Origin of the sequence: Pseudomonas marvdashtae, from assembly GCF_014268655.2 — a bacterium.
GTDB classification, from domain to species: Bacteria; Pseudomonadota; Gammaproteobacteria; order Pseudomonadales; family Pseudomonadaceae; genus Aquipseudomonas; species Aquipseudomonas marvdashtae.
On sequence record NZ_JABWQX020000001.1, the window covers coordinates 765344 to 880686 of the forward strand.

Genomic DNA, 115343 nt, shown 5'->3' on the forward strand with positions numbered 1-115343 from the left:
TCATTCTCGATCCCGGGTTCGGCTTTGCGAAGACATTGGCGCACAATCTGAGCCTGTTCAAGCATATGGAAGCCTTGCATGCCCTGGGGCGGCCGCTGTTGGTCGGTGTCTCGCGAAAGAGCATGATAGGCAATGCGTTGGGTCGTCCGGTGGGAGAGCGCCTGCATGGCGGTCTGGCACTCGCCGCCTTGGCTATTACAAAAGGTGCGCGCATATTGCGGGTGCATGACGTAGTCGAAACAATGGATGTCGTGCGGATGATCGCAGCAGTGGATTCAGCCGAATAAGAATGATGGAGCACTTATGAGCAAAAAATACTTTGGCACCGACGGGATTCGTGGTCGGGTCGGCGAATACCCCATTACCCCTGATTTCATGCTCAAGCTCGGCTGGGCCGCTGGGATGGCGTTCCGAAAAATGGGCGCGTGCAAAGTGCTGGTTGGCAAGGACACGCGAATATCCGGGTATATGTTCGAATCGGCTCTGGAAGCCGGTCTGACGTCGGCGGGTGCCGATGTCATGCTGCTCGGGCCGATGCCTACGCCAGCCATCGCCTACCTGACTCGGACATTCCAGGCGCAGGCAGGCATTGTGATCAGCGCTTCGCATAATCCTCATGACGACAACGGTATCAAGTTTTTCTCTGGCAAGGGCACCAAGCTGCCGGACGAAATCGAGCTGATGATCGAGGAGTTGCTGGACGCGCCAATGACCGTGGTCGAGTCGAGCAAGATCGGCAAGGTGTCTCGGATCAACGATGCATCGGGTCGCTACATCGAATTCTGCAAGGGCAGTGTTCCGACGGGTACCAGTTTTTCCGGTCTGAAGATCGTTGTCGACTGTGCTCATGGCGCAACCTATAAGGTCGCGCCAAGCGTTTTTCGTGAGCTGGGTGCCGAAGTGGTGGTGCTCTCGGCCCAGCCTAATGGGCTGAACATCAACCACAACTGCGGTTCTACTCATACCGAGGCTTTGCAGGCGGCTGTATTGGCCGAGCATGCCGATCTCGGCATTGCCTTCGATGGTGACGGCGACCGCGTGCTGATGGTCGATCACACGGGCACGGTCGTTGATGGTGATGAGCTGCTGTTCATCATCGCGCGCGACCTGCACGGGCGCGGCAAGCTGCAGGGCGGGGTTGTTGGTACATTGATGAGCAACCTTGGGCTCGAGTTGGCCCTGGCGGACCTGGACATACCCTTTGTGCGCGCCAATGTGGGTGACCGCTATGTCATCTCGGAGCTGCTGGAGCGCAACTGGGTGATTGGTGGCGAGAACTCGGGGCACATTGTCTGCTTCGACCATACCACCACTGGTGATGCGATTATTGCCGCCCTGCAAGTGCTGATGGCCCTCAAGGCGCGCAACGAAGGTCTTGCGCAGTCGCGACAGGCATTGCGCAAGTGTCCGCAAGTACTGATCAACGTACGTTTCGGCGGCGGTGCAAATCCTATCGAGCACCCGACGGTCAAGCAGGCCGGCGAGCGTGTAACCCAGGCAATGGCTGGGCGTGGGCGCGTGTTGTTGCGCAAGTCGGGTACAGAGCCTTTGGTGCGTGTCATGGTCGAAGGCGAGGATGAAGCACAGGTCCGCGGTTATGCTGAAGAGCTGGCAAAACTTGTTACTGAAGTTTCTGCCTGAATTCGGCTTGCCAGTCATGAATCGGTTGGGTAACATCTGCGCCCACTTTGACCGACGAGGTACAGCATGCGTCGCCCTATGGTAGCTGGTAACTGGAAGATGCACGGTACCCGCGCCAGCGTCGCTGAGCTGATCAAAGGCCTTCGCAATCTGGCCTTGCCAAGCGGTGTTGATGTCGCGGTATTCCCGCCTTGCCTGTATATCAATCAAGTGGTTGATGGCTTGAAAGGCAAGTCGATTTCGGTCGGCGCGCAGAATTCTGCGGTGGAATCCATGCAAGGCGCGTTGACCGGCGAGATTGCGCCGAGCCAGCTCGTCGATGCAGGTTGTTCCTTGGTCCTGGTCGGGCACTCCGAGCGCCGCATGATCATGGGCGAGCAGGACAAAGCCTTGATCCGGAAATTTGCGGCAGCACAGGCCTGCGGTCTGATTCCGGTGTTGTGCGTAGGGGAAACCCTCGAGCAGCGTGAGTCCGGAAAGACACTTGAAGTTGTCGGGCGTCAGCTGGGCAGCATCATCGAAGACCTGGGCGTCGGTGCTTTTGCAAAGGCGGTCATCGCTTATGAGCCAGTCTGGGCCATCGGTACCGGACTGACTGCTTCGCCGCAACAGGCGCAGGATGTGCACGCAGCCATCCGCGCGCAGTTAGCGGCAGAAAATTCTGAAGTGGCACGAGGTGTGCGGCTTCTATACGGCGGCAGCGTGAAGGCGGCCAATGCGGTCGAACTGTTCGGCATGCCGGATATCGATGGGGGGCTCATTGGTGGAGCTTCCCTGAATGCAGATGAGTTCGGTGCGATCTGTCGCGCCGCGGGAAACTGAAAAAATGCTGGAAACAGTCGTAGTCGTTTTTCATCTGCTGGGCGCACTGGGTGTAGTCGCTCTCGTATTGCTGCAGCAGGGTAAAGGTGCGGATGCTGGTGCGTCTTTCGGTGCAGGTGCTTCAAATACTGTATTCGGAAGCCAAGGTTCCTCTACCTTTCTTAGTAAGTTTACTGCTATACTTGCCGCCGGTTTCTTCATAACCAGCTTAGGGTTAGGTTACTTTGCTAAAGAGAAAGCTCATGAGCTGACTCAAGTAGGTTTGCCAAACCCGGCGGTGTTGGAAGCGCCAAAGCAACAACCGGCTTCTGATGATGTCCCGGTGCTTCAAGAGCAAAAGTCGGCCAATCCGGCGACTGACGTGCCTCCAGCTCAAGAGCAGAAGTAAGAAGGTTTCAAACGCTGTATTGCCGAGGTGGTGGAATTGGTAGACACGCAACCTTGAGGTGGTTGTGCCCATAGGGTGTAGGGGTTCGAGTCCCCTTCTCGGTACCAATTATCAGGAGAGCCCGCGATTGCGGGCTTTCTTGTAGGTGGAAGGGTTACATTGACCCTGTAAGGGATCAGTCGTATACTTCCGCCCCAGCTTTGTCGCGGGATGGAGCAGCCTGGTAGCTCGTCGGGCTCATAACCCGAAGGTCGTCGGTTCAAATCCGGCTCCCGCAACCAGTTTCAGGGCCCCTTCCAAGGGGCTTTTTGTTAGCTGGACACTTTACAACGCCGCTGTTCGACGGCGTTTCAGGGATGGGCGATTCGCCCATTTTTTTTTATTTGCACAGCATGCACAAACATGCACGAGGGGGTTCAGGTGTCGAGCAAGCTAGAACAGTTGCAGGCCTTGTTGGCCCCGGTGGTCGTGGCCCTTGGCTATGAATGCTGGGGTATTGAGTTTTCGGCTCAAGGTCGCCACTCACTGTTGCGCGTTTATATCGATAAGGAAGGCGGTGTGTTGGTGGACGATTGCGCCATCGTGAGCCGTCAGATCAGTGGCGTATTGGATGTCGAAGATCCGATCGCCGTTGAATATACCCTTGAAGTTTCCTCGCCTGGCATGGAACGCCCACTGTTCACAATTGAGCAGTTTGCAAAATTTGCCGGTGAACAAGTGAAGATCAAGCTGCGCTCGCCTTTCGAAGGCCGACGCAACTTTCAAGGCCTTCTACGCGGTGTAGAAGAGCAGGACGTCGTGGTGCAAGTAGAAGACCATGAGTTCCTGTTGCCGATCGATATGATCGACAAGGCCAACATCATTCCCAGTTTTGACTGATACGTGCCAGATACTGCGGATCCCGCGGATCCAATGGCTTGCGAAAGGCGAGGCGTACGATGAGCAAAGAAGTACTGCTGGTTGTTGAGTCGGTATCCAATGAAAAGGGCGTACCGGCTAACGTTATTTTTGAAGCGCTTGAGCTGGCTTTGGCCACTGCTACCAAGAAGCGGTTCGAGGACGAAGTTGATTTGCGTGTGGAGATCAATCGCCACACCGGTGCCTATGAGACATTCCGTCGCTGGACGGTAGTCGAAGAAGCCGACCTGGACGATCCGGCCATCGAAACCTGGCCGAGCAAGGTTGCTGAAACGCATCCTGGCGCCAAGGTAGGTGATGTTGTCGAAGAAAAGATCGAATCCATCGAGTTTGGTCGCATCGCTGCGCAGACTGCCAAGCAAGTCATCGTGCAGAAAGTTCGCGAAGCCGAGCGCGCGCAAGTCGTTGATGCCTATCGCGAGCGCCTGGGGGAGATCATCTCCGGCACCGTGAAAAAAGTGACCCGCGACAACGTGATCGTCGATCTGGGCAACAATGCCGAGGCATTGCTGGCTCGTGAAGACATCATCTCTCGCGAAACTTTCCGGGTTGGCGTGCGTTTGCGTGCGCTGCTCAAGGAAATCCGCACCGAGAACCGGGGCCCGCAGTTGATCCTGTCGCGTACCGCGCCGGAAATGCTGATCGAGTTGTTCCGTATCGAAGTGCCTGAAATTGCTGAAGGCCTGATCGAAGTCATGGCCGCCTCCCGTGATCCGGGTTCGCGTGCCAAGATCGCGGTCCGCTCCAAGGACAAGCGCATCGACCCGCAAGGTGCCTGCATCGGCATGCGTGGTTCGCGTGTCCAGGCCGTATCCGGCGAGTTGGGCGGCGAGCGTGTGGACATCGTCCTGTGGGACGATAACCCGGCTCAGTTCGTGATCAATGCCATGTCGCCTGCTGAAGTGGCGGCAATTATCGTCGACGAAGATGCCCACGCCATGGACATCGCCGTTGGCGCAGACAATCTCGCTCAGGCCATCGGTCGCGGTGGTCAGAACGTGCGTCTGGCTAGCCAATTGACTGGCTGGACACTGAACGTGATGACCGAATCGGACATCCAGGCTAAGCAGCAAGCTGAAACCGGCGACATCCTGCGCAACTTTATCGAAGAGCTTGAAGTCGATGAAGAACTGGCGCAGGTGCTGGTGGATGAAGGCTTTACCAGCCTGGAAGAGATTGCCTACGTACCGGTGGAGGAAATGCTCAACATCGACGGCTTTGACGAGGACATCGTCAACGAGCTTCGCGCTCGGGCCAAGGATCGTTTGTTGACCAAAGCCATCGCTACTGAGGAAAAGCTGGCAGACGCCCATCCGGCCGAAGACCTGCTCTCGCTTGAGGGCATGGACAAGGATTTGGCGATGGAACTGGCGGTGCGCGGCGTAATTACCCGCGAAGACCTGGCCGAGCAGTCTATTGACGATCTGCTCGACATCGACGGCATTGACGATGATCGTGCCGGCAAGTTGATCATGGCCGCCCGAGCCCACTGGTTCGAGTAATTAGGCGCGGCCTGAGGAGAGAAGTGCATGACGCAAGTCACGGTGAAACAACTGGCCGATGAGGTCAAAACACCGGTAGAGCGCCTGTTGCAGCAGATGCGTGAGGCAGGTCTGCCGCACACCGCCGCCGAGGAACATGTGACCGACAGTGAGAAGCAGTCCCTGCTGACTCACTTGAAGAGCAGTCACAAGGCGAAAGTGGAAGAACCGCGCAAGATCACTCTGCAGCGTAAAACCACCAGCACCCTGCGTGTTGCCGGTAGCAAAAGCATCAGCGTTGAAGTACGCAAGAAGAAAGTCTTCGTACAGCGCAGCCCGGAAGAAATCGAAGCCGAGCGTAAACGCGAGCTGGAAGAGCGTCGCGCAGTAGAAAACGCTGCACGTCAGAAGGCTGAAGAAGAAGCCAAGCGTCGCGCCGAAGAAGAAGCGCGTCGCCAGCCTGCTGCTGGGCAAACCGTTACTAACGACGCCGTTGCAGCGCCTGCCGTAGTTGCCGAGCCAGTACGCGAAAGCGCACCGGTTGTGGCCGCTGCTCCAGCACCGTCTGCTGACGTTCGCAACAAGCAGAACGAACAACGCCGTCCGGACAAACCACGTGCCGACGATAACAGTCGTCGTGGCAGTGGTGATGGTGAGCGCAAAAACGCTCCGCATCGTGCCTCGGTCAAAGAGAAAGCGCCTGCTCCACGCGTTGCCCCACGTACTACCGACGAAGAAAGCGATGGCTTCCGTCGTGGTGGTCGCGGCAAGGCCAAGCTGAAGAAGCGTAACGCCCACGGTTTCCAGAGCCCTACCGGCCCTGTAGTGCGTGATGTGCAGATCGGCGAGACCATCACTGTTGGCGATCTCGCCAATCAGATGTCGGTCAAGGCTGCTGAAATCATCAAGTTCATGTTCAAACTGGGTACTCCAGCGACCATCAACCAGGTGCTTGATCAGGAAACTGCTCAACTGGTAGCCGAAGAGCTGGGCCACAAAGTGACCCTGGTCAGCGACACCGCCCTGGAAGACTCCCTGGCGGAGTCCCTGAAGTTTGAAGGTGAGACGTTCTCCCGTGCGCCAGTCGTGACCGTAATGGGCCACGTTGACCATGGTAAGACTTCGCTGCTCGACTACATCCGTCGTGCCAAGGTAGCTGCTGGCGAAGCCGGCGGTATCACCCAGCACATCGGTGCGTACCACGTTGAAACTGACCGCGGCATGGTCACTTTCCTCGATACCCCGGGTCACGCCGCGTTTACCGCCATGCGTGCTCGTGGTGCCAAGGCGACTGACATTGTGATTCTGGTCGTTGCAGCGGACGACGGCGTAATGCCACAGACCATTGAAGCGGTCCAGCACGCCAAGGCTGCCGGCGTTCCACTGGTTGTTGCAGTGAACAAAATCGACAAGCCGGGCGCTGATCTCGATCGCATCCGTAGCGAACTGTCGGTTCACGGCGTGACGTCGGAAGAGTGGGGCGGCGACACCCCGTTCGTATCGGTTTCGGCGAAAGTCGGTACTGGTGTGGACGAGTTGCTCGAAGCCGTTCTGCTGCAAGCTGAAGTTCTGGAACTGAAAGCGACTCCTTCGGCTCCTGGCCGAGGCGTCGTGGTTGAATCGCGACTCGACAAAGGTCGTGGTCCGGTTGCTACCGTTCTGGTTCAAGACGGTACCTTGCGCCAAGGCGACATGGTGCTGGTCGGTTCGAACTATGGCCGTGTACGTGCCATGCTCGACGAGAACGGTAAGCCAATCAAGGAAGCCGGTCCTTCCATCCCTGTCGAGATCCTCGGCCTGGACGGTACCCCGGATGCTGGCGACGAGATGAGCGTGGTGGCTGACGAGAAGAAAGCCCGTGAAGTGGCTCTGTTCCGTCAAGGCAAGTTCCGCGAAGTCAAACTGGCTCGCGCTCACGCCGGCAAGCTGGAGAATATTTTCGAGAACATGGGCCAGGCAGAGAAGAAGACGCTTAACATCGTCCTCAAATCCGATGTCCGTGGTTCGCTGGAAGCGTTGAACGGTGCCTTGAACGGCCTGGGTAACGACGAAGTGCAAGTGCGTGTGGTCGGTGGCGGTGTCGGTGGTATCACCGAGTCCGACGCCAACCTGGCACTGGCCTCCAGCGCTGTACTGTTTGGCTTCAACGTGCGTGCCGATGCTGGCGCTCGCAAGATCGTCGAGCAGGAAGGTCTGGATATGCGTTACTACAACGTGATCTACGACATCATCGAAGACGTCAAGAAAGCCCTTACCGGTATGCTGGGCAGCGATGTTCGCGAGAACATCCTGGGTACCGCCGAAGTTCGCGACGTGTTCCGTTCGCCGAAGTTCGGTGCCATCGCCGGTTGCATGGTGATCGAAGGTGTCGTTCACCGTAACCGTCCAATCCGTGTACTGCGTGAAGACATCGTAATCTTCGAAGGCGAGCTGGAATCCCTGCGCCGCTTCAAGGATGACGCTTCCGAAGTACGTGCCGGCATGGAATGCGGTATTGGCGTCAAGAGCTACAACGACGTCAAGGTCGGCGACAAGATCGAAGTCTTCGAGAAGGTCCAGGTTGCTCGCAGCCTCTGACTCGCGCACTTCAAGAGCCGCACCGGGCAGCCGCATGAACATGCGCTGCCTGGCTGGCGGACTCTAAACGCAACGCCCGGTCTGGCTTTTGCCAGGCCGGGCGTTTGCCGCTTTCAGACCTCACGGGTTTGACCGTGGGGCAGTAACAGGTAACAAGACATGGCAAAAGAATACAGCCGTACCCAACGAATCGGCGATCAGATGCAGCGTGAGCTGGCCCAACTGATCCGCCGCGAAGTCAAGGATCCGCGTGTCGGCCTGGTCACCATTACCGCAGTGGAAGTCAGCCGTGACGTTGGTCACGCGAAGATTTTCATCACCGTGATGGGCCAGGACAGTGCGGAAGAAATCGCCCAGAGCATCAAGGTGCTCAACTCGGCCGCTGGTTTCCTGCGCATGCAACTGGCTCGGGAAATGAAACTGCGCAGCGTTCCACAGCTGCACTTCCACTACGACGAGAGCGTCGTGCGGGGTGCGCATCTGTCGGCCCTGATCGAGCGCGCCGTGGCTGAAGACAGCCAGCACCCGGCGGCGTCTGAACCCGAAGACACCAAGGAGTAAACGGTGGCTCAGGTCAAACGTATCCGTCGTAATGTCAGCGGTATCATTTTGCTCGACAAACCGTTGGGGTTTACCTCCAACGCGGCGTTGCAGAAGGTTCGCTGGCTGCTCAATGCCGAGAAGGCCGGGCACACCGGGAGTCTCGATCCACTCGCCACCGGCGTGCTGCCGCTGTGCTTCGGCGAGGCGACCAAGTTTTCCCAATATCTGCTCGATTCCGATAAGGGTTATGAAACCGTCGCCCAGTTAGGCAAGACCACCACCACGGCGGACGCTGAAGGTGAGGTTTTGCTGGAGCGCCCGGTGACCGTTGGTCAGGCTGATGTGGAAGCTGTGTTGCCAGCTTTTCGCGGAAAAATCAGTCAGATACCGCCGATGTACTCTGCTCTCAAGCGTGATGGCCAGCCACTGTACAAGCTAGCTCGCGCAGGCGAAGTAGTGGAGCGTGAACCGCGTTCTGTTACTATTGCGCGCTTGGAATTGCTGGCCTTTGACGGTGATACTGCGCGGCTTGCCGTGGATTGCAGCAAAGGCACCTATATCCGCACCCTGGTGGAGGATATTGGTGAGCAGCTCGGCTGTGGCGCGTACGTGGCAGAATTGCGACGGACCCAGGCCGGGCCTTTCACCCTGGCCCAGACGGTCACGCTGGAAGAGCTGGAAGCGGTGCATGCCGACGGCGGCAACGAAGCGGTTGACCGTTTCCTGATGCCATCGGACAGCGGCTTGCTCGACTGGCCACTGCTGCAGTTTTCCGAACACAGCGCGTTCTACTGGCTCAATGGCCAGCCAGTACGTGCCCCGGATGCGCCGAAGTTCGGTATGGTCCGGGTGCAGGATCACAACGGTCGCTTCATCGGTATCGGTGAAGTGAGCGAAGACGGGCGCATTGCGCCGCGTCGACTGATTCGGTCGGAATGACCGGAACCAGCCTGCGTAACAACAGGTTGGCGAGTGTGGCTGTTAACAGGCACGGTCACTACTCATTTATAGATACAGGGATTTGTCCCTGGCCTGTTGAAGCTGTTTCCTTGGAACAGCTTCCTGACTAAAAAGGATTGCCTCATGGCTCTCGACGTTCAAGAAAAAGCTCAAATCGTAGCTGACTACCAGCAAGCTGTTGGTGACACTGGTTCGCCAGAAGTGCAAGTTGCACTGCTGACCCACAACATCAACAAACTGCAAGGTCACTTCAAGGCCAACGGTAAAGATCACCACTCCCGTCGTGGTCTGATCCGCATGGTAAACCAGCGTCGCAAGCTGCTGGACTACCTGAAAGGCAAGGATCTGGGTCGTTATCAGACTTTGATCGGTCGCCTGGGTCTGCGTCGCTAATCAGCGATTGCGCTAGAGGTTGGTGGTCTGTCGTACGTCAGTGGGTTTCCCGCTGGCGCATGGCAGGCTCCCAGCCTCAAGTTTTATCTGGATACACGTTTTACCCTGGACAGGCGTCGGGCCGACTCCCGCCATTGCCCAAGAATTTCGCAAGAAGACAAGTTCCCCAAGAGCCACAAAGAAGGTAGGACACCGTGAACCCGGTAATCAAAAAATTCCAATTCGGTCAGTCGACCGTTACCCTCGAGACTGGCCGTATCGCCCGTCAGGCCTCCGGCGCAGTGCTGGTCACCGTTGACGACGACGTCAGCGTATTGGTGACCGTTGTCGGTGCCAAGCAAGCCGATCCAGGCAAGGGCTTCTTCCCGCTGTCTGTTCATTACCAGGAAAAGACTTACGCTGCCGGTAAGATCCCTGGTGGTTTCTTCAAGCGCGAAGGCCGTCCTTCCGAGAAAGAAACCCTGACTTCCCGACTGATCGACCGTCCGATCCGTCCGCTTTTCCCTGAAGGCTTCATGAACGAAGTGCAGGTTGTCTGCACCGTCGTTTCCACCAGCAAGAAAACCGATCCGGACATCGCTGCGATGATCGGTACCTCGGCCGCCCTGGCCATCTCCGGCATTCCTTTCGATGGCCCGATCGGCGCTGCCCGCGTCGCGTTCCACGAAAGCACCGGCTACCTGCTGAACCCGACTTACGAACAACAGAAAGCTTCGAGCCTGGACATGGTCGTGGCCGGTACTTCGGAAGCCGTTCTGATGGTTGAATCGGAAGCCAAAGAGCTGACCGAAGACCAGATGTTGGGCGCAGTACTGTTTGCTCACGACGAGTTCCAGGTGGTGATCAACGCCGTTAAAGAACTGGCCGCTGAAGCTGCCAAGCCAACCTGGACCTGGGCTCCACAGCCAGAAGCCACCGCTCTGCTGGGCGCTATCCGTGCCGAGTTCGGCGACGCGATCTCCCAGGCCTACACCATCACCATCAAGGCCGACCGTTATGCGCGCCTGGGTGAGTTGAAAGACCAGGTCGTTGCCAAGTTCTCCGGCGAAGAAGGCCAGCCATCGGCTAGCGACGTCAAAGCTGCATTCGGTGAAATCGAATACCGCACCGTTCGCGAAAACATCGTCAACGGCAAGCCACGTATCGACGGTCGCGACACCAAGACTGTACGTCCGCTGAACATCGAAGTCGGTGTTCTGCCTAAGACCCACGGTTCGGCTCTGTTCACCCGTGGCGAAACCCAGGCGCTGGTTGTTGCAACTCTGGGCACCGCCCGTGACGCGCAACTGCTGGACACTCTGGAAGGCGAGAAAAAAGACCCGTTCATGCTGCACTACAACTTCCCTCCGTTCTCGGTCGGTGAGTGTGGTCGCATGGGTGGCGCTGGTCGTCGCGAAATCGGTCACGGCCGTCTGGCCCGTCGTTCGATTGCCGCAATGCTGCCTGCTGCCGACGTGTTCCCGTACACCATTCGCGTGGTTTCGGAAATCACCGAGTCCAACGGTTCGAGCTCGATGGCTTCGGTCTGCGGCGCTTCCCTGGCCCTGATGGACGCCGGTGTGCCGATGAAGGCGCCGGTTGCCGGTATCGCCATGGGTCTGGTTAAAGAAGGCGAGAAATTCGCTGTCCTGACCGACATCCTGGGTGACGAAGACCACCTGGGCGACATGGACTTCAAAGTGGCCGGTACCGCCAAGGGCGTCACCGCACTGCAGATGGACATCAAGATCAAGGGCATCACCGAAGAGATCATGGAAATCGCCCTGGGCCAAGCCCTGGAAGCGCGCCTGAACATCCTCGGCCAGATGAACCAGATCATCGGTCAGTCCCGTACCGAGCTGTCGGAAAATGCTCCGACCATGATCGCGATGAAAATCGACACCGACAAAATCCGTGATGTCATCGGTAAAGGCGGCGCGACCATCCGTGCGATCTGCGAAGAAACCAAGGCTTCGATCGACATCGAAGACGACGGTTCGATCAAGATCTTTGGCGAAACCAAGGAAGCGGCAGAAGCAGCACGCCAGCGCGTCCTGGGCATTACCGCGGAAGCCGAGATCGGCAAGATCTACATCGGCAAGGTTGAGCGCATCGTCGACTTCGGCGCGTTCGTCAACATCCTGCCGGGCAAGGACGGCCTGGTTCACATCTCCATGCTGAGCGATGCTCGCGTCGAGAAAGTGACCGATATCCTCAAGGAAGGCCAGGAAGTGGAAGTGCTGGTACTGGACGTGGACAACCGCGGCCGTATCAAGCTGTCCATCAAGGACGTCGCAGCAGCCAAGGCATCGGGCGTTTAATCACCCCCTCGCTTAGCCGCTGAAACAAGCAAACGCCCCGACTGGTTCGGGGCGTTTTGCTGTGTGGTGAAAATCCCTGTGTCGCGGGTTGCCTGGCCACGGGGGACGATGCTAGGTTTAGCCACCGCCCGTGTAGCTCAGTCGGTAGAGCAGCGCACTCGTAACGCGAAGGTCGCAGGTTCGATTCCTGTCTCGGGCACCAGATTCTTCCAAGGGACTTCCGACTTCTACCCGAGCTGCGGACAGGTTTGCAGATAGTCATCTACCGCCTCGCGAAAAGCCGCTTCCAATTCGGCCACCGTTTGTCCTTCGTAACTCACCAGCGCCCTGATGAATAAGAGCTTTCCGAACAGGCATTTGTCTTGGGTGCTTGTTTCAATTGAGCCGACATAGCCCTTGTATTGCAATTGGCTGCTCATTGAGTCTCGACCCTCACTGCTGAAGTCGTGGATATTTATACGGGGTGAATCCCTGTGCATGGAACCGAGAAACTGTAACCGCGCACATACCTCGCTCCTCCATTTGATTCCGCTTGTTGCACTGGCTTGCGTCTCTGTTAGGATTCCCTTGTCCCAAAAATGCAAACACCTTTGTTTTCAGATGATCCCCGAATGGTTCTGAAGGCCAGATAAACCGGGCTTCACACGGTTTTTTGCGTCAGAGAGATCCTTGATGATCCAGATCCATCTTCCATTCCCCAGATCAACGAGAACGCCATGACTGTTAAAGAATTGACCCAGGAAGCCAGGCACGAAGCAGCGCTGAAGAAGTACGTGCTGGATGCGCCCCAGTTGCTGGAAGAGATCAAGGACTTGTCCGCCGACGATCAGAAAGATCAGATCCAATGGGCATTCGAAGACGAGGCCGAAGCCCAGGGACTGCAACCCTGGGAGCTGACGCTCAAGTACACCAGCACACCTGAAGAATTCGAGCTGCAGCGCCTTGCATTGCACAAGGAAGCGGCCGAGGTGCTGGGTGTGGAATGGGATGAGTACTGCGAGATGAACAATCTGGTGGTCTGAAAAAAACGCGGCAAGAGTAACACTGTGGCGCGGGAGCTTGCTCCCGCTGGGCTGCGCAGCAGCCCCAAAAGAGGGGGCCGCTTCGCGCTGGAGCGCCAGCCCGGCCCAGCGGGAGCAAGCTCCCTCGCCACGGACCCTCTTCGTTTCTGATTGCCTGGCCTCAGCCTGTCAGAGGCTCAAGCGCATCGACAGATCCACCGCTTTCACGTCCTTGGTCATCGCGCCAATGGAGATGTAGTCCACGCCGGTCTCGGCAATCGGGCGCAACGTGTTTTCGTTGATCCCGCCGCTGGCTTCCAGTTTCGCCTTGCCGCCGTTCAGGCGCACGGCTTCGCGCATATCGTCCAGGCTCAGTTCATCGAGCATGATGATGTCGGCCCCGGCCGCCAGCGCCTCTTTCAGTTCCGCCAGGCTTTCGACTTCGATTTCGACCGGTTTGCCCGGCGCGATCTTGTGGGCGGCGTTGATGGCCTGCGCGATTCCACCGCAGGCGGCGATATGATTTTCCTTGATCAGGAAGGCGTCGTAGAGGCCGATGCGGTGGTTATGGCAACCACCGCAGGTGACCGCATATTTCTGGGCCAGCCGCAGCCCTGGAAGCGTTTTGCGGGTATCGAGCAGCTTGACCTGTGTGTCGGCGACGAAATCCGCCAGGTAACGGGCCCGAGTGGCGACGCCCGATAGCAGCTGCAAAAAATTCAGCGCGCTACGTTCACCGGTCAGCAACGAACGGGCCGGGCCCTCGAGGTGGAACAGTGCCTCGTCAGGGTTCACCCGGTCGCCGTCGCGGACTTGCCAGTGCACCGCGACGCGGGCGTCCAGTTGCCGAAACACCGCATCGACCCAGGCCGTGCCACTGATGATCGCGGCATCTCGAGTGATGATGGTGGCCTTGGCCAGGCGTTCGGTGGGGATCAGTTGCGCGGTGATGTCGCCACTGCCGATGTCTTCGAGCAACGCGCGGCGCACATTGGCTTCGATTTCGGCGGTCAGGTCGGCGAGACGTAGATTCGGCATAGCGGGCTCCACAAACAAAGTGGCCCGATTATATCTACTTGGGACTGATTGGCTTGTATTTGGTCGCGTCCGCGCAACATTTCCCCCTTTTGCCGGTCACTTATTGCGATCTATTTGAGCTTGGTCACAGAGCGCCGCTGGTGTGACTGATGTCTTTTACCCGATAATCCGCCTTTCGATTGACGTCATGACTTTGACGTCGCGAACCGAAGAATGCCGTTTCAGGAGGCCAGGATGCATAACGACGGAAATGTGGTGCCTTTGCACAAGGTGCCTAGCGATCAGGCGACTCGTTCGCCGCTCGCCCGCCTGCCTGTGATTCTGCTTCAGGTTCGCGACAAGGCGGCCCAACAGTTGCGCGTTGGCTTGCAAGGGTTGTTCGATAACGCCGACGACACGTTGTTCGAAATGGCCGATCGGGCGCGCAACGATGTCGAGCAGAATCTCTATTTCGAGGCCATGCGCGACTTGCGGCTCAAACGCAAAAGTATCGAGCGCGAATTCATCGAGCAGTTTTTCGAGGCGTTCGTCAGCCTCGCCCAATACGACCTTACCCAGGCGACACTGGCTCCCGTGCTGGGTGCAATCTCCAGCCAGCCAAACCATGACGAGCTGGAGCGTCGCCTGGCGGTCGAAACCATGGTCGCGCGGGTGCTCAGTCGCGATGGCGTTTCGCTCGATCAACTCACCGCCCGTCTCAGTGCGTTGTTGGCCCGGCCGTTGACCAACCAGCAGAACCCCTTGAGCCCGGCATTGCTGTGCGAGCATTTTCTTCAGGCCGGGCGCAACCTGGGCGTGGGGATCAAGGTCAAGTTGATCCTGCTCAAGCTCTTCGAACGCTATGTGCTTAGCGAATGCGACCAGCTCTACGCCGAAGCCAATCAGTTGCTGGCTGCCACGGGCATCTTGCCGGATCTCAAGGCCTCTCCGTCGCGTCGGGCCTCGGATCGCGTCGAAGAGGTCTCTCGACCCAAGGCCGCTGGCGCGACAAGGCCAAGGATCGACGACGTCGATGACAGCGTGCACGAAGTGTTCGCCGCGTTGCAGAAGCTGCTGGTCCAGGTGCGCGGCAGTGTCGCGCCAACCCTGGAGGCCAGCGCGCCGGCCCAGCCAATCTCGACACGAGACCTGCTGCGACTGTTGTCTCATCTGCAGCAATATGTGCCGTCGCCCACGGTCCAGGATGAATTCGACCTGCGCAGCCAGTTGGAACAGTTGCTGACCCGGGTCAGCGTCAAGAGCGGCAGATCCCGGGTCGTTGACGGCGCCGACGAAGACGTGATCAATCTGATCGCGATGATGTTCGAGTTCATTCTCGAAGACCATAACTTGCCGGATATCCTCAAGGCCTTGATCGGCCGACTGCAGATTCCGATGCTTAAGGTCGCGGTACAGGACAAGAGTTTCTTCAGTCGTGGTAACCATCCGGCCCGCCGGCTGCTCAATGAAATCGCCGCGGCGGCGATGGGCTGGGGCGATTGCGACGATCATCAGCGTGACGCCCTGTATCTGCGCATCGAGCAAGTGGTGCAGCGTTTGTTGAACGATTTTGTCGACGACCCGGCGATTTTTTCCGAGGTGCTGGCCGAGTTCCTGGCGTTCACCAGCGACGAGCGTCGTCGCTGTGAGTTGTTGGAGCAACGCATTCGAGACGCTGAAGAAGGGCGGGCAAAGGCCGAACTGGCGCGCCAGCGAGTCGAAGGCGCGCTGAACCAGGTCATGCTGGGCAAGCTCTTGCCCCAGGCCGTGGTGGACTTTGTGCAGCAAGCCTGGAGCCAGGTGTTGCTGCTGACCGGCTTCAAGCATGGCGAGCATTCAGTTGAATGGAAGGCAGACGTGCTGACGCTCGAACAATTGGTCTGGAGTGTCCAGCACCACGAAGAGTCCGACGCGGGCCTGCGTTTGCTGGCGATGGTGCCGGAATTGCTCAAGGCCTTGCGCGAGGGCTTGAGCCGCTCGGCGTTCGATCCGTTCGCCACCAGCGAATTTTTCAGCGAGCTGGAAGTGCTTCACGTCCAGGCCCTCCAGCGGATGGGTCAGGCATCCGAGCAGGCTGAACCGGCCGATTCGCCGGTCATGGTCGAGGTGGCGGAGCCTATCGTCCTGCGGACTGCGCCGAAAACGCCCATGGAGGAGACGACTGTTCGTCTGCCGGCCGACGATGTAGGCCTGCTCCAGGTCGACCAATTGCGCCTGGGGAGCTGGGTCGAATTCCAAGAGGACGAAGACAACAGCCTTCGTTGCAAGCTTGCGGCGATCATCCAGGCTACCGGCAAGTTTGTCTTCGTCAACCGCACCGGCCTCAAGGTCCTGGAGCACAGCCGCACTAGCCTGGCCTTGGAATTCCGCCGTGGGGCGGCGCGGCTGTTGGACGATACCCTGCTGTTCGACCGGGCGCTGGAATCGGTTCTGGGCAATCTGCGCCAGCTCAATCGCGGCAAGTGATCGCGCAGCCGAGGTCGATCGCGGCATACTGGCGGCATTCACTGTCGTCATCGAAGGAACCTGTATGCAGCTGGACCCCGCAAGCGGTTGGTGCGATGGCGCGCGTCATTGCCCATCGCCTAATTTCAATGCGCGCCCCGAGGGCGAAATCTCCCTGCTGGTGATCCACAACATCAGCTTGCCGCCGGCACAGTTCGCGACGGGGAAGGTGCAGGAGTTTTTCCAGAATCGCTTGGATGTCACGGAACATCCCTATTTTGCCGGTATCGCAGCGCTGCGCGTCTCGGCGCATTTCCTGATTGAACGTGACGGCGTCATCAGCCAATTTGTCTCCTGCCTGGATCGTGCCTGGCATGCGGGCGTTTCATGCTTCGAAGGGCGAGAGACGTGTAACGATTTTTCCATTGGCATCGAACTTGAAGGCACCGATGATCTGCCGTTTACCGACGCACAGTATGCCGCGCTGGTGGATCTGACCCGGCAGTTGCAGGCGGCGTTCAAGGCGATCACCGTGCCACGAATCTGCGGGCACAGCGACATCGCTCCGGGGCGCAAGACCGATCCGGGACCGGCATTCGACTGGGCGCGCTATCGCGCGGCCCTGATAGAAGGGGAAGGACAATGAGTTTTCTGGTGTTGCTGCTGGCGGTCTGGATCGAGAAGTTCTCGGCCTTGCGCCAGCGGGTCCAGCGTGATGGCGGCTGGCTGGGCGAGCTGAACAAGCTGGAGGCGAGCCCTCGCTGGGTCAACCGGCCCTGGTTGGTGCTGGTGGTCATGGTCCTGCTGCCAGTGGCGCTGCTGGCACTGTTGCTATGGGTGTTGGAGCCGGTGGCCTATGGGTTGCTGGCATTGCCGGTGCATCTGTTGGTGGTGATCTACAGTCTGGGGCGCGGCGACCTGTTGGCTGACCTGGGTCCGTTTCGCGATGCCTGGCGTCGGGAAGACCTGCAAGCGGCCACTCATGTCGCCAAGCGAGACCTGGGCATCGACGCCGACGACGGCGAGCAGTTGCTGGAACGGGTCCAAGGTCATTTGCTGTGGGAGGCTTACCAGAGTTTTTTCGCGGTCATTTTCTGGTACTTCCTGCTCGGCCCCGTGGCTGCGCTGAGCTATCGATTGCTGGCGCTGGCCGCCGACCACAGCCACAACCCCGGGGTGGCCGAGCGGGCGGCGCAACTGCGCCATGCCTTCGACTGGATGCCGGTCCGGTTGCTGGCGGCGAGTTTCGCCCTGGTGGGCAACTTCGTGGCGGTCAGCCGCGTCATGCTGCACGAATTGCTCAACTGGAACATCAGCGCCGCCGACCTTATCGACAAGGTTGGACTGGTGGCGGGCGAGATTCCGAAACCAGTCGCCGGCCCGGACGGCATCAACAGCCTGGATCGGCTCTGGGAACTGTTGCTGCGCGCTGCGGTGCTCTGGTATGCCGGCTTTGCGTTGTGGACGGTGTTGGCGTAGACGAGCCTGTTTTCCGTGGCGAGGGGATAAATCCCTCGCCACAACAGACCGCTTTCAGCCCTCTCGTTAACCTTAAGTTACAAATCTCCCTGGCGATTTAGGCTATACAGACGCAGCGCCCGCGTAGTGGCTTTCTGCTGCTTCTGCGTGCGTGCCCCATAAAAATAAAAAGCTACCGGGAGACTTCCTTGTGAAGAGTTTGCTCTGGCCCGCCGTTGCCCTGATGAATCGCCTGAGCTTCGGCATGAAGTTCAGCTTGATCAGCGTGCTGTTCCTGCTGCCGATGCTGGTGACCAACTTCTTTCTGGTGCGCGACTCCTATCGGGAGTTTCAGGGCACGCAAGTGGAGCTGCAAAGCCTCGACCTGCTGGGCAGCAGCCTGACCTTGCGTCGAGACCTGGAGACGCTGAACAACCTGGTGCAAATCAACGCCAGCTTGGGCCAGTCGGGCAAGGCCGGCGACGTGGAAGCGAAAATCACCGCCCTTGAGCAACAGGTGCTCTCGCGCCTGCAAAGCATGAACGCCATGGCCGTGGAGCCAGAGCACGTCAGCGCCTTCGATGCCAAGCGCGACGAAATGATCGCTGCCTTCAAGGTCCAGCAGGCCGAAAGCTCTCTGCAAAGCAAAAGTGCCTTGATCGGTAAATTGCTCAATAACGCGCAGATGTTTGGCCAGATCATCGCCAGTCAGGCGGGCTTGAGCAGGGACAACCAGGGCGACATTCGCCAGCTCAGCGATCTGATTATCGGCGTAACGCCCAAGGTCACTCAAATTCTGGGTGAAGGTCGCGCGTTGGGTGCTTCGTCCTTGGGGCAGGGTTTTCTCAATTCGGCGTCGAGCACCCGGTTCGACGAGTTGCTGGTGCAGATCGAAAAACTCCAGGGCGAATATGACCTGAAACTGCAGGATGCCCTGGGCTCCAGCCAGGCGGCTCGGCAGACGCTGGTCGATCAGGCCGGCGGCAGCAAAAGCACGCTCAAACAGGCCGCCGAACTGATCGAAGAACAGGTGGTGATGGCGGACACGCTGGATGCGCCTTGGCCGGCTTTTTTTGAGCAGGTCAGCGGCTTGATGGAACAGACCTATCGGTTGAATGAAGCAACGCTGGGCTTTCTCGATGTGCAGTTGCAGCATCGCCTGGAGCAGAACCGCAGCCACATGGTGCTGCAAGCCGCGGCATTGGCGGCCGTCTTCCTATCGATTTTTTATCTGTATGCCGGCTTCTACGCCTCGACGCGCACCACCCTCAAACATCTGGGCGCGATGATGGACAAGGTCGCAGCCGGCGACATGACGGTCAACTTCGTGGCCCGCAGCAAAGACGAACTGGGCGAGCTGGGTGAAGTGTTCAACGGCACGGTGGCGAAGATCCATGACCTGATCGAACAAGTCGGCCGCACCGTTGCCGAGGTTGAACGTCAGGCCGGGCAGGTGGAAGCGGTATCGGCCCAGAGCAATCAGGCCGTTGCCGGGCAGCGCAGCCAGATCGAGCTGGTCGCCACGGCGATGAACCAGATGTCTGCCACCGCCCAGGAAGTTGCCCGCAGCGCCGCCGCGGCGGTCAGCAGCGCTCACAGCGTCAACGACGAAACCCTCAGCGGGCGCGGCCTGGTGGAGTCCCAGCAAGGCAGCATCGCCCGGTTGGCCAATGAGATCGATCAGTCGGTGCAGGTCATCAATCAGCTGGCGACCGACAGCCAGGCCATCAGCCGTGTGCTGGACGTGATCAAAAGCATTGCCGAGCAGACCAACCTGTTGGCGCTCAACGCCGCTATCGAAGCGGCCCGGGCCGGAGAGCAAGGGCGCGGCTTCGCAGTGGTGGCCGATGAAGTGCGAACCCTGGCCAAGCGGACCCAGCAATCGACCGAAGAAATCGAAGCAATGATCAGCCGTCTTCACGGTGGCGTGGGCGCAGCGGTAAAAGCGATGGGCACCAGTCACGAGATGGCCAGCGGCACCGTCAGTCAGTCGGAAAAGGTCCAGCAGGCGTTGGAAAATATCCTCGGCGCGGTCGGCATGATCGTCGACCAGAACCAGCAGATCGCCGCTGCCGTGGAACAGCAAACAGCCGTGGCCCACGACATCGACCAGAACATCGTCGAAATCAACCGCGCCGGCGAACGCACCGCCGAGGGCGCGCACCAGACTGAAGACGCCAGCCGCGAACTGTCCGCCCAGGTGGTGCAGCTCAAGCAGTTGATCAATGCGTTTCGGGTGTGAAACCTAGGTAGTGCGTCTACCAGTTGAACAGTTGGCAGGCGTTAGCCGTGCTGGCCTCGGCCAGTCGCTCAGGGCTGATATTCATGATCCCCGCCAGCGCCTCGCAAATCGCTGGCAAATGCGCCGGGCTGTTGCGCTGGCCGGGGAACATCGCCGGCGCCATGTCTGGTGAGTCGGTTTCCAGCACCACCGCTTCGAGCGGCAGCCTTGGCAGCACCCGGTGCATGCGCAGGGCCTGGGGCCAGGTGGCGGCGCCGCCGAGACCGAGCTTGAAACCGAGCTTGATGTACTCGCGAGCCTCTTCGAAGCTGCCGGCGAAAGCGTGGATGATGCCGGCCCGCTCGGGACAGATACGTTTAAGCGTGGCGATCACGGCGGCGTGACTGCGGCGCACATGGATCAGCGCCGGCAGTTGAAACTCCACGGCCAGTTCCAGTTGCGCTTCGAACAGTGCTTGCTGGCGATCACGGTCCAGGGTTTGGACGTAATAGTCCAAGCCGATTTCCCCCACCGCACACAACTGCCGATGCCCGACCAGGCGGCTCAGCCACTGGCGTAACAGGGCTAAATCCTCGTGGCGATGCTGGTCAAGGTAAACCGGATGCAGGCCCAGCGCGGCGTACAAGTCCGAGTCGCTTTGCACCAGGTCCCAGACCCGCTGCCAGTTGTCCCGATACACCCCCAGCACCACCATTTGCCGGACACCCAAGGCGCGGCTTTCGGCCAGCAGCGCCGGACGATCCGCATCGAAATCGGGGAAGTCCAGGTGAGTGTGAGTGTCGATCAGTTCCATGCTTCGATCCGCGGGAGCCTTCAGCCTTGGTGGATACGCTGCTTGAATGTACGGGCAATCGCCTGTACACCGGGTTGATAGTCATTGTTTTCGATAGCTGCCAGCGCCAGCGCCAGGGCTTTTTCAGCGATCAGTTGGTGTTGTTGGGACATGGCGTTGACCGGCAGCGGCAGGAAATCCAACAGTTGCGTATCGCCAAACGTGCCCAGGCGCAGCGGCCGCGACTTGAGCGGGAAGTCATGCAGGGCGTCGAACACTCCTTGGAGCAGCACGTAGGAGGTGGTGATCAACGCGTCGGGCAAATGTCCCAGGCGCGCGAGCATTTCGTCCATAAGCTGTCGGCCGCATTCCCGACTGAAGGACTCGCCATGCTCGATCAACACCTGGCCGTCGAACCCGGCAAGCGCCTCGCGAAAACCGGCGGTCCGCTCCTGGCTGACGCTCAGTTCGGGACGTGCGCTGATCAACGCGATCTGCTGTGGGTGGGTCTCGAGCAGGCTGCGGGTCAGTTGCAGGCTGGCCTGGCGGTCATCGCTGATTACCGAGCAGAAATGCGTGGGTTCCATCACCCGGTCGATGGCGATGATAGGGATGCCCTTGGCCTGCAACTGGCGATAACTGTCGTCTTCGGCGGGCAGGCAACTGGCGACGATCAACGCATCGCAGCGCCGTGCGCGGAACAGCTGCAACAGTTGTCGCTCGCTGTCGGGCGCGTCGTCGGAGCTGGCGATCAAGAGCTGATAGCCTCGGGCGCGGGCGCCTTGTTCCAACAGCTTGGCGATGCGCGCGTAACTGGGGTTTTCCAGGTCCGGCAGGATGAAACCCAAGGTGCGGGTATGCCGGCTGCGCAGCCCGGCGGCCTGGGGGTTGGGCGTGAAGCCGTGTTCCTCGACCACCGCCCGCACCCGTTCGACGGTCGCGTTGCTGATGCGTTGCTGTTCGGCCTTGCCGTTGATGACGTAGCTGGCGGTGGTCACGGACACACCGGCAAGCTGGGCGATATCACTGAGTTTCAACCCGGTTTTTCCTTGTTTTTTCGAGTGTGTCCCGACAATGAAGGCTCATCCTACCCGATTCCCAGCAATGGTCATCCTGCGAGCCGTTTCGACAAGTTGCACTTCAAGGATGAGAGATTATCGAGTAACGTGCCAATCTTTCTAGATTAAACGTTTCAGCAAGCGTATTTTCAAGGCTCTCAGGATTTTTGGCCGCACTGCCGCGATACCGCCAAAAGCTGTCCTGCAACGCTAAGCTGATTCATTCAAAACAATACCTGGCGCCAACCGGACGCCAAAAAGGAGAAAGCATGCTCGAGCTCACTCTAGAGCAGATATCCATGGCCCAGGTGGCTGTGGATAAAGACGCCGCGCTGCAATTGCTCGCTGACAAACTGGTGGCCGATGGCTTGGTAGCCGAGGGCTATCTTGCCGGGTTGCAGGCCCGCGAGGCCCAGGGCTCGACCTTTCTTGGCCAAGGTATTGCAATCCCCCACGGTACCCCGCAAACCCGCGACCTGGTGTATTCGACTGGCGTGCGCTTGCTGCAATTTCCCGAGGGCGTGGATTGGGGTGACGGTCAGATCGTTTACCTGGCCATTGGCATTGCGGCCAAATCCGATGAACACCTGCGCCTGCTGCAACTGTTGACCCGCGCCCTCGGCGAGACCGACCTGGGCCAGGCTTTGCGCCGCGCCGGCTCCGCCGAAGCCTTGTTGAAGCTCTTGCAAGGTGCGCCGCAGGAACTGGCGCTGGACGCGCAAATGATCGGTCTTGGCGTGTCGGCCGACGATTTCGAAGAACTGGTGTGGCGTGGCGCTCGCCTGTTGCGCCAGGCCGATTGCGTGAGCAACGGTTTTGCCGGTGTGTTGCAGCAGGTCGAGGCGCTGCCATTGGGCGACGGCCTGTGGTGGTTGCACAGCGAACAGACCGTCAAGCGTCCGGGCCTGGCCTTCGTCACGCCGGACAAACCGATCCGCTACCTCGGCCAGCCCCTGAGTGGATTGTTCTGCCTGGCCAGCCTCGGCGAGGCCCACCAGGCCTTGCTGGAAAGACTCTGCGCTTTGCTGATCGAAGGTCGTGGCCATGAACTGGGCCGTGCCACCAGCAGCCGCAAGGTCCTGGAAGTGCTCGGCGGCGAGTTGCCCGCCGACTGGCCCAGCGCACGCATCGGCCTGGCCAATGCCCACGGGTTGCACGCGCGTCCGGCGAAAATTCTCGCGCAGTTGGCGAAAAGCTTCGAAGGCGAGATCCGTGTGCGCATCGTCGACGGCCAGGACAGCGCCGTGTCGGCCAAGAGCCTGAGCAAATTGCTGAGTCTGGGCGCCCGTCGCGGCCAGGTCCTGGAATTCATCGCCGAGCCGAGCATTGCCGCCGATGCGTTGCCGGCGCTGCTGGCAGCCATCGAAGAAGGCCTGGGTGAAGAGGTCGAGCCGCTGCCGCCTCCGAGCGCGCCGCGAGAGACGCCCATGGCTGAAATCGCCAGCGTGATGCTCGCGCCGGAACCCGGGAGCTTGATCCAGGCTGTCGCCGCCGCACCGGGTATCGCCATCGGCCCGGCTCATATTCAAGTGTTGCAAGACATCGACTACCCGCTGCGCGGCGAGTCACCGGCCATCGAGCGCGAACGGCTGCAAAAAGCCTTGAGCCAGGTTCGCCGCGACATCGAAGGCTTGATCGAACGCGCGAAGGCCAAGGCCATCCGCGAGATCTTCATCACTCACCAGGAAATGCTCGACGACCCGGAACTGACCGACGAAGTCGACACCCGCTTGAAGCTCGGTGAGAGCGCGCAAGCGGCGTGGATGGGCGTGATCGAAGCCGCGGCGAAAGAGCAGGAAGCCTTGCAGGATGCGTTGCTTGCCGAGCGTGCGGCCGATTTGCGCGACGTTGGCCGTCGTGTTCTGGCGCAACTGTGCGGACTCGAGACGCCGCCGGAACCCGAACAACCCTACATCCTGGTGATGGACGAGGTCGGCCCGTCCGATGTGGCTCGCCTGGACCCGGCCCGCGTGGCGGGGATTCTCACCGCCCGTGGCGGCGCCACTGCCCATAGCGCGATTGTCGCCCGTGCGTTGGGCATCCCGGCGCTGGTGGGCGCTGGGGCCGCGGTGTTGTTGCTGGCGCCGGGCACCTCCTTGCTGCTGGACGGTCAGCGCGGTCGCCTGCACGTCGACCCGAATGCCGCCACGTTGCAGCGGGCCAAGGAAGAACGCGACACCCGCGAGCAGCGCCTCAAGGTTGCCGCCGAGCAGCGGCATCAGCCGGCGGTGACCCGTGACGGTCACGCGGTGGAGGTGTTTGCCAACATCGGCGAAAGCGCCGGCGTCACCAGCGCGGTGGAGCAGGGCGCCGAAGGCATTGGCCTGTTGCGCACCGAACTGATTTTCATGGCCCACAACGAGGCCCCGGACGAAGCGACCCAGGAAGCCGAATACCGCAAGGTGCTCGACGGCCTCGCCGGTCGGCCGCTGGTGGTACGTACCCTCGACGTGGGCGGTGACAAGCCGCTGCCGTACTGGCCCATCGCGAAAGAAGAAAACCCCTTCCTCGGCGTGCGCGGCATACGCCTGACCTTGCAGCGCCCGCACATCATGGAAGCGCAGTTGCGCGCGTTGCTGCGTTCGGCGGACAACCGTCCGCTGCGGATCATGTTCCCCATGGTCGGCAGCGTCGATGAATGGCGCCAGGCCCGGGACATGACCGAGCGCCTGCGCCTGGAAATTCCCGTGGCGGACTTGCAACTGGGGATCATGATCGAAGTGCCGTCCGCCGCGCTGCTGGCGCCGGTGCTTGCCAAGGAAGTCGATTTCTTCAGTGTCGGCACCAACGACCTGACCCAGTACACGCTGGCGATCGACCGCGGTCACCCGACCTTGTCGGCCCAGGCCGATGGCTTGCATCCGGCGGTGCTGCAATTGATCGACATCACCGTGCGGGCCGCCCATGCCCACGGCAAATGGGTGGGCGTATGCGGCGAGCTGGCCGCGGACCCGCTGGCGGTGCCGGTGCTGGTGGGCCTGGGCGTGGACGAACTGAGCGTTTCGGCCCGCAGCATTGCCGAGGTGAAGGCGCGGGTTCGCGAGCTGAGCCTGGCGCAAGTACAAACCCTGGCCCAAGAGGCATTAGCCGTGGGCAGCGCCGATGACGTGCGCGCATTAGTGGAGGCGCTGTAATGGCGAAGATTCTTACCCTGACCCTCAACCCGGCGCTCGACCTCACGGTGGAGTTGGCGCGCCTGGAACCGGGCCAGGTCAACCGCAGCGACGCCATGCACGCCCACGCCGCCGGCAAGGGTGTGAACGTGGCCCAGGTGTTGGCCGATCTCGGCCACACCCTGACGGTCAGCGGCTTTCTCGGCCAGGACAACGCCCAGGTGTTCGAGACGCTGTTCGCCCAGCGGGGCTTTGTCGATGCCTTTATCCGCGTCCCTGGCGAAACCCGCAGCAACATCAAGCTGGCCGAGCGGGACGGGCGCATCACCGATCTCAACGGCCCGGGGCCGGTGGTCGATGAAGCCGCGCAGCAAGCGTTGTTGACGCGACTGGCGCAAATCGCCCCCGGCCACGATGTGGTGGTCGTGGCGGGCAGCTTGCCCCGTGGCGTCAGCCCGCAATGGTTGCAGGCGCTGATTACGCGCTTGAAACGACTCGGCCTGAATGTGGCCCTCGACACCAGTGGCGAGGCCTTGCGCGTGGCCTTGGCGGCTGGGCCTTGGCTGATCAAGCCGAACACCGAGGAGCTGGCCGATGCGCTGGGCTGCGAGGTGGTCACGGAGTTGGCTCAAGCCCAAGCGGCCGAGCGGCTGCATGCCCAGGGCATTGAGCACGTGGTGATTTCCCACGGCGCTGACGGGGTCAACTGGTTCAGTGTCGGCGCGGCGCTGCACGCCTCGCCGCCCAAGGTCAGCGTCGCCAGCACCGTGGGCGCCGGGGATTCGTTGCTCGCCGGAATGCTGCATGGATTGCTCAGCGCCGACACCCCGGAGCAGACCCTGCGCACTGCCACGGCCATCGCCGCCATGGCGGTCACCCAGATCGGTTTTGGCATCCACGACACCGCGTTGCTGGCGTCGCTTGAACAGGGCGTGCGCGTGCGCCCCCTGACAGAACAATAAGAGGGTTCGCAAGATGAAATTAGCCATTGTGACGGCCTGCCCGAACGGCATGGTTACCAGTGTGTTGTGCGCCCGCCTGCTGGATGCGGCAGCCCAGCGCCACGGCTGGAGCACCAGCGTCGAAGTCCATGACGCCGCCCATCCGGAGCGTCAATTGTCAGCCGCCACGCTTGAAGCAGCCGAGTGGGTGTTGCTGGTCGCCAGCGGCCCGGTGGACTTGTCGCGGTTCGTTGGCAAGCGCGTGTTCCGCAGCACCCCGGCCGTGGCTTTGCAAGACGTTGATGCGGTGCTGCGGCGCGGCGCCGAAGAGGCCCGGGTGCTGGCCGAAGCCGACTTGCTCGCCGAGGAACCGCCGGCGTCGACGGAGCGCGCCCCACGCCTGGTGGCGATCACCGCTTGCCCGACCGGCGTTGCTCACACTTTCATGGCCGCCGAAGCCTTGCAGCAGGCCGCCGCCCGATTGGGCTACGACCTGCAAGTGGAAACCCAAGGCTCGGTGGGTGCGCGCAATCCCCTCAGCTCCCAGGCGATTGCCGAGGCTGACGTGGTGCTGCTGGCCACCGATATCGAAGTCGCCACCGAGCGCTTCGCCGGCAAGAGAATCTACCGCTGCGGCACCGGTATCGCCTTGAAACAGGCCGAAGCCACGTTGCAAAAAGCCTTGGCCGAAGCCCAACAGGAAACCGCTGCGAGTGGCGCCTCCGGGGGGCCGGCGAAGGCGGAAAAAAGCGGTGTCTACAAACACCTGCTGACCGGCGTGTCGTTCATGCTGCCGATGGTAGTGGCCGGTGGCTTGATGATCGCCTTGTCGTTCGTGTTCGGCATCGAGGCCTTCAAGGAACCAGGTAGCCTCGCGGCGGCGCTGATGCAGATCGGCGGCGACACCGCGTTCAAACTGATGGTGCCGCTGCTGGCGGGCTACATTGCCTATTCCATTGCCGACCGGCCGGGCCTGGCGCCAGGGATGATCGGCGGGATGCTCGCAAGCACCCTCGGCGCTGGCTTCATTGGCGGGATCATTGCCGGCTTCCTGGCTGGTTATGCGGCCAAGGCGATCAACCGCTACGCGCGCCTGCCCCAGAGCCTGGAAGCGCTCAAGCCGATCCTGATCATTCCGTTGCTGGCGAGCCTGTTCACCGGCCTGGTGATGATTTACATCGTCGGCAAACCGGTGGCGGGCATGCTTGAAGGCCTGACCCACTTCCTCGACAGCATGGGCACCACCAACGCGATCCTCTTGGGCGTGCTGCTGGGGGCGATGATGTGCGTCGACCTTGGCGGGCCGATCAATAAGGCTGCCTATGCGTTTTCGGTGGGGTTGCTGGCGTCGCAAAGTTACGCACCGATGGCCGCGACCATGGCCGCCGGCATGGTGCCGCCAATTGGCCTGGGCATCGCCACGTTCATCGCCCGCCGCAAGTTCGCCAAGACCGAGCGCGAGGCTGGTAAAGCGGCGTTGGTGCTGGGGCTGTGCTTCATTTCCGAAGGGGCGATTCCGTTCGCCGCCAAGGATCCGTTGCGAGTGATCCCGGCCAGCATCGCCGGTGGCGCGTTGACCGGTGCGCTGTCGATGTATTTCGGCTGCAAGCTCATGGCGCCCCACGGCGGGTTGTTCGTGATGCTGATCCCCAACGCCATCAACCATGCGTTGCTGTACTTGCTGGCGATCGTCGCGGGCAGTCTGGTGACGGCGGTGGCGTACGCGCTGCTCAAGCGGCCGGAAGTGGTAGAGATGGCGATGGAGCCGGCCAAGGCCTGAACCAACTATCCGCGTGGGGGCGGGCGGGCAAGCCGCTCCCGCCTCTCCTCACCTCTGTCACATCCGATTCACACAGCCATGCTTAAGTTTTTCCATTTGGGAGAAACTTCATGAGCGAATTCGACCTGGGCCGTCGCCGAGTGATGCAAGCCGTGGGCGCGGGGTTGTTGTTGCCCGGATTGGCGCCGGCGGTGATAGCGTCGGTCAAGGATCGACCATTACTCACCGACGGCGTGCAGTCCGGCGACTTGCAGGGCGACCGGGCGATGATCTGGAGTCGCAGCGATCGTCCCTCGCGGATGGTGGTGGAATGGGACACCCGTAGCCGGTTTTCCAATCCTCGACGCTTTGTCTCGCCGGTGGCTGACAGCCGCAGCGATTTCACCGCTCGGGTCGAACTCACCGGCCTGCCGGCCGACCAGGCGATTTTCTATCGGGTGCATTTCGAAGACGCCCAAAGCGGCGTGGCCAGCGAGCCCTGGCTCGGTCATCTGCGCAGCGTGCCGCAGCTCAAGCGCAACATCCGTTTTGTCTGGAGCGGCGATACCGTCGGCCAGGGCTTCGGCATCAACCCGGACATTGGCGGCATGCGCATCTACGAAGCCATGCGCCTGCGCCTGCCAGATTTTTTTATCCACAGCGGCGACACCATCTACGCCGACGGCCCGGTGCCTGCGCAGCTTACCGCCGAGGACGGGCGTATCTGGCGCAACCTCACCACCGAGGCCAAGAGCAAGGTGGCCGAGACGCTGGACGAGTATCGCGGCAACTACCGCTACAACCTGATGGACGAAAACGTGCGCCGCTTCAACGCCGAAGTGCCGCAGATCTGGCAGTGGGACGATCACGAGGTGGTCAATAACTGGTCGCCCGGCAAGCAACTGGACGAGCGCTACCAGACAAAGGATATCCACAGCCTGGTAGGTCGTGCGCGGCAAGCGTGGCTGGAATACGCGCCGATGCGCTTGCAAAAAGGCGATGGCGCAGCACGTATCTACCGCAAGCTCGGTTATGGGCCGATGCTGGATGTATTTGTGCTGGACATGCGCAGCTACCGTGAAGCCAATGATGCCAATCTCGGCGCGGCCAAACCTTTCCTCGGCCGTGAGCAACTGGATTGGCTCAAGCGTGAACTGAAGCAATCCCGGGCGCAGTGGAAAGTCATCGCCGCCGACATGCCCATCGGCCTCGGCGTGCCGGATGGCGAGGTCAGCCCTGGCGTGCCGCGCTGGGAAGCGGTCGCCAACGGTGACCCGGGCGCTGCCCAGGGGCGCGAGGTGGAAATTGCCGAGTTGCTCGGCTACTTGCGCAAACATCAGGTGCGCAATTACGTCTGGCTCACGGCCGATGTCCATTATTGCGCCGCCCATCACTACCACCCCGAACATGCCGCGTTCCAGGATTTCGAACCGTTCTGGGAGTTTGTCGCGGGGCCGCTGAATGCCGGCAGTTTCGGGCCTAACACCCTGGACAAGACCTTCGGCCCTGAAGTGGTCTTCCAGAAAGCTCCGCCGGCCCAGAACACTTCGCCGTTTGCGGGGTATCAGTTTTTCGGCGAGGTGAACATCGACGGGCAGAGCGGGGAGATGAGCGTGGTCTTGCGGGATTTGGAAGGGACGGCGGTGTTCGAGAAAAAGTTGCAGCCGGTTTGAGTGCACTGATCGTTCCCACGGGCGCGTGGGAGCGATCAGTAAACCACGTCAGTAGACGTCCCGCCGATACCGACCCTGTTCGATCAGCCGTTCCACTTCCTCGCGCCTCAGCACCAGGTTGAGCACATGATCGACCCCCGAGGCCATTCCTTTCAGGCTGCCGCACACGTAGATCACCGCGCCGTCGGCCAGCCATTGCTTGAGCAGCGCCGCCGATTCCAGCAGGCGGTCCTGGACGTAGATTTTCCGTTCCTGATCCCGTGAGAACGCCAGGTCAAGGCGTTCCAGATCGCCGGAGGTTACCCATTCCTGCAGCTCATCGCGGCAGTGGAAATCGTGCTCGCGGTTGCGCTCGCCAAACAACAGCCAGTTGCGCTGCATGCCTTCGGCGACGCGGGCCTTGAGCAAGCTGCGCAGGCCCGCCAGGCCGGTGCCGTTGCCCAGCAGAATCATCGGCACGCCTTGGGGCGGCAAATGGAAGCTGCTGTTGCGCCGCACCCGCAGGCTGATGGCGCTGCCCAACGGTGCATGTTCGGTGAGCCAGCCGGAGCCGACGCCCAGGCTGCCATCGCCATGGCGTTCCTGGCGCACGATCAGCTCCAGTACACCGTCGGCCGGGATCGATGCGATGGAGTATTCGCGCATGCCGAGAGGCGCCAACGCGTCCACCAGGGCTTGGGCGTGCAAGCCCACCAGATGGGTGCGATTTTCCGGCAGTTGGCGCGTCGCGAGGGCTTGTTCGAGCGTCTGCTGCAAACCATCGACCTGCACCCGAGCGAGCCCGGCGATGCCCAGGCCATCGAGGAAATGTTCGATGGCCCACGGCTCGTTGCGTGGCAGGACTTCCACCAGGTCGCCGGCCAGCCAACTGCTCGGGCTGGGGGCGGTGAGGCCCAGCAGGTAGACGCCCGAACCACTGCTGTCGGGATTGAGCAGGGTGCGTTGGCTGAGGGTCCAGTTCTCGAAGCTCGGTGGCTGCCAGGTATTCGCCGGGGCCTGGCCGGTCAATTCGGCCAGTTGCTGTTGCCAATGACGCAAGGCGTAAGGGTCGCCGCTGTCGACTTCCACCGGCGCGAACAACGTCTTGCCGCCGTGTTCCGCCAGCCAGGCGTGCAGGCGCCGGGCGAAGCCGCAGAAGTTTTCATATTGCCGGTCGCCCAGGCCCAGCACCGAGTACTGCAGGCTTTCCAGGCTCAGGGCGCGGCCCAGCACCTTGCGCTCGAAACCGCGGGCGCTGTCGGGGCCCTCGCCGTCGCCAAACGTGCTGACCACGAACAAGGCGCGGGTGGAAGTGCTCAGGTCCTGTTCGCTGACGCCGGCCAGCGGCCGGACCTTTACCGGCAACCCGGCGGCCTGCAGTTGGCCGGCAGTCTGCCAGGCCAGTTGTTCGGCGAAACCGCTCTGGCTGGCGAAGCCGATCAGCCACGCCGGGGCATCGCCGGGAGGGCTGGCGAGCGCTTGGCGAGCCTGCCGGACCTGGCGTTTTTTGCGCCGACGGTCCAGGTACAGCAACCAGCCGGTGATGAAAAACAGCGGCATGGCCAGGGCGGCGACGGTCACCAGAATCCGTCCAACCAGGCCGAAATAGCTGCCGACATGCAGCGCATAGATGCTGGTCAGCAGTTGCGCCTTGAAGCTTTTATCGCTGTAGCGGCTGTGACGGCTGATCACACCGGTGGCCGGGTCGAGCATGATCTGGTTCAGCGCCCGGTCGTGGGGTGAGTTCTTCAGCAGATAGAACACTGTCGCCGGTTCACCCGCCACCGGCGGCATGCGCACGTTATACGCGGACAGGCCGGGACCGGCGGCGCTGTAGATGCTGCTCCACATCGCCCGATAATCGGCGATCGGCGCCGGGCCGCTCGGTGCGGGACCACGGGTGCGCACGCGCTCTTCGTTGGGCGAGTCGGAGAGCAGGCGGGTCACGCCTTTGATGTACCACTCGTAGGACCAGGTCAGCCCGGTCAGTGCGGCCAATAGATAAAAGACCAGGCACCAGGTGCCCGCAACCGAATGCAGGTCCCAGTTGAAGCTGCGGCCCTTCTTCGCCCAATCGAGGGTCAGCCAGGCGCGCCAGTTTTTCCACTGGCGCGGCCAGCGCAGGTACAGCCCGGACAGGCAGAAGAACACCAGGATCAGGGTACAGGCGCCAGTGATCTGCCGGCCGATGTCGTCCAGAGTCAGGACCCGGTGCAGCCTGAGCATCAGGCCGAAGAAGTCCTGGCCCACCACTTCGCCCATGAACTGCGCGTTGTAGGGATTGAAGTAGCGAATCGGCCCGCGTTTCTCTCCGGGCGGGGCCGTGAAAATCGCCCGCGCGGCGTTGCCGCTGTCGGTCTCGACCCAGAGCATGGCGACGGTCTTGCCGGTCGCGGCTTCAATTTGTTCCACCAGCTCGGCGGGCGGCAGCACGCCAGCCGGTTGCTTCTCAACCGTCAAAACCTGAGGATTCAGCGCCCGCAGGATCTCGTCCTGGAACGACACCATCGCACCGGTAACGCCCATCAACGCCAGGACCAGCCCGGCACTGATGCCGAAGAACCAGTGCAACTGGAACAGGGATTTCTTCAACACGTCGCCCGCCTTGTTCATTCGTTACATTCATCACGGCGTGCATTATGCCGTGTGTTATCGAGAACCATTCATAAACACACCAAAAAGTCCCGGTACATTTGCGCGAGCGGTTTTTTTGCCTACCGCTTTCCCTGTGGCGAGGGAGCTTGCTCCCGCTCGGCTGCGCAGCAGTCGTCACCCAAGAAGGGGGGCGCTTTGCGGCCCAGCGGGAGCAAGCTCCCTCGCCACAGGAATCGGGGCTGGCTTAGAAGTGAAAGTTGGTGCCCAGCAAAGCGCTGCGCAGTGCGAATCATGCTGAACTACGCACCATGGCCTGTGCCTATCGGCGTTGATCGCTCAGTTGACCGGCGGTCACAATTACCGTAACTCGACCTGCCGTCTGTCTTTTTTCGCTGAGAAATTTTGCGGCGATAAAAGCAGGCGGTTTCCGGTTTTAGAATTTTAATAAGTCGAGTCAGATGATTTGCTCTTTGGCGTGTCTGGGTGTTTTGTTTGTTAATACTTGAGGTGTTGTGAGGTGTCGCAGCAATGCCCTAGAGTCTTCTTGCTCGCTGTGGTAATTGATGTAATAAATAATGATTAACTTAATGACAGGAAGTCTATGATGGGATTCAAATTGGAAGATGAGGTTGTCGAGGCGGCCGTCGACGCGCCAAAAGTGTTTGTTGAAGCGTCTCTGGGTGAGGATGGCCAGTACAACAGGGAACCGGGAATTCAACTGACCAAGGAGCAGATCATCAGCCTGAGGAAGTATGAAGTGCTGGGGTTGTCGCTTCCTTATCGAATAAATGATGTGGTGGCTTACTTGAATTACGGGGCTGGAGATACAGGCGGTCCAGGATTGCGGGCCATGGATTTTTTGGACACGTTCACCGCTACGTATGATCATGCCCGGCGTTGGTCGCCGCTGCGTGAACAAATTCAGCTGACAGGAGCTGAGTTGGAAGGTTTTGCTAATGTCATCATTCAGTACGGTGACTCGCTTGATGAAGTCTATCGCGAACATAAGTCTTCAGGGTACTTGGAAGAGCATGATATCAATACGGTTGAAGATTATCTTAGGCTCCAACTTGACCTTCCCCATCTGCCGCGGGTGGAACTGTCGTCGGGTGATACTCAGGATATAGAGTACTATCTTAACCAGATACTCATTGGGGTTAGATCCCGACAGGCGCGGGCGCAAGCTGTACGGTCGGCGTTGGACAGTTTCGGAACCGACATGCGGGAATTGGTTTTGCCTAAAATAAAAGTGCGCCTGAAAGCAGTCAGTGAGAACACTTATGAGAAGCAGGTCCAAGACATACAAGAAGAAATCGACCAGCGTGCCGATGAGATTGATGAACTCAATAAACAATACGCCGATATGGTTAAGGAGGCTATCGTCGCTGCAGCGACCCTGAATATCGGTGGACTGATCTTAGGTATCTACCAAGGCGTGCAGGCAGAAAAATTACGCAAGCGGCGTAACGAGCTCAAGGATGCTCAAGATGGTGCTATTCAGAAACTTGGCAGTAAAAATCAGACGCTCAGTTCTTTGAATCGAGTACGAGGTGATCTTCAAAATCTAAGCAGTGTCACGATTGAGGCTGAAGCAGCGACGCAGAACCTGATGTTGGTCTGGAGTGCGCTTAGCCAATACATCGAAGATTCTCTTAACCAAGTCGATAAGGTGCGAGATGCGCCGACCCTGAGGTCATTCAACAATACTCTAAAAGCAGTGGTCAGGCCTTGGAGGCAAGATATTAGCCTTGCTTCCAAGGCCCTGAACGCAATTTTTGAAGAGGCTCAACGGGAAATTGATGCCGATAATTTTATCAAAGGAAGGATGACGGAAATGTATTCGATATCGGACGACTTGGACTATCCGAGTGTAAATATTACGGCGATGGTTGGTTATAATTCAGACGTTCAACGCTTCAGGACGCAGACGCAGCACCTTGCTGATCGGCATGATTATTTGCCAGACGTGGTGGATAGGATGATTAAGCTGGCGACCGCTATCAATGGTAAGACGTACGCTCTACGCGTCAGCACACAGACGGCAAAAATTGCCCTGGAAGCTGCAGACGAGGCTCTCAAAGACTATCAAGAGGAGTTTGAAGATGCAGACACGGACGGCCTTAAGCAGGAAATCCGGGCGGACATGGAGAAGAGTCTTCGTGAGGTATTTCGTAAAATAAGCGAGCAAGCCATTGAGCTGAAAGAGATTCAACTTAATCTCAGCGTGCGCTACGACAGGGACGCATCAAAGCAGTGGGTGATTGCGTTGGAGAAGGATCGGGAATTTGCAGAAGAACAAAAAAATCGAGCTGAAGCTAAACGTGCTGAATTAGTCGTACGGATGAAGGAAGTGTCCGATGCGATTGATTTGCTCGGGAGAAGTGGCATCGAGAGAATTGGTCAGGAGGCCCAGTTGACAGCTGAGCGCCTGATGGAGATGGCCTTGACGCCTCCTCAACTGCAAATTGCAGTGGAGGCTATGAAAATTCTGAAAAAAGCGATCGCTGGTTTGGGTGAAACTCTCTCCTATCTCAATATGGTTGCCGGGTACAACACTCTTACCGAGAGGGCGAGTGAGCTGAGGGTGCAAGTAGAAAACAGCAGTCGGGAGATTTCCGCGGCTCAAGGAAAAATAGACTTGGTCGAGAGTATGGATGGCTTGGACGGTGTCCGCTGGGATTACATTAAGGAATTTTCCAATGTAGTTGCTGCCTTCGAAATATTCTCAAGCGTCTTCGAGCGAGAAGAAACGCTGCCTGTCGAGGATCATGTCAGCAATGCGCGCGCCGTTATTCCCGGTATCCTTCGATATCTGCGCCCCCTATATCAGCAATAAGAGTCGACATGGAGCCGGCGTGAGCTGATCGATGTATTCATATTAACGGTGGCGGCCCGAGAGGCCGCCATCATCAAGGCATATCATGAACTCATTAAAAAGTAGTTTTACCGAGACTCAGCGCAGGACTCTAGATCGCCGCATCTATTTTCTCGATACGCTGCGCTCGGTCTTTGACAAGTTTCCGGTCGTCTTGGAGCGACGTCGCATAGCCGGTCATCAGCCTGCTACATTGGCTGCGGATACACGTTTGAACAATGCGTACTTCCATGCGAAGTATCTTTTGGCATTGGAGCAAGACGTTAATGACATTAGGGTGTCCTGCGGCGCCGATACGGAGGAGCTGAGATTGTTCACCCAGGAGGCGCTGGATATCACGGCCCAGACCTCAAGACGGCAGCTCCTCGCCGACCTGGATTTTCGACAGTTCAGTTTTTCCCGTACCGAGCGCTGGACGATAAGGCCACCAAAGAACATCGGGGACTTGGTCCATGAGTTTTACGTTCGCTTCATTACCGCCAGGAGCTCAATCAGACAGCTGGTGTACAAGTTCACCGAGCTGAACGATGAGTCGTTTGGTGTGAACGCGGTGTTTACCAGCGCCATGGATCATCGGTCCTGCCATTGTCATGCTCAACCGACGCTAGCGCAGGCATTGTTCCAAGAGGTCGATACCACACCGCCCTGGGATATTGTTTATTCCTCCCGGGATGCCTCGGTCAGGGCTGCGGAATACAAGGCTGATATCGCATCCTTGTCCAGTGCTTTCGTCAATTTGAATTCACACATGAGCTTGCTGGCCCAAGCGCTGTTCCAGCGGATGCAGAGCGTAGTGGAGGAACTCGACCGAGCGATTCCCTCGCGCACCTTGGGAGAGCTGAATTTGAAATTGGATACGGCGATAACGACGCTCGACCATTGTTTGACTGAGTTAAAGGATTTTGAAACCTGGCTACGAAAATAAAAAAAAGGTCCATGATTGCATGGACCTTCTCTTTGGCTGTCGGGGGTTACACGTAAAACGACTTCAACGGCGGAAACCCATTGAACTCCACCGCGCTGTAGCTGGTGGTATAGGCCCCGGTCGACAACCAATACAGGCGATCACCGATGGCCAGGTTCAACGGCAAACCGTACTTGTAGTTTTCGTACATGATGTCGGCGCTGTCGCAGGTAGGGCCGGCGATGACCACTTCTTCCATCTCGCCTTTCTTCTCGGTCCAGATCGGGAACTTGATGGCTTCGTCCATGGTTTCGATCAGGCCGGAGAACTTGCCCACATCCGTGTACACCCAACGCTCGACGGCGGTACGGGACTTGCGCGCCACCAGCACCACTTCGCTGACCAGGATACCGGCGTTGGCGATCAGCGAACGGCCCGGTTCCAGGATGATTTCCGGCAGGTCATCGCCGAAGTCTTCCTTGAGGAAACGGATTATTTCCTCGGCGTAGGTTTCCAGGCTGTTGGTGCGGGTGATGTAGTTGGCAGGAAAACCGCCACCCATGTTGATCAATTGCAGGACGATGCCGTCTTCTTCCTTCAGGCGCTCGAAGATCACCTTGACCTTGGCGATGGCCGCGTCCCAGACGCTGATGTCGCGCTGTTGCGAGCCGACGTGGAACGAAATGCCGTACGGCACCAGGCCCAGGTCGCGGGCCAGGATCAGCAGGTCCATGGCCATGTCGGTCTGGCAGCCGAACTTGCGCGACAACGGCCAGTCAGCGGTAGTCGAGCCTTCGGTGAGGATCCGTACATAGACTTTCGAGCCCGGCGCGGCCTTGGCGATGTTGCGCAGGTCGGCTTCGGAGTCGGTGGCGTACAGGCGCACGCCCTTCTCGTAGAAGTAGCGGATGTCGCGGGATTTCTTGATGGTGTTGCCGTAGCTGATCTGCTCCGGGCCGACGCCACGGCTCATGACTTTATCCAGCTCATAGATCGAGGCGATGTCGAAGTTCGAGCCCTTTCCCTTGAGCAGGTCGATGATTTCCACCGCCGGGTTGGCCTTGACGGCGTAATAGACCTTGGCGAAGTCGAAACCGGCGCGCAGGTCGTCATAGGCCTTGGAGATCATCGCGGTGTCGATCACCACGAACGGGGTTTCCTGCTTGTCGGCGAACGCTTTCATTTTCTCGAAAGTTTCGCGCGCGAAATAATCTTCGACCTGGATCGACATACTTGGGACTCCTACTGGCAAACATCAGGATCAATGGGTGTGAGGGCAAGCAGCCCTCGTGAACGTCCTCCGTATCCCCACTTTGGTTCGCCTACTTCCCAAGGCATGTCGCCGAAAGCAAAAAAGGCCATGGGATACATGATTCCCTTGGCCTTGCTGTCTCGTCGTCAGTACTTGAGCCGGATGGATCGTTTCCAGCATGGACGTTCGGCGCGAACTTTAGGGCGTGAGGGGCCTGAGATCAACTAAAAATGTCGCGTTTTTGCACACATCCGTCGTGCGGCGCGCGACAGCTCATGATGTAACCGACCGGTGTGACAGGTTGATGTTCCCTTTGATCTGTTTCGCTGCCCTCTGGATGCAGCGCCCGCTCTTGTGGCGAGGGAGCTTGCTCCCGCTTGGGTGCGAAGCGCCCATCGCTTTTTAGGGCCGCTGCGCGACCCAGCGGGAGCAAGCTCCCTCGCCACAAAGAGCAGTCGTGCTTGGTCAGACTGAGGCAGTTTCGGCCGGCGAGACAATACTGGTCTTGCCCCCACGGGACTTGCCGGAGCTCAGGTACTCGGCAATCGATTCCTGAGTCACTTCGCCAAGGAACACCCGCTCGGCATCCATCACCGGCAGCCACGAGCGGTTGAATTCGTACATGCGCGACAACAGGATCCGCAGGTGTTCGTCATAGGCTGCGGTGGCGTTGAATTCCCGCAGGTATTGGCTGCAGGTGCCGGTCTGGCGATGCAGGTCGCGACGGCGGACATAGCCCAGGGCCTTGTTCTCGGCACAGGTGACCACCACGTAGCGACGGTCATGTTCGTCCATCAACTCCAACGCTTCACTTACCGGCGTTTCGGGGCTGACCGACGGGGCGTTGTCGGCGGCGTCTTCGGCCTTGACCAGCAACAGGCGCTTGAGCGTGCTGTCCTGGCCAACGAAGTTGCTGACGAACTCATCGGCCGGGTGCGCCAGCAACGTGTCCGGGTGATCGCACTGGATCAGCTTGCCGGCGCGGAAGATTGCAATCTTGTCCCCCAGCTTGATGGCCTCGTCGATGTCGTGGCTGACCATGATCACAGTCTTGTTCAGCGCCCGTTGCATCTCGAAGAACTCGTTCTGGATCATCTCGCGATTGATCGGGTCGACCGCGCCGAAGGGCTCGTCCATCAGCAGCAACGGCGCATCGGCGGCCAAGGCGCGGATCACGCCGATCCGCTGCTGCTGGCCACCGGACAATTCGCGCGGGTAGCGATGCAGGTACTGCTTGGGTTCGAGCTTGATCATGCTCATCAGTTCGCGGGCGCGGTCGTGGCACTTCTGCTTGTCCCAGCCAAGCAGGCGCGGGACCACGGTGATGTTTTCCTCGATGGTCATGTTCGGGAACAGGCCGATCTGCTGGATCACGTAGCCGATGTTGCGACGCAGGGTCACTTCGTCGAGGCCGGTGGTGTCCTCGCCGTTGATCAATACCTTGCCCGAGGTGGGCGGGATCAAGCGGTTGATCATCTTCAGCGTGGTGCTTTTGCCACAGCCCGACGGCCCGAGGAACACGCAGATCTCGCCTTCGTTGACGATCAGGTTCACCGAGTCCACGGCCTTGACGTCCTTGCCGTTGCTCTTGAAGGTTTTGCTGAGGTTTTGAAGTTCGATCATTTCAGTAATCCTTTGGGGGTCAGCGTACGTTGCAGCCATTGCAGAAGCAGGTCGGCGAAGATGGCCAAGAGACTGACCAGCACGGCGCCGACGATCAGCATCGACATGTCGCTGCGGCTGATGGAAGCGAGGATGAGCACGCCCAGGCCACCGGCGCCGATGGTGGCGGCGATGGTCATGACACCGATGTTCATGACCACGGCAGTGCGTACGCCGGCGAGGATCACCGGCACGGCGATGGGCAACTCGACCATGCGCAGGCGTTGGCCGAAGGTCATGCCGATGCCGCGGGCGGCTTCACGGATGCCCGGTTCGACGCCGGTCAGGGCCAGGTAGGTGTTACGCATGATCGGCAGCAGCGAATAGAGGAACACCGCGGTGATTGCCGGCATCGGGCCCAAGCCCTGGCCGAACTTGGAGTAGAACGGCAAGAGTAGGCCGAACAGCGCGATTGACGGGATCGTCAACAGCACCGTGGCGCTGGCTTGCAGAGGGCCGGCAAGCGCCGGGAAGCGGGTCATGAAAATGCCCAGCGGCACGCCGACCACAATCGCCAGGGTCACGGCGATGCCCACCAGGGTGATGTGCTGCCAGGTCAGGTGCAGCACCAGCGGCCAGTCCAGATGGGAAAAGGCGTCAAGAAAATCCATGGCTTTTCCTCCAGGTCATTGGGTTGAGAGCAGCGAATGCTGGCGCAGGAAATCGGCGGCAACGGCGGAAGGACTTTCGTGATCGACGTCCACCCGGGCGTTGAGCTGGCGCATGGTTGCGTCATCAAACAGCTCGGCCAGCGGCTTGAGTTGTGCAGCGAGTTGTGGGTGTGCGTCGAGGAATGCCTGGCGCACCACCGGCGCGGCGGTGTAGTCGGGGAAGTAGTGTTTGTCGTCTTCCAGCAACTTCAGTTTGAAGGCGTTCAGGCGACCGTCTGTGGTGTAGACCAGGCCGGCGAAGACTTGGCTGTTGCGCAGGGCGGTGTAGACCAGGCCCGCGTCCATCTGGCGGATGTTCTTGCGGGTCAGGTTCATGCCGTACTGTTCGACCATGCCGGCCAGACCGTCGGAGCGGTTGGCGAACTCGGTGTCCAGCGCCACCAGGTGATTTTCGCCGGCCTCGGCCTGCAACACCGTATTCAATTGGCTGATGGAGTTGATCTGCGGGTACTTCTTCGCGACTTTCTCCGGCAGCGCCAAGGCGTAGGTGTTGCTGAATTTCGACGGCGTCAGCCAGACCAGGCCTTTTTTCCCGTCGAGTTCTTTTACCCGGGCGTAGGACTGGGCGCTGTCGAGTTTCTCGGTGACGTGATTGTAGGCCACCAGCGACACGCCGGTGTATTCCCACAGCAGGTCCAGCTGCCCGGTTTCGTGAGCGCTGCGGGCCAGGTTGCTGCCAAGGCCGCCGGTGATCTGCGCGTCGTAGCCTTTGCTGCGCAGGTATTGGGCGGTGATTTCCGCCAGCAAGGTCTGTTCGGTAAAGACCCGTGCGCCGAGGCGGATCAATGGTTTTTCAGCTGCTTGGACAAACCCTGCCAATAGCAGGACGCAGCCCAGGATCAAGCTCAACTTCTTCATAACGATTCCTTTATCCAGCCAGGCTCAGGACGGGCGCAAGCCACGTTCCAGCCAGAGGCGGCTGGCGAGGGTCACCAGACCGTCGAGCAGCAATGCCAGCAGCGCCGTGCAAGCGGCGCCGAGCAACAATTGCGGCTGGTTGTTCAAGGCAATGCCGGGGAAGATCAGGCTGCCAAGGCTATTGGCACCGATCAGGAAAGCCAGCGGGGCGGTGCCGACGTTGATCGCCAACGCTACGCGCACGCCACCGACGATGATCGGCACGGCGTTGGGCAGTTCGACTTTCCAGAGCACTTGGCGTGGGGTCATGCCGATGCCGACGGCAGCTTCCTTGAGCGAGCCCTGGACATTTTTCAAGCCTTCGTAGGTGTTGCGCACGATGGGCAGCAGCGAGGCGAGGAACAGGGCGAAGATGGCGGGCCCGCTGCCGATACCCAGGATGCCCAGGGCGATGGCCAGCACGGCCAGGGGCGGTACGGTATTGCCGATGTTGAACACCTGCATGAAGCGTTCGGCGCGCCCGACCATGCCGGGGCGGCTGAGGGCGATGCCGGCGGGGATGCCGACGATCAGGGCCGCCAGCATGGAGGCCAATACAAGCATCAGGTGCGCTTGCAAGTAAAACAGCAGGTCGTCGCGGTAACGGTGGATCGTATCGATGCCGATCCAGTGGACCAACAAGGCCAGGAGGGCGACGACGACCGCACCCCCGATAAGCCCTTTGCCATAGCGGATAGCCACAGGCGGACTCCTTTTTTTTCAGTCGGCGCACGCTTACCCGGGCGGCAAACCATCACTGGTTGCCGGGAAAACGTTCGCGAGAAGCAGCTCTTTTCGAGGCCGGTAAAACGACGTCGAAGCGAACCATGAGCGCAGCCTCGTCAGGCTAACTTGCTGATTTTTCAGACCCTGACGGACGGCCGTAGCAAAGGGAGTGGACGTATGCACCGGTCAAAAGGTTCCCTGGGGCTTGCTCTCGGTGATCACTTCTCTTCCGTTCGGTTGACAAGATCATTCTTTTTTTTATTTCAAATAAGTATTAAGCGCTGTGAAAGTTGACAGGTGTTCGAAGGGGATCGCTTCTGTAGCGTAGATCAAGTTCTTAGCGAGATAAGCGTGAAGAAACACCGCTAATTTAGCGCCTTGTTCGTTCATGTAAGGAAACCTGAAATGAAAAGACAATTTTACATTGCGCTGTTTTTATTATTGACAGCTGGCTGTGCGACACATGAATTGGAAACGAGCACTGTGCATGAGCTGCCAGGGCAGACTGTCGACTCTCATGGCGCTGGGGTCCAAGGCGCAGGTACCGGTCCAGAAATAGCGGCCTATCTCACGGAAGCCTACAACAACGTCTTGCCCATGTGTCGCAACAACCCCTCGGCGCCGTCGTTCTTATGCACAGGGGTGACGCTACGGGCAACCCAACACTCTACGCAGTTTCATTTCTGGAATCCCAACCCGACATCCACGGGCGTTTCTTTCTCTTGGTTGCGTAAAGACGCGAAGTTCGGCAAATTGGTATTTGGCTACAATAATGGTTTTATTCTTTATCCAGAGTTCTTTAAACCGACGGGAAAGATCTCATTGGCGGTGCTGTGTTTCTTTCCAGTCGACGGCGCCACCGACCATCGACCTGACGAAGGTTGTGGCCAATACCCAAATCGCCCCAACAGCCGACCTTGCCAATCCCAAGGTATTACCACAGCCGCGCAATATATTGCCCACTTCAACGCTAACGCGGGTATGTACGGCGCATTGTGTGGCTTCGATGTTCGTGACGAGCTGAATGAACAAGGCGCCCGTGCGTTCACTGAGGGCGTGAAGGCCCTGGGGCAACTTCCAGCCTCCGCCTTTCCTGTGCAGAATGAATTCCGCATAAAAAAATGGGCGCAAAATCTTGGCCAGACCCTTCCGATTGAGGCGGTTTTTTACATCGATAATACGGGTAAGGTTGGCGCTCAATATGATCAACGGGACTTTAAAACGCAGACCGGCATTTGGATTCCCATGATCAAGATTACGCTTCCTCAAACGGCCGCCAATGACGCGAAATTTGAGTTTATTCCCGCTGATCAGGCTATCTCCTCCTGAACCGCTGGGGCTGGGCAGCGGAGAAGAAGATGTCTGATTCGTGCGTTGGGCGTGCGCTGTCAATGGAGGCGGGTCGTTAGGCTGCGCTTGAGCAGGTGGTCCCTAGGAAGGGTTCTGAGCTATAATCGGCGCCCTTTTTGAATCACCTGCCAGGCGATTTCCCATGACCAAACAGGCCGCCGAAGTCGCGAAACGCCGCACTTTCGCCATTATTTCCCACCCCGATGCCGGTAAAACCACCATCACCGAAAAGCTCTTGCTGATGGGCAAGGCGATTGCGGTCGCCGGCACGGTGAAATCCCGCAAGTCCGACCGCCATGCCACCTCCGACTGGATGGAAATGGAAAAACAACGGGGTATTTCGATTACCACGTCGGTCATGCAGTTCCCGTATCGCGATCACATGATCAACCTGCTCGACACCCCGGGTCACGAAGACTTCTCCGAAGACACCTACCGCACCCTGACCGCGGTGGACTCGGCCTTGATGGTCCTCGACGGCGGTAAGGGCGTCGAGCCACGGACCATCGCGCTGATGGACGTCTGCCGTCTGCGGGACACGCCGATTGTCAGCTTCATCAACAAACTCGACCGCGACATCCGCGACCCGATCGAACTGCTCGACGAAATCGAAGCGGTCCTGAAGATCAAGGCGGCGCCGATCACCTGGCCGATCGGTTGCTACCGCGACTTCAAGGGCGTGTACCACCTGGCCGACGACTACATCATCGTCTACACCGCCGGTCACGGGCACGAGCGCACCGACGTCAAGATCATCGAGAAGCTCGATTCCGACGAGGCTCGTGCGCACCTGGGCGACGAATACGACCGCTTCGTCGACCAGTTGGAACTGGTGCAGGGCGCCTGCCATGAGTTCAACCAGCAGGAATTCCTCGACGGCCAACTGACCCCGGTGTTCTTCGGCACCGCCCTGGGCAACTTCGGCGTGGACCATGTGCTCGACGCGGTGGTCGACTGGGCCCCCCGCCCGCTGCCCCGCGTCGCCAACGAGCGCACCGTGGAGCCGGTGGAAGAAAAATTCGCCGGCTTCGTGTTCAAGATCCAGGCGAACATGGACCCCAAGCACCGCGACCGCATCGCCTTCATGCGCATCTGCTCCGGCAAGTACGAAAAAGGCATGAAGATGCGCCACGTGCGCACCGGCAAGGACGTGCGCATCGGCGACGCCTTGACCTTCTTCTCCTCGGAGCGCGAGCAACTGGAAGAAGCCTTCGCCGGTGACATCATCGGTTTGCACAACCACGGCACTATCCAGATCGGCGACACCTTCACCGAAGGCGAGGCCCTGGGCTTCACCGGCATCCCGCACTTCGCCCCGGAACTGTTCCGCCGCGTGCGCCTGAAGGACCCGCTCAAGTCCAAGCAGCTGCGCCAAGGTTTGCAGCAACTGGCTGAAGAGGGCGCCACCCAGGTGTTCTTCCCGGAGCGCAGCAACGACATCATCCTCGGCGCCGTCGGTGTGCTGCAGTTCGACGTTGTCGCCAGCCGTTTGAAAGAGGAATACAAGGTCGAGTGCTCCTACGAGCCGATCACCGTGTACTCCGCCCGTTGGATCGAATGCGGCGACAAGAAAAAACTTGAGGAATTTTCTAACAAGGCCGTGGAAAACCTCGCGCTGGATGGCGGTGGTCATTTGACCTACCTGGCGCCTACGCGGGTGAATCTGGCACTGATGGAAGAGCGCTGGCCGGATGTGAAATTCCGCGCGACGCGTGAGCATCACTAAGCATCAAGCGTTGAAACCGAAAACCCCGCTGCGAAAGTTGCGGGGTTTTTTATTGTCTGCACTTGTCTTAACCATGAGTAATTATCTGGGGGAGCGATTGCTCGCGATGGCAGTGGGTCAGCATGCATGGACGGGCTGCCGGCCTTGTAGTCGAGGCACCTACAAATGCCGGCCACCCTTTTGATGTGCGGCGAGTTGCTAGCGTGGATCGGCGATATCCAGCGCCCGATTCGCCAGCAGTTCACTCACCTCAATCACCTGCAGGATCCCCATCGCAACATGTCGGCGAGAACCTTCAAGGTCAAATGCCAGGTCACTGATCATGGCGTTGGCGGAGGCCAGGTTTTCGCTGAGGTTGGCGAGCAGGCTTTCAGTGTCGATGCTCTCGACGACTGTGAAGAGCTGACTTGCTGGTAGATCTTTCTTGGGCTTTGCCTGTTCCGGCTTCAGATAATAATCGAGCGCCCGCTCAGTGGCTTCGTGGAATTTTTCCGGGTCGAGGCTTGAGTAGGCAGAGGTGGGATCTGATTCAGGGGGATTGGGTGTGGCTTTGAACATGATGACGCTCCTATGGGAAATGAGAGCCGCCAAGACCTGTCGCTAAACAGAATGGTGGCGACTGCACGCAGGTTAGCGAACCGGACATAGGCACCCGGTAGACCCGAAGGTCTCCTACATACAGCCGCCATAACGTAGTTGCGGGTTGGACCCTACAACGAAGCATGGTTGCTTATGTGCCTATGGTTCGGGTCGCTAAACCCGACCGCTGATTTTCAGCGACCCGGTAACCATAAAGTCCCGCTCCAAGGCGCACAAGCGGGCGGATTCTGGCTTAGTTGTAGGCAAAGGCGCAAGGCAACGTAGCCTCGGGACTAGCGCATCGTGTTGCTGGGTATTTGTCTGTAAGGCTTTATGAGGACAGGTGTTAGCACCTATATCGTGCGGACCCCACAGAGGGGTGGCGTTAGTTGGATTGGATTTAACGCTTATTCGAAACCATTCTTTCGGGCGAGGGCATTTCTGCTGGTTCGGTGGCGTCTTATCTGGTGAACCGGCCTGTTCAGAACTAGATTTTCCTGAGCGCCGTCGGGCCCCGGCTTTATCCGGAACAGAAGGAATGGGTTATGAATAAGCTGCTACGCATGATGTTTTTGCTAAAGGTATTGGTGATGTTGTCCCTCGGTTCCACCGCTGCGTGGGCCGAATGCGATGAGCATGAGAAGCACGCGTCGAGTGGTTCGGTGGTTCAGGGTGAGTTGATGCTTGCCGCGACCGATGCGGATGCGGGGGATCCGGACGATGGCGAGGATGATGATGGTTCGCCAATCGATACGCCGGATGGCGATGAGGATGCAGAAGGCGATAGCCAGACGTAGATTCCTGACCTGAAGAAAACCCCTCCAGCCCCCACTGAGACTCAGGTGGGGCTGGAGGGGTTTTTCATTCTGGGTGCATGACCCAAGGTGAAGATTTACCCTGTGGCGAGGGGATTTATCCCCGCTGGGCTGCGCAGCGGCCCCAAACCAGGCAACTCGGTGTGCCGGGAAGATTGCGTTCATTGCTTTTGGGCTGCTGCGCAGCCCAACGGGGATAAATCCCCTCGCCACAAGTGCCCTATCTGCTTTGCCCTACACCTTACGCCGCACCGTCGAGGAACCGCTCGGCGTAGTGACACGCCACCAGCCGGTTATCCAACGGCCGCAACGCCGGTTCTTCGGTCTTGCAACGCTCGGTCGCATACGGGCAGCGCTTGTGGAAGGCGCAGCCAGACGGTGGGTTGAGTGGGTTGGGCAGTTCGCCGACGATCTTGATCTTCGGCTTGTTCGGGTCCGGGTGGATGGTCGGGGTGGCCGACAGCAGCGCCTGGGTGTACGGGTGCAGCGGGCGGCTGTAGATGGACTCGTTGGGGCCCATTTCCACTGGGCGGCCGAGGTACATCACCATCACGTCATCGGCGACGTGTTGCACCACCGCCAGGTTGTGGGAAATGAACACGTAGGCAGTGTTGAATTCCTGCTGCAGGTCCATGAACAGGTTCAACACTTGGGCCTGGATCGACACGTCCAGGGCCGAGGTCGGTTCGTCCGCCACCAACACCTTGGGTTGCAGCATCATGGCGCGGGCCAGGGCGATGCGCTGGCGCTGGCCGCCGGAGAACATATGCGGGTAGCGCTGGTAATGCTCGGGGCGCAAGCCCACCTGCTTCATCATTGCCTGGACTTTGTCGCGCCGTTCGGTGGCTGACAGGTTGGTGTTGATCAGCAATGGCTCGGCCAGTTGATCACCGATCTTCTGCCGTGGGTTGAGGGACGCGTAGGGGCTCTGGAAGACCATCTGCACGTCTTTGCGCAGTTGCTTGCGTTCGGCCTTGTTGGCGCCGGCCACTTCCTGCCCGGCGATTTTCAAGGAGCCGGAGGACGGCTCTTCGATCAGCGTCAGGGCCCGGGCGAGGGTGGATTTGCCGCAACCGGATTCACCGACCACGGCCAGGGTCTTGCCGGCTTCGAGTTCGAACGACACGCCGTTGAGGGCGCGCACGGTCGCATGGCCCTTGAACATGCCACGGGACACTTCGTAATGACGGGTCAGGTCACGGGCGGTAAGTACGACGGCCATCACGCCACCTCCTGGTTCAACGGGTAGAAGCAGCGGGCAAGGCTGTTGGATTTCGGGTCGAGGGCTGGGCGCTCCTGGCGGCAGTTATCGCGCACGTACGGGCAGCGCGGCGACAGCAGGCAGCCCTGCGGACGGTCGTAGCGACCGGGCACGATGCCGGGCAAGGTCGCCAGGCGCTCGGCGCCCATGCTGTGCTCCGGAATCGCCGCCAGCAGCGCTTCGCTGTAGGGGTGCGCCGGGATGTCGAACAGCTCCGGCACCTGGCCCACTTCCACGGCTTGGCCGGCGTACATCACGCACACGCGCTGGGCGGTTTCGGCCACCACGGCGAGGTCGTGGGTGATCAGCACCAGGCCCATGTCCTGTTCTTTTTGCAGGGCCAGCAGCAGGTCCATGATCTGCGCCTGGATGGTCACGTCGAGGGCGGTGGTCGGTTCGTCGGCGATCAACAGTTTTGGCTCGCCGGCAATCGCCATGGCAATCGCCACGCGCTGGCTCATGCCGCCGGACAGTTGATGCGGGTAGGCGTCCATGCGGCTGGAGGCGCCGGGGATCTCGACTTTTTCCAGCAATTCGATAGCGCGCTTGCGGGCGGCCTTGCCGGACATCTTCAAATGCAGGCGCAGCACTTCTTCGATCTGGAAACCCACGGTGTAGCTGGGATTGAGCGCGGTCATCGGGTCCTGGAAGACCATCGCCAGGTCCTTGCCGACGATCTGGCGGCGCTGGCGGTTGCTCAGCTTGAGCATGTTCTTGCCGTCGAAGTTCAGCGCATCGGCGGTGACGATGCCGGGGTGCTCGATCAGGCCCATCAGCGCCATCATGGTCACGGATTTACCCGAGCCCGATTCGCCGACGATGGCCAATACTTCGCCTTTGTCCACGGACAGGTCGAGGCCGTCGACCACCGGCACGGCGGTGCCGTCGCCGAAGCGGACGTTGAGATTCTTGATTTCTAGCAGTGACATGGGAATCTCCTCAGGCGGCATTCTTGAGTTTGGGGTCCAGCGCATCGCGCAGCCCGTCGCCCATCAGGTTGATTGCCAGCACGCTGAGCAAAATGGTCAAGCCAGGCAGGCTCACGACCCACCACGCGCGTTCGATGTAGTCGCGGGCCGAAGCCAGCATGGTGCCCCACTCGGGGGTTGGCGGTTGTACGCCGAGGCCGAGGAAACCCAGGGCGGCGGCGTCGAGGATCGCCGAGGAAAAGCTCAGCGTCGCCTGGACGATCAGCGGTGCCATGCAGTTGGGCAGCACGGTGATGAACATCAGGCGCGGCAGGCCGGCACCGGCCAGGCGGGCGGCGGTCACGTAGTCGCGGTTCAGTTCGCCCATCACGGCGGCGCGGGTCAGGCGCACGTAGGACGGCAGCGAGACGATGGCGATGGCGATCACGGTGTTGATCAGGCCTGGGCCGAGGATGGCGACGATCGCCACGGCCAGCAGCAGCGATGGCAGGGCGAGCATGATGTCCATCAGGCGCATGATGGTCGGGCCGAGGATGCGCGGGAAGAACCCGGCGAACAGCCCCAGCAGGATGCCCGGGATCAGCGACATCACCACCGACGACAAGCCGATCAGCAGCGACAGGCGCGAACCCTGGATCAGGCGCGACAGCAGGTCGCGGCCCAGCTCGTCGGTGCCCAGCAGGAATTGCATTTGCCCGCCTTCTAGCCACGCCGGCGGCGTCAGCAGGAAGTCACGGTATTGCTCGCTCGGGTCGTGCGGCGCGACCCACGGCGCGAAGAGTGCGCAGAACACGATCAGGATCATGAACATCAGCCCGGCCACGGCGCCCTTGTTGCGGGAAAACGCCTGCCAGAATTCTTTGTAAGGGGACGGATACAGCAGGCTTTGATCGACTGCTACCGCGGTAGTTGGAGTACTCATGGTTTTGATCTCAGCGCTGGTGACGGATGCGTGGGTTGGCAAAGCCGTAGAGGATGTCCACGACGAAGTTGACCAGAATCACCAGGCAGGCGATTAACAGGATGCCGTTCTGCACCACGGGATAGTCCCGGGCGCCGATGGCTTCGATCAGCCACTTGCCGATGCCCGGCCAGGAGAAGATCGTTTCGGTCAGGACCGCACCGGCCAGCAGAGTGCCGACTTGCAGGCCGACCACGGTCAGCACCGGAATCAGTGCGTTGCGCAGGCCATGCACGAACACCACGCGCGACGGCGACAGGCCTTTGGCGCGGGCGGTGCGGATGTAGTCCTCGCGCAGCACTTCGAGCATCGAGGAACGGGTCATGCGGGCGATCACCGCCAGCGGAATGGTGCCCAGCACGATGGCCGGCAGGATCAGGTGGTGCAAGGCATCGAGGAACGCGCCCGGCTCATCGGCCAGCAGTGTGTCGATCAGCATGAAACCGGTTTTCGGCTCGATGTCGTAGAGCAGGTCGATCCGTCCCGACACCGGCGTCCAGCCCAGGGACACCGAGAAGAACATGATCAGGATCAGGCCCCACCAGAAGATCGGCATCGAATACCCCGCCAGGGAGATGCCCATCACCCCATGGTCGAACAGGGATCCTCGTTTGAGTGCCGCAATCACCCCGGCCAGCAGGCCCAGGATGCCGGCGAACAACAGCGCGGCCAGGGACAATTCCAGGGTCGCGGGAAACAGGGAGCTGAACTCGGTCCAGACGCTTTCGCGGGTGCGCAGCGATTCGCCGAGATCGCCCTGGGCCAGTTTGCCGATGTAGTCCAGGTACTGGGCATACAGCGGTTTGTTGAGGCCAAGGCGTTCCATTGCCTGTGCATGCATTTCGGGATCGACCCGACGTTCGCCCATCATCACTTCCACGGGGTCGCCGGGGATCATGCGAATCAACGCGAAAGTCAGCAAGGTGATGCCGAAGAACGTGGGGATCAATAACCCCAGTCGGCGGGCAATAAAACTAAACATCTTCAGGTGTACCTCATCAGCCGGTTAGGCGTGTCCTTGGACGCTTGGGGTCAAGCGTCCAAGGACGTTTTCTTATCTACTTCACCTGGGTGGTGGCGAAGTTATTGGTGGTGAGCGGGCTAATCACGTAGCCCTCTACGTTCTTGCGCATTGCCGTGAACATCCGGGTGTGGGCCATGCTGATCCATGGCTGGTCCTGGTTGAAAATCACCTGGGCCTGTTCATAGAGCTTGGCGCGCTCCTCGGGGTTCACTGTGGCGCGTGCCTGGTCGAGCAGCGCCTGGAATTTCTCATTGCACCAGCGCGCGTAGTTTTCGCCGTTCTTGGCCGCTTCGCAACTGAGCATAGGCGTCAGGAAGTTATCCGGGTCGCCGTTGTCGCCCGCCCATCCGGCGGAGACCATGTCGTGCTCGCCGTTTTTCGCGCGCTTGAGCATTTCGCCCCATTCCATCACGCGGATATCGACCTTGATCCCGACTTTCGCCAGGTCGGCCTGCATCATCTGCGCGCCGAGCATCGGATTGGGGTTGGTCGGGCCACCGCCGTTGCGGGTGAACAGGGTGAACACGGTGCCTTCCGGCACGCCGGCTTCCTTGAGCAACTGGCGAGCCTTGTCCAGGTCGCGGGTCGGGTTCTTCAGGTCGTGGTTGTAGCCCAGCAGCGTTGGCGGGTACGGGTTGACCGCGACGGTGGCGTTGCCCTTGCCAAACAGCGCGTTGACGTAGGCTTCCTTGTCGAAGGCCAGGTCGATGGCTTTGCGCACCCGCACGTCGCTCATGTATTTGTGGCTGGTGTTCAGCGCGGTGTAGGAAACGGTCATCGCGTCCAGCTCGGTGACCTTCAGGTTCGGGTCTTTCTTGATGCTGGGGATGTCATCGGGCTTGGGGTACAGCGCAATCTGGCACTCATTGGTCTTGAGCTTCTGCATGCGCACGTTGTTGTCGGTGGCGATGGCCAAAATCAGTGCATCGGCCGGCGGCTTGCCACGGAAGTAGTCCGGGTTGGCCTTGAAGCGAACCTGGGCGTCCTTGTTGTAGCGCTGGAACACGAAGGGGCCGGTGCCGATCGGCTTGCTGTTCAAGTCGCCGGCCTTATTGGCCTTGAGCAACTGGTCGGCGTATTCGGCCGGGTAGATCGAGGAGAAGGCCATGGCGATGTCGGCCAGGAACGGCGCTTCGCGGCGGGTCAGGGTGAACTTGACCGTGTGCTCATCGACTTTCTCGACGTTTTTCAACAGTTCCTTGAAACCCATGCTTTCAAAGTACGGGAAGCCCACGCTCGACAGTTTGTGCCACGGGTGATTCGGGTCCAGCTGGCGCTGGAAGCTCCAGACCACATCGTCAGCGTTCATGTCGCGGGTCGGCTTGAAGTATTCGGTGGTGTGGAACTTGACGCCTTTGCGCAGGTGAAAGGTGTACGTCAGGCCGTCGTCACTGATGTCCCAGGATTCAGCCAGGGCCGGAATCACATCGGTGGTGCCGGGCTTGAAGTCGGCCAGGCGATTGAAAATGGTTTCTGCCGCGGCGTCGGCGGTGACTGCAGTCGTGTACTGGACAATGTCGAAGCCTTCCGGGCTGGCTTCTGTACAAACCACCAAGGGTTTGGCCGTGGCGCCAACGGCGACACTCAGCAGCGCGGCGGCGATGGCGGCGCGTAGGGGAATCATGTTCATCGTCAATCCTCTGCAATCGGTTGAACGGCAAAAAACCGAGCGGTCGACCTTGTGGGTCGACCGTCGGTGGAAAGGTTAGAGAATGTTGAACGGGATGGTGGTGACCAGGCGGAATTCGTTGAGGTTGCCATCAGCCTGGTTTTCGCTGGCGCGGTGCGTGGTGTAGGTGGCGCGTACAGCGGTGGCTTTCAGCGGGCCGCTTTGTACGGCGTACGACGCACCGATGCCGTATTCGTAGTGATGCTCACCGTCCATGGCTCTCACATCGGAATAGCCGGTGCTGTTGTAATGCGTACCATCGATGCCCCAGCCGCGAGCCTGGTAGATGTTGAACTTCAGGCCAGGCACGCCGTATTCGGCCATGTTCAGGCCGTAGGCGATCTGGAAGGATTTCTCGTTCGGACCGTTGAAGTCCGACAGCAGGGAGTTGGCCAGGTAGATGCCGTTGGTTTCGTGCAGGTAGTCGAAGTACTCGTTACCGTCCACTTCCTGGTACGAGAACGTCAGGCTGTGGGCCTGGTGAGTCAGACCAAACGACAGGGAGTAGGTATTGTTGTCGATATCACCCAGTTCGCTTTTGCCCGAATCCACAGTCCTGTAGTAGTTCAGGCCGGTGGTCAGGCTCAGCACCGAGCTGTCGCCCAATACGTGACTGGCGCCGAAGTAGTATTGGTTCCACAGGTCTTCGGCCTGGGTGCCCCACAGGCTGGTGGTGAGGCTGGCGAATGGCTGGTAAGTGATACCAGCGGTGTTCACGTGATCAGCTTCGGCCGAGGAACTGCCGTATTCGGAGCGGAACTTGGCGAGGCTTTGCTCGGTGCGTGGAGAGTTGCGGTCGAAGGTCGCGACGTCGAATGCCAGGTTCTCGAGTTCTTCGCTGTGCAGGCTCACACCCTGGAAGCTCGAAGGCAGGGCGCGGTTACCGATGACGTCGACCATCGGGCTGCTGAAGTTTTGGCGACCGGCGGTCAGCGTGGTGTTGGAAACGCGTGCCTTGACGTTCGCCAGGCCCAGTTTGCTCCATTGGTCGACGGCGTCGCCGTCGGAGTGCGCCAGGGTACGGTTGGAACCGCCCATGATGTCATCGTGGTCGCCGAGCAACGCGATCGCGTTATAGGCCGCGACTTCGGTGCTGAAGCCAACGGTGCCTTGGGTGAAGCCGGAGGTGTAGTTCAGGATGGTGCCCTGGACCCAGTTGGTACGGCGCGAATCGCGGTGTTCAACACCGTCGCGCGTGTAGCTGAACGCGCTGCCGCGGCGTCTCAGTTCGTTGGAATACCAGTTACGGGTGGTGCCACTGACCGACTGGCCTTCTACGAAACCGGTGGCTTCGGATTGAGCGCTGGTGGTCTTGACGGTCACCGGATTGAACGCCTGGCTCTGCGATTCTGCGTAAGCCGTGGCGGTGATGCTGCTGATGGCCAAGGCCAGTATCGCGGTGCTGCTCAGTTTCATGGGTAACGCTCCTTTTTCTTTCTTTTTCATGCCGTTCTTTTTTGGTGATACGGCTATCGGTTTTACAACTCATTCACAGCTTGCAAACGTTTGCTTGACGCCTGATTGGCGAATTACGGCAAGACGTCGGCGTGGGGCTTCCAAAGGGAAGCCCGCGCTGTGTGGCTAGACGGTTATGGGTTCAGGCTGACGCCCGAGAAGACGTTGCGACCGAAGGGGCTGACTTTGAACCCTTCGACTTTGGTGCTCAGCGGCTGGTTGACCGTCGAGTGTGCAACAGGGGTGATCGGCACTTGCTGCTTGAGCAACTGCTGGGCCTGTTTGTAGAGCACGGTGCGCTGGTCGCGGTCGGTGACGACCTTGGCCTGCTTGATCAGCTTGTCGTAATCCTGGTCACACCACATGGAGTAGTTGTTGCCACCGATGGCGTCGCAGCTGTACAGCGTGCCCAGCCAGTTGTCCGGGTCGCCATTGTCGCCGGTCCAGCCGATCAGACTGATGTCGTGCTCGCCGTTCTTGGTGCGCTTGATGTACTCGCCCCATTCGTAGCTGACGATCTTCACTTTCAAGCCGATCTTCGCCCAGTCGGCCTGGAGCATCTCGGCCATCAGCTTGGCGTTGGGGTTGTACGGGCGTTGCACGGGCATGGCCCAGAGGGTGATCTCGGTGCCTTCCTTGACGCCGGCGGCCTTGAGCAACTCCTTGGCTTTTTCCGGGTTGTAGGGCGTGTCCTTGATGGTCTCATCGTAGGACCATTGGGTCGGTGGCATGGCGTTCTGCGCCAGTTGCCCCGCGCCCTGGTACACGGCGTTGAGAATGCCTTGCTTGTTCACCGCCATGTCCAGCGCCCGGCGCACTTCGACCTGGTCGAACGGCTTGTGGCGGGTGTTGTAGGCGATGTAGCCGAGGTTGAAACCGGGTTTTTCGATCAACTGCAGCTTGGGGTCGTTCTTCAAGGCCGGCACGTCCGCCGGACGCGGATGCAGGGTGACCTGGCATTCGTTGGCCTTGAGCTTCTGCACCCGTACCGACGCGTCGGTGTTGATGGAGAAAATCAGGTTTTTCAGCTTCACCCGCTCCGGTGCCCAGTACTTCTCGTTGGCGACATAACGGATGTTGGAGTCTTTCTGATAGCTCTTGAATTCGAACGGCCCGGTGCCGATCGGCTTCTGGTTGATGTCGCTCGGCTTGCCGCCCTTGAGCAACTGATCCGCGTATTCGGCCGAGAGGATCGAGGCGAAGCTCATGGCGATGTTCTGGATGAACGCGGCGTCCACGCTGTTGAGCGTCATGACCACGGTCAACGGCCCGGTCGCTTCCACCTTGGCGATGTTCTTGTTCAGGCTCATGCCGTTGAAGTACGGGAACTCGGTGGGGTAGGCCTTGCGGAACGGATGTTGCGGATCAAGCATGCGATTGAAGGTGAACAGCACGTCGTCGGCGTTGAAATCTCGAGTCGGCGTGAAGTAATCGGTGGTATGAAATTTCACCCCTTCGCGCAGGTGGAAGGTGTACTTCAAGCCGTCTTCGGAAATGTCCCAGCTTGTCGCCAGGCCCGGGACTACGTTGGTCGCGCCTTTTTCAAACTCGGCCAAGCGGTTGTACAGCGGCTCGGCGGCATCGTTATCCGTGGCGGTGGTGTACTGCGCGGTGTCGAAACCGGCGGGGCTGCCTTCGGAACAGAACACCAGGCTGCCGCCGGCGGCCTGGGCTGCGGATGTGGTGGCCAACAGGCCGGTGCCCAGCAATGCGGATAAAACCAAGGTATGGCGCATGACGCTCCCTCTCTCGTTCGGGGTGTTTGGCAGTGAACCGGCGTCCTTCCGGGGACAGGTCCGGGGCACTGGGCTCATTCCATTGCGTAAACAGCGATGCCGCAGGATTGGCAAACCGTCAGCCCCGACGGTAAGAGTCGTGGACCAGGCGGTATATGCGTAATGCCTGAAAGACTTGTGGGAAAAGGCGACACGTCCTAAACCAACTGCTGTGGTACGCAGTGCTTTTGGATGTAGGCAATTTCCTGGGTCTTGGTCTCGGCAGATAAAGCAACGGCGACGTTGAAAACGTCGCCGTTGCCCATCGTTATTTGCTGACGCTGACGCCGTAGAAGGAGTTCAAGCCAAAGGGGCTGATCTTGAAATCCTGCACGTTGGCGCGCATGGGTTGATACACCGTCGAGTGAGCGATAGGTGTCATTGGCACCGCGTCCTTGAGGACGTGTTGCGCCTGTTTGTAGAGTTCGGTGCGCTTGGCCTGGTCGGTGGTGCGCTTGGCTTCTTTCACGAGGCCGTCGAATTTCTTGTCGCACCATTTGGAGAAGTTGTTGCCCGCCAGCGAGTCGCAGCCGAACAGCACGTTGAGCCAGTTGTCCGGGTCACCGTTGTCACCGCTCCAGCCAATGATCATGGCCTGGTTCTCGCCGCCCTTGGAGCGTTTGATGTACTCGCCCCATTCGTAGCTGGTGATCTTGACCTTCAAGCCGATCTTGGACCAGTCGTTCTGCAGCATTTCTGCCATCAGTTTGGCGTTCGGGTTGTACGGACGCTGAACCGGCATGGCCCACAGAACGATCTCTGTGCCTTCCTTGACGCCGGCTTCCTTGAGCAGCGCCTTGGCTTTTTCAGGGTCGTATTTGGCATCTTTGATGGTGGTGTCGTAGGACCACTGGGTCGGTGGCATGGCGTTGACCGCCAGTTGGCCTGCACCTTGGTACACAGAGTCGATGATCTGTTGCTTGTTCACGGCCATGTCCAAGGCTTGACGAACGCGCAGGTCAGCCAGTGGGTTGGGCTTGTCGTCGCCTTTGACTTTGTCCATCACGTTGTAAGCCACATAACCCAGGTTGAAACCCGCCTGGTCAGGCATCTTCAGCGCTTTGTCGTCCTTGAGGGCCTTGAGGTCGGCAGGGCGTGGGAAGAGGGTGATCTGGCACTCGTTTTTCTTCAGCTTCTGGATACGCACCGACGGGTCGGTGGTGATGGCGAAGATCAGGTTGTCGATCTTCACGTCCTCAGGCTTCCAGTAGTCCTTGTTCCCGGTGTAGCGGATGTTGGAGTCTTTCTGGTAGCTCTTGAAGACGAATGGGCCGGTGCCGACGGGCTTCTGGTTGATGTCGGGGGCCTTGCCATCCTTGAGCAACTGGGCGGCGTATTCGGCGGACTGGATCGAGGCGAAGCTCATGGCCAGGTTCTGGATGAACGCGGCGTCTACATCTTTCAGGGTGAACTTGACGGTGTGGTCGTCGACTTTATCGATCTTGGTGATGTTGGTGTCCATCCCCATGTCGGTGAAGTACGGGAATTCGGTCGGATAGGCCTTACGGAACGGGTCATCCTTGTTGATCATGCGATTGAAGGTGAACAGCACGTCGTCGGCGTTGAATTCACGGGTCGGCTTGAAATACGGGGTGGTGTGGAACTTGACGCCTTCACGCAGATGGAAGGTATAGGAGAGGCCGTCTTCGGAAATGTCCCACTTGGTGGCCAGGCCAGGAATGACGGCGGTGCCGCCGCGCTCGAACTGGGTCAGGCGGTTGAACATGGTTTCTGCAGAGGCGTCGAAGTCGGTTCCGGTGGTGTACTGACCAGGGTCAAAACCGGCCGGGCTGCCTTCGGAGCAGAACACCAGGTTAGTCGCGGCGGAAGCGAAAGGAGCGCTGGCTAGTAAGCTTGCGCCGACTAAAAACGGAATGACCGCTTGTTTAAGCATGTTGGCCTCATGATTTGTTGTCATTTTTGGATTTGAGGGCGACCTCGTGAGTCGTCCTGCGGATACTTATGCAGGCCCCATACCCAATGCAAGATCCAGAGCGGTTTCAAGCCTGAAACAGTGGCACGAACGTACCTTAATGTCGCATCTTTGTAACTTTTGACGCATTTGATCGTTTGCGCCGGCTTTTTTGGGGCAAACGGCGCTCCGTACCGGTGCGCCGCGAGCGCGCGATGCACCGGCCTGGGGCGGGTTTTACTTGTTCAAACCCACGCCGTAGAAGGGCGTAAGGCCGAATGGGCTGAGTTTGAGATCCGGCCCTTTTTGTTTATCGCTGTTGGGGTCGCCGTTATCTTCGGTCCAGGGTTCGATCGATGCACCGGCATTGCCCATGAGTCGAGGGTGGCGCCTGGCGCAACCTTTGGCTTTCGTGAGTGGCGCCTGGGGGGCGTGCTTCGGGGTGAGGCGGCCTTTTAGCTATTGACGGGGTACATATCCGTTGCTGCGGTAACGGCTACTTAGGGTTCCGCCCTGACGGCGACTCACTTTTTTTCAAACGCCAAAAAAAGTAAGCAAAAAAGGCTTGCCCCACCACTCGGCACCTCGCCTAGGCTCGGTGTGCCTGAACGCAGGCATTGCTCCGTGGGCCGCCGCGAAGGGCCATCCATGGCCCAGCGCGGCTAACCCGGCATCCATGCCGGGTTGCCCACTGCGCAATACCTGCGTTCAGCCATCGTGGTTAACGGGGCCCCCAGATCAAAAGCCGGGCCGAGGCGGCCTAATAGCCGACCTGGCTCTCCCGCTCGTACACCCGTCAGCCCAGCGGGAGCAAGCTCCCTCGCCACGGGTTTTGTATCGAGCCGTCAGGCGGCTGCGTCCTTCGAAAGGGTAGGAACGTTCGGGCTTGGATAACGAAATATCCGACATGTTTTTAGGGTTGTCCCTCGGAAGTGGGCTCTCTAACCTTTGAATGTCGCTGCGAAACAGTGACCAGGAGTGGGAACCTGAAATTAATAGGGTCGTAAGCCTCACGACCGTAGGCGAGTGATGGCTCCAATTTCATCAGGAGCATGCACATGAACAAAGGAAAGAATGAGCCAAATTTCAACCGAACAAACCCTCTAGCCGAATTCGACGCCGTCGAAGACCTGCTAAAAGACCGCGCCGCTGCCGATCGGGCGCTCAACCATTATCTCAATCCAAAACCTGCAGAGCCGGCTACCGATCCGCGCATCGACAGCCTGTTTTCCGTCACGGCCAAAGCCGACGCCGACACCTTACTGACCAGCACCTCCGAAACCCTGGCCTCGATAAAAGCCATGGCCGAAGACCTTGCTTTCGAAGTGGAGGGCACGCGGCGCAGTGTGGCGTTGGGGATTCATCAGTTGGTGGAGTTGTGTCAGTTGCTGGTGGACAAGGCGTTGGATCAGCTTGAAGCACCAGTCACCCCGGCACCTTAGTTATGATCGTTCCCACGCTCCGCGTGGGAATGCCTCTACGGACGCTCTGCGTTCGGCTTTGGAAGGGACGCAGAGCGTCCCGGGCTGCATACCCACGCGGAGCGTGGGAACGATCGGGACCACCGCTGATCATTTACTGCATCAACACCTCAACCACCCCATCCGCCGTCATTGTCACCTTGCTGGTGCCTGCTTCCACTTCCGGCGTGACCGACTCAGCATCCATGGACGCCGCTTTCATCATCATTTGCGGGCGCATGTACGGTTGTGGATAGCCGTTGGTGTTGAAGTTCAGGTTGACGATCTTGTAGCCCTTGCCACCGAGGGCTTCGGTGGCGAGTTGGGCGCGGGCCTTGAAGGCGTTGACGGCGTCTTTGAGCAGGGCGTCTTCGCTGCTTTGGCGGGTGGCGGTGGCGATGGCGAAGTCCATGCCGGCCATTTTCAGGTCGCCCAGCAATTCGCCGGTGAGTTTGGACAGGGCGGCGAAGTCGGCGCTTTCCAGGCGCAGTTCGGCGCGTTCGCGCCAGCCGGTGATTTTCTGGCCCTTGTTGTCGTAGATCGGGTAGCTGTTGCGGCTGCCCTGGCGCAGGTTGATGTCCTTGACTTGCTTGGCCTGGCCGATGGCTTTGTTCAGCGTGGTGCTGACGGCGGCAGCCAGTTTGGCCGGGTCGGTGTTCTGTTCCTCGGTGTAGAGGGTAACGATCATCAGGTCGCGGGCCACTTCCTGGCTGGCTTCGGCGCGCAGGGAAATCTGATTGTAATGAAGCTCATCGGCGGCCAGGGCCGGCAGGCTGGCGACGGTGCCCAGGCTGAGGGCGAGCAGGGCGGCGGGGCGACGGAACGTGTGCATGAAAGCTCCTTGGGATGATGCGCAGGGGTAGGTTCCAGGCCTGCGTGAACGATAAGACTCTAGCGTTTATGGTCCGGTTCGCACAGTTACAACTTCTATACAGATGCGAAGGTCAGTGGAGCTTTTGTGGCGAGGGGATTTATCCCCGCTGGGGCGCGAAGCGGCCCCAAAAGATCAGCCATCACACTAAACCAGGTCATGACACTATTGGGACTGCTGCGCAGTCCAGCGGGGATAAATCCCCTCGCCACAATGGTAGGTGCGTAATTTGGGGCTGTGGCGCTTTGCCGCACAGCTGCCGCTGCCACCCGCGCCTTGGTTATACTCCGTGCGATCCGCCTGGAGCGCTCATCAGGAGAGCTCATGCTCGCCCCTTTGCAAATGACTTCCGCTTCGCGCCAGAACCTCTGGCGCCTGACATTTATCCGCATTCTGGTCCTCGCGGCGCAGGCCGGTTCTGTGGGGCTCGCCTATTGGTTCGACCTGCTGCCGCTGCCGTGGCTGCAACTGGCGATCACCCTGGCGTGCTCCAGCGTGCTGTGCGCGTTGACGGCGATTCGCCTGCGCACGTCCTGGCCGGTGACCGAGCTTGAGTATGCCGTGCAACTGGCCTGCGACCTGTTTATCCACAGCGCGCTGCTGTATTTTTCCGGCGGCTCCACCAACCCCTTCGTCTCGTATTACCTGGTGCCGCTGACTATCGCCGCCGTGACGCTGCCGTGGCGTTTTTCGCTGATCCTGTCCGGCATCGCCCTGGCGCTATACACCTTGCTGCTGGCACGGTTCTATCCGCTGGAAACCTTCCCCATCGCTCGGGAAAACCTGCAGATCTACGGCATGTGGCTGAGTTTCGCCTTGGCCGCAGCGGTCATTACGTTTTTTGCCGCGCGCATGGCTGAAGAGTTGCGCCGTCAGGAAGAGTTGCGGGCGATCCGCCGCGAAGAAGGCCTGCGGGACGAACAATTGCTGGCCGTGGCGACCCAGGCCGCCGGCGCCGCCCATGAACTGGGCACGCCGTTGGCGACCATGAGCGTGCTGCTCAAGGAAATGCGCCAGGACCATAAAGACCCGGCGTTGCAGGAAGACCTCAGCGTGTTGCAGGACCAGGTCAAGCTCTGCAAGGAGACTTTGCAATACCTGGTGCGCGCCGCCGAGGCCAATCGTCGACTGGACATCGACATGCAGGCGGTCACCTTCTGGCTCGACGATGCCCTGAACCGCTGGCACCTGATGCGCCCGGAGGCCAGTTATCGCTTCCAGTGCCTGGGCAAGGGCACGGTGCCGCGCATGGCACCGCCGCCCGACTTGACCCAGGCGCTGCTGAATCTGCTGAACAACGCCGCAGACGCCTGCCCCGAGGGCTTGGAAGTGGTGTTGGATTGGGATGCCTATGAGCTGACGATCTGCATCCGCGACCATGGCGCCGGTGTGCCGCTGGCGATTGCCGAGCAGATCGGCAAACCGTTTTTCACCACCAAGGGCAAAGGTTTTGGCCTGGGCCTGTTTTTGAGCAAGGCCAGCGTGACACGCGCCGGCGGCTCGGTGAAACTCTACCCCCATGAGGAAGGCGGCACGCTCACCGAGCTGCGCCTGCCCCATGCCGACCGAGGAGACGAATATGAGTGACGAGATCCAAGTCGACGGCGAAGAACTGCCGCACCTGCTGCTGGTAGATGACGACGCTACCTTCACCCGCGTCATGGCCCGCGCCATGTCCCGGCGCGGCTTTCGCGTCAGCACCGCCGGTTCCGCCGAAGAGGGCCTGACCATCGCCCAGGCCGACTTGCCCGACTACGCCGCCCTCGACCTGAAAATGGACGGCGATTCGGGCCTGGTGCTGCTGCCCAAGCTGCTGGAGCTGGACCCGGAAATGCGCGTGGTGATCCTCACCGGTTATTCGAGCATCGCCACCGCTGTCGAAGCCATCAAGCGCGGTGCCTGCAATTACCTGTGCAAACCGGCGGACGCTGATGACGTGCTGGCCGCGTTGCTGTCCGAGCACGCCGACCTCGACACCCTGGTGCCGGAAAACCCCATGTCGGTGGACCGCCTGCAGTGGGAACACATCCAGCGCGTGCTGACCGAGCACGAAGGCAACATCTCCGCCACCGCTCGCGCCTTGGGCATGCACCGGCGCACCCTGCAGCGCAAATTGCAGAAGCGTCCGGTACGTCGCTGAACCTGCGCTGAACGAATGCTGTCCACCCTCGCGACACATCGGGCCGTTGCTTTATGATCGGCCCGAGTTTTCCCTTTATCGAGCCTTAAACCATGAATCAGAACGCTGAATATTCCGCGGTCAATGACGCGGTGCGCGGCCAGTTTTTCCGCCGTGTCTGGCAAATGACCACGCCGTACTGGCGCAGTGAGGAGAAGGGCAAGGCCTGGACGCTGTTGATCGCTGTCATCGCGCTGTCGTTGTTCAGCGTGGCGATCTCGGTGTGGATCAACAGTTGGTACAAGGATTTCTACAACGCCCTGCAAGAGAAGGACAGCGTGGCGTTCTGGCGGTTGATCCTGTATTTCTGCGGCATCGCGGCGGTGGCGATCCTCGGTGCGGTGTACCGCTTGTACCTCACGCAGATGCTCACGATCCGCTGGCGGGCCTGGCTCACCGAGCAGCACTTCGCTCGCTGGCTCAACGACAAGAATTATTACCGGCTGGAGCAGGGCGGCTATACCGATAACCCGGACCAGCGGATTTCCGAAGACCTCAACAGTTTCACCAGCAACACCCTCGGCCTGGGCCTGGGATTGCTGCGCACGGTGGTCAGCCTGGTATCGTTCTCGATCATCTTGTGGGGCGTGTCCGGCAGCATCGAAGTGTTCGGCTACACCATCCCCGGCTATATGTTCTGGGCTGCGCTGGTGTATGCGGCGGTAGGCAGTTGGCTGACGCACCTGATCGGCCGTCGCCTGATCGGCCTCAATAACAACCAGCAGCGCTTCGAAGCCGACCTGCGTTTCTCCATGGTGCGAGTGCGTGAAAACGCCGAGAGCATTGCGCTGTACAACGGCGAGCCGAACGAGAACCGTCGCCTGAGCGGTCGTTTCGGCCTGGTCTGGCATAACTTCTGGGACATCATGCGCGTGTCCAAGCGCCTGACGTTCTTCACCTCCGGCTATGGCCAGATCGCAATCATCTTCCCGTTCATCGTTGCTGCGCCACGCTACTTCGCCGGCAAGATCCAGCTGGGCGAGCTCATGCAGATCAACTCGGCGTTCGGCAACGTGCAGGAGAATTTCAGCTGGTTCATCAGCGCTTACTCTGACCTTGCCGCGTGGCGCGCCACTTGCGACCGCTTGCTGAGCTTCCGCCAGGCGATGAGCGACAACGAAGACCGCGTACCGGCGATCGATGTGCAGAACCAGGGCAACGAATTGAAGGTGCGCGAGCTCGGGCTGGACCTGGCCGACGGTCGCCATCTGCTGACCCGCGCCGAACTGAATGTAGAGCCGGGCGAGCGAGTGATGCTCAGCGGTCGTTCCGGCAGCGGCAAATCCACCTTGCTACGGGCGATGGGGCATCTGTGGCCTGCCGGGCATGGCAGCATTCTGTTGCCTTCGGCGCGTTACCTGTTCTTGCCGCAGAAGCCCTACCTGCCGATTGGCAGCCTGCGCGAAGTGTTGAGTTATCCACAGGCCGGTGATATCTATCCCAACGAACGTTATGCACAGGTGCTCGAAACCTGCCGCCTGCCGCACCTGGTTTCGCGGTTGGACGAAAGCAACCACTGGCAGCGCATGCTCTCGCCCGGCGAGCAACAACGCTTGGCTTTCGCTCGCGCATTGCTTTATGCACCGCTCTGGTTGTACATGGACGAAGCGACGTCGGCGATGGATGAAGAGGACGAGGCGACGCTGTACCAGGCGTTGATCGACCAGTTGCCGGGCTTGAGCATCATCAGCGTCGGCCACCGAAGCAGTCTGAAACGTTTCCATGCGCGACATGTGCGTATTGAAAATGGCCAACTGGTGGAGCAGGCCGTTGTTGCCTGACTGTCATTGACGAACACTGTTGTGGCGGCAATTTTCCATAAGGCCGCCACGTACGGTGATCGTACAACCACGTTGCGCTATGATGGTGCCATTCAGCCGCTTGCCGAGACACAGAAACCATGGAAAACCCGATCGACGTCCCACGTCTTCCTCGTAAGCGCCGCAGCCTGGCGCAGGAGCTGGTGACGGTGCTGTCCGAGCAGATTCGTGACGGCCTGCTCAAGCGCGGCGATAAACTGCCGACCGAGTCGGCGATCATGGAAGCCCATGGCGTCAGCCGCACGGTGGTGCGCGAGGCGATTTCGCGCTTGCAGGCGGCCGGCCAGGTGGAAACCCGCCATGGCATTGGCACCTTCGTGCTGGACACGCCCAGCCCGAGTGGCTTTCGCATCGACCCGGCGACGGTGGTCACGTTGCGCGATGTGCTGGCGATCCTGGAATTGCGTATCAGCCTGGAAGTGGAGTCGGCTGGCCTGGCGGCACAACGCCGCAGCGACGAGCAACTTGCCGCGATGCGCGCGGCACTCGACGCCTTGAACGAAAGCGCGGCCCACGCCAGTGACGCGGTGGCCTCGGACTTCGCCTTCCACCTGGAAATCGCCCTGTCCACCGGCAACCGCTACTTCACCGACATCATGACCCACCTGGGCACCAGCATCATCCCGCGCACCCGGCTGAACTCGGCGCGCCTGGCCCACGACGACCACCAGCACTACATGGATCGCCTGAGTCGCGAGCATGAGGAAATCTACGAAGCCATCGCCCGCCAGGACTCCGACGCGGCCCGTGCGGCCATGCGTTTGCACCTGACCAACAGCCGCGAACGGCTGCGCCAGGCTCATGAAGAGGCGCAGGCGCAGGGCTAGCTTCTGTCAGTTGAGATGGAGTAAGTCACTCTGTGGCGAGGGGATTTATCCCCGCTGGGTTGCGAAGCAGCCCCGAAACTGACACCTCTGTGTGTCAGCTCGAATTGAGTCGCCGCCTTTGGGGGTTGCTGCGCAACCCAGCGGGGATAAATCCCCTCGCCACAGGGAATGTGTCCGGCTTTATATCTGTGTGCTTGCCTGACAAACAATAGGTGTGCAGAGCTACGCCTTGATCTGCAGTATTTGTGGCGCTGATGTTTCGGAGTCCCATCCGTTTGCGTAATCGAATGTGTAACGAAGCTCAACCGATTTGCCTTTGAACTGTTTCAGCTCGTCGCTTGAAAATGTCAGTGTCACGTCCTTGCGTAACTCAGGCGTCTCGAAGTTATCCGGGTGAGTCTCGGGAGTCTTTTCAACGAGCATGGATTGTTCTGCGCCTACCTGCTTAGGGACCGACACCGTGAGATGGACAGTCGACTCTGGTGAGTTCTCTGCATTTGGAATCCGCACGGTTAACGTCTTCATCTTTGACAAGGACACCGTGACCTTCTCAGCATCTGCATCTGGCACACCCTCGAGCACGGGCTTCTTAAACGTCGTCATGATGTCACTCCCTGTGAGGCAGCCCTGATTACTGCGTACGGGCGACTCAAGATTGAGAAAAAGGACCTGCGGCCGGGCCTCGCACGGCCATACGTGGGTTATCCCCCCATGCCGTAACGGCGCCTACTGGCAGAGTTGACAGTGACGACGAGCGGTCCTGATGCTCGTCCGGCAAGTTTCATCCGTCTTCCAATCTCCTTCAAAGCCCCGGTTTGGAAGGCTGCAAGGCGATTTTCCCTGGGCCAGAACCCGACAAAAGACGAAATGCAGTTGACGTGCCTATTTTAAGTTGTACGATGACTTACAACTTCTCAACGAAGCTGAACCGTTTCCTACAACACAACATTTGCGTCCAGGGTGTTCGAATAATGAATCCACAAGAACTGAAGTCCATCCTCTCGTCTGGCCTGCTGTCGTTCCCGGTCACCGATTTCACTGCCAATGGCGATTTCAATCGCGACAGCTACATCAAGCGCCTCGAGTGGCTGGCCCCGTATGGCGCCTCTGCTTTGTTCGCAGCGGGCGGCACCGGTGAATTCTTCTCCCTGGCCGCCAGTGAGTATTCGCAAGTCATCAAGACCGCCGTCGATACCTGCGCCACCAGCGTGCCGATCCTTGCCGGTGTCGGCGGTGCGACCCGCCAGGCCATCGAATACGCTCAGGAAGCCGAGCGCCTGGGCGCCAAGGGCCTGTTGCTGCTGCCGCACTACCTGACCGAAGCCAGCCAGGACGGCGTAGCCGCCCACGTTGAAGCCGTGTGCAAATCGGTGAAAATCGGCGTGGTGGTGTACAACCGCAACGTCTGCCGCCTGAACGCCACCCAGCTGGAACAACTGGCCGAGCGTTGCCCGAACCTGATCGGCTACAAAGATGGCCTGGGCGATATCGAACTGATGGTGTCGATCCGTCGTCGCCTCGGCGATCGTTTCAGCTACCTGGGTGGCCTGCCGACCGCTGAGGTCTACGCCGCGGCCTACAAGGCCCTGGGCGTTCCGGTCTACTCCTCGGCGGTGTTCAACTTCATCCCGAAAACCGCGATGGACTTCTACCACGCCATTGCCCGCGAAGATCACGAAACCGTTGGCAAGATCATCGACGACTTCTTCCTGCCATACCTGGACATCCGCAACCGCAAGGCCGGTTATGCAGTGAGCATCGTCAAGGCCGGCGCGAAAATCGTGGGCTATGACGCCGGTCCTGTGCGTACGCCGCTGACCGATCTGCTGCCAGAAGAATACGAAGCACTGGCCGCGCTGATCGACAAGCAAGGCAAGCAGTAACAGACCCGACAAGGCCGCTGAGTAATCAGCGGCTTTTTGCGTATGGCTTGATCGTTTCCACGCGCTGCGTGGGGATGCAGCCAGGGACGCCCTGCGTTCCTCGACAGTTTTTGTAGAAGGAGTAGCTCCGTGGCAGATTCAAAGCGTTTCGATCACTACATCAACGGTCAATGGGTGGCCGGTGCTGACTATTGCGCCAACATCAACCCATCTGACTTGTCCGATGTCATCGGCGAATACGCCAAGGCTGACGCAGCCCAAGTCAACGCCGCCATCGACGCCGCCCGCGCCGCGTTCCCGGCCTGGTCGACCTCAGGCATCCAGGCTCGTCACGATGCGCTGGACAAAGTCGGCAGCGAAATCCTCGCTCGCCGCGAAGAACTCGGCCAACTGCTGGCCCGGGAAGAGGGCAAGACCCTGCCCGAAGCCATCGGCGAAGTGACCCGAGCCGGCAACATTTTCAAATTCTTCGCCGGTGAATGCCTGCGCCTGTCGGGCGATTACGTGCCGTCGGTGCGTCCGGGCGTCAACGTTGAAGTGACCCGCGAAGCCCTGGGTGTGATCGGCCTGATCACCCCATGGAACTTCCCGATTGCCATTCCCGCGTGGAAAATCGCCCCGGCCCTGGCCTACGGCAACTGCGTGGTGATCAAGCCCGCCGAGTTGGTGCCGGGTTGTGCCTGGGCGTTGGCCGAAATCATCTCCCGTGCCGGTTTCCCTGCCGGTGTGTTCAACCTGGTGATGGGCAGCGGCCGTGTGGTCGGCGACGTGCTGGTCAACAGCCCGAAAGTCGACGGCATCAGCTTCACCGGTTCCGTGGGCGTAGGTCGGCAGATCGCGGTCAATTGCGTGTCGCGCCAGGCCAAGGTCCAGTTGGAGATGGGCGGCAAGAACCCGCAGATCATCCTTGACGACGCCGACCTCAAGCAGGCCGTCGAGTTGGCAGTGCAGAGCGCGTTCTACTCCACCGGCCAGCGTTGCACGGCGTCGAGCCGCCTGATCGTCACCGCCGGCATCCACGACAAGTTCGTCGCGGCCATGGCCGAGCGCATGCAGTCGATCAAGGTCGGTCATGCGTTGAAGGCCGGCACCGATATCGGGCCGGTGGTTTCCGAAGCCCAGCTCAACCAGGACTTGAAGTACATCGACATCGGCCAGAGCGAAGGTGCGCGGCTGGTGAGCGGTGGCGGCGTGGTGACCTGCGACACCGAAGGTTACTTCCTGGCGCCGACCCTGTTCGCCGACAGCGAAGCCTCGATGCGCATCAGCCGCGAAGAAATCTTCGGCCCGGTGGCCAACATCGTGCGCGTGGCTGACTACGAGGCGGCGCTGGCGATGGCCAACGACACCGAGTTCGGTCTCTCGGCCGGTATTGCTACCACCTCGTTGAAATACGCCAATCACTTCAAGCGCCATTCCCAGGCGGGCATGGTGATGGTCAACCTGCCGACCGCTGGCGTGGATTACCACGTGCCGTTCGGCGGGCGCAAAGGTTCGTCCTACGGTTCGCGCGAGCAAGGTCGCTATGCGCAAGAGTTCTACACCGTGGTGAAGACTTCCTATATCGGTTCGTAAAACGCAACACCGGTCGGCGCCGCGCAACGGCGTCGACCGCATAAATTGATTTCCCGTATAAAAATAAATAGTGGAAGTAGATTACATGCAAGAGACCAAGCCGACCCGCGTCCGCTATTTGATCCTGCTCATGCTGTTTTTGGTGACGACGATCAACTATGCCGACCGCGCCACCATCGCAATTGCGGGCTCCAGCCTGCAAAAAGACCTCGGCATCGATGCCGTCACCCTCGGTTATATCTTCTCCGCTTTCGGCTGGGCCTACGTGGCCGGGCAGATTCCTGGCGGCTGGCTGCTCGACCGTTTCGGCTCGAAAAAAATCTATGCCTTGAGCATTTTCACCTGGTCGCTGTTCACCGTGCTGCAGGGCTATGTCGGTGAATTCGGCATGTCCACGGCCGTGGTTGCGCTGTTCATGCTGCGCTTTCTGGTCGGGCTGGCCGAAGCGCCTTCCTTCCCGGGCAACGCACGGATCGTCGCCGCCTGGTTCCCCACCGCAGAACGCGGCACCGCCTCGGCGATCTTCAACTCGGCGCAGTATTTTGCCACCGTGTTGTTCGCACCGCTGATGGGTTGGATCGTCTACCGCTTCGGCTGGCAGCACGTGTTCATCGTGATGGGCGTGATCGGCATCGTGTTCTCGCTGGTCTGGTTGAAAGTGATCTACAGTCCGCGTCAGCACCCAATGATCAACGAAGCCGAGTTCAATCACATCGCCGCCAACGGCGCGATGGTCGATATGGACCAGGACAAGGGCAAGGACAAGAAAAGCGACGGTCCGAAGTGGGATTACATCCGCCAACTGCTGACCAACCGCATGATGCTCGGCGTTTACCTGGGCCAATATTGCATCAACGGCATCACCTACTTCTTCCTGACGTGGTTCCCGGTGTACCTGGTGCAGGAACGCGGCATGACCATCCTCAAGGCCGGCTTCATCGCGTCCTTGCCGGCGATCTGCGGATTCATCGGCGGCGTGCTCGGCGGGGTGATTTCCGATTACCTGCTGCGCAAGGGCCATTCGCTGACCTTCGCTCGCAAGGCGCCGATCATCGCCGGCCTGCTGGTGTCCAGCAGCATCGTGGCGTGCAACTACGTCGACATCGAATGGATGGTGGTGGGCTTCATGGCCTTGGCCTTCTTCGGTAAAGGCGTCGGCGCACTGGGCTGGGCCGTGGTCTCCGATACGTCGCCAAAACAGATCGCCGGTTTGAGCGGTGGCCTGTTCAACACCTTTGGCAACCTGGCGTCGATTACCACGCCAATCGTCATCGGCTACATCATCAGTTCCACTGGCTCGTTCAAATGGGCGTTGGTGTTTGTCGGTTGCAACGCGCTGATGGCGGTGTTCAGCTATCTGGTCATCGTGGGCCCGATCAAGCGCGTGGTGCTCAAGGAACCAGCGGCCAAGGATGCCGATCTCTCCAGCCTGTCTGAAGCCAAATCCTGAGGAGCGGCGTCGATGAATCTGATTGAACATGCCGATTCGCCCCGTTACATCCGCCTGAACGAGCGGGACAACGTGGTGATCGTCGTCAACGACCAAGGCGTACCGGCCGGGACTGAATTCCCGGACGGCCTGGTCACCGTCGACTTCGTGCCACAAAGCCACAAAGTTACCCTGGAGGACATTCCCGAGGGTGGCGAGGTGATTCGCTACGGCCAGGTCATTGGCTATGCGCTGCAACCGATCCCCCGTGGCAGCTGGGTCAAGGAAGACCAGCTGCGCATGCCCACCGCGCCACCGCTGGACAGCTTGCCGCTGTCCACCGATGTGCCGGTGGCCGATGCGCCGCTGGAGGGCTACACCTTCGAGGGTTATCGCAACGCCGACGGCACTGTCGGCACGCGCAATATCCTGGGCATCACCACCACGGTGCAGTGCGTGACCGGCGTGCTGGACCATGCGGTCAAGCGCATCAAGGACGAGTTGCTGCCCAAGTACCCGAACGTCGATGACGTGGTGGCGCTGACCCACAGCTACGGCTGCGGCGTGGCGATCACCGCCACCGACGCGTACATCCCGATCCGCACCGTGCGCAACCTGGCGCGCAACCCGAACCTGGGTGGCGAGGCGCTGGTGATCAGCCTGGGCTGCGAGAAATTGCAGGCCGGGCAGGTGATGCATGAGGGCGACAGTTCGGTGGATCTCAGCGAGCCATGGCTGTACCGCTTGCAGGATTCCAGTCACGGTTTCACCGAAATGATCGAGCAGATCATGGAGCTGGCCGAGACGCGCCTGAAGAAGCTCGACCAGCGTCGCCGCGAAACCGTGCCCGCTTCGGAACTGATCTTGGGCATGCAGTGCGGCGGCAGCGATGCGTTTTCCGGCATCACCGCCAACCCGGCCCTGGGCTATGCCTCGGACCTGTTGTTGCGGGCCGGTGCGACGGTGATGTTCTCCGAAGTCACCGAAGTACGCGATGCGATCTACCTCCTGACCTCCCGGGCGCAAACCCGCGAAGTCGCCGAGGAGCTGGTGCGCGAAATGGACTGGTACGACCGTTACCTGGCCAAAGGCGAAGCCGATCGCAGTGCCAACACCACGCCGGGCAACAAGAAGGGCGGGTTGTCGAACATCGTCGAGAAGTCCTTGGGCTCGATCGTCAAGTCCGGCAGCAGCGCGATCAACGGCGTGCTCGGCCCGGGCGAGCGGTTCAAGCAAAAGGGCCTGATCTTCTGTGCCACGCCGGCCAGCGATTTTGTCTGCGGCACGCTGCAATTGGCGGCGGGCATGAACCTGCATGTGTTCACCACCGGTCGCGGAACGCCGTATGGCCTGGCGATGGCGCCCGTGGTGAAGGTCTCGACCCGTACTGAACTGGCCCAGCGCTGGCCCGACTTGATCGACATCGATGCCGGCCGGATCGCCACTGGACGCGCGAGCATCGAAGAGTTGGGCTGGGAGCTGTTCCACTACTACCTGGACGTGGCCAGCGGCAAGAAGCAAACCTGGGCCGAGCGGCACAAGCTGTACAACGACATCACGTTGTTCAACCCAGCGCCGATTACCTGATCCTGGCCTTGGGGGGTAGCGATTGATCGTTCCCACGCTCCGCGTGGGAATGCGTCCCTGGCTGCATTTTCACGCAGAGCGTGGGAACGATTGGTGGGAAAGTGGCCTATTATTAGCCACCTAACGACACCCCTCTCAAGGTCCCCGGCATGCTGGCAATTTTCCTCGAAACCCTGAACATCACCGCGCCGGTGTTTGCCATGCTGTTTTTGGGGACGTTGCTCAAACGCATCTACTGGATCAACGACAACTTCATTCACATCGCCTCGTCCCTGGTGTTCAACGTCACCATGCCGGCGTTGTTGTTCCTCGGCATCTTGCACGCCGATCTGCACGCAGCACTGCAACCCGACCTGCTGATCTATTTCTCGATTGCTACCCTGGTGAGTTTCGCCATGGCGTGGGGCTGGGCGATCTGGCGCTGCCCGCGGGAAGATCGCGGCATCTACACCCAAGGTGCGTTTCGCGGCAACAACGGGGTCATCGGCCTGGCGCTGGCGGCGAGCATGTACGGTGACTACGGGATTTCCCTGGGCGCGATCCTCGCTGCGTTGGTGATCCTGTTCTACAACACGCTGTCGACCATTGTGCTGGCGGTCTACAGCCCGGTGATCAAGTCCGACCCGTGGAGCATCTGCAAAAGTGTGGTCAGCAACCCGTTGATCATCAGCGTGATCGTCGCCGCGCCGTTCGCCTATTGGCAGATCGGCCTGCCAAACTGGTTCGAGACCTCGACCAAGTACCTGGCGCAGATGACCTTGCCCCTGGCGCTGATCTGCATCGGTGGCACGTTGTCGCTGGCGGCCTTGCGCAAGAGCGGCAAGATGGCCCTGAGTTCGAGCCTGGTGAAAATGGTCGGCCTGCCGCTGGTGACGACCTTGGGCGCCTGGCTCTGGGGCTTTCGTGGGGCGGAACTGGGGATCCTGTTCCTCTACTTCGGCAGCCCCACCGCCGCCGCCAGCTTCGTCATGGCCCGGGCGGCGAATGGCAACCATGAACTGGCGGCGGCGATCATCGTCATCACCACGTTGATGGCGGCGATTACCACCAACCTGGGGATTTTTGTGTTGCAGTGGGGTGGGTGGATCTAGCCTTCAATCGCCCGGTCACTCAGGCTTCTGATAACTATCGATCACTTCCTGCGCCGCCCGGAACGCATCGATCGCCGCCGGCACGCCCGCGTACACCGCGCAGTGCAGCAACGCCTCGCGAATCTCTTCCACCGTGCAGCCATTGTTCAGCGCGCCACGCACGTGGCCTTTGAGTTCCTGCGGGCATTTGAGCGCGGTGAGGGCGGCGAGGGTGATCAGGCTGCGGGTTTTCAGCGGCAGGCCTTCGCGGCTCCAGACGCTGCCCCAGGCATGCTCGTTGACGAAGTCCTGCAACGGCTGGGTGAATTCGGTGGCGTTGCCCAGGGCTCGGTCGACGAAGGCTTCGCCCATGACTTGGCGACGCATGTCGAGGCCGGTCTTTGGCGTGTCGGTCATGGTAAATCCCTCTTGTGGTGTTGGCGGCGCCAGGCGCGCGAGGACGTGAACAGCAGGAACGCGAACAGGGCGGGCAGCACGTAGAACAGCATCAGCCGTTCCAGCTGGCCGGCCAATGGCATGCCGGTGGTGAACGACACCACGTGCAGCCCGTAGGCGAGGTACAGCCCCAGGAACAGCAGGCCCTCGGCGCGGGTGACGCGATAGCCGGAATAGAACACCGGCAGGCACAACACCGCCACGCCGAGCATCACCGGCAAGTCGAAGTCCAGGGCATTGGGTGAGACCGACAGCGGCGACGGGGCGGCGAGGGCGGTCACGCCCAGCACGCCGAGCAGGTTGAACAGGTTGCTGCCGATCACGTTGCCTACCGCGATGTCCCGCTGGCCGCGCAGGGCGGCGATCAGCGAGGTGGCGAGTTCCGGCAGCGAAGTGCTGACGGCGACAATGGTCAGGCCGATGATGCGCTCCGACAGTCCCAGGTCGCTCGCCACTTCCACGGCGGCGCCCAATAGCAGGTTCCCGGCGAAAACCAGCATCGTCAGGCCCGACACGATCATCATCAAGCTCTTGAGCCACGACATGCGGGCCACGTCCACGCCCACCGGATGCGGTCGTCCCGAATGCCGGGACTGGCGCAGCAGCAGGCCCAGGTACACCGCCAGGGCCATCAGCAGCAGTGCGCCGTCCAAGCGGGTCAGCTCTTCGTTCCAGGCCAGCACGAACACCAGCAGGCTGGCGCCGATCATCAGTGGAATATCCAGCCGCACCAACTGACGCGAGACGCGCAACGGGATGATCAGTGCCGACAGGCCGAGAGTTACCAGGATGTTGAAGATACCGCTGCCGATCACACTGCCCACGGCGATGTCGGCGTTCTGGGCGAGGGTCGCCTGCAGGCTGACGGCCATCTGCGGCGCGCTGCTGCCGAAGGCGACGACGGTCAGGCCGATGATCAACGGCCGCACCTGCAAGCGGGCCGCCAGGCCGACGGCGGCGCGCACGAGCAGCTCGGCGCCGGCGATCAGCAACAGCAGGGCGCCGAACAATTCGATCAGGCTGAGCAGCGGTAGGGCGGTGAGTAGGGAAATGGCCGGGCTCCGTCTATCAATCGTCGAGGGCTTGCACGCGCACCCGCGCGGTGCCGCTGCGCAGCATGCCCAATTGTTCGGCGGCGGCGCGTGAAACGTCGATCAAGCGACCGCGGGTATACGGGCCGCGATCGTTGATGCGCACCACGACGCTGTCGTTGTTTTTCAGGTTGGTGATTTTCACCCGCGTGCCGAACGGCAACTGGCGATGGGCGGCGGTCAGGCCGTGCTGGTCGAAACGCTCGCCGCTGGCGGTGCGCTTGCCATGATGCCTGGCACCGTAATAAGAGGCGACGCCGGTCTGGTCGTAGCCGTGTGGATCGACCGTCCCGCTCTGGCTGGCGCAACCGGCCAGCAAGGACAGCAGGGCGCAGGCGCCGAGGAGACGCTTCATTCGATGACCCCATGATCGTTCCCATGCTCTGCGTGGGAATGCAGCCCGTGACGCTCTGCGTCACAAAAAGCGGACGCGGAGCGTCCAGTGAGGCGTTCCCACGCAGAGCGCGGGAACGATCACCATCCATTAAGTCAGCCTTCGAGCTTGCTTTTGAGCAGTTCGTTGACCTGTTGCGGGTTGGCCTTGCCCTTGGAGGCTTTCATGGCCTGACCGACGAAGAAGCCGAACATCTTGCCACGCTTGGCTTCGTCCGCCGCGCGGTATTGCTCGACCTGTTCGGCGTTGGCCGCGAGCATTTCATCGAGCACGGCGCTGATCGCCCCCGTGTCGGTGACCTGCTTCAAGCCGCGCTTCTCGATGATCTCGTCGGCGCTGCCTTCACCATTGGCCATGGCTTCGAACACCATCTTGGCGATCTTGCCGGAAATGGTGTTGTCCTTGATCCGCAGCAGCATGCTGCCCAGTTGCTCGGCCGAGACCGGCGACTCATCGATTTCCAGGCCCTGCTTGTTCAACAAGCTGCCCAACTCGACCATCACCCAGTTGGCCGCCAGCTTGGCGTCGCCGCCGATGCTCACGACTTTTTCGAAGTAGTCGGCTTGTTCGCGGCTCGTGGCCAGGACGTTGGCGTCATAGCTCGACAGGCCGAACTGCGCCTGGAAACGCTCGCGCTTCTGCGGTGGCAGTTCCGGCAGGGTGGCGCGTACGTCATTGAGGAACGAGTCCTCGATGACCACCGGCAGCAGGTCCGGATCGGGGAAGTAACGGTAGTCGTTGGCTTCCTCCTTGCTGCGCATCGGACGGGTCTCGTCCTTGTTCGGGTCGTACAGGCGGGTCTGCTGGATGACCTTGCCGCCGTCCTCGATCAGTTCGATCTGGCGCTGGATCTCGGTGTTGATCGCCTTCTCGATGAAGCGGAACGAGTTGACGTTCTTGATCTCGCAGCGGGTGCCGAACTCGACCTGGCCCTTTGGCCGGATCGACACGTTGCAGTCGCAGCGCAGCGAGCCTTCGGCCATGTTGCCGTCGCAGATGCCCAGGTAGCGCACCAGTGCATGGATCGCCTTGACGTAGGCCACGGCTTCCTTGGCGCTGCGCATGTCCGGCTCGGAGACGATTTCCAGCAGCGGCGTGCCGGCACGGTTCAGGTCGATGCCGGTGGCGCCGTTGAATTCTTCGTGCAGGCTCTTGCCGGCGTCTTCTTCCAGATGCGCACGGGTGATGCCGACGCGTTTGACGGTGCCGTCTTCCAGGGCGATGTCCAGGTGGCCCTTGCCGACGATCGGCAATTCCATCTGGCTGATCTGGTAGCCCTTGGGCAGGTCCGGGTAGAAGTAGTTCTTGCGGGCGAACACGTTGTGCTGGCCAATCTCGGCGTCGATCGCCAAGCCGAACATTACCGCCATGCGCACCGCTTCGGCGTTGAGCACAGGCAGTACGCCGGGCATGCCCAGGTCGACGAGGCTGGCCTGGGTGTTGGGCTCGGAGCCGAACGTGGTCGAGCTACCGGAAAAGATTTTCGATCGGGTGGTGAGCTGGGTATGTATCTCCAGCCCGATCACGACTTCCCATTGCATGTGTTTCTCCTCAGAAGCCGGTTGGGGTGCGGGTGTGCCAATCAGTGTTCAGCTGGTACTGATGAGCGACATTGAGCAGGCGGCCTTCCTGGAAATACGGCGCGAGCAGCTGCACGCCCACCGGCAGGCCATCGACGAAACCGGCCGGCATGGACAAGCCTGGCAAGCCGGCGAGGTTGGCGGTGATGGTGTAGACGTCTTCCAGGTAGGCAGCGACCGGGTCGCTGTTCTTGGCGCCGAGTTTCCAGGCCGGGTTCGGCGTGGTTGGGCCGAGGATGATGTCGACCTCGTTGAAGGCGGCCATGAAGTCGTTTTTTACCAGGCGGCGGATTTTTTGCGCCTTGAGGTAGTAGGCATCGTAGTAGCCAGCGGACAGCGCGTAGGCGCCGACCATGATCCGGCGTTGCACTTCGGCGCCGAAGCCTTCGCCACGGGAGCGCTTGTACAGATCGATGAGGTTTTGCGGATTCTCGCAGCGATGGCCGAAGCGCACGCCGTCGAAGCGCGAGAGGTTCGAGGACGCTTCCGCCGGGGCGATCACATAGTACGCCGGGATGGCGTGCTGCATGTTCGGCAGGCTGATTTCCTTGATCACGGCGCCGAGCTTTTCCAGCGCCTTGATGCTGTCTTGGATCAGCTCGGCGATGCGCGGGTCGAGGCCGGCGCCGAAGTATTCCTTCGGTACGCCGATGCGCAGGCCTTGCAGCGAGCCGTTGAGGCCGGCGCTGTAGTCCGGCACCGGCTCATCGATGCTGGTGGAATCGTTCGGGTCGAAGCCGGCCATGCCTTGCAGCAGGATCGCGCAGTCTTCGGCGGTGCGCGCCAGCGGGCCGCCCTGGTCGAGGCTGGAGGCGTAGGCGATCATGCCCCAGCGCGAGACGCGACCGTAGGTCGGCTTGAGCCCGGTGAGGTTGGTGAACGCGGCTGGCTGGCGGATCGAGCCGCCGGTGTCGGTCGCGGTGGCAGCGGGCAACAGGCGCGCGGCCACGGCGGCGGCGGAACCGCCGGACGAACCGCCCGGGACATGTTCCAGGTTCCACGGGTTTTTCACCGCGCCGTAGTAGCTCGACTCGTTGGCAGAACCCATGGCGAATTCGTCCATGTTGGTCTTGCCCAGGGTCACGGTGCCGGCGGCGGCCAACTTGGCGACGACGGTGGCGTCGTACGGCGCCTTGAAGTTATCGAGCATCTTCGAGCCGCAACTGGTGCGGATGCCCTGGGTGCAGAACAGGTCTTTGTGGGCAATCGGCGCACCGAGCAGGGCGCCGCTCTCACCGTTGGCGCGACGGGCGTCGGCGGCCTTGGCCTGGCTCAGGGCCAGTTCTTCGGTGAGGCTGATGAAACTGTTGAGCTGCGGGTCGAGCTGGGCGATGCGCGCCAGCAGGGTCTTGGTCAGCTCTTCGGAAGAAAACTTTTTATCGGCGAGTCCGCGGGCGATCTCGGCCAGGGTCATGTGATGCATGAGAGGCTCTTTCCCTTTAGTCGATGACTTTCGGAACCAGGTACAGGCCGTTTTCGACCGCAGGTGCGATGGACTGGTAGGCCTCGCGATTATTCGACTCGGTGACGACGTCGGCGCGCAGGCGCTGGCTGGCTTCCAGTGGGTGGGCCAGCGGTTCGATACCGTCGGTATCGACCGCTTGCATCTCGTCGACCAGCCCTAGAATGCTGTTCAGGGCAGCAGTAATGTGTGGAAGATCGGCTTCATTGAGGCCCAAGCAGGCCAGATGAGCGATTTTTTCCACGTCGGAGCGTTCAAGCGCCATGGGATTCTCCAGTGGAAAACAAAACGGACGCAGTCTGTCCGTGTGTTAGATTGTCGGAACACTACCGCATTTCTACGGGTCTATACCCGCGATTGTGGGGTTTGGTGCACAGAAAAGCGGCCAATTTAACATATTGGCGCCTTGCCCAAAATCCCTGTCGTTGTTAGAGTTTGCCGCACTTTTTTACCCACGCGTTGCCTAGGGTCCCTTTCCCATGTTCAAGAAACTGCGTGGCATGTTTTCCAGCGATCTTTCCATCGACCTGGGCACTGCCAACACCCTTATTTACGTGCGCGAGCGCGGTATCGTCCTGAATGAACCCTCGGTCGTGGCTATCCGCACCCACGGTAACCAGAAGAGTGTCGTGGCTGTCGGTACGGAAGCCAAGCGCATGCTGGGCCGTACGCCGGGCAACATTGCAGCCATTCGCCCCATGAAAGACGGCGTGATCGCCGACTTCAGCGTCTGCGAAAAGATGCTGCAGTACTTCATCAACAAGGTTCACGAAAACAGTTTCCTGCAGCCCAGCCCTCGCGTGCTGATCTGCGTGCCGTGCAAATCCACCCAGGTGGAGCGTCGCGCCATCCGTGAATCGGCCCTCGGTGCCGGTGCCCGCGAAGTGTTCCTGATCGAAGAACCAATGGCCGCAGCCATCGGTGCCGGCCTGCCGGTGGAAGAAGCGCGCGGTTCGATGGTCGTCGACATCGGTGGTGGTACCACCGAGATCGCCTTGATCTCCCTCAACGGTGTGGTCTACGCCGAGTCCGTGCGTGTGGGCGGCGACCGTTTCGACGAAGCGATCATCACCTACGTGCGCCGCAACTACGGCAGCCTGATCGGCGAATCCACCGCCGAGCGCATCAAGCAGGAAATCGGCACGGCCTACCCGGGCGGTGAAGTGCGCGAAGTCGACGTACGCGGTCGCAACCTGGCCGAAGGCGTTCCACGGGCGTTCACCCTCAATTCCAACGAGGTGCTCGAAGCGCTGCAAGAGTCACTGGCGACCATCGTCCAGGCCGTCAAGAGCGCCCTGGAGCAGTCGCCGCCGGAACTGGCCTCGGACATCGCCGAGCGCGGCCTGGTGCTGACCGGTGGTGGCGCGCTGTTGCGTGACCTCGACAAACTGCTGGCCCAGGAAACCGGCCTGCCGGTGATCGTTGCCGAAGACCCTTTGACCTGCGTTGCCCGCGGCGGTGGCCGTGCGCTGGAAATGATGGACAAGCACACCATGGACCTGCTCTCCAGCGAATAAGTCTGGCTGAGTGGTCTATGTTGTTTGCGCCCGGGCAGCACTTTGCAGTGCTGCCCGTTGGCGTTTATCTTCTGTCATTCGTATCCAGGCCGGTTTGATGCCGTATGAATAAAGAAAACATTTGCCTGGGAGGAGCGGCCTATTAAACCGCTTTTCGCCAAAGGCCCCTCACTGGGTGTGCGCCTTCTGGTGTTGACCGTGCTGTCGGTCGCGCTGATGGTGGTCGACGCCCGTTTCACGCTGCTCAAGCCAGTGCGCAGCCAGATGTCGCTGGTGTTGATGGAGTCCTACTGGATCACCGACCTGCCGCAACGGTTGTGGCAAGGTGTGGCCAGTCAGTTTGGCAGCCGGACCGAACTGGTCGCCGAAAACGAAAAACTCAAGACCGAAAACCTGCTGTTGCAGGGGCGCATGCAGAAGCTGGCGGCCCTCACCGAGCAGAACGTGCGGTTGCGCGAGTTGCTCAACTCCTCCGCGCTGGTCAACGAGAAGGTCGAAGTGGCCGAGTTGATCGGCATGGACCCCAACCCCTTCACCCACCGCATCATCATCAACAAGGGTGAGCGCGACGGCGTGGTCCTCGGCCAGCCGGTGCTCGACGCCCGTGGCCTGATGGGCCAGGTGGTGGAGTTGATGCCCTATACGTCTCGTGTCCTGCTACTGACCGATACCACCCACAGTATTCCCGTGCAGGTCAATCGCAACGGCTTGCGGGCGATTGCCAGCGGTACCGGCAACCCGGAACGCCTGGAGCTGCGCCACGTGGCGGACACCGCCGACATCAAGGAAGGCGACTTGCTGGTCAGTTCCGGCCTCGGCCAGCGGTTCCCGGCCGGTTATCCGGTGGCAACGGTCAAGGAAGTCATCCACGACTCCGGCCAGCCGTTCGCGATCGTGCGGGCAGTGCCGACGGCCGCGTTGAACCGCAGTCGCTACCTGCTGCTGGTTTTCAGCGACAATCGCACGCCTGAAGAACGCGCCAACGATGCGGCGGTGGCCCAGGAAGTCCAGGACCGGCAGGGTGGCGAATCGACCGCTCCGGCCGCGCCAGCGCCTGTGCCTGTTCCGACCACGGTGCCCAAGCCTCAAGCAGCAACACCCGCTGCCACGCCCCCGGCCACGACGCCCCCGGCCGCACCTGCCGCGACCCCCGCCCGTCCAGCCGCCCATCAGCCGGCGACCCAGCCTGCAAGACCTGCAGCCAAACCGCCGGCCTCGACGCCCGCCACCGCGCCTGCCACTAGGGGAGCACGAGAAGAATGAGCAGTACTCGATCCGGTAACGGCTGGATGGTCTGGCTGACTTTCGCCATCGGCCTGCTGCTCAGCATTTCACCGCTGCCGCAGTTCATGGAAATCCTCCGGCCACTGTGGCTGGCCCTGTTGCTGGCCTTCTGGGCGTTGGCCTTGCCGCACAAGGTTGGCATGGTCACCGCCTGGTGCCTTGGCTTGGCCGAAGACGTGCTTTACGGCACGTTGCTGGGGCAAAACGCATTGATCCTGACGCTGATCACTTTCCTGGTGCTGTCGCTGCAACAACGCCTGCGGATGTTCCCGATGTGGCAACAGTGCCTGGTGATCCTGGTGATCTTTGGCCTGGCGCAGCTGGTACAGCTATGGCTCAGCGCGCTGACCGGCAATCGTCAGCCTACCCTGGCGCTGGTGCTGCCGGCCTTGGTCAGTGCCTTGCTCTGGCCGTGGATAAGCTTCGGTTTGCGTGGCTTGCGCCTGCGTTTCAAAATCAACTGATTCGGTCAGGCATTGGCCCGCACCTTGGAAGGGAGATGTCTTGATGAAACCGCTTTACCTCGCCTCAGGTTCGCCGCGTCGGCGTGAGCTGCTTGCGCAGATCGGCGTGCCGTTCACCGCCATCAGCGCGGACATCGACGAAACTCCCCTCGATCAAGAAACCCCATCGGCCTATGTCGAACGCCTGGCGCGTGGCAAGGCCGAGGCCGGGCGACACGCCTTGGCGTCTGGCGTCGAGGGCTGCGTGCTCGGGGCCGACACCGCCGTGGTGTTGCAGGGACGAATTCTCGGTAAACCAGTGGATCAGGCTGACGCCCTGTCGATGCTCCTGAGCCTGTCCGGTCGCGACCATGAAGTGCTGACCGCCATTGCCGTTGTGGACGGCCAGCACTGCGAAACCCGGGTGGTTCGCAGCCGGGTGTGCTTTCGCCTCATCACCGAACAGGAAGCGCTCGCCTATTGGGCCAGCGGCGAACCTCGGGACAAGGCGGGCGGCTATGGTATCCAGGGCCTGGGCGCGGTGTTCGTCGCCGGACTGGAAGGCAGTTATTCAGCCGTGGTCGGCCTGCCACTGTGCGAAACCGCAGAACTACTCGGCCATTTCGGCATACCCTGTTGGCAAACCTTGAGCGCGCGCTGAGCGCCGTCTGACTTGATGCGGCCATAATCGTGAATACGCCTGAACGAGACCCTGCCATGAGTGAAGAGATCCTGATCAACATCACGCCGATGGAATCGCGCGTGGCGGTGGTTGAAAACGGTGTCCTGCAAGAGGTTCACGTCGAGCGCACGCAAAAGCGTGGCATTGTCGGCAACATCTACAAGGGCAAGGTGGTGCGGGTGTTGCCGGGCATGCAGGCGGCGTTCGTCGACATCGGCCTGGACCGCGCAGCGTTCATCCATGCGTCGGAAATTTCCATGCGCGAAGGGCCGGCGGTGGAAAGCATCAGCGCGCTGGTGCATGAAGGCCAGAGCCTGGTGGTGCAGGTCACCAAGGATCCTATCGGCTCCAAGGGCGCGCGGCTGACCACCCAGTTGTCCATTCCGTCGCGTTACCTGGTGTACATGCCACGCACTGCCCACGTCGGCATTTCGCTGAAGATCGAAGACGAAGGCGAGCGTGAGCGTCTGAAGAAGGTCGTCAGCGACTGCGTGGAAAAAGAAGGGATCAAGGAGGCCGGTGGCTTCATCCTGCGCACCGCCGCCGAGGGCGCCGGCGCCGACGAGATCCTGATGGATATCCGCTACTTGCGAAGGCTTTGGGACCAGATCGCCGTGCAGATCAAGACCATCGCCACGCCCAGCGTGATCTACGAGGACCTTGGCCTGGCGCTACGGACCCTGCGGGACCTGGTCAGCCCCAAGATCGAGAAAATCCGCATCGATTCCCGGGAAACGTTCCAGAAGACCACGCAATTCGTCGCCGAGCTGATGCCTGAAATCGCCGACCGTCTCGAGCATTATCCTGGCGAACGGCCGATTTTCGACCTGTACGGCGTAGAAGACGAAATCCAGCGCGCCCTTGAACGCAAGGTGCCTCTCAAGTCTGGCGGTTACCTGGTGGTCGACCCGGCCGAGGCGATGAGCACCATCGACGTCAATACCGGGGCGTTTGTCGGCCATCGCAACCTCGAAGAAACTATCTTCAAGACCAATCTTGAGGCGGCCACGGCTATCGCCCGGCAACTGCGCCTGCGCAACCTGGGCGGAATCATCATCATCGATTTCATTGACATGGAAGATGAAGAGCATCAGCGCCAAGTGCTGCGTACCCTGGAAAAGCAACTCGAGCGCGATCACGCCAAGACCAACATCATCGGCATCACTGAGCTGGGCCTGGTGCAGATGACCCGCAAGCGCACCCGCGAAAGCCTTGAGCAGGTGCTCTGCGAGCCCTGCAGCAGCTGTCAGGGGCGAGGCAAGCTGAAGACTCCGGAAACCGTGTGTTACGAAATCTTCCGGGAAATTCTCCGCGAGGCACGCGCCTACCAGGCGACGGGCTATAGAGTGTTGGCTAACCAGAAAGTGGTGGACCGCCTGCTCGATGAAGAGTCCGGCAACGTCGCGGAATTGGAAGCCTTTATCGGTCGCACGATTCGCTTCCAGGTGGAAACCATGTATTCCCAGGAGCAATACGACGTGGTGTTGCTCTGAAGTCGCGTGGATGGCAAGGCCGCGCAATTGAATGCCTTTGCCAGGGGGGACTGCTGACATGGAGCGTCTGACACGCCTTTTGGCGACGCTGACACGCTGGGGGCTGGGCCTGTGCGCGCTGCTGCTGGTGGTGCTCGCGTTATACGTCAGCCTCGGCCGGGAGTTGGTCCCGCTGGTGGCCGAATACCGCAGCGAAGTCGAGACTCGGGCCAGCGAAGCGTTGGGCATACCCGTGCATGTCGGTAGCCTCGAAGGCACTTGGAGTGCCCTGGCGCCGATATTGGCCGCGCGCGACGTGGTGGTCGGGGAGGGGCCGAATGCCTTGCACCTCGATCAGGTCAGGGCCGTGCCGAACCTCTGGGACAGCCTGCTGACGCGCCAGGTGCGCATCGCTCATCTGGAAGTCAGTGGCCTGAAGATCAGCCTCAAGGAAGGCGCCGACGGCAAATGGGTGCTGGAAGGCCTGCCGGTGCGGGACGACCAGCCATTCGATCCACAGCAGTTGCTGGATCGGATGCAGATGGTTTCGAAGCTGTCGGTGCTCGACAGCCAGGTCACTTTGCAGCCGGTGGATCATCCTCCGTTGAGCCTGACCTACGTCGGCCTGAGCTTGCGCACCGGCGGCGCCCGCCAGCGCTTGGACGCGCGCCTGACGTTGCCGGACGGCCAGCCCGTGGCGATCAACCTGCGTACCCGCATTCGCGCCAGCGACTGGAAGAATGGCGAGGCGGATGCCTATTTGAGCCTGCCGCAAAGCGACTGGTCCAAATGGCTGCCGAAGCGCCTGACCCGACAATGGAATTTTTCCGAGATCAAGGCCGGCGGCGAGTTCTGGCTCAGTTGGGGCCAGGGCACGGTGCAAAGCGCGGCCATGCGCTTGAATGCGCCGCAGCTCCAGGGTGCTTATGCCGACCGCAAACCGGTGCAAATCCACAACCTGGCGCTCAACGCATATTTCCAGCGCAGCAGCCAGGGATTCACCGCGACCTTCGACACGCTGGCAATGAACCTGGGCGAGACCCGTTGGGAATCGCGTCTCCATTTGCAGCAGAGTGACGCCACCGACAAGACCGAGGAACGCTGGCATTTGCAGGCCGATCGCCTCGACCTGACACCGCTCACGCCACTGCTCAATGCCCTGGCGCCGTTGCCCGAAGGCCTTGCCACGACAATTGACCGGCTCAAGGTAACCGGTGGCCTGCGCAACGTCCTGGTGGACTTTCGACCACAAAACACCGGCGACCAGAAAATCAGCTTTGCGACCAACCTGGACACCGTGGGCTTTGACGCCTATCGCGGTGCCCCAGCGGCGCGCAACGTGTCGGGCAGCCTCAGTGGCGACCTCGGCGGTGGCGAGTTGCGCATGGACAGCAAGGATTTCTCCCTGCACCTGGACCCGATCTTTGCCAAACCTTGGCAATATCAGCAGGCCAACGCCCGGCTGACCTGGAAGCTCGACAAGCAGACGTTCACCCTGATCGCGCCGTATCTGAAGGTGCTGGGCGAGGAAGGCCGAATTGCTGGCGATTTCCTGATCCGCCTGCATCTGGACCACAGCCAGGAAGACTACATGGACCTGCGGGTCGGCCTGGTGGACGGTGACGGGCGCTACACCGCCAAGTACCTGCCGGCCGTCCTCAGCCCGGCGCTGGACGAATGGTTGCGCACGGCCATCGTCAAGGGTGCGGTGGACGAGGGTTTTTTCCAGTACCAAGGCTCGCTGAATAAAAGTGCCGGGGACGCGGACCGCAGCATCAGCCTGTTTTTCAAGGTGCATGACGCCGAGCTGGCGTTCCAGCCGGGCTGGCCTTCGGTCAGCAAGGTCAGCGGTGATGTGTTCGTCGAAGACAGCGGCGTACGCATCTTCGCCAGCGAAGGGCAACTGCTGAACACGCAGGTCAAGGACATCGCGGTGAATATCCCTCATGTACCCAGCGGGCAGAGTTCTCATCTGCTGTTGGACGGCGGTTTCGCCGGCGGATTGGGCGACGGCCTGAAAATCCTCCAGACCGCGCCGATTGGCACGGCCGAGACGTTCGCTGGCTGGGAAGGCGAGGGCGACCTGCAAGGCAACGTGAAACTCGATATCCCGCTGGTCAAGGGCGAGGAACCGAAGATCCTGGTGGACTTCTCCACCGACAAGGCCCGGCTCAAGCTCAGCGAACCAGCGCTGGAATTGACCCAGCTCAAAGGCGATTTCCGTTTCGACAGCAGCAAGGGGCTGAGTGGCAAGAACATCGCGGCCCGGGCGTTCGACCGCCCCGTGACCGCGCAGATTTTCGCCGAGGGCCGTGCCGGTGCGCTCAACACCCGGGTCGCCGCGTCCGGGCAGGTGGAAATCAAGAAACTCACCAATTGGCTGAATGTCACCCAGCCGTTGCCGGTATCCGGTGTCGTGCCCTACCAGTTGCAAGTGATCCTGGACGGTGCCGACAGCCAGTTGTCGGTCAGCTCCAGCCTCAAGGGCGTGGCCGTAGACCTGCCGACACCTTTCGGCATGGCTGCGGATGTTGGCCGCGACACAGTGTTTCGCATGACCTTGCAAGGGCCGGAGCGGCGGTATTGGCTCAATTACGGCGATTTGGCCAGTTTTACTTACGCGGCGCCGAGTGGGAACTTCGCTGACGGTCGCGGCGAATTGTTGCTGGGCGTGGGCGATGCGGTCTTGCCTGGCGCCAAGGGGCTGCGATTGCGCGGCACGCTGTCGGAACTGGACGTGAGTCCTTGGCAGGAACTGGTTGGCAAATACGCCGGTCAGGATCCGGGCGGTAGCGCCCGGCAAGTACTCAGCAGCGCCGACCTGAAAGTGGGCAAGCTTACTGCCATGGGCACGACGCTGGACCAGGCGTCGGTGCAACTGGACCGTAAGCCGGACGCTTGGGCCATGCGGCTTGACAGCCAGCAGGCCAAGGGCAGCGTCAATTTGCCGGATGCCAAAGCTGCTCCCATCGCCATCAAGCTCGATTACGTCCGGCTACCCGCCGCCGACCCGACGGTCCAGGCCGACGAAAACGCCCCGGATCCACTGGCCTCGGTCGATCCCAGCAAGATACCGGCCATGGATATCGCCATCGACCAGTTGTTCCAAGGCCCCGATCTCATCGGTGCGTGGTCGCTGAAGGTACGCCCGACCGGCAAGGGCATTGCGCTGAACGATCTGGACATGGGCCTGAAGGGCATGGTCTTGAACGGCAATGGCGCCTGGGAAGGCCTGCCCGGTTCCACCAGCAGTTGGTACAAGGGTCGTATCAAGGGCAAGAATCTGGCCGACGTGCTCAAAGGCTGGGGCTTCGCGCCGAGCGTGACCAGCCAGGAATTTCACCTGGATGTCGACGGCCGCTGGCCCGGTTCGCCCGCCTGGGTGGCCACCAAGCGTTTTTCCGGTAGCCTCGATGCGTCCCTCAATAAAGGGCAGTTCGTTGAAGTCGAGGGAAGTGCCCAGGCGCTACGGGTATTCGGGCTATTGAATTTCAACTCCATTGGCCGCCGCTTGCGCCTGGATTTCTCCGACCTGTTCGGCAAGGGGCTGAGTTACGACCGGGTCAAGGGACTGCTGGTGGCGAGTAACGGGGTTTATGTGACCCGCGAACCCATCACCCTGACGGGGCCGTCGAGCAACCTGGAACTCAACGGAACGCTGGACATGGTGGCCGACCGGGTCGACGCCAAATTGTTGGTGACCTTGCCGGTGACCAACAACTTGCCAATCGCCGCGCTGATCGTCGGCGCACCGGCAGTGGGTGGGGCGTTGTTTTTGATCGACAAACTGATCGGTGACCGCGTGGCGCGTTTTGCCAGCGTAAGATACGACGTCAAGGGGCCGTGGAAAGAGCCGAAGATCACCTTCGACAAACCGTTCTGATCGATCGATGCCCTACCACACCGGACAAACGAAATAGCGGGAGGAGTCATGCCAGTCGCCGTGATTCAAATGGTCAGCCAAAGTGATGTACTCGCTAACCTGGCCCGTGCCCGCGTGTTGCTGGAACAGGCTGCCGCCGGTGGCGCAAGGCTGGCGGTGCTGCCTGAAAACTTCGCCGCCATGGGTCGGCGGGACGTCGCCGACATCGCGCGCGCCGAAGCCTTTGGTCAGGGACCGATCCTGCCCTGGTTGAAACAGGTCGCCCGCGACCTCAAGTTATGGATTGTGGCCGGGACGTTGCCGTTGCCGCCGGTAGACCAGCCTGAGGCCAGGGCCCACGCGTGCTCTTTGTTGGTGGATGACCAAGGCCAGGTCGTGGCGCGCTATGACAAGCTGCACCTGTTTGATGTGGACGTGGCGGACAATCGCGGGCGCTACCGCGAATCCGATGACTATGCTTACGGCGCCAACGTGGTGGTCGCCGATACACCGGTGGGCCGGGTTGGCTTGACGGTTTGCTACGACTTGCGTTTCCCGGAACTCTACAGCGAGTTGCGGGCGGCCGGGGCCGAATTGATCACCGCGCCTTCGGCCTTTACCGCGGTGACCGGCGCCGCCCATTGGGACGTGCTGATACGCGCCCGAGCCATAGAGACCCAGTGCTACATGCTGGCGGCCGCCCAAGGCGGTATGCATCCGGGGCCACGGGAAACCTTTGGCCATGCCGCGATTGTCGACCCTTGGGGCCGCGTGCTGGCACAACAGGATCAGGGGGAGGCCGTGCTGTTGGCCGAGCGCGACAGCAATGAACAAGCGTCCATCCGGGCGCGCATGCCGGTGGCGAGCCATCGGCGCTTTTTCTCGCAGGGCGCCCGACGGCGGCCTGTCCAAGACGACGAATTCAAGGCGTAGAACTTATGAGCGGGTTGTTGTCCTCAGTCAGTGAACATCTTTTAGCCCCCGGTGGCGTGACCCTCGAAAGCCTGCAGGGCGTGCTGGGCGACCTGGCCGGCCCGGGCATCGATGCGGCCGACCTGTATTTCCAGGGGCAGATTTCCGAGTCGTGGTCGCTGGAAGACGGCATCGTCAAGGAAGGCAGTTTCAACCTCGACCAAGGCGTGGGCGTGCGTGCCCAGTCCGGCGAAAAAACCGGGTTTGCCTACAGCAACGCCATCACCCTCGAAGCCCTCGGCGCTGCGGCCCGTGCCGCCCGTTCGATCTCCCGCGCAGGGCAGAACGGCACGGTCCAGGCGTTCCGCAGCCAGGACGTGGCCCAACTGTATGCGCCGGATAATCCGCTGGAAGTCATGAGCCGCGCCGAAAAAGTCGAATTGCTCAAGCGCATCGACGTCGCCACCCGCGCGCTCGACCCGCGTATCCAGCAGGTCTCGGTGAGCATGGCCGGGGTCTGGGAACGGATCCTGGTAGCGTCCACCGATGGCGGCCTGGCCGCCGACGTACGGCCGCTGGTGCGTTTCAACGTCAGCGTGATCGTCGAGCAGAACGGCCGTCGTGAGCGCGGCGGCCACGGCGGTGGCGGACGTACCGACTACCGTTATTTCCTCAGCGAAGACCGCGCCATGGGCTACGCCCGCGAAGCGCTGCGCCAGGCCCTGGTCAACCTGGAGGCCATCCCGGCCCCGGCTGGCACCTTGCCGGTGGTGCTCGGGTCGGGCTGGTCAGGCGTGCTGTTGCACGAAGCCGTCGGCCACGGCCTGGAAGGCGATTTCAACCGCAAGGGCAGCTCGGCCTACAGCGGACGCATGGGTGAAATGGTCGCCTCGAAACTCTGCACCATCGTCGACGATGGCACCCTCGCCGGACGTCGTGGCTCCCTGAGCGTCGACGACGAAGGTACGCCGACCGAGTGCACCACGTTGATCGAAAACGGCGTGCTCAAGGGCTACATGCAAGACAAGCTCAACGCTCGCCTGATGGGCGTGGCCCGCACCGGCAACGGTCGCCGCGAATCCTACGCGCACCTGCCGATGCCGCGCATGACCAATACTTACATGCTGGGCGGCCAGAGCGATCCGGCCGAAATCATCGCGTCGGTGAAGAAGGGCATTTACTGCGCCAATCTCGGTGGTGGCCAAGTGGACATCACCAGTGGCAAGTTCGTGTTTTCCACGAGCGAGGCCTACCTGATCGAAGACGGCAAGATCACCGCACCGGTCAAGGGCGCGACCCTGATCGGCAACGGGCCGGAGGCGATGAGCAAGGTGTCGATGGTCGGCAACGACCTGGCGCTGGACAGCGGTGTCGGGACGTGTGGCAAGGATGGGCAATCGGTGCCGGTGGGCGTTGGCCAGCCGACCCTGAAGATCGATGCGATTACCGTGGGTGGCACGGGCGCATGATGGGAGCGCCGGGTGGAGTGCCAAGCCCTCCACCCGAGGGCGTTACTCAGCGCAGGCCGCGTTGAGTCTCGTCCAGCTCACGGATGTATTTGAAGATTTTTCGGCTCGAGGCCGGCGGCTTGTTCTGCGCCAATTCGTGCTGGGCCTGACGGATCAGGGAGCGCAATTGTTGGCGGTCAGCCTCCGGATAGTCGATGACGAATTTTTCCAACACGCCGTCATCGCCCGCGATCAAGCGATCGCGCCAGCGTTCCAGGCCGTGGAAGCGTTCGTTGTACTGCCGGGTGGAGGCATCGAGTTGATCGAGCAGAACCAGGATGGCGTCAGTGTCCTGGTCGCGCATCAGTTTGCCGATGAATTGCAGGTGCCGTTTACGCGCGATATTCGCGGTGTGCTTGGGCGCATCGGCCAGGGCCCGGCGCAAAGCGTCGGTCAGTGGCAGTTTGGCCAGCAAGTCAGGCTTGAGTGTTGTCAGGCGCTCGCCGAGGTCAACCAGAGCATGCAGCTCGCGTTTGACCTGGGATTTGCTTTTTTCACCCTCGTAGAGGGAGTCGTCGTAAGAATCAACCATGGTGGCAGTCCGCAAAGAAACGCCGCCATGATAACCAGTCGGGGGCCGCTTGTCCGGCCCGGTCGCTCGATGGCGACCACCGAAAATAGAATTTGAGTGGAGAACCCCATGAGTGCAGTCCAGAGCGTCGGCCCGCAAGCATTGCCGGCACTGCAAGAACAAGTCGAGCAGATCATCGCCGAGGCCAAGCGACAGGGCGCCAGCGCGTGCGAAGTGGCGGTATCCCTGGAGCAGGGGCTGTCGACGTCGGTGCGCCAGCGTGAGGTGGAAACCGTTGAGTTCAATCGCGACCAGGGTTTCGGCATTACCCTGTATGTGGGGCAGCGCAAGGGTTCGGCCAGCACCTCGGCCAGCGGTCCGGAGGCCATTCGCGAAACCGTCGCCGCTGCGCTGGCAATCGCCAAGCACACCTCTGAAGACGAAGCCTCGGGCCTGGCCGATGCCGCGCTGATGTGCAAGGAACTGAAGGATTTCGACCTGTTCCATGCCTGGGACATCACACCGGAGCAGGCCATTGAACAGGCGCTGCGTTGCGAAGCGGCAGCATTCGATGCCGACAGCCGGATCAAGAATGCCGATGGCACGACGCTCAATACCCACCAGGGCTGCCGGGTATACGGCAACAGCCACGGTTTCATCGGCGGTTATGCATCGACCCGCCACAGCCTCAGCTGCGTGATGATCGCTGAGGCCGACGGCCAGATGCAGCGTGACTACTGGTATGACGTGAGCCGCCAAGGCACCTTGCTGACGGACCCGGTGAGCATCGGCCAGAAAGCCGCGCAACGTGCAGCCAGTCGCCTGGGCGCGCGGCCCGTACCGACTTGTGAAGTGCCGGTGTTGTTCTCAGCCGAACTGGCCGGTGGGCTGTTCGGCAGCTTCCTGTCGGCGGTGTCCGGCGGCAATCTGTACCGTAAATCGTCGTTCCTCGAAGGCTCGCTGGGCCAGAAACTGTTTCCGGAATGGATGACCATCGACGAGCGTCCGCACCTGATGCAAGCCATGGGCAGCTCGGCGTTCGACGGTGACGGCCTGGCCACCTACGCCAAGCCGTTCGTGGAAAACGGCGAGCTGGTCTCCTATATCCTCGGCACCTACTCGGGTCGCAAGCTCGGCATGCCGAGTACCGCCAATGCCGGAGGCGTGCACAACCTGTTCGTGACCCACGGCGAAGAAGACCAGGCGGCCTTGCTGCGACGCATGGGCCGCGGCCTGCTGGTGACTGAACTGATGGGGCATGGCCTGAACATGGTCACCGGCGATTACTCCCGTGGCGCGGCGGGGTTCTGGGTCGAGAATGGCGAGATCCAGTTCCCGGTCCAGGAAGTGACCATCGCGGGCAATATGCGCGACATGTTCAAGCAGATCGTTGCCGTGGGGAATGACCTGGAGCTGCGCAGCAACATTCGCACCGGCTCGGTGCTGATCGAACGGATGATGGTGGCGGGTAGCTAACGCCTCATCGCATCAACAAAGGCGCGTCATCCACTGGGGTGACGCGCCTTTTTTGTACCCGAAGAATTCTGTGTGGCGAGGGGATAAATCCCCTCGCCACAATGTGATCCTCGTTAGACTTGTGTTGCTTCTTATTATCATCTAATAATGAATCTCATTAGCCGAGTGAGCCCCGGTCATGAGTTTCGCCCTGCACGAACAACCCTACCTTGAAAGCTGGCGCTGGATGAGCCGCCAGATCCGTTGCGCGATGAGCCCGGACGAGCCGCGGCTGATCGATCATTACCTGGCCGAAGGGCGCTATCTGGCGTGCTGCACGGCCACTTCCTCGTGGATGATTTCTGAAACCGCCTTCCGGCTGTTGCTCGACACCGCCTCGGATGTCGCACTGCCCTGGCATTGGCGCAACCTCTGTCTCGATCAAGCCTGGCGCCCTTTGCGCGATCTGGAGCGGCAGTCGCTTTGCCGCTGTCGCCTCCAGCGCTGGCAGAGTCATGCCTGGGCGCTGGCGACGTGCGCGCTGGCGCCGTCGATTTCCCTTATTGAACTGGAGCAAGGATTTCCCGATGAGTAATACCCGTATCGAACGTGACAGCATGGGCGAGCTCCAAGTCCCGGCGGCTGCGCTCTACGGCGCACAGACCCAGCGCGCCGTGGACAATTTCCCCATCAGTGGCCAACGCATGCCGGCGCAATTCATTCGCGCCCTGATTCTGGCGAAAGCTGCCGCCGCCCGGGCTAATGTGGAGTTGGAGCAAATCAGTGCGGCCCAAGGCAAGGCCATCGTCGATGCGGCCCAAGGCCTGCTCGAAGGCGATTTCATGACGCATTTTCCGGTGGATATTTTCCAGACCGGGTCCGGCACCAGCTCCAACATGAACGCCAACGAAGTGATCGCCACCCTGGCCAGTCGTCTGCTGGGGGAGACGGTCAATCCGAATGACCATGTGAACTGCGGCCAGAGCAGCAACGACATCATTCCCACCAGCATTCACGTCAGTGCTTCCCTGGCATTGCACGAGCAGTTGCTGCCGGCGTTGGAGCATCTGGTGCAGGTGATCGAGCGCAAGGCCCTGGAGGTCCATCCGTTCATCAAGACCGGTCGCACCCACCTCATGGACGCGATGCCGGTGCGCCTGAGCCAAGCGCTCGACGGTTGGGCGCAGCAGCTCAAGGCCAATATCGGCCATCTGCAAGATTTGCAGCCGAGCCTGCAATCGCTGGCCCAAGGTGGTACGGCGGTCGGGACTGGGATCAATGCCCACCCGCGGTTTGCCGAGCTGTTCAGCCAACAACTGACGCAACTGACCCAAGTGCAATTCACTCCGGGCGAAAACCTGTTCGCGTTGATCGGTTCCCAGGACACCGCCGTGGCGGTTTCCGGGCAATTGAAGACCACGGCGGTGTCGTTGATGAAAATCGCCAATGACCTGCGCTGGATGAACTCCGGGCCGCTGGCAGGCTTGGGGGAAATCGAACTCGAGGGCTTGCAGCCGGGCTCCTCGATTATGCCCGGCAAGGTCAATCCGGTCATTCCCGAAGCCACCGCAATGGTCGCGGCCCAGGTGATCGGCAACGACACGGTGATCACCCTCGCCGGTCAATCAGGCAATTTCGAACTCAATGTGATGCTGCCGATCATTGCCCAGAACCTGCTGAGCAGCATCACCCTGATGTCCACCGCCAGCCGCTTGCTGGCGGATAAGGCCATCGCCACGTTCAAGGTCAACGAAGCCAGGCTCAAGGAGGCGCTGTCGCGCAATCCGATCCTGGTCACGGCACTGAACCCGATCATCGGTTACCAGAAGGCCGCTGAAATCGCCAAGCAGGCGTATCAGCAAGGTCGTCCGGTCATCGATGTCGCGCTGGAACACACCGATCTGACTCGCAGCGAGCTGGAAGTCCTGCTGGACCCGGAGAAGCTCACCGCCGGCGGCGTGTAACCCCGACACCTGTGTGGAGGACTCATCATGGAACACTGGAAACGTACGATCGAACGGGCCAATCGCTGTTTCATGCAAGGCGAGCTGGTGGACGCCCGCGAAGCCTACCTGCAAGCCCTGGCGCTGGCCCAAGTGTTGTTCGAGCGCTGGGCGGACGCCGACGAAGCCGTGGCGGCCTGCGTCGTGTCCCACCACAACTTGGCGGATCTGCACTTGCGCTTGAACCAGCCGGAGGAGAGCGCCGAGTACCTATGCGCCATCCACCAGCGCCTGCTGCAGACCATGCAGGACGAACGCATGGCGCCGGCGTTGCGTGAAGCCGCGATGCGCCAAAGCCACAAGACCTATGTCGAACTGCTGAATTTCATCAGCGATCACGGCGAATACCCACGCACCCAGCGCCTGTTGCACTGCAAAGCCGCCGCGCCTCGTCAGCGCAACGCCACTCTTCATCACGGAGTTCATTGAACATGGCTTTTACCTTGCCCGCTTTGCCTTACGCCTACGATGCCCTGGAACCGCACATCGATGCGCAAACCATGGAGATCCACTACACCAAGCACCACCAGACCTACATCAATAACCTCAACGCGGCCGTAGATGGCACCGAATATGCCGATTGGCCTATCGAGAAACTGGTGGCCAGCGTTGAACAATTGCCGCAGAACCTGCGCGCCGCGGTGGTCAATCAGGGCGGTGGCCATGCCAACCATTCACTGTTCTGGGACGTGATGACGCCCCGCGGTGGCGGTCAGCCGAACGGGGCGCTCGCGACGGCGATCGAGGCCCAACTGGGCGGCATCGAGCGCTTCAAGGAGGCTTTCACCAAGGCTGCGCTGACCCGTTTCGGCAGCGGTTGGGCCTGGTTGAGCGTGACCCCGCAAAAGACCCTGGTGGTGGAAAGCAGTGGCAACCAGGACAGTCCGTTGATGAGCGGGAATACGCCCATCCTTGGCCTGGATGTTTGGGAACATGCTTATTACCTGCTGTACCAGAACCGTCGTCCCGAATACATCAACGCCTTCTATAACGTGATCAATTGGCCGGAAGTCGCACGACGTTACCAGGCTGCGCTTGCTTGAGCCCTTCCTGAAACAATCCAAGGCTGACTATGGACACTGAAGCGCTGGCGGTAGGCGGCGGGCGGATGTTCCGCTACGCCTTGGGATCGTTGTTGGTGTTGGCCGGAATGGCATTATTGGCGGTCCAGGGATTGGCCTGGCTGGACCTGGAGCCGAAACTGCTGCGTGCATTGCAGGGCGGCGGGCTTTGCGCTCTGGGCACCGCGTTGGGTGCCGTGCCGGTGCTGGTGATCCGGCGCATGCCCCAAGCTGTGAGCGATTCGCTGCTGGGTTTCGGCGCCGGGGTGATGCTCGCTGCCACAGCGTTTTCGTTGATCGTGCCCGGCATTGCCGCGGCCGAGCAGCTGGGATTCACGCCGTGGGCAGCCAGCGGTTTCATCAGTTTCGGCATTTTGCTCGGGGCGTTCGGGTTGTATCTGGTGGACCGCAAGGTATCTGCCAGCCCCGAAAAGCTGTTGGTAACGCCGGGCCATCCGATCATTGCGCCGCGGATCTGGCTGTTCGTATTCGCAATCATCGCCCATAACATTCCCGAAGGCATGGCCGTCGGTGTCTCGGCGGGCGGCGGCATGCCGGATGCCGACAGCCTGGCGATGGGCATCGCCTTGCAGGACGTGCCGGAAGGGCTGGTCATCGCGCTGGTACTGGCCGCCGCCGGGATGTCCCGTGCCAGAGCATTTTTGATCGGCGCCGCGTCAGGGCTGGTCGAGCCGGTGTTCGCGCTGCTGTGCGCCTGGCTGGTGAGCCTGGCCGAGGCGCTGCTGCCCCTGGGATTGGCGTTGGCCGCAGGCGCGATGTTGCTGGTTGTCACCCATGAAGTCATCCCTGAATCGCGCCGTAATGGTCACGAGAAGCTGGCGAGCCTGGGGCTGCTGGTGGGGTTTTGCTTGATGATGGTGATGGATACGGCGTTGGCGTGACGCTCCCCATAAAGGTCGTGTTTGGGCGAGGGGCAGTTATTCGCCTTCATCAAAGTAGTTATTGATGAGTCCCACCAGTGCATCCATCGCTTCCTGAGCCTGTTCACCTTCCGTGTTCAGGTGGATCTTGGTGCCTTTGCCCGCTGCAAGCATCATCATCGCCATGATGCTCTTGCCGTCGACCGTTGATTCAGGCGTCCGCCCGACCCGGATCGTGGTATCAGGAAATTTGCCCGCCACACCCACGAATTTGGCCGAGGCACGGGCATGCAGGCCCAGCTTGTTGATGATTTCAATTTCCCGAGCAGGCATCGCGATGTGAATCCTTTAGCTGAGGTCGCGGTGGCGAACCTGGACGTTCTTCAGGGATTGTTGCAAGAGCTGACCCAGGCGCTCGGTCAGGTAGACGGAGCGGTGATGCCCACCGGTACAGCCGATCGCGATCGTGACGTAGGCGCGGTTGCTGGCGGCGAAACGGGGCAGCCATTTCAGCAGGTAGCCAGAAATGTCCTGGTACATTTCCTCGACATCCGGTTGGGCCGCCAGGTAATCGATTACCGGCTGGTCGAGCCCGGACTGTTCGCGCAGTTCCGGCTTCCAGTAGGGATTGGGCAGGCACCGGACATCGAACACCAGGTCGGCATCCACCGGCATGCCACGCTTGAAGCCGAACGACTCCACGAGGAAAGCCGTGCCCGGCTCCGGCTGGTTCAGCAGGCGCAGCTTGATGGTGTCACGCAGCTGATACAGGTTCAGGTTGGTGGTGTTGACCTTCAGGTCCGCCAAGTCGGCGATCGGGCCGAGCAGCTGGCTTTCGTCATGGATGGCTTCCGCCAGGGAGCGGCTGGCGTTGCTCAGCGGATGGCGTCGACGGGTTTCAGAGAAGCGTTTGAGCAGCGTCTCCTCGTCGGCGTCCAGGTAGAGCACATCGCATTGGATATGCCGGCTGCGCACTTCTTCGAGCAATTCGGGGAATCGCGACAAATGGCTGGGCAGGTTGCGGGCATCGATGGACACAGCGACCAGTGGTTGCGCCAGCTCGGTGTGGATCAGCGCTCGCTCGGCCAATTCTGGAAGAAGGCCTGCTGGCAAATTGTCGATGCAATAGTAACCGCTGTCCTCAAGGACGTTGAGGGCCGTGCTTTTACCGGAGCCGGAGCGGCCGCTGACGATGATCATGCGCATGTTTAATGGCCGTTCTGCTCGTCCAGGACTACCTGATACAAGGCTTCGTTGCTCGGGGCGCTGCGCAGTTTTTCGCGTACTTCCTTGCGGTCCAGCATGCTGGCGATCTGGCGCAGCAGCTCCAGGTGCGCATCGGTCGCCGCTTCCGGGACCAGCAATACGAACAGCAGGTCGACCGGGGCGCCGTCGATGGCGTCGAAATCGATAGGCGCTTCCAAGTGCAACAACGCGCTGATTGGCGCGGAGCAGCCCTTGAGGCGACAGTGAGGAATGGCGATGCCGTTGCCAAAACCGGTGGAGCCGAGTTTTTCACGGGCGACCAATGCCTCGAAGACGTCTTGCATTTCCAGATCCGGTACCTCGCGGTGGATCAGGTTGGCAATTTGTTCGAGGGCTTTCTTTTTGCTGCCGCCCGGCGCGTTCACTTGGGAACGGCCGGGGGTCAGGATGGTTTCTAGTCGGATCATGGATTGGGGGGGTTAACGACCGGTTGCGCCCTGGAGGAGGCTCTGGGTCTTTTCCTTATGCTTTTTGAGTTGGCGATCCAGCTTGTCAGTCAGCAGGTCAATCGCGGCATACATGTCTGAATGCTCTGCGTTGGCAACCACTTCTCCGCCGGGAATATGCAGCGTGGCTTCGATTTTCTGCAGCAGCTTCTCGACGTTCATCGTGACCTGCACGTTGGTGATCTTGTCGAAATGCCTTTCCAATCGGTCGAGTTTCTCGCCGATGTAGGTGCGCAGGGGTTCGGTCACTTCCAGTTGGTGTCCACTGATGTTGACTTGCATACAGCTTCTCCTTCGTTGCCAGTGCATAAAGCGGCAGGCAGAAATACCTGCCACTGGAACGCTGTGGCGTGGCCTGTTACATCAACCGCTTGCGTTCGCTCGAAGGCGCGATCCCGAGGGATTCACGGTATTTGGCGACGGTACGGCGGGCCACCTGAATGCCTTGTGCCTCCAGTAAACCAGCGATCTTGCTGTCACTCAACGGCTTTTTCTGATTTTCCGCCGCGACCAATTTTTTGATGATCGCGCGGATGGCCGTGGACGAGCATTCGCCGCCTTCGGAGGTGCTGACGTGGCTGGAGAAAAAGTATTTCAATTCATAGATGCCCCGTGGGGTATGCATGAATTTCTGGGTAGTCACCCGGGAAATCGTCGACTCATGCATGCCCACCGCCTCGGCGATGTCGTGCAGGACCAACGGTTTCATCGCTTCGTCGCCGTACTCCAGGAAGCCGCGCTGATGCTCGACGATCTGGGTGGCAACTTTCATCAGGGTTTCGTTGCGGCTTTGCAGGCTCTTGATGAACCAGCGCGCTTCCTGCAACTGGTTGCGCATGAAGGTGTTGTCGGCGCTGGTGTCGGCGCGCTTCACGAAACCGGCGTATTGGGCGTTGACTCGCAGCTTGGGCACCGATTCCTGGTTCAGTTCCACCAGCCAGCGGTCGTTGTGCTTGCGCACGATCACGTCAGGTACCACGTATTCGGGTTCGGTGGATTCGATCTGCGAGCCAGGGCGCGGATTGAGGCTTTGTACCAGCTCGATGACCTGGCGCAGCTCATCTTCCTTGAGCTTCATGCGACGCATCAGTTGGCTATAGTCGCGGCCGCCCAGCAGGTCGATGAAATCCGTCACCAACCGTTTGGCTTCGGCCAGCCACGGGGTCTTGGCAGGCAGCTGGCGCAGTTGCAGCAACAGGCACTCACCCAGGTTGCGAGCACCGATGCCGGCGGGTTCGAACTGCTGGATGCGATGGAGGACGGCTTCGATCTCGTCCAGCTCGATGTCGAGCTCGGGGTCGAAGGCTTCCAGGATCTCTTCGAGGGTCTCGTCCAGGTAGCCCTGGTTGTTGATGCAATCGATCAACGTCACGGCGATCAGGCGATCGGTATCGGACATCGGCGCCAGGTTCAGTTGCCACAGCAGATGACTTTGCAGGCTCTCGCCGGCGGAGGTGCGGGTGGTGAAATCCCACTCGTCGTCATCGCCGCTCGGCAGGCTGCTGGCGCTGGTCTGGTATACGTCGTCCCAGGCCGTATCCACGGGCAGCTCGTTGGGAATACGCTCGTTCCATTCACCGTCCTCGAGGTTGTCCACCGTCGGGGCGGCTTCCTGGTAGGACGGTTCCGGGATTTCGGCGGGAGTTTTCTGCTCGACGCTATCGGCCAGCGGATCGGTATTGTCGAAGTCTTCGCCTTCTTCCTGGCGTTCGAGCATCGGATTGGACTCCAGCGCCTCCTGGATTTCCTGTTGCAGGTCCAGGGTCGACAATTGGAGCAGGCGGATGGCCTGTTGCAGCTGCGGTGTCATCGTCAGCTGCTGGCCCATTCTCAAGACTAGCGATGGTTTCATGGCAGGGGCTTAACACCTTATTCGCCGGCGCACATGCGCCATCCACTACAGGGCGCCGGAGCGCCAAACTTAAGCAAATTATATGCCTGAAACTGAAGTGTTTGCCTAGGGGGCGCTCTCAATTAATTGAACGCGTCCCCGCGACGTCGGCATTGAAGCGCCGGCGCCGCTCGGGCATTCGCCAGGCACATAGTGCTTAAAGGCGGAATTCATGGCCCAGATACACTTCCTTGACCAGTTCGTTGGCCAGGATGGTGGCGGAGTCGCCTTCGGCAATCAACTGGCCGTCATTGACGATATAGGCGGTTTCGCAGATATCCAGGGTCTCGCGCACGTTGTGGTCGGTGATCAATACGCCGATCCCCTTGGCCTTGAGGTGGTGGATGATCTGCTTGATGTCGCCCACGGAAATCGGGTCCACGCCAGCGAACGGTTCGTCGAGCAGGATGAATTTCGGCGCGGTGGCCAGGGCGCGGGCGATTTCCACACGGCGGCGTTCGCCACCGGACAGGCTCATGCCCAGGTTGTCGCGAATGTGACTAATGTGGAACTCTTGCAGCAGGCTTTCCAGTTCCTGGCGACGGCCGGCCTTGTCGAGCTCCTTGCGGGTCTCGAGGATTGCCATGATGTTGTCGGCCACCGACAGCTTGCGAAAGATCGACGCTTCCTGGGGCAGGTAGCCGATACCGGCTTTTGCCCGGCCATGCATCGGCTGGTGGCTGACGTCCAGGTCATCGATCAGGACGCGACCCTGGTCGGCCTGGACCAGGCCCACGATCATGTAGAAGCAGGTCGTCTTGCCCGCGCCGTTGGGGCCGAGCAGGCCGACGATCTGGCCGCTGTCGATGGACAGGCTGACATCGCGCACGACCTGGCGGCTCTTGTAGCTCTTGGCCAAGTGCTGGGCTTTCAGAGTTGCCATTACTGGGCCTTCTGCTCGTCGGTTTTCTTTTTCGGCTGGATCACCATGTCGATGCGCGGACGCGATTCGGTGACCTTGCTGCCAGTGGCGCGACCGGCGCTGGCCAGTTTCTTGTTGGTGTCGTAGACGATTTTCTCGCCTTGGGTCACGTTGTTGTCCTTGTCGACGACCTTGGCGCGGTCGATCAGCACGACGCGATCCTGGGATGCGTGATACTGGATGGTCACCCCGTAGCCTTGCACCGGCTTGGTGTCGCCTGCGGTTTGCAGCTGTTCGAAGTAGGCCAGGTTACCCACCGAGGTCACCACGTCGATGTCGCCGGACTGGGTGCGGGTGATGGTCACGGTATTGCCGGTCACCTTCATCGAGCCCTGGGTGATGATCACGTCACCTTTATAGGTGGCGACACCGTTCTTGTCGTCCAGTTGCGCGTCGTCGGCCTGGATGCGGATAGGCTGGTCGCGGTCGTTGGGGAGGGCCCAGGCGCTCGCGCTTCCCAGTGCTGCGCCCAGACTGAGCAAAATAGGGAGGGTTTTAGCGAGCTTCATACTGTCCTCTTACTTTCGATAGCAGGTGTATCCTGCTTTCCTTCAAATACGCCTTCATTCCTACGCCAGTCGACACGCCGCCGGCGCCGTCGATTCTAACGGGTTGCTCGGTCTGCGCATATTCTCGCTGCGGAAAGACCGTCATGCGGCTGCTGGTAATGATGGTCGTACGGTTCTTTTCATCGGTTCGGGCGATGCGTACCGAGTCGATCAGCTCGACTTCGGTGCCACCGGGATTGACCTCGGCGCGCTCGCTCTGGACGTGCCACGGAAATTCAGTGCCCCGGAACATGTTCAGGTCCGGTTTGGTGACCAGCGTGATATCGCTGGCCTTTACGTGATCGACCTTGTCGGAGGTCATTTCGTACTGCAGCTTGCCGTCGGGCAGGTATTGCAGCGTATGCGTATTGGTTGCGTACCAGTCGATATTTTCCTCGACCTTGGCCGCCGGCTGGTCAAGGAAGCGTTCCGGGCTGATGTTCCAGTAGCCGACCGCCGCGAAAATCGCTGCGATACAGCCGAACACCAGGATGGTGCGAATCTTCTTGCTTAGCATAAATGGCTCACAGGTATGCGGCGTGGGCCGCTTCGAGGTTGCCCTGGGCACGCAGGATCAGTTCACAGAATTCACGGGCCGCGCCTTCGCCGCCCCTCGCCGTGGTAACCCCATGGGCGTGCTCGCGTACGAAGGCGGCCGCGTTGGCCACGGCCATGCCCAGGCCGACCCGGCGGATCACCGGCAGGTCAGGCAGGTCGTCACCGAGGTAGGCGACCTGTTCATAGCTTAGATTGAGTTGGCCAAGGAGTTCGTCCAGTACCACCAGTTTGTCTTCGCGGCCCTGATAAAGATGCGCGATACCGAGGTTCTTCGCCCGCCGCTCGACCACCGGGGTCTTGCGACCACTGATGATAGCGGTCTGCACGCCAGTCGCCATCAGCATCTTGATGCCTTGGCCGTCGAGCGTATTGAAAGTCTTGAATTCGCTGCCGTCTTCAAGGAAGTACAGGCGGCCATCGGTGAGCACGCCGTCAACGTCGAACACGGCGAGCTTGATATTCTTGCCCCGTAGCAGCAGGTCGGTCGTCATTACATTACTCCAGCACGCAGCAGGTCGGACAGATTGAAGGCGCCAACCGGGCGGTCCTCGTCGTCCACCACCACCAGTGCGTTGATCCTGTGGTCTTCCATGATTTTCAGGGCTTCGGCGGCGAGCATGTCGGCGCGAGCGGTCTTGCCGTGAAGGGTCATGACTTCGTCGATGGTCGCATTGCGGATATCGATGGCGCGATCGAGGGTACGGCGCAGGTCGCCGTCCGTGAAGATCCCGGCGAGCTTGCCGTCGGCTTCGAGGATCACCGTCATGCCCAGCCCCTTGCGGGTCATCTCCATGAGCGCGTCCTTGAGCAGCGTGCCGCGTTGTACTTGCGGCAACTCCTCGCCGGCGTGCATCACGTTTTCGACTTTCAGCAACAGGCGACGGCCCAAAGCGCCACCGGGGTGGGAAAAAGCGAAGTCCTCGGCGGTGAAGCCCCTGGCTTCCAGCAGCGCCACGGCCAGGGCATCGCCCATGACCAGGGCTGCGGTGGTGGATGAGGTCGGGGCCAGGTTCAGCGGGCAGGCTTCGTGTTCGACATGAACGTTGAGGTTCACTTCGGCGGCCTTGGCCAAGGGAGAGTCCGGATTGCCAGTGATGCTGATCATCTGGATGCCCAGGCGCTTGATCAATGGCAGCAACGTGAGGATTTCATTGGTCGAGCCGGAGTTGGACAGGGCCAGGATGACATCGTCCCGGGTGATCATGCCCATGTCGCCGTGACTGGCTTCGGCCGGGTGGACGAAAAATGCCGTGGTGCCAGTGCTGGCCAGGGTGGCGGCGATCTTGTTGCCGATATGCCCGGACTTGCCCATGCCGACCACGACCACGCGCCCCTTGCTGGCCAGAATCATCTCGCAGGCGCGTACGAAATCAGCGTCGATATGAGGCAGCAAGCCTTGCACGGCTTCGAGCTCGAGGCGGATGGTACGTTGTGCCGATTGAATCAGGTCGCTGGATTGGCTCATGTCAGAATCGTATAGCCCGATGAAAAGGCGGCGATTATAGCGACAATGAACGATTCCCTCACGTTAGTTCGTCATGCTTTATTCGAACGGTTGTAAGGTCGGACATAAAATGTGGCGTTTTATCTCTGGTCTGGCTTAACGGGCAAGGGGTTGGCCTTGGGCGCCTGGCGGTTGCAGTGATATAGTTCGCCGCCGGTTCGTGTGCCCGGTGGTGCCGGCGTTTGTCGGCTGGCCGGGGCATTCGAATATGAGGCTGCATCGCAAGGAGTTTAGATGAGTGCCGACAACGCCTACGCGGTCGAGCTGAAGGGACTGTCCTTCAAGCGAGGGACGCGCAGCATTTTCAATGACATCGATATTCGTATCCCGCGCGGCAAGGTGACCGGCATCATGGGTCCTTCCGGCTGCGGAAAGACCACGCTGCTGCGGCTGATGGGCGCACAACTGCGCCCCAGCGCCGGCGAAGTCTGGGTCAACGGCCAGAACCTTCCGCAGTTATCGCGCGGCGACCTGTTCGATGCGCGCAAGCATATGGGCGTGCTGTTCCAGAGCGGTGCCCTGTTCACTGACCTTGATGTATTCGAGAACGTGGCGTTTCCCCTGCGGGTCCATACGGAGCTGCCGGAAGAGATGATTCGCGACATCGTCCTGCTCAAATTGCAGGCCGTCGGGCTGCGGGGTGCCCTGGAACTGATGCCGGACGAGTTGTCTGGCGGCATGAAGCGGCGGGTGGCCTTGGCCCGGGCGATCGCCCTCGACCCGAAAATCCTGATGTACGACGAACCCTTCGTTGGGCAGGACCCCATTGCCATGGGCGTGCTCGTGCGCCTGATCCGCCTGCTCAACGATGCGTTGGGCATCACCAGTATCGTGGTCTCCCATGACCTGGCCGAAACCGCGAGCATCGCCGACTACATCTATGTTGTAGGCGATGGTCAGGTGCTGGGGCAGGGCACGCCCCAGGAGTTGCTGGATTCGGACAATCCGCGCATTCGCCAATTCATGAAAGGTGATCCGGACGGCCCGGTGGCGTTCCATTTTCCGGCCACGGATTACCGTACCGATCTGCTGGGGAAGCGCTGATGCGCAAGACATCATTAATAGAAAGAGTCCGCCTGTTCGGCCGCTCAGGTATCGACGTAGTGGCGGTGCTGGGGCGTTCCTCGCTGTTCCTCATGCATGCCTTGCTGGGGCGCAGTTCGACCGGTGGTGGTTTTGGCCTGTTGGTCAAGCAGCTGCATTCGGTGGGGGTGATGTCCCTCGTGATCATCGTGGTCTCCGGGATCTTCATCGGCATGGTGCTGGCACTCCAGGGCTTCAGCATATTGTCCAGCTACGGGTCGGAGCAGGCGGTCGGGCAGATGGTTGCGCTGACATTGCTGCGGGAACTCGGGCCGGTGGTGACGGCGTTGCTGTTCGCCGGGCGTGCCGGTTCGGCGCTGACGGCCGAAATCGGTAACATGAAGTCCACCGAGCAGTTGTCCAGCCTGGAAATGATTGGCGTCGACCCGCTCAAGTACATTATTGCCCCGCGCCTGTGGGCCGGCTTCATTTCCCTGCCGGTGCTGGCGATGATCTTCAGCGTCGTGGGGATCTGGGGCGGCTCATGGGTGGCCGTCGATTGGCTGGGGGTCTATGAAGGCTCCTATTGGGCCAACATGCAGAACAGCGTCGATTTTCTCGACGATGTGCTCAACGGTGTGATCAAGAGTGCCGTATTCGCTTTCGTGGTGACCTGGATTGCCGTGTTTCAAGGTTATGACTGTGAGCCCACGTCAGAGGGGATCAGCCGTGCCACAACCAAGACCGTGGTCTACGCCTCGTTGGCCGTCCTGGGCCTTGACTTTATTCTGACCGCCTTGATGTTTGGAGATTTCTGATGCAAAACCGCACCCTGGAAATCGGTGTCGGCCTTTTCTTGCTGGCTGGCATCCTGGCTTTGCTGCTGCTGGCCCTGCGGGTCAGTGGACTGGCGCCGACCGCGAGCACCGATACTTATAAACTTTATGCTTATTTTGACAATATCGCCGGTTTGACGGTCAGAGCCAAGGTGACCATGGCCGGTGTGACCATCGGCAAGGTCACGGCAATCGATCTGGACCGCGACAGTTTCACTGGCCGGGTAACGCTGCAGTTGGAAAAACGCGTGGATAATCTGCCGACCGACTCCACTGCATCTATCCTCACGGCTGGGCTGCTGGGCGAGAAATACATCGGTATCAGCGTGGGCGGGGAAGATTCCCTGCTCAAGGACGGCGGGACCATCCACGATACGCAGTCGTCGCTGGTGCTTGAGGACCTGATCGGTAAATTCCTGCTCAATACCGTTAGCAAAGACGCCAAATGAGGAGCTTTTGAATGATCTCTATCCTACGACGCAGCCTGCTGGTCCTGTTGGCGGCACTGCCGCTGATGGGCAATGCCGTGGCGGCGCCTTCGGCGCACGACATCATCAAGACGACGACTGACCAGTTGTTGGCGGATCTTTCGGCCAACAAGGAAAAGTACAAGCAGGACCCGAGCGCGTTCTATGAGTCCTTGAACCGGATTGTCGGGCCGGTTGTGGACGCTGACGGCATTTCCAAGAGCATCATGACCGTCAAGTACTCGCGCAAGGCTACGCCTGCGCAGATGACCCGCTTCCAGGAAAACTTCAAGCGCAGCCTGTTCCAGTTCTATGGCAACGCCTTGCTTGAGTACAACAATCAGGGCATCACCGTCGACCCGGCCAAGGATGAGTCAGGCGAACGCACCAGCGTCGGCATGACGGTCAAGGGCAACAACGGCGCCGTCTACCCTGTGTCCTACACACTCGAGAAGATCAATGGCGAGTGGAAGGTACGTAACGTGATCATTAATGGCATCAACATCGGCAAGCTGTTCCGCGATCAATTCGCCGATGCGATGCAGCGCAATGGTAATGACCTGGAAAAGACCATCAATGGTTGGGCCGGTGAGGTCGCCAAGGCAAAGGAAGTTGCCGAAGATGCCCAAGAGAAGCAGCAACAATGAACGAGTCGGTGAGTGAGTCAGCCGTGCGCCTGGGCGAGTCCGGCGAGCTGCTGCTCAGCGGCGTGCTGGATTACCGTACCGGCCCGGGCTTGCGCAAGCAGGGCCAGGCGCTGATCAAGTCCGCCAAGACCGCCGAGTTGGTGATCGATTGCTCAGGCGTGCAGAAGTCCAGCAGCGTCGGCCTGTCGCTGCTGCTGTGCTTCATGCGAGACGCCAAGGAAGCTGGCAAAACGTGGAGCATCCGTGGGATGCCCGAAGACATGCGCGAAATAGCCCAGGTCAGCGAGCTGACCGAGCTGTTGGCGCACCCCTGACCCACATTGTTGGAAAGGCCCCTCTGTCAGAGTCCTGCTTCGCGGGGTTCGCAGGCGCGGGGCTTTTTTGTATGATGTGCGACCCGTGCGCACAGGGCGCCGATTGAGGTTGAGCATGCAGGCTGTAGAAGTGAAGAGCTTCCTTGAAGGAAAGCTGCCTGGTACGCAGGTGGAAGTTGAAGGCGAAGGCTGCAACTTCCAGCTGAATGTAATCAGCGATGAACTGGCGGCGTTGAGCCCAGTGAAGCGTCAGCAGAGCATCTATGCCCATTTGAACCCATGGATCGCCGATGGCAGCATCCACGCGGTCACGATGAAATTTTTCAGCAGCGCGGCCTGGGCCGAGCGCACCTGAGCCCAAGGGCCTCGAGATTCTTATGGATAAACTGATTATTACCGGCGGCGTTCGTCTTGATGGCGAAATCCGTATTTCCGGGGCAAAGAACTCCGCCCTGCCGATCCTGGCCGCGACCCTGCTGTGCGACGGTCCCGTGACCGTGGCCAACCTGCCGCACCTGCACGACATCACCACGATGATCGAGCTGTTCGGGCGCATGGGCATCGAGCCGGTGATCGACGAGAAGCTCAGCGTCGAAATCGACCCGCGTACCATCAAGACCCTGATCGCCCCGTACGAACTGGTGAAGACCATGCGTGCGTCGATCCTGGTGCTGGGCCCGATGGTCGCTCGTTTCGGTGAAGCCGAAGTCGCGTTGCCTGGCGGTTGCGCCATCGGTTCGCGTCCGGTGGACCTGCATATCCGTGGCCTGGAAGCCATGGGCGCGATCATCGATGTCGAGGGCGGCTACATCAAGGCCAAGGCCCCTGAAGGCGGCCTGCGCGGGGCGAACTTCTTCTTCGACACCGTTAGCGTGACCGGTACCGAAAACATCATGATGGCCGCCGCCTTGGCCAAGGGCCGCAGCGTGCTGCAAAACGCCGCCCGTGAGCCGGAAGTCGTCGACCTGGCGAACTTCCTGATCGCCATGGGGGCCAAGATCACTGGCGCCGGCACTGATACCATCACTATCGATGGCGTCGAGCGCCTGCATTCGGCCACCTACAAAGTGATGCCGGACCGGATCGAAACCGGTACCTACCTGGTGGCCGCTGCTGTCACCGGTGGCCGCGTCAAGGTCAAGGACACTGATCCGACCATTCTCGAAGCCGTCCTCGAAAAACTCAAGGAAGCCGGTGCCGAAGTCACCTGCGGCGAAGACTGGATCGAAGTGAACATGCACGGCAAGCGGCCTAAAGCCGTCAACGTGCGGACCGCGCCTTATCCGGCGTTCCCGACCGACATGCAGGCGCAGTTCATCTCCCTCAACGCCATTGCCGAAGGCACCGGTGCGGTGATCGAGACGATCTTCGAAAACCGCTTCATGCACGTCTATGAGTTGCACCGCATGGGCGCCAAGATTCAGGTCGAAGGCAACACCGCCATCGTCACCGGGACCGAGAAGCTCAAGGGCGCGCCAGTCATGGCCACCGACCTGCGGGCCTCGGCCAGCCTGGTGATCTCGGCCCTGGTGGCCGAAGGCGATACCCTCATCGACCGCATCTACCACATTGACCGTGGCTACGAGTGCATCGAAGAGAAACTGCAGATGCTCGGCGCCAAGATCCGTCGCGTACCGGGCTAGTTCCGGCTGCATGGGCACAAGGATGTGCCGTTGATTTCGTTTCAGTCGAGGGTGTTTGCACCCTCGATGTGTGTCCGGCGCCGCTTGCGACCGGGCATGAGTACCTTGATAAGGACTGACGCTTCCCATGTTGACCATCGCACTGTCCAAGGGCCGTATCCTCGACGACACCCTGCCGCTTCTGGCTGAAGCGGGCATCGTGCCGACCGAGAATCCGGACAAGAGCCGCAAGCTGATCATCCCCACGACCCAGGCCGATGTGCGCTTGCTGATCGTGCGCGCCACCGATGTGCCAACCTACGTTGAACATGGCGCCGCTGATCTTGGGGTGGCCGGTAAGGACGTGTTGATGGAATACGGTGGCCAGGGCTTGTACGAGCCGCTGGACCTGCAGATCGCTCGCTGCAAGCTGATGACCGCCGGTAAAGTCGGCGCACCTGAGCCCAAGGGGCGCCTGCGGGTGGCGACCAAGTTCGTCAACATTGCCAAGCGTTATTACGCCGAGCAGGGCCGTCAGGTCGACATCATCAAGTTGTACGGTTCGATGGAGCTGGCGCCGCTGATCGGCCTGGCGGACAAGATCATCGACGTCGTCGACACCGGCAATACCTTGCGGGCCAATGGCCTGGAGCCCCAGGATTTCATCGCGGACGTCACCTCCCGGCTGATCGTCAACAAGGCTTCGATGAAAATGCAGCACGCCCGTATCCAGGCTTTGATCGATACCCTGCGCAAGGCAGTGGAATCGCGACACCGCGGCTGATTCACCTGCGCGACCTTAGCGTCGCGCCCGTCTATCCGCGTCATAGCCAATTTTCTCAGGTGCCCACGCGAATGGACTGGTAGCTTAGGGCGCCTGAGCATTTGCCATTAATGAGGCCCTCGCTATGACCGCTCCCACTTCGATTCGCCGACTCAACGCTGCCGACCCGGATTTCGCTCATCATCTGGATCATCTGCTGAGCTGGGAGAGTGTGTCTGACGACTCGGTCAATGAGCGGGTGCTGGGCATCATCAAGGCCGTTCGCCAGCGTGGCGATGCCGCGTTGGTGGAATTCACGCAGAAGTTCGACGGCTTGCAAGTCGCCTCGATGGCCGACCTGATCCTGCCGCGCGAGCGTCTGGAGCTGGCACTGACTCGGATCACCGTGCCTCAGCGCGAGGCCTTGGAAAAAGCCGCGTCCCGGGTGCGCAGCTACCACGAAAGGCAGAAACAGGACTCCTGGAGCTACACCGAAGCCGACGGCACGGTGCTGGGCCAGAAGGTCACGCCGCTGGACCGTGCGGGGCTTTACGTCCCGGGCGGCAAGGCTTCCTATCCGTCCTCGGTATTGATGAACGCCATCCCGGCCAAGGTTGCCGGAGTGACCGAGGTGGTCATGGTTGTACCGACCCCGCGCGGTGAAATCAACGAACTGGTGTTGGCCGCCGCCTGCATTGCCGGCGTCGACCGGGTGTTCACCATCGGTGGTGCCCAAGCCGTGGCTGCGTTGGCCTATGGCACCGAAAGCGTGCCGAGGGTCGACAAAGTGGTCGGGCCGGGCAATATCTATGTCGCCACCGCCAAGCGCCACGTGTTTGGCCAAGTGGGTATAGACATGATCGCCGGCCCTTCGGAAATCCTCGTGGTGTGCGACGGCCAGACCGATCCGGACTGGATTGCCATGGACCTGTTTTCCCAGGCGGAGCATGACGAAGATGCCCAGGCGATCCTGGTCAGCCCGGACGCCGAGTTCCTCGACAAGGTCGCTGCCAGCATCGACAAGCTGCTGCCGACCATGGATCGCGCCGAGATCATCAACACCTCGATCAATGGGCGTGGAGCGCTGATCAAGGTCGAGGACATGGAGCAGGCCATCGAGGTCGCCAACCGCATTGCGCCGGAACACCTGGAGTTGTCGGTCGCCGACCCGCAGGCCTGGCTGCCGAAGATTCGCCATGCCGGTGCGATCTTCATGGGCCGTCACACGTCCGAGGCGCTGGGCGATTATTGCGCCGGCCCCAACCACGTGCTGCCGACCTCCGGCACCGCACGCTTTTCGTCGCCGCTGGGGGTTTACGACTTCCAGAAGCGCTCGTCGATCATTTTTTGCTCGGAGCAGGGCGCGTCCGAGCTGGGCAAGACCGCTTCCGTGCTGGCCCGCGGCGAATCCCTGAGCGCCCATGCCCGTAGCGCCGAGTACCGCATTCTTGACGAGCCATCCACTGAAGGGCGGGGGAACTGAAATGAGTAAATTCTGGAGCCCGTTCGTCAAGAACCTGGTGCCCTACGTGCCGGGCGAACAGCCGAAGTTGACCCGCCTGGTCAAGCTCAATACCAACGAGAATCCGTACGGCCCATCGCCCAAGGCCCTGGCGGCGATGCAGACCGAGTTGAACGACAACCTGCGCCTGTACCCTGACCCTAACAGCGATCTCTTGAAGAATGCCGTGGCCCGCTATTACGGCGTGCAGGCCAACCAGGTATTCCTGGGCAACGGCTCGGACGAGGTGTTGGCGCACATTTTCCACGGCCTGCTGCAACACGAGCGGCCGCTACTGTTCCCGGACATCAGCTACAGTTTTTATCCGGTGTATTGCGGGCTCTACGGCATCAAGTTCGAGGCGGTGCCGCTGGACGAACAATTCCAGATCGACCCGGCGGACTACACCAAACCCAATGGCGGGATCATTTTCCCCAACCCCAACGCGCCGACCGGCTGCCTGTTGGCGCTGGAAGCGATCGAGCAGATCCTCAAGGCCAACCCGGATTCGGTGGTGGTGGTCGACGAGGCCTACATCGACTTTGGCGGCGAGACGGCCATCAGCCTGGTGGATCGTTATCCGAACCTGCTGGTCACCCAGACGCTTTCCAAGTCTCGTTCGCTGGCGGGGCTGCGGGTGGGGCTGGCGGTGGGCCATCCGGAGCTGATCGAAGCGCTGGAGCGAATCAAGAACAGCTTCAACTCCTATCCCCTGGATCGCCTGGCAAATGTCGGCGGCGCGGCAGCGTTCGACGACCGGGAGTACTTTGACCAGACCTGTCGGTTGGTCATCGAGCACCGTGAATGGGTGGTGGCGCAATTGGCAGCCAAGGGTTTTGAAGTGCTACCGTCGTCGGCGAACTTCATCTTCGCCCGTCATCCCCGGCACGACGCGGCGGGGCTGGCGGCGAAATTGCGCGAGCAAGGCGTGATTGTTCGGCACTTCAAGCAAGAGCGCATTGCGCAGTTCCTGCGGATCAGCATCGGTACGCCGGAGCAGAACCAGGCCCTGATCGAAGCCTTGGGCGAACTCTAAATACCTGCGGTCGCTGTGGGAGCGTATCTGCTCCCACAGCTCTTGGTGTCCTATTCGTGGTGCGGTTCGCCAAGGAATGTCAGCGAGGTGAACACGCCGCGCGTCGCCACGTCCTTATTGTCCTTGAGCGGGATTTCCATGCTCGCGGCGATCACGTTCAAACCTTCATTGCGCACCAGCACTTTGGCCCGACCTTGCGCATCGGTCTCAGTGCTCACGGTATTCGGCGCGCTGCGATAGTCCCCCACCAGTTTCACCCCAGCCGCCGGTTTGCCATCGAGCAGCACCCGCACCGGCAGTGACTGGCCGGGACCGACGGTCAGCGGGTCGACTTCCGGCACGATCACGAACTTGATCGGATCCAGCTTCGGCAGTTTCGCCCCCGGCTCATAGATCGCCAGGCTGTATTTGAACGTCTGCGTCGACTCAATCGCGCCGGGCACTTTGCTGCGGCCTTCGTTGATCCACTTTTTGTCAGCCGTCTGCGACCACATCCCGTTGTCCAGGGCGACGGCCAGCACGGCCGGTGGCTTGAGCGGTTGCAGGCGCGCGTGGTCCGGCAGACGCTCCACCGTGACGGGGATCATCTTGCCGCCCAGGTCGTAGGCCCAGGCGCCGCTGATTTTCTTCGCCTTGAAGGCATTGTCTTCGGCGCCGTGGCCGTAGATCACTTCAATGTTGCCGCGGCGTTGTTCGGTCCACAGGCCATGGGCCGAGGCCTGGGTGGCGAGAAACAGGCCGAGCAGGGCGAAGGTCTTGGGGTATTTCATGCTGACTTCCTTTTACAGATCGAGGGTGAGGCTGACAGTGAAGTTGCGCGGGTCGCCGGGTGTGACCCAGTAATTGCTGTAGGAGCGTTCGTAGTACTTTTCGTCGAACACGTTGTTCAGGTTCAGGCCGACGGTGACGTTGTCGCTGGCCTTGTAATGGGCCAGCAGGTCCACGGTGTGGTAGGCCGGCAGTTCGAAATCCTTGCCGGCTTCGCCCGAGCGATCACCGACATAAGTGAACGCTGCACCGAGGTCCGAACCGCGCAGATGCCCGTCCTGGAATTCGTAGACGCCCAGCAGGCTGCCGCTGCGCTTGGCGACACCGAGGATCCGGCTGCCGGTGGGAATTTCCTCGTCACCTTGGGTCACTTCGGCATCGATGTAGGCGAAGGCGCCGATGATGCGCACCGCGTCGGTCACCTGGCCGGTGATCTGCAAATCGATGCCCTGGCTGCGGGCCTCGCCCACGGCGCGGCTGAAATCGGTTCCGGCAACCTGAGTCAGGACGTTTTCCTTTTCTATGTGGAACGCCGCCAGTGTGGTGCTCAACCGGTCATCGAACAGCTCGCTCTTGACCCCGATTTCATAGCCGACACCTTCCTCGGGGTCGAAGGTCTTGTCGTTGGCGTCCAGGCCGTTGTTGGGCTTGAACGAGGTAGAGGCGTTGGCGAACAGCCCGACTTCAGGCGTCAGTTGATACAGCAACCCGGCGCGCTGGGTCAGGGCGTCGTGGCGCTGGCGGCTGGTCACGTCGTTGACGTGGTTGTCGACGCTCTGCTCGAAATGCTCATAGCGCACACCAAGCAGGCCACGCAGCTTGTCGGTGAAGATGATCTGGTCCTGAAGGTTCAGGGCCCGGCTTTTGACATGCTCGAAGAAGTCCGTGCCGGAGCGCACGCCGTTGGGTTTTGGCTGGCCGTAGATCGGGTTGTAGATGTCGATGGGGTAAGCGCCAGCGACGGTGGTCACACGCTCGTTCTTGCGGTAGTCCTCGTATTCCGTGCCGATCAGCAGCTCATGCTGCCAAGGCCCGAGGTCGAATCGGCCACGCAGTTCCAGCTGGGTAATGCTGTCGTGCCAGTTGTTGTCGCGCTCGCGGTAGCGGCGGTTCACGGTGTGGCCGTCGGCGTTCAGCGGGCGCGCTTCGGAGGCGAATCCCCAGAGTTCGCCCTGCTTGTAGTGGCTGGCGAGGCGCAGTTGCCAGTCATCGTTGAGCTGATGCTCAAGGGCGGCCTGAAGCATGTTGTTGTGGTTATCGATGTCGCCGTCGTTGGGTTCGCCCAGGAAGGTCGAACGGGAGACGCCGCTCCAGCGATTGTTTGGCGCGACGATGCCACGGTCGAAAGTCGAGCTGTGGCGCACGATTTCGCTTTCCACCAGCAGTCGGGTGTCGGGGCTCAGTTGCCAACTGATCGAGGGCGCCACGAAGACGCGCTTGCTGTCGACGTGATCGCGGAAGCTGTGGTTGTCCTCCACCGCCAGGTTGACCCGCGACAGGAGGTTGCCTTCAGCGTCCAGTGGCGTGTTGACGTCCAACGCGGTGCGGTAGCGATCCCAACTGCCGGCGCTGGTCTGCAACGTGGTGAAGGCTTCGGGCTGGGGTTTCTTGGTGACAATGTTCACCGTGCCACCGGGATCGCCTCGCCCATAGAGGCTGGCCGCAGGCCCCTTGAGCACCTCGATGCGCTCGATATTGGCGGCGTCCGGCGTGCTGGGAAAGCCGCGGTTGGCGCTGAAGCCATCCTTGTAGAATTCTGACGTGGTGAAGCCGCGCACGCTGTATTCGTACAGCGTCAGCCCGCCGAAGCTGTTCTGTTTCGATACGCCGCCGGCATATTCCAGCGCTCGCTCGACGCTGGTGCTGCCCAGATCCTTGAGAACGCTGGCGGGGATCACGCTGATGGATTGCGGGACGTCGCGCAGTGCCGTGTCGGTTTTGGTCGCGCTGGCGGAACGGGTGGCGCGGTAGCCCGAGACGGGGCCAGTGGGGGATTGGTAATTGGACGTGACGTTGATGGCGTCCAGCTCCAGGGGCTGGGTTTCTTCGGCGAAGACCGGATCGCCCAGCAGGCCCAGGGCCAGGCTGGCGAGGGAAATCCGTTTTAAAGATGACATGTTATGTTGTTCCAATTTTAGTATTGAAACAATATAACACTACTAATGAGAATTTATGCTATTCCTGATTTGCAATCCCAACGGGCGGTGCGACGTTTCGCTAAATCCCCTCGCCACAGGGGATTCAGGTCAAGGGAGGGAGGGCGCTTACTGTTCTTCCTTGAGCGCCACCGGTGCCGGCGGTGGACGCAGGCCGATTTCAGCCGTGAGCTTGAGCTCCTTGCCGTTGCGCATCACCTGGACAGTCACCTTGTCGGTGGGCTTGATCCGCGCCACTTGGTTCATCGAGCGGCGGCCATCGCCCGCCGGTTCGCCATCGATGCTCAGGATCACATCGCCCAGCTGCAAGCCGGCCTTCTGCGCCGGGCCGTCGCGGAAGATCCCTGCCACTACGATCCCGGGGCGCCCGGACAAGCCGAAAGACTCCGCCAGTTCCTGGGTCAGCGGTTGCACTTCGATACCCAGCCAGCCACGAATCACCTGGCCGTGTTCGATGATCGACTTCATCACCTCCATCGCCAGTTTCACCGGAATGGCGAAGCCGATGCCCTGGCTGCCGCCGGACTTGGAGAAAATCGCGGTGTTGATCCCGGTGAGGTTGCCGTTGGCATCCACCAGTGCGCCGCCGGAGTTGCCGGGGTTGATCGCGGCGTCGGTCTGGATGAAGTCTTCGTAGTTGTTCAGGCCCAACTGGTTACGGCCGGTGGCGCTGATGATGCCCATGGTCACTGTCTGGCCGACGCCGAACGGGTTACCGATCGCCAGGGTCACGTCGCCGATGCGGATACTGTCGGAACGGCCGATGGTGATCGCCGGCAGGTTTTTCAGATCGATCTTGAGCACGGCGAGGTCGGTTTCCGGATCGCTGCCGATCACCCGCGCCAGGGTCTCACGGCCATCCTTGAGCGCCACGACGATCTGGTCGGCACCGCTGGTGACATGGTTGTTGGTCAGGATATAGCCTTCCGGACTCATGATCACACCCGAACCCAGGCTCGACTCCATGCGTTTCTGCTTGGGCGAGTTGTCGCCGAAAAAACGCCGGAATTGCGGATCTTCGAAGAGCGGGTGGTTGGGTTTGTTGATGACCTTGGTGGTGTAGAGGTTGACCACCGCCGGCGCGGCCAGGGTGACTGCGTCGGCATAGGACACCGGCCCCTGCTGCGGCGCCTTGGTTTGCGGCGCCTGTTGCAGGTTGACGTCCAGGCTTGGCAGCCCGACCCATTCCGGGTAGCGCTGGATAATCAATAGAGCGACAAGCACGCCGGCCAATAGCGGCCAGCCGGAAAAACGCAGCGCCTTGAGCATTAAGCACGTCCTACGATGGTTGCAGGCGGGATGAGACCGCCCATAATGTCGCGCATTATACGAGGCCGCGCGCGCCTCTGAACGGGATATTTAGGAGTCTTTTTGATGGCCGTCGCCCTGAACACCCTGGTTGAAGAAGCGGACCGTTACCTGGCAAGCAGCCGAATTGCCGATTACTGCCCCAATGGATTGCAAGTCGAAGGCGCGCCCCAGGTGATGCGCATCGTCAGCGGCGTGAGCGCCAGCCAGGCCTTGCTCGACGCCGCCGTGGAGGCCGATGCCGACTTGGTGCTGGTGCATCATGGTTATTTCTGGAAGGGCGAAAATCCGTGTATTACCGGCATGAAGCAGCGTCGCCTCAAGACGTTGCTCAAGCACGATATCAGCCTGCTGGCCTATCACTTGCCACTCGATTTGCACCCCGAGGTCGGCAATAACGTGCAACTGGCCCGGCAGTTGGATATCACCGTCGAAGGGCCGCTGGATCCGGATAATCCGAAAACCGTCGGCTTGGTCGGCTCCTTGTCCGAGCCGATGACGCCGCGGGATTTCGCCCGCAAGGTCCAAGAGGTCATGGGCCGCGAGCCGTTGTTGGTCGAAAGCGAGCAAATGATCCGTCGCGTCGGCTGGTGCACTGGCGGGGGGCAGGGCTATATCGATCAGGCAGTGCTGGCCGGAGTTGATCTGTACCTCAGTGGCGAGGCGTCCGAGCAGACTTTTCACAGCGCCCGGGAAAACGGCATCAGCTTCATCGCCGCCGGTCACCATGCGACCGAACGCTACGGCGTCCAGGCATTGGGCGACTATCTGGCGCGACGTTTTGCACTGGAACACATCTTTATCGACTGCCCGAACCCCATTTGAGACGCCTTCGGCGCCCGAACCCGCAGGCATATCCATATGCTGTTTCGATCTAGCCGGCGCCCTGATTAGAAGAGGTCGCTGTGCTAGGATTCCCCGCTCGAACACGGCCCGGTGGCCGTTCATAAGAAAGTTTTCGTGAGTAGCCATGGTCGACAAACTGACGCATCTGAAACAGCTGGAGGCGGAAAGCATCCACATCATCCGCGAGGTGGCCGCCGAGTTCGATAACCCGGTGATGCTGTACTCCATCGGTAAAGACTCCGCCGTGATGCTGCACCTGGCACGCAAGGCGTTCTTCCCCGGCAAGCTGCCGTTTCCGGTGATGCACGTCGACACCCGCTGGAAATTCCAGGAAATGTACAAGTTCCGCGACCGCATGGTCGAGGAACTGGGCCTGGACCTGATCACTCATGTGAACCCGGACGGCGTGGCGCAGGGCATCAACCCGTTCACCCACGGCAGTGCCAAGCACACCGACATCATGAAGACCGAAGGCCTCAAGCAGGCCTTGGACAAATATGGTTTCGATGCTGCGTTCGGCGGTGCCCGTCGCGATGAAGAGAAATCCCGCGCCAAGGAGCGCGTGTACTCGTTCCGTGACAGCAAGCACCGCTGGGACCCGAAGAACCAGCGCCCGGAACTGTGGAACGTCTACAACGGCAAGGTCAACAAGGGCGAGTCGATCCGCGTCTTCCCGCTGTCGAACTGGACCGAACTGGACATCTGGCAGTACATCTACCTCGAAGGCATCCCGATCGTGCCGCTGTATTTCGCTGCCGAGCGTGAAGTGATCGAGAAGAACGGCACGCTGATCATGATCGACGACGAGCGCATCCTCGAGCACCTGTCCGACGAAGACAAAGCCCGTATCGTCAAGAAGAAAGTGCGTTTCCGTACCCTTGGCTGCTACCCGTTGACGGGCGCGGTGGAGTCCGAGGCCGAAAGCCTGACGGACATCATCCAGGAAATGCTCCTGACGCGAACTTCCGAGCGCCAGGGCCGGGTCATCGATCACGATGGCGCAGGCTCGATGGAAGATAAAAAACGTCAAGGTTATTTCTAAGGGGCTGTCATGTCGCATCAATCTGATTTGATCAGCGAGGACATCCTCGCCTACCTGGGCCAGCACGAGCGTAAAGAGCTGCTGC

General features: G+C 60.6%; 102 protein-coding genes, 3 tRNA genes and 1 pseudogene (2 of these 106 running past the window's edge). 65 read left to right on the forward strand and 41 right to left on the reverse strand.

Annotation, left to right across the window (positions count from 1 at the left end; all coding sequences use genetic code 11):
- The 14 genes from folP to HU742_RS03625 all read left to right on the forward strand — a co-directional run.
- Positions 1–287, forward strand: partial view of a dihydropteroate synthase gene (folP, locus tag HU742_RS03560; RefSeq protein WP_186643931.1) — the end only. 565 nt of this gene lie to the left of the window's left edge; the window shows 287 of its 852 coding nt (coding positions 566–852); its start codon lies beyond the left edge, outside the window; its stop codon occupies positions 285–287.
- 16 nt (positions 288–303) lie between these two features.
- Positions 304–1641, forward strand: coding sequence for a phosphoglucosamine mutase (gene glmM / locus HU742_RS03565; RefSeq protein WP_186643929.1), 1338 nt, complete (start codon positions 304–306; stop codon positions 1639–1641).
- A 66-nt stretch (positions 1642–1707) separates the two neighbouring features.
- Positions 1708–2463 carry a triose-phosphate isomerase gene (gene tpiA, locus HU742_RS03570; protein ID WP_186612167.1) on the forward strand — a complete coding sequence of 252 codons (756 nt, stop codon included), beginning with the start codon at positions 1708–1710 and terminating at the stop codon, positions 2461–2463.
- 4 nt (positions 2464–2467) lie between these two features.
- Complete coding sequence (gene secG, locus HU742_RS03575) at positions 2468–2851, forward strand: preprotein translocase subunit SecG (protein WP_025211789.1); 384 nt, start codon at positions 2468–2470, stop codon at positions 2849–2851.
- A 21-nt stretch (positions 2852–2872) separates the two neighbouring features.
- Positions 2873–2958 (forward strand) — tRNA-Leu (locus HU742_RS03580).
- 97 nt (positions 2959–3055) lie between these two features.
- Positions 3056–3132: transfer RNA gene (locus HU742_RS03585), tRNA-Met, on the forward strand.
- 139 nt (positions 3133–3271) lie between these two features.
- Positions 3272–3730, forward strand: a complete 459-nt coding sequence (rimP, locus tag HU742_RS03590; protein ID WP_186643927.1) for a ribosome maturation factor RimP — start codon at positions 3272–3274, stop codon at positions 3728–3730.
- Between the two features lie 59 nt (positions 3731–3789).
- Positions 3790–5271, forward strand: a complete 1482-nt coding sequence (gene nusA, locus HU742_RS03595) for a transcription termination factor NusA (RefSeq protein ID WP_047229054.1) — start codon at positions 3790–3792, stop codon at positions 5269–5271.
- A gap of 27 nt (positions 5272–5298) precedes the next feature.
- Entirely contained in the window at positions 5299–7827 is a 2529-nt protein-coding gene (gene infB / locus HU742_RS03600) for a translation initiation factor IF-2 (RefSeq protein WP_186639532.1), read from the forward strand.
- A 159-nt stretch (positions 7828–7986) separates the two neighbouring features.
- Positions 7987–8388: a 30S ribosome-binding factor RbfA gene (gene rbfA, locus HU742_RS03605; RefSeq protein WP_186612165.1), complete on the forward strand. Its 402-nt coding sequence runs from the start codon at positions 7987–7989 to the stop codon at positions 8386–8388.
- A gap of 3 nt (positions 8389–8391) precedes the next feature.
- Positions 8392–9309: a tRNA pseudouridine(55) synthase TruB gene (truB, locus tag HU742_RS03610; RefSeq protein WP_186639534.1), complete on the forward strand. Its 918-nt coding sequence runs from the start codon at positions 8392–8394 to the stop codon at positions 9307–9309.
- 144 nt (positions 9310–9453) lie between these two features.
- Positions 9454–9723 (forward strand): 30S ribosomal protein S15, encoded by a 270-nt coding sequence (gene rpsO, locus HU742_RS03615; RefSeq protein ID WP_003177875.1) that lies wholly within the window; start codon positions 9454–9456, stop codon positions 9721–9723.
- A 194-nt stretch (positions 9724–9917) separates the two neighbouring features.
- Positions 9918–12023 carry a polyribonucleotide nucleotidyltransferase gene (gene pnp / locus HU742_RS03620; RefSeq protein ID WP_186639536.1) on the forward strand — a complete coding sequence of 702 codons (2106 nt, stop codon included), beginning with the start codon at positions 9918–9920 and terminating at the stop codon, positions 12021–12023.
- A 126-nt stretch (positions 12024–12149) separates the two neighbouring features.
- Positions 12150–12225 (forward strand) — tRNA-Thr (locus HU742_RS03625).
- A gap of 28 nt (positions 12226–12253) precedes the next feature.
- On the opposite strand, the pseudogene HU742_RS03630 reads toward HU742_RS03625, so the two are convergent.
- Positions 12254–12442, reverse strand: a pseudogene (locus HU742_RS03630) (type II toxin-antitoxin system HicB family antitoxin); the annotation flags it as partial.
- Between the two features lie 297 nt (positions 12443–12739).
- Here HU742_RS03630 and HU742_RS03635 point away from each other — a divergent pair.
- Complete coding sequence (locus HU742_RS03635; RefSeq protein WP_186639538.1) at positions 12740–13045, forward strand: DUF6388 family protein; 306 nt, start codon at positions 12740–12742, stop codon at positions 13043–13045.
- A gap of 168 nt (positions 13046–13213) precedes the next feature.
- Here HU742_RS03635 and nadC read toward each other — a convergent pair whose 3' ends face one another.
- Positions 13214–14062, reverse strand: coding sequence for a carboxylating nicotinate-nucleotide diphosphorylase (nadC, locus tag HU742_RS03640; protein ID WP_186639540.1), 849 nt, complete (start codon positions 14060–14062; stop codon positions 13214–13216).
- Between the two features lie 234 nt (positions 14063–14296).
- Here nadC and HU742_RS03645 point away from each other — a divergent pair, with 234 nt between their 5' ends.
- The 4 genes from HU742_RS03645 to HU742_RS27000 all read left to right on the forward strand — a co-directional run bounded on the left by HU742_RS03645 (position 14297) and on the right by HU742_RS27000 (position 20186).
- Positions 14297–16507, forward strand: a complete 2211-nt coding sequence (locus HU742_RS03645; protein ID WP_186639542.1) for a DUF1631 domain-containing protein — start codon at positions 14297–14299, stop codon at positions 16505–16507.
- A gap of 64 nt (positions 16508–16571) precedes the next feature.
- The gene (gene ampD, locus HU742_RS03650; RefSeq protein WP_186643925.1) at positions 16572–17132 is read left to right on the forward strand and encodes a 1,6-anhydro-N-acetylmuramyl-L-alanine amidase AmpD; all 561 of its coding nucleotides are present in this window, start codon (positions 16572–16574) and stop codon (positions 17130–17132) included.
- Positions 17129–17965: a regulatory signaling modulator protein AmpE gene (ampE, locus tag HU742_RS03655; RefSeq protein WP_186643923.1), complete on the forward strand. Its 837-nt coding sequence runs from the start codon at positions 17129–17131 to the stop codon at positions 17963–17965. Before ampD ends, ampE begins: the two co-directional genes overlap by 4 nt.
- Before the next feature lie 1516 nt (positions 17966–19481).
- Complete coding sequence (locus tag HU742_RS27000; protein WP_437179889.1) at positions 19482–20186, forward strand: methyl-accepting chemotaxis protein; 705 nt, start codon at positions 19482–19484, stop codon at positions 20184–20186.
- A 16-nt stretch (positions 20187–20202) separates the two neighbouring features.
- Here the strand turns inward: HU742_RS27000 and HU742_RS03665 are convergent, their stop codons facing one another.
- Both HU742_RS03665 and cra read right to left on the reverse strand, forming a co-directional pair.
- Positions 20203–20979 carry a TatD family hydrolase gene (locus HU742_RS03665; RefSeq protein WP_186643919.1) on the reverse strand — a complete coding sequence of 259 codons (777 nt, stop codon included), beginning with the start codon at positions 20977–20979 and terminating at the stop codon, positions 20203–20205.
- Positions 20980–20999: 20 nt separating this feature from the next.
- Positions 21000–21995 carry a catabolite repressor/activator gene (gene cra / locus HU742_RS03670; protein ID WP_186639550.1) on the reverse strand — a complete coding sequence of 332 codons (996 nt, stop codon included), beginning with the start codon at positions 21993–21995 and terminating at the stop codon, positions 21000–21002.
- 290 nt (positions 21996–22285) lie between these two features.
- Here cra and ptsP point away from each other — a divergent pair, with 290 nt between their 5' ends.
- The 4 genes from ptsP to HU742_RS03690 all read left to right on the forward strand — a co-directional run bounded on the left by ptsP (position 22286) and on the right by HU742_RS03690 (position 29502).
- Positions 22286–25150, forward strand: a complete 2865-nt coding sequence (gene ptsP / locus HU742_RS03675) for a phosphoenolpyruvate--protein phosphotransferase (protein WP_186639552.1) — start codon at positions 22286–22288, stop codon at positions 25148–25150.
- The gene (gene pfkB, locus HU742_RS03680) at positions 25150–26091 is read left to right on the forward strand and encodes a 1-phosphofructokinase (RefSeq protein ID WP_186643917.1); all 942 of its coding nucleotides are present in this window, start codon (positions 25150–25152) and stop codon (positions 26089–26091) included. The genes ptsP and pfkB overlap by 1 nt, the downstream gene beginning before the upstream one ends.
- A gap of 13 nt (positions 26092–26104) precedes the next feature.
- Positions 26105–27850 carry a PTS fructose-like transporter subunit IIB gene (locus tag HU742_RS03685; RefSeq protein ID WP_186643915.1) on the forward strand — a complete coding sequence of 582 codons (1746 nt, stop codon included), beginning with the start codon at positions 26105–26107 and terminating at the stop codon, positions 27848–27850.
- A 110-nt stretch (positions 27851–27960) separates the two neighbouring features.
- The gene (locus HU742_RS03690; protein WP_186643913.1) at positions 27961–29502 is read left to right on the forward strand and encodes an alkaline phosphatase D family protein; all 1542 of its coding nucleotides are present in this window, start codon (positions 27961–27963) and stop codon (positions 29500–29502) included.
- Positions 29503–29550: 48 nt separating this feature from the next.
- Here HU742_RS03690 and HU742_RS03695 read toward each other — a convergent pair whose 3' ends face one another.
- Positions 29551–32076, reverse strand: a complete 2526-nt coding sequence (locus tag HU742_RS03695) for a PepSY domain-containing protein (RefSeq protein WP_186643987.1) — start codon at positions 32074–32076, stop codon at positions 29551–29553.
- Positions 32077–32677: 601 nt separating this feature from the next.
- Here HU742_RS03695 and HU742_RS03700 point away from each other — a divergent pair.
- Together HU742_RS03700 and HU742_RS03705 are read left to right on the forward strand one after the other, a co-directional pair.
- Positions 32678–34912, forward strand: a complete 2235-nt coding sequence (locus HU742_RS03700) for an alpha-xenorhabdolysin family binary toxin subunit A (protein ID WP_186639560.1) — start codon at positions 32678–32680, stop codon at positions 34910–34912.
- An 85-nt stretch (positions 34913–34997) separates the two neighbouring features.
- Positions 34998–35876, forward strand: a complete 879-nt coding sequence (locus tag HU742_RS03705) for a hypothetical protein (protein ID WP_186639562.1) — start codon at positions 34998–35000, stop codon at positions 35874–35876.
- 46 nt (positions 35877–35922) lie between these two features.
- Here HU742_RS03705 and HU742_RS03710 read toward each other — a convergent pair whose 3' ends face one another.
- The 5 genes from HU742_RS03710 to HU742_RS03730 form a co-directional block, all read right to left on the reverse strand.
- Positions 35923–37086 (reverse strand): type III PLP-dependent enzyme, encoded by a 1164-nt coding sequence (locus tag HU742_RS03710; protein WP_186639564.1) that lies wholly within the window; start codon positions 37084–37086, stop codon positions 35923–35925.
- Between the two features lie 486 nt (positions 37087–37572).
- Complete coding sequence (locus HU742_RS03715; RefSeq protein ID WP_186643911.1) at positions 37573–38730, reverse strand: osmoprotectant ABC transporter ATP-binding protein OsmV; 1158 nt, start codon at positions 38728–38730, stop codon at positions 37573–37575.
- The gene (locus tag HU742_RS03720) at positions 38727–39380 is read right to left on the reverse strand and encodes an ABC transporter permease (protein WP_186639568.1); all 654 of its coding nucleotides are present in this window, start codon (positions 39378–39380) and stop codon (positions 38727–38729) included. Before HU742_RS03720 ends, HU742_RS03715 begins: the two co-directional genes overlap by 4 nt.
- Before the next feature lie 15 nt (positions 39381–39395).
- Positions 39396–40298, reverse strand: coding sequence for a glycine betaine ABC transporter substrate-binding protein (locus tag HU742_RS03725; protein WP_186639570.1), 903 nt, complete (start codon positions 40296–40298; stop codon positions 39396–39398).
- Between the two features lie 24 nt (positions 40299–40322).
- Positions 40323–41039, reverse strand: a complete 717-nt coding sequence (locus tag HU742_RS03730) for an ABC transporter permease (protein WP_186612146.1) — start codon at positions 41037–41039, stop codon at positions 40323–40325.
- Positions 41040–41468: 429 nt separating this feature from the next.
- On the opposite strand from HU742_RS03730, the gene HU742_RS03735 reads away from it, so the two are divergent.
- Positions 41469–42392, forward strand: a complete 924-nt coding sequence (locus tag HU742_RS03735; RefSeq protein ID WP_186643909.1) for a hypothetical protein — start codon at positions 41469–41471, stop codon at positions 42390–42392.
- A 163-nt stretch (positions 42393–42555) separates the two neighbouring features.
- Positions 42556–44139, forward strand: a complete 1584-nt coding sequence (locus HU742_RS03740; RefSeq protein ID WP_186643907.1) for a peptide chain release factor 3 — start codon at positions 42556–42558, stop codon at positions 44137–44139.
- A 198-nt stretch (positions 44140–44337) separates the two neighbouring features.
- Here HU742_RS03740 and HU742_RS03745 read toward each other — a convergent pair whose 3' ends face one another.
- Positions 44338–44697 carry a DUF6124 family protein gene (locus tag HU742_RS03745; RefSeq protein ID WP_186639578.1) on the reverse strand — a complete coding sequence of 120 codons (360 nt, stop codon included), beginning with the start codon at positions 44695–44697 and terminating at the stop codon, positions 44338–44340.
- A gap of 566 nt (positions 44698–45263) precedes the next feature.
- Between HU742_RS03745 and HU742_RS03750 the strand changes: the two genes are divergently transcribed.
- Positions 45264–45515 carry a hypothetical protein gene (locus HU742_RS03750; RefSeq protein ID WP_186639580.1) on the forward strand — a complete coding sequence of 84 codons (252 nt, stop codon included), beginning with the start codon at positions 45264–45266 and terminating at the stop codon, positions 45513–45515.
- A gap of 259 nt (positions 45516–45774) precedes the next feature.
- Here HU742_RS03750 and HU742_RS03755 read toward each other — a convergent pair whose 3' ends face one another.
- The 8 genes from HU742_RS03755 to HU742_RS03790 all read right to left on the reverse strand — a co-directional run bounded on the left by HU742_RS03755 (position 45775) and on the right by HU742_RS03790 (position 56501).
- Complete coding sequence (locus HU742_RS03755; RefSeq protein ID WP_186639582.1) at positions 45775–46755, reverse strand: peptide ABC transporter ATP-binding protein; 981 nt, start codon at positions 46753–46755, stop codon at positions 45775–45777.
- Positions 46755–47723, reverse strand: coding sequence for an ABC transporter ATP-binding protein (locus HU742_RS03760; RefSeq protein ID WP_186643905.1), 969 nt, complete (start codon positions 47721–47723; stop codon positions 46755–46757). Before HU742_RS03760 ends, HU742_RS03755 begins: the two co-directional genes overlap by 1 nt.
- A gap of 10 nt (positions 47724–47733) precedes the next feature.
- The gene (locus HU742_RS03765; protein ID WP_186639586.1) at positions 47734–48645 is read right to left on the reverse strand and encodes an ABC transporter permease subunit; all 912 of its coding nucleotides are present in this window, start codon (positions 48643–48645) and stop codon (positions 47734–47736) included.
- 10 nt (positions 48646–48655) lie between these two features.
- A complete protein-coding gene (locus tag HU742_RS03770) occupies positions 48656–49666 on the reverse strand; it encodes an ABC transporter permease subunit (protein ID WP_186639588.1) in 1011 nt (336 codons plus the stop codon).
- A 76-nt stretch (positions 49667–49742) separates the two neighbouring features.
- Positions 49743–51338, reverse strand: a complete 1596-nt coding sequence (locus HU742_RS03775) for an ABC transporter substrate-binding protein (RefSeq protein WP_186639590.1) — start codon at positions 51336–51338, stop codon at positions 49743–49745.
- A gap of 75 nt (positions 51339–51413) precedes the next feature.
- Positions 51414–52793, reverse strand: coding sequence for an OprD family porin (locus HU742_RS03780; protein WP_186639592.1), 1380 nt, complete (start codon positions 52791–52793; stop codon positions 51414–51416).
- Positions 52794–52966: 173 nt separating this feature from the next.
- Positions 52967–54568, reverse strand: a complete 1602-nt coding sequence (locus HU742_RS03785) for an ABC transporter substrate-binding protein (RefSeq protein ID WP_186643903.1) — start codon at positions 54566–54568, stop codon at positions 52967–52969.
- A 307-nt stretch (positions 54569–54875) separates the two neighbouring features.
- Positions 54876–56501 (reverse strand): ABC transporter substrate-binding protein, encoded by a 1626-nt coding sequence (locus tag HU742_RS03790; RefSeq protein ID WP_186639596.1) that lies wholly within the window; start codon positions 56499–56501, stop codon positions 54876–54878.
- 1076 nt (positions 56502–57577) lie between these two features.
- Between HU742_RS03790 and HU742_RS03795 the strand changes: the two genes are divergently transcribed.
- Positions 57578–57961, forward strand: coding sequence for a DUF6124 family protein (locus HU742_RS03795; protein WP_186643901.1), 384 nt, complete (start codon positions 57578–57580; stop codon positions 57959–57961).
- Between the two features lie 133 nt (positions 57962–58094).
- On the opposite strand, the gene HU742_RS03800 is transcribed toward HU742_RS03795, so the two are convergent.
- Positions 58095–58811 carry an SIMPL domain-containing protein gene (locus tag HU742_RS03800; protein WP_186637981.1) on the reverse strand — a complete coding sequence of 239 codons (717 nt, stop codon included), beginning with the start codon at positions 58809–58811 and terminating at the stop codon, positions 58095–58097.
- Between the two features lie 363 nt (positions 58812–59174).
- Here HU742_RS03800 and HU742_RS03805 point away from each other — a divergent pair, with 363 nt between their 5' ends.
- From HU742_RS03805 to HU742_RS03820, 4 genes are all read left to right on the forward strand, one after another.
- Positions 59175–60437, forward strand: a complete 1263-nt coding sequence (locus HU742_RS03805; protein ID WP_186613364.1) for an ATP-binding protein — start codon at positions 59175–59177, stop codon at positions 60435–60437.
- Complete coding sequence (locus HU742_RS03810; RefSeq protein WP_003177957.1) at positions 60430–60990, forward strand: response regulator transcription factor; 561 nt, start codon at positions 60430–60432, stop codon at positions 60988–60990. Before HU742_RS03805 ends, HU742_RS03810 begins: the two co-directional genes overlap by 8 nt.
- Positions 60991–61082: 92 nt before the next feature.
- On the forward strand, positions 61083–62810 hold the full coding sequence (locus tag HU742_RS03815) for an ABC transporter ATP-binding protein/permease (protein ID WP_186643899.1): 1728 nt from the start codon (positions 61083–61085) through the stop codon (positions 62808–62810).
- Between the two features lie 119 nt (positions 62811–62929).
- Complete coding sequence (locus HU742_RS03820) at positions 62930–63676, forward strand: FadR/GntR family transcriptional regulator (RefSeq protein WP_186613367.1); 747 nt, start codon at positions 62930–62932, stop codon at positions 63674–63676.
- A 222-nt stretch (positions 63677–63898) separates the two neighbouring features.
- Here HU742_RS03820 and HU742_RS03825 read toward each other — a convergent pair whose 3' ends face one another.
- Positions 63899–64279, reverse strand: coding sequence for a hypothetical protein (locus tag HU742_RS03825; RefSeq protein WP_189664395.1), 381 nt, complete (start codon positions 64277–64279; stop codon positions 63899–63901).
- Positions 64280–64647: 368 nt separating this feature from the next.
- Here HU742_RS03825 and kdgD point away from each other — a divergent pair, with 368 nt between their 5' ends.
- From kdgD to HU742_RS03850, 5 genes are all read left to right on the forward strand, one after another.
- Positions 64648–65559, forward strand: coding sequence for a 5-dehydro-4-deoxyglucarate dehydratase (gene kdgD, locus HU742_RS03830; RefSeq protein ID WP_186613371.1), 912 nt, complete (start codon positions 64648–64650; stop codon positions 65557–65559).
- Positions 65560–65688: 129 nt separating this feature from the next.
- Positions 65689–67134, forward strand: coding sequence for an aldehyde dehydrogenase family protein (locus HU742_RS03835; RefSeq protein ID WP_186637987.1), 1446 nt, complete (start codon positions 65689–65691; stop codon positions 67132–67134).
- Between the two features lie 85 nt (positions 67135–67219).
- Positions 67220–68584: an MFS transporter gene (locus tag HU742_RS03840; RefSeq protein ID WP_186637990.1), complete on the forward strand. Its 1365-nt coding sequence runs from the start codon at positions 67220–67222 to the stop codon at positions 68582–68584.
- 12 nt (positions 68585–68596) lie between these two features.
- On the forward strand, positions 68597–70150 hold the full coding sequence (gene garD, locus HU742_RS03845) for a galactarate dehydratase (protein ID WP_186637993.1): 1554 nt from the start codon (positions 68597–68599) through the stop codon (positions 70148–70150).
- A 149-nt stretch (positions 70151–70299) separates the two neighbouring features.
- The gene (locus HU742_RS03850; RefSeq protein ID WP_186637995.1) at positions 70300–71241 is read left to right on the forward strand and encodes an AEC family transporter; all 942 of its coding nucleotides are present in this window, start codon (positions 70300–70302) and stop codon (positions 71239–71241) included.
- 15 nt (positions 71242–71256) lie between these two features.
- Here the strand turns inward: HU742_RS03850 and HU742_RS03855 are convergent, their stop codons facing one another.
- The 6 genes from HU742_RS03855 to gatC form a co-directional block, all read right to left on the reverse strand.
- A complete protein-coding gene (locus tag HU742_RS03855; RefSeq protein WP_186643898.1) occupies positions 71257–71637 on the reverse strand; it encodes a carboxymuconolactone decarboxylase family protein in 381 nt (126 codons plus the stop codon).
- Positions 71634–72695, reverse strand: coding sequence for a calcium/sodium antiporter (locus HU742_RS03860; RefSeq protein ID WP_186638412.1), 1062 nt, complete (start codon positions 72693–72695; stop codon positions 71634–71636). The genes HU742_RS03855 and HU742_RS03860 overlap by 4 nt, the downstream gene beginning before the upstream one ends.
- 49 nt (positions 72696–72744) lie before the next feature.
- A complete protein-coding gene (locus HU742_RS03865; protein WP_186637997.1) occupies positions 72745–73122 on the reverse strand; it encodes a septal ring lytic transglycosylase RlpA family protein in 378 nt (125 codons plus the stop codon).
- A gap of 134 nt (positions 73123–73256) precedes the next feature.
- Entirely contained in the window at positions 73257–74702 is a 1446-nt protein-coding gene (gatB, locus tag HU742_RS03870) for an Asp-tRNA(Asn)/Glu-tRNA(Gln) amidotransferase subunit GatB (protein ID WP_186643897.1), read from the reverse strand.
- A gap of 10 nt (positions 74703–74712) precedes the next feature.
- On the reverse strand, positions 74713–76164 hold the full coding sequence (gene gatA / locus HU742_RS03875; RefSeq protein WP_186638003.1) for an Asp-tRNA(Asn)/Glu-tRNA(Gln) amidotransferase subunit GatA: 1452 nt from the start codon (positions 76162–76164) through the stop codon (positions 74713–74715).
- 16 nt (positions 76165–76180) lie between these two features.
- Entirely contained in the window at positions 76181–76468 is a 288-nt protein-coding gene (gatC, locus tag HU742_RS03880) for an Asp-tRNA(Asn)/Glu-tRNA(Gln) amidotransferase subunit GatC (RefSeq protein WP_186613387.1), read from the reverse strand.
- A gap of 214 nt (positions 76469–76682) precedes the next feature.
- Here gatC and mreB point away from each other — a divergent pair, with 214 nt between their 5' ends.
- From mreB to tldD, 8 genes are all read left to right on the forward strand, one after another.
- Complete coding sequence (mreB, locus tag HU742_RS03885) at positions 76683–77720, forward strand: rod shape-determining protein MreB (RefSeq protein WP_002555108.1); 1038 nt, start codon at positions 76683–76685, stop codon at positions 77718–77720.
- 141 nt (positions 77721–77861) lie between these two features.
- A complete protein-coding gene (gene mreC / locus HU742_RS03890) occupies positions 77862–78983 on the forward strand; it encodes a rod shape-determining protein MreC (protein WP_186643986.1) in 1122 nt (373 codons plus the stop codon).
- Positions 78980–79468, forward strand: a complete 489-nt coding sequence (gene mreD, locus HU742_RS03895; protein WP_186638006.1) for a rod shape-determining protein MreD — start codon at positions 78980–78982, stop codon at positions 79466–79468. The genes mreC and mreD overlap by 4 nt, the downstream gene beginning before the upstream one ends.
- A 43-nt stretch (positions 79469–79511) precedes the next feature.
- The gene (locus HU742_RS03900) at positions 79512–80108 is read left to right on the forward strand and encodes a Maf family protein (protein WP_186643896.1); all 597 of its coding nucleotides are present in this window, start codon (positions 79512–79514) and stop codon (positions 80106–80108) included.
- Positions 80109–80164: 56 nt separating this feature from the next.
- Positions 80165–81622 carry a ribonuclease G gene (rng, locus tag HU742_RS03905; protein ID WP_186613392.1) on the forward strand — a complete coding sequence of 486 codons (1458 nt, stop codon included), beginning with the start codon at positions 80165–80167 and terminating at the stop codon, positions 81620–81622.
- A gap of 58 nt (positions 81623–81680) precedes the next feature.
- On the forward strand, positions 81681–85484 hold the full coding sequence (locus HU742_RS03910) for a YhdP family protein (RefSeq protein ID WP_186643895.1): 3804 nt from the start codon (positions 81681–81683) through the stop codon (positions 85482–85484).
- A gap of 48 nt (positions 85485–85532) precedes the next feature.
- Positions 85533–86396 (forward strand): carbon-nitrogen hydrolase family protein, encoded by an 864-nt coding sequence (locus HU742_RS03915; RefSeq protein ID WP_186638015.1) that lies wholly within the window; start codon positions 85533–85535, stop codon positions 86394–86396.
- A 5-nt stretch (positions 86397–86401) separates the two neighbouring features.
- The gene (gene tldD / locus HU742_RS03920; RefSeq protein WP_186643894.1) at positions 86402–87844 is read left to right on the forward strand and encodes a metalloprotease TldD; all 1443 of its coding nucleotides are present in this window, start codon (positions 86402–86404) and stop codon (positions 87842–87844) included.
- 46 nt (positions 87845–87890) lie between these two features.
- On the opposite strand, the gene yjgA is transcribed toward tldD, so the two are convergent.
- Positions 87891–88415 carry a ribosome biogenesis factor YjgA gene (yjgA, locus tag HU742_RS03925; RefSeq protein WP_186613398.1) on the reverse strand — a complete coding sequence of 175 codons (525 nt, stop codon included), beginning with the start codon at positions 88413–88415 and terminating at the stop codon, positions 87891–87893.
- Between the two features lie 108 nt (positions 88416–88523).
- On the opposite strand from yjgA, the gene pmbA reads away from it, so the two are divergent.
- The 6 genes from pmbA (at position 88524) to HU742_RS03955 (ending at position 93815) form a co-directional block, all read left to right on the forward strand.
- Positions 88524–89870 carry a metalloprotease PmbA gene (gene pmbA / locus HU742_RS03930; RefSeq protein ID WP_186643893.1) on the forward strand — a complete coding sequence of 449 codons (1347 nt, stop codon included), beginning with the start codon at positions 88524–88526 and terminating at the stop codon, positions 89868–89870.
- 178 nt (positions 89871–90048) lie between these two features.
- A complete protein-coding gene (locus HU742_RS03935; protein WP_186638021.1) occupies positions 90049–90444 on the forward strand; it encodes a FagA protein in 396 nt (131 codons plus the stop codon).
- Positions 90437–91813, forward strand: coding sequence for a class II fumarate hydratase (locus tag HU742_RS03940; RefSeq protein ID WP_186643891.1), 1377 nt, complete (start codon positions 90437–90439; stop codon positions 91811–91813). Before HU742_RS03935 ends, HU742_RS03940 begins: the two co-directional genes overlap by 8 nt.
- Before the next feature lie 27 nt (positions 91814–91840).
- Positions 91841–92281: a DUF2753 family protein gene (locus tag HU742_RS03945; protein ID WP_186643889.1), complete on the forward strand. Its 441-nt coding sequence runs from the start codon at positions 91841–91843 to the stop codon at positions 92279–92281.
- A 2-nt stretch (positions 92282–92283) separates the two neighbouring features.
- A complete protein-coding gene (locus HU742_RS03950; RefSeq protein ID WP_186643887.1) occupies positions 92284–92895 on the forward strand; it encodes a superoxide dismutase in 612 nt (203 codons plus the stop codon).
- Between the two features lie 29 nt (positions 92896–92924).
- A complete protein-coding gene (locus tag HU742_RS03955; RefSeq protein WP_186638033.1) occupies positions 92925–93815 on the forward strand; it encodes a ZIP family metal transporter in 891 nt (296 codons plus the stop codon).
- Between the two features lie 36 nt (positions 93816–93851).
- On the opposite strand, the gene HU742_RS03960 is transcribed toward HU742_RS03955, so the two are convergent.
- The 10 genes from HU742_RS03960 to HU742_RS04005 all read right to left on the reverse strand — a co-directional run bounded on the left by HU742_RS03960 (position 93852) and on the right by HU742_RS04005 (position 100890).
- Complete coding sequence (locus tag HU742_RS03960) at positions 93852–94127, reverse strand: HPr family phosphocarrier protein (RefSeq protein WP_186638036.1); 276 nt, start codon at positions 94125–94127, stop codon at positions 93852–93854.
- A gap of 15 nt (positions 94128–94142) precedes the next feature.
- Positions 94143–95000 carry an RNase adapter RapZ gene (gene rapZ, locus HU742_RS03965; RefSeq protein ID WP_186638038.1) on the reverse strand — a complete coding sequence of 286 codons (858 nt, stop codon included), beginning with the start codon at positions 94998–95000 and terminating at the stop codon, positions 94143–94145.
- Positions 95001–95002: 2 nt separating this feature from the next.
- Complete coding sequence (gene ptsN, locus HU742_RS03970; protein WP_186638040.1) at positions 95003–95467, reverse strand: PTS IIA-like nitrogen regulatory protein PtsN; 465 nt, start codon at positions 95465–95467, stop codon at positions 95003–95005.
- A 12-nt stretch (positions 95468–95479) separates the two neighbouring features.
- On the reverse strand, positions 95480–95788 hold the full coding sequence (hpf, locus tag HU742_RS03975) for a ribosome hibernation-promoting factor, HPF/YfiA family (RefSeq protein WP_039592236.1): 309 nt from the start codon (positions 95786–95788) through the stop codon (positions 95480–95482).
- Positions 95789–95864: 76 nt separating this feature from the next.
- A complete protein-coding gene (locus HU742_RS03980; protein ID WP_186638042.1) occupies positions 95865–97358 on the reverse strand; it encodes an RNA polymerase factor sigma-54 in 1494 nt (497 codons plus the stop codon).
- A gap of 196 nt (positions 97359–97554) precedes the next feature.
- Entirely contained in the window at positions 97555–98280 is a 726-nt protein-coding gene (gene lptB, locus HU742_RS03985; protein WP_047228667.1) for an LPS export ABC transporter ATP-binding protein, read from the reverse strand.
- Positions 98280–98828, reverse strand: coding sequence for a lipopolysaccharide transport periplasmic protein LptA (gene lptA / locus HU742_RS03990; protein WP_186613418.1), 549 nt, complete (start codon positions 98826–98828; stop codon positions 98280–98282). Before lptA ends, lptB begins: the two co-directional genes overlap by 1 nt.
- Complete coding sequence (lptC, locus tag HU742_RS03995) at positions 98815–99384, reverse strand: LPS export ABC transporter periplasmic protein LptC (protein ID WP_186613420.1); 570 nt, start codon at positions 99382–99384, stop codon at positions 98815–98817. Before lptC ends, lptA begins: the two co-directional genes overlap by 14 nt.
- A 7-nt stretch (positions 99385–99391) precedes the next feature.
- Positions 99392–99916: a KdsC family phosphatase gene (locus HU742_RS04000; protein ID WP_186638053.1), complete on the reverse strand. Its 525-nt coding sequence runs from the start codon at positions 99914–99916 to the stop codon at positions 99392–99394.
- The gene (locus HU742_RS04005; RefSeq protein ID WP_186638055.1) at positions 99916–100890 is read right to left on the reverse strand and encodes a KpsF/GutQ family sugar-phosphate isomerase; all 975 of its coding nucleotides are present in this window, start codon (positions 100888–100890) and stop codon (positions 99916–99918) included. Before HU742_RS04005 ends, HU742_RS04000 begins: the two co-directional genes overlap by 1 nt.
- A gap of 273 nt (positions 100891–101163) precedes the next feature.
- Between HU742_RS04005 and HU742_RS04010 the strand changes: the two genes are divergently transcribed.
- From HU742_RS04010 to hisC, 10 genes are all read left to right on the forward strand, one after another.
- Entirely contained in the window at positions 101164–101973 is an 810-nt protein-coding gene (locus tag HU742_RS04010; protein ID WP_186613426.1) for an ATP-binding cassette domain-containing protein, read from the forward strand.
- On the forward strand, positions 101973–102770 hold the full coding sequence (mlaE, locus tag HU742_RS04015) for a lipid asymmetry maintenance ABC transporter permease subunit MlaE (RefSeq protein ID WP_186638057.1): 798 nt from the start codon (positions 101973–101975) through the stop codon (positions 102768–102770). Before HU742_RS04010 ends, mlaE begins: the two co-directional genes overlap by 1 nt.
- On the forward strand, positions 102770–103237 hold the full coding sequence (gene mlaD, locus HU742_RS04020; protein WP_186613429.1) for an outer membrane lipid asymmetry maintenance protein MlaD: 468 nt from the start codon (positions 102770–102772) through the stop codon (positions 103235–103237). Before mlaE ends, mlaD begins: the two co-directional genes overlap by 1 nt.
- Positions 103238–103248: 11 nt before the next feature.
- A complete protein-coding gene (locus HU742_RS04025) occupies positions 103249–103902 on the forward strand; it encodes an MlaC/ttg2D family ABC transporter substrate-binding protein (RefSeq protein ID WP_186613431.1) in 654 nt (217 codons plus the stop codon).
- A gap of 8 nt (positions 103903–103910) precedes the next feature.
- Complete coding sequence (locus tag HU742_RS04030) at positions 103911–104216, forward strand: STAS domain-containing protein (protein WP_186638059.1); 306 nt, start codon at positions 103911–103913, stop codon at positions 104214–104216.
- 115 nt (positions 104217–104331) lie between these two features.
- Entirely contained in the window at positions 104332–104571 is a 240-nt protein-coding gene (locus HU742_RS04035) for a BolA family protein (RefSeq protein WP_007953556.1), read from the forward strand.
- 22 nt (positions 104572–104593) lie between these two features.
- Positions 104594–105859 (forward strand): UDP-N-acetylglucosamine 1-carboxyvinyltransferase, encoded by a 1266-nt coding sequence (gene murA, locus HU742_RS04040; RefSeq protein WP_186613432.1) that lies wholly within the window; start codon positions 104594–104596, stop codon positions 105857–105859.
- A 127-nt stretch (positions 105860–105986) separates the two neighbouring features.
- Positions 105987–106622 carry an ATP phosphoribosyltransferase gene (hisG, locus tag HU742_RS04045; RefSeq protein WP_053178222.1) on the forward strand — a complete coding sequence of 212 codons (636 nt, stop codon included), beginning with the start codon at positions 105987–105989 and terminating at the stop codon, positions 106620–106622.
- Between the two features lie 124 nt (positions 106623–106746).
- Positions 106747–108084 (forward strand): histidinol dehydrogenase, encoded by a 1338-nt coding sequence (gene hisD, locus HU742_RS04050; protein ID WP_186643885.1) that lies wholly within the window; start codon positions 106747–106749, stop codon positions 108082–108084.
- A 1-nt stretch (position 108085) separates the two neighbouring features.
- Positions 108086–109138: a histidinol-phosphate transaminase gene (gene hisC / locus HU742_RS04055; RefSeq protein ID WP_186643883.1), complete on the forward strand. Its 1053-nt coding sequence runs from the start codon at positions 108086–108088 to the stop codon at positions 109136–109138.
- A gap of 50 nt (positions 109139–109188) precedes the next feature.
- Here the strand turns inward: hisC and HU742_RS04060 are convergent, their stop codons facing one another.
- The 3 genes from HU742_RS04060 to algW form a co-directional block, all read right to left on the reverse strand.
- Entirely contained in the window at positions 109189–109908 is a 720-nt protein-coding gene (locus tag HU742_RS04060; protein WP_186638065.1) for a DUF4198 domain-containing protein, read from the reverse strand.
- Between the two features lie 12 nt (positions 109909–109920).
- A complete protein-coding gene (locus HU742_RS04065; RefSeq protein WP_186643881.1) occupies positions 109921–112023 on the reverse strand; it encodes a TonB-dependent siderophore receptor in 2103 nt (700 codons plus the stop codon).
- 147 nt (positions 112024–112170) lie between these two features.
- Positions 112171–113331, reverse strand: coding sequence for a Do family serine endopeptidase AlgW (gene algW, locus HU742_RS04070; protein ID WP_186638075.1), 1161 nt, complete (start codon positions 113329–113331; stop codon positions 112171–112173).
- Positions 113332–113436: 105 nt separating this feature from the next.
- Between algW and HU742_RS04075 the strand changes: the two genes are divergently transcribed.
- The 3 genes from HU742_RS04075 to cysN all read left to right on the forward strand — a co-directional run.
- A complete protein-coding gene (locus tag HU742_RS04075) occupies positions 113437–114195 on the forward strand; it encodes a Nif3-like dinuclear metal center hexameric protein (protein ID WP_186643879.1) in 759 nt (252 codons plus the stop codon).
- 145 nt (positions 114196–114340) lie between these two features.
- Positions 114341–115258, forward strand: coding sequence for a sulfate adenylyltransferase subunit CysD (cysD, locus tag HU742_RS04080; RefSeq protein WP_003178041.1), 918 nt, complete (start codon positions 114341–114343; stop codon positions 115256–115258).
- A gap of 9 nt (positions 115259–115267) precedes the next feature.
- Positions 115268–115343 carry the start of a sulfate adenylyltransferase subunit CysN gene (gene cysN, locus HU742_RS04085; RefSeq protein ID WP_186643875.1) on the forward strand. Its footprint extends 1823 nt past the window's final position, so 76 of the gene's 1899 nt are visible here — the first part of the coding sequence; its start codon is at positions 115268–115270; its stop codon lies beyond the right edge, outside the window.

Coding starts and splice junctions, on each gene's coding strand:
- glmM (WP_186643929.1), top strand. CDS start 304: ATGAGCAAAAAATACTTTGGCACCGACGGGATTCGTGGTCGGGTCGGC.
- tpiA (WP_186612167.1), top strand. CDS start 1,708: ATGCGTCGCCCTATGGTAGCTGGTAACTGGAAGATGCACGGTACCCGC.
- secG (WP_025211789.1), top strand. CDS start 2,468: ATGCTGGAAACAGTCGTAGTCGTTTTTCATCTGCTGGGCGCACTGGGT.
- nusA (WP_047229054.1), top strand. CDS start 3,790: ATGAGCAAAGAAGTACTGCTGGTTGTTGAGTCGGTATCCAATGAAAAG.
- infB (WP_186639532.1), top strand. CDS start 5,299: ATGACGCAAGTCACGGTGAAACAACTGGCCGATGAGGTCAAAACACCG.
- rbfA (WP_186612165.1), top strand. CDS start 7,987: ATGGCAAAAGAATACAGCCGTACCCAACGAATCGGCGATCAGATGCAG.
- rpsO (WP_003177875.1), top strand. CDS start 9,454: ATGGCTCTCGACGTTCAAGAAAAAGCTCAAATCGTAGCTGACTACCAG.
- HU742_RS03635 (WP_186639538.1), top strand. CDS start 12,740: ATGACTGTTAAAGAATTGACCCAGGAAGCCAGGCACGAAGCAGCGCTG.
- nadC (WP_186639540.1), bottom strand. CDS start 14,062: ATGCCGAATCTACGTCTCGCCGACCTGACCGCCGAAATCGAAGCCAAT.
- HU742_RS03645 (WP_186639542.1), top strand. CDS start 14,297: ATGCATAACGACGGAAATGTGGTGCCTTTGCACAAGGTGCCTAGCGAT.
- ampD (WP_186643925.1), top strand. CDS start 16,572: ATGCAGCTGGACCCCGCAAGCGGTTGGTGCGATGGCGCGCGTCATTGC.
- ampE (WP_186643923.1), top strand. CDS start 17,129: ATGAGTTTTCTGGTGTTGCTGCTGGCGGTCTGGATCGAGAAGTTCTCG.
- HU742_RS27000 (WP_437179889.1), top strand. CDS start 19,482: ATGTCTGCCACCGCCCAGGAAGTTGCCCGCAGCGCCGCCGCGGCGGTC.
- HU742_RS03665 (WP_186643919.1), bottom strand. CDS start 20,979: ATGGAACTGATCGACACTCACACTCACCTGGACTTCCCCGATTTCGAT.
- ptsP (WP_186639552.1), top strand. CDS start 22,286: ATGCTCGAGCTCACTCTAGAGCAGATATCCATGGCCCAGGTGGCTGTG.
- pfkB (WP_186643917.1), top strand. CDS start 25,150: ATGGCGAAGATTCTTACCCTGACCCTCAACCCGGCGCTCGACCTCACG.
- HU742_RS03685 (WP_186643915.1), top strand. CDS start 26,105: ATGAAATTAGCCATTGTGACGGCCTGCCCGAACGGCATGGTTACCAGT.
- HU742_RS03690 (WP_186643913.1), top strand. CDS start 27,961: ATGAGCGAATTCGACCTGGGCCGTCGCCGAGTGATGCAAGCCGTGGGC.
- HU742_RS03700 (WP_186639560.1), top strand. CDS start 32,678: ATGATGGGATTCAAATTGGAAGATGAGGTTGTCGAGGCGGCCGTCGAC.
- HU742_RS03705 (WP_186639562.1), top strand. CDS start 34,998: ATGAACTCATTAAAAAGTAGTTTTACCGAGACTCAGCGCAGGACTCTA.
- HU742_RS03710 (WP_186639564.1), bottom strand. CDS start 37,086: ATGTCGATCCAGGTCGAAGATTATTTCGCGCGCGAAACTTTCGAGAAA.
- HU742_RS03715 (WP_186643911.1), bottom strand. CDS start 38,730: ATGATCGAACTTCAAAACCTCAGCAAAACCTTCAAGAGCAACGGCAAG.
- HU742_RS03720 (WP_186639568.1), bottom strand. CDS start 39,380: ATGGATTTTCTTGACGCCTTTTCCCATCTGGACTGGCCGCTGGTGCTG.
- HU742_RS03725 (WP_186639570.1), bottom strand. CDS start 40,298: ATGAAGAAGTTGAGCTTGATCCTGGGCTGCGTCCTGCTATTGGCAGGG.
- HU742_RS03735 (WP_186643909.1), top strand. CDS start 41,469: ATGAAAAGACAATTTTACATTGCGCTGTTTTTATTATTGACAGCTGGC.
- HU742_RS03740 (WP_186643907.1), top strand. CDS start 42,556: ATGACCAAACAGGCCGCCGAAGTCGCGAAACGCCGCACTTTCGCCATT.
- HU742_RS03745 (WP_186639578.1), bottom strand. CDS start 44,697: ATGTTCAAAGCCACACCCAATCCCCCTGAATCAGATCCCACCTCTGCC.
- HU742_RS03750 (WP_186639580.1), top strand. CDS start 45,264: ATGAATAAGCTGCTACGCATGATGTTTTTGCTAAAGGTATTGGTGATG.
- HU742_RS03755 (WP_186639582.1), bottom strand. CDS start 46,755: ATGGCCGTCGTACTTACCGCCCGTGACCTGACCCGTCATTACGAAGTG.
- HU742_RS03760 (WP_186643905.1), bottom strand. CDS start 47,723: ATGTCACTGCTAGAAATCAAGAATCTCAACGTCCGCTTCGGCGACGGC.
- HU742_RS03765 (WP_186639586.1), bottom strand. CDS start 48,645: ATGAGTACTCCAACTACCGCGGTAGCAGTCGATCAAAGCCTGCTGTAT.
- HU742_RS03770 (WP_186639588.1), bottom strand. CDS start 49,666: ATGTTTAGTTTTATTGCCCGCCGACTGGGGTTATTGATCCCCACGTTC.
- HU742_RS03775 (WP_186639590.1), bottom strand. CDS start 51,338: ATGAACATGATTCCCCTACGCGCCGCCATCGCCGCCGCGCTGCTGAGT.
- HU742_RS03780 (WP_186639592.1), bottom strand. CDS start 52,793: ATGAAACTGAGCAGCACCGCGATACTGGCCTTGGCCATCAGCAGCATC.
- HU742_RS03785 (WP_186643903.1), bottom strand. CDS start 54,568: ATGCGCCATACCTTGGTTTTATCCGCATTGCTGGGCACCGGCCTGTTG.
- HU742_RS03790 (WP_186639596.1), bottom strand. CDS start 56,501: ATGCTTAAACAAGCGGTCATTCCGTTTTTAGTCGGCGCAAGCTTACTA.
- HU742_RS03795 (WP_186643901.1), top strand. CDS start 57,578: ATGAACAAAGGAAAGAATGAGCCAAATTTCAACCGAACAAACCCTCTA.
- HU742_RS03800 (WP_186637981.1), bottom strand. CDS start 58,811: ATGCACACGTTCCGTCGCCCCGCCGCCCTGCTCGCCCTCAGCCTGGGC.
- HU742_RS03805 (WP_186613364.1), top strand. CDS start 59,175: ATGCTCGCCCCTTTGCAAATGACTTCCGCTTCGCGCCAGAACCTCTGG.
- HU742_RS03810 (WP_003177957.1), top strand. CDS start 60,430: ATGAGTGACGAGATCCAAGTCGACGGCGAAGAACTGCCGCACCTGCTG.
- HU742_RS03815 (WP_186643899.1), top strand. CDS start 61,083: ATGAATCAGAACGCTGAATATTCCGCGGTCAATGACGCGGTGCGCGGC.
- HU742_RS03820 (WP_186613367.1), top strand. CDS start 62,930: ATGGAAAACCCGATCGACGTCCCACGTCTTCCTCGTAAGCGCCGCAGC.
- HU742_RS03825 (WP_189664395.1), bottom strand. CDS start 64,279: ATGACGACGTTTAAGAAGCCCGTGCTCGAGGGTGTGCCAGATGCAGAT.
- kdgD (WP_186613371.1), top strand. CDS start 64,648: ATGAATCCACAAGAACTGAAGTCCATCCTCTCGTCTGGCCTGCTGTCG.
- HU742_RS03840 (WP_186637990.1), top strand. CDS start 67,220: ATGCAAGAGACCAAGCCGACCCGCGTCCGCTATTTGATCCTGCTCATG.
- garD (WP_186637993.1), top strand. CDS start 68,597: ATGAATCTGATTGAACATGCCGATTCGCCCCGTTACATCCGCCTGAAC.
- HU742_RS03850 (WP_186637995.1), top strand. CDS start 70,300: ATGCTGGCAATTTTCCTCGAAACCCTGAACATCACCGCGCCGGTGTTT.
- HU742_RS03855 (WP_186643898.1), bottom strand. CDS start 71,637: ATGACCGACACGCCAAAGACCGGCCTCGACATGCGTCGCCAAGTCATG.
- HU742_RS03865 (WP_186637997.1), bottom strand. CDS start 73,122: ATGAAGCGTCTCCTCGGCGCCTGCGCCCTGCTGTCCTTGCTGGCCGGT.
- gatB (WP_186643897.1), bottom strand. CDS start 74,702: ATGCAATGGGAAGTCGTGATCGGGCTGGAGATACATACCCAGCTCACC.
- gatA (WP_186638003.1), bottom strand. CDS start 76,164: ATGCATCACATGACCCTGGCCGAGATCGCCCGCGGACTCGCCGATAAA.
- gatC (WP_186613387.1), bottom strand. CDS start 76,468: ATGGCGCTTGAACGCTCCGACGTGGAAAAAATCGCTCATCTGGCCTGC.
- mreB (WP_002555108.1), top strand. CDS start 76,683: ATGTTCAAGAAACTGCGTGGCATGTTTTCCAGCGATCTTTCCATCGAC.
- mreD (WP_186638006.1), top strand. CDS start 78,980: ATGAGCAGTACTCGATCCGGTAACGGCTGGATGGTCTGGCTGACTTTC.
- HU742_RS03900 (WP_186643896.1), top strand. CDS start 79,512: ATGAAACCGCTTTACCTCGCCTCAGGTTCGCCGCGTCGGCGTGAGCTG.
- rng (WP_186613392.1), top strand. CDS start 80,165: ATGAGTGAAGAGATCCTGATCAACATCACGCCGATGGAATCGCGCGTG.
- HU742_RS03910 (WP_186643895.1), top strand. CDS start 81,681: ATGGAGCGTCTGACACGCCTTTTGGCGACGCTGACACGCTGGGGGCTG.
- HU742_RS03915 (WP_186638015.1), top strand. CDS start 85,533: ATGCCAGTCGCCGTGATTCAAATGGTCAGCCAAAGTGATGTACTCGCT.
- tldD (WP_186643894.1), top strand. CDS start 86,402: ATGAGCGGGTTGTTGTCCTCAGTCAGTGAACATCTTTTAGCCCCCGGT.
- yjgA (WP_186613398.1), bottom strand. CDS start 88,415: ATGGTTGATTCTTACGACGACTCCCTCTACGAGGGTGAAAAAAGCAAA.
- pmbA (WP_186643893.1), top strand. CDS start 88,524: ATGAGTGCAGTCCAGAGCGTCGGCCCGCAAGCATTGCCGGCACTGCAA.
- HU742_RS03935 (WP_186638021.1), top strand. CDS start 90,049: ATGAGTTTCGCCCTGCACGAACAACCCTACCTTGAAAGCTGGCGCTGG.
- HU742_RS03940 (WP_186643891.1), top strand. CDS start 90,437: ATGAGTAATACCCGTATCGAACGTGACAGCATGGGCGAGCTCCAAGTC.
- HU742_RS03945 (WP_186643889.1), top strand. CDS start 91,841: ATGGAACACTGGAAACGTACGATCGAACGGGCCAATCGCTGTTTCATG.
- HU742_RS03950 (WP_186643887.1), top strand. CDS start 92,284: ATGGCTTTTACCTTGCCCGCTTTGCCTTACGCCTACGATGCCCTGGAA.
- HU742_RS03955 (WP_186638033.1), top strand. CDS start 92,925: ATGGACACTGAAGCGCTGGCGGTAGGCGGCGGGCGGATGTTCCGCTAC.
- HU742_RS03960 (WP_186638036.1), bottom strand. CDS start 94,127: ATGCCTGCTCGGGAAATTGAAATCATCAACAAGCTGGGCCTGCATGCC.
- rapZ (WP_186638038.1), bottom strand. CDS start 95,000: ATGCGCATGATCATCGTCAGCGGCCGCTCCGGCTCCGGTAAAAGCACG.
- ptsN (WP_186638040.1), bottom strand. CDS start 95,467: ATGATCCGACTAGAAACCATCCTGACCCCCGGCCGTTCCCAAGTGAAC.
- hpf (WP_039592236.1), bottom strand. CDS start 95,788: ATGCAAGTCAACATCAGTGGACACCAACTGGAAGTGACCGAACCCCTG.
- HU742_RS03980 (WP_186638042.1), bottom strand. CDS start 97,358: ATGAAACCATCGCTAGTCTTGAGAATGGGCCAGCAGCTGACGATGACA.
- lptB (WP_047228667.1), bottom strand. CDS start 98,280: ATGGCAACTCTGAAAGCCCAGCACTTGGCCAAGAGCTACAAGAGCCGC.
- lptA (WP_186613418.1), bottom strand. CDS start 98,828: ATGAAGCTCGCTAAAACCCTCCCTATTTTGCTCAGTCTGGGCGCAGCA.
- lptC (WP_186613420.1), bottom strand. CDS start 99,384: ATGCTAAGCAAGAAGATTCGCACCATCCTGGTGTTCGGCTGTATCGCA.
- HU742_RS04000 (WP_186638053.1), bottom strand. CDS start 99,916: ATGACGACCGACCTGCTGCTACGGGGCAAGAATATCAAGCTCGCCGTG.
- HU742_RS04005 (WP_186638055.1), bottom strand. CDS start 100,890: ATGAGCCAATCCAGCGACCTGATTCAATCGGCACAACGTACCATCCGC.
- HU742_RS04010 (WP_186613426.1), top strand. CDS start 101,164: ATGAGTGCCGACAACGCCTACGCGGTCGAGCTGAAGGGACTGTCCTTC.
- mlaE (WP_186638057.1), top strand. CDS start 101,973: ATGCGCAAGACATCATTAATAGAAAGAGTCCGCCTGTTCGGCCGCTCA.
- mlaD (WP_186613429.1), top strand. CDS start 102,770: ATGCAAAACCGCACCCTGGAAATCGGTGTCGGCCTTTTCTTGCTGGCT.
- HU742_RS04025 (WP_186613431.1), top strand. CDS start 103,249: ATGATCTCTATCCTACGACGCAGCCTGCTGGTCCTGTTGGCGGCACTG.
- HU742_RS04035 (WP_007953556.1), top strand. CDS start 104,332: ATGCAGGCTGTAGAAGTGAAGAGCTTCCTTGAAGGAAAGCTGCCTGGT.
- murA (WP_186613432.1), top strand. CDS start 104,594: ATGGATAAACTGATTATTACCGGCGGCGTTCGTCTTGATGGCGAAATC.
- hisG (WP_053178222.1), top strand. CDS start 105,987: ATGTTGACCATCGCACTGTCCAAGGGCCGTATCCTCGACGACACCCTG.
- hisD (WP_186643885.1), top strand. CDS start 106,747: ATGACCGCTCCCACTTCGATTCGCCGACTCAACGCTGCCGACCCGGAT.
- hisC (WP_186643883.1), top strand. CDS start 108,086: ATGAGTAAATTCTGGAGCCCGTTCGTCAAGAACCTGGTGCCCTACGTG.
- HU742_RS04060 (WP_186638065.1), bottom strand. CDS start 109,908: ATGAAATACCCCAAGACCTTCGCCCTGCTCGGCCTGTTTCTCGCCACC.
- HU742_RS04065 (WP_186643881.1), bottom strand. CDS start 112,023: ATGTCATCTTTAAAACGGATTTCCCTCGCCAGCCTGGCCCTGGGCCTG.
- algW (WP_186638075.1), bottom strand. CDS start 113,331: ATGCTCAAGGCGCTGCGTTTTTCCGGCTGGCCGCTATTGGCCGGCGTG.
- HU742_RS04075 (WP_186643879.1), top strand. CDS start 113,437: ATGGCCGTCGCCCTGAACACCCTGGTTGAAGAAGCGGACCGTTACCTG.
- cysD (WP_003178041.1), top strand. CDS start 114,341: ATGGTCGACAAACTGACGCATCTGAAACAGCTGGAGGCGGAAAGCATC.